Below are 110817 nucleotides of genomic sequence, written 5' to 3'. Positions count from 1 at the left end.
CTCGATCCGACGCTCTGGACCCGCGATGCGACCTGGCGTGCCGCCCTCTCGCACATCCTCGCAAGGATCGATCGTGCGCTGTTGCCGGAAGCCGCCGAAGCGGCGCGACGGGCGCTCGAAGACGCTTCGGAGGCCGATCTCGAAGCGCTAGCGGGGCGGTTCCTCGACGGCAGCGTACGGTCCCAGGAGGCCGCACAATCGGTGTTCGTTGCGGCAGCCCTGCAGGTCGCCTGGACGCGTATGGCCGCCCTCCTCGACGCGGCCGATCTCGGCGGTACAGAGGAGAGCGACAGCGGCGCCTGTCCAGCCTGTGGCTCGCCGCCCGTGGCGGGAATGATCGCGCCGGGCGGCACCAAGTTCGGGCATCGTCATCTGCACTGCTCGCTCTGCGCAACGGCCTGGCGCTATGTCCGCGTGCGTTGCGTCCATTGCGGCGCCACGGACAAGATTTCCTTTCGCAATCTTGCCGGAACCAGCTTCCTCCGAGCGGAATGCTGTGAAACCTGCCAAGGCTACTCGAAGGTCTTCTACCTGGAGAGCGCGAAGGTTCTGGAGCCCTTTGCCGACGATCTCGGTTCCCTCGGGCTCGACGTGCTGGTGGGCGAAGAGGGATTCGCCCGTGTGCCCAATCCCTTCGTGCTGGGTGTCATGGATACGACCGAGGCGGATTGATCGACGGCCCTTGCTGGGCCATGTTCAATGACGCCGGACGCCCGGTCCAGCCAAGCAATGTCGAGGAAAATCCGTGTCGCGTGCCGACCGCGCCCAAGGCGCCCCCGAGAATCGCCCCCTGTCAATCGACCGTATGGCTGGCTGGCCGGCCCTTGCGTCGCTGGTCGAGGAGGCAGGCCGTCCCCTGGTGATCGAAGCATTGCGTGCCTGGGTAGAGGCCAAGCGCGGCACACCTGATGTCGCCGACGAGCTAGCCTGCGCGCGCTGGTGCGCTGCCCGCCTGGCCGGCCTGGTGCGGCCGTCCCAACGCCGGGTCTTCAACCTCACGGGTACGGTGCTGCACACCAATCTCGGCCGTGCCGTGCTGGCCGAGGAAGCGATCGCGGCGGCCGTCGAGGCGATGCGCTCGCCGACCACTCTGGAATACGACCTCGGCGGTGGCGCGCGCGGCGAGCGCGACCAGCATGTCGCGCCCTGGCTCTGCCGCCTCACCGGCGCGGAGGCGGCGACCGCGGTGAACAACAATGCGGCCGCCGTGCTGCTGGCGCTGGGCGCATTGGCGGCCGGTCGCGAAGTCATCGTCTCGCGCGGCGAGCTGATCGAGATCGGCGGAGCCTTTCGCATTCCCGACATCATGGCGCATGCCGGCTGCCGGCTGGTCGAGGTCGGAACGACCAACCGCACGCACCTGAAGGACTATGCGGCGGCGATTGGTCCGGACACGGCTGCCATCATGAAAGTTCATCCGTCGAACTATGCGATCCAGGGCTTCACCAAGTCGGTCGCTGCAACGGAGCTGGTGCCGCTGGCGCGCGAAAAGGGCCTGTCCCTGATCGAGGATCTCGGCAGCGGCACTCTGGCCGATCTCGACACCTGGGGTTTGCCGCACGAACCCACGGCACGCGAGGCGATCGAAGCCGGCGTCGATGTCGTGACCTTCTCCGGCGACAAGCTGCTGGGCGGACCGCAGGCGGGGCTGCTGGTCGGCCGTCGCGCCTTGATCGAACGCATCGCGCGCCATCCGCTGAAGCGGGCGCTGCGCCTCGACAAGGTGCGGCTGGCGGCGCTGGAAGCTACGCTCCGGCTCTATGCCGATCCGGCACGGCTCGTCGAACGCCTGCCGACGATTCGTGCGCTGGCGCGGCCTGCCGAGCAGATCAGGGCGCAGGCCGAACGCCTGCTGCCCGCCTTCGCGCGGGCGCTTGCCAGCCTGCAGACCTCGATCGAAGAGGTGCGCGGGCAGATCGGTTCCGGTGCGCTGCCGGTCGATCTGTTGCCGTCGTTTGCGCTCGCCGTCCGCGGCAAGGGCCTCGACAGGATTGCCGATGCCTTTCGCGCCCTGCCTATCCCGGTGATCGGTCGCATCGCCGACGGCACGCTCTTCTTCGACCTGCGCACATTGGACGACGAAGTGGCTTTCGCTGCGCAACTGGACAAGTTCGATGGCGTGGCTGGCTAGACTCCTCGACCGCGCGCCGCCTCGGGACCGCCAGATGGCCGACGCGCTCGCCGCCTGGAAGAGCGGAGACTATGGCGTGGCGCTCGATCTCTGGGCGCCGCTGGCGCAGGCCGGGCTGGCGCGTGCCCAAAGCAACATGGGCGCGGCATTTCTCGAAGGCCGTGGCGTCGAGCGCGATCCGGCCAAGGCCGCGGCCTGGCTGCGCCTCGCCGCCGATCAGGGCGATGTCGGCGGTCAACGCAACCTGGCGCTTTGCTACTACGAAGGCTGGGGCGTGCCGCAGGATCAGGTCGAGGCAGCGGCCTGGTACGAGAAGGCCGCCTTGCAGGACGATGCGGAGGCCCAGGACATGCTGTCCTGGATGAAGCTGCTGGGCGGTGGCTGTCCGCAGGACTATCCGGGCGCCCGCCATTGGGCGGAAAGGGCGGCAGCCCACGGAAGCGCGGCGGCGATGGCGCGTCTGGGCGACATCCATCACAACGCGCTGGGGGTCGCGCGCGATGTCGATGCCGCGGCCCGCTGGTGGGGCGAGGCGGCTCGGCGGGGCCATGCCGAAGCGCAGGCGATGCTGGGGGCGGCCTATCTTGCCGGCAAGGGCGTGCCGCGCGATGTCGTCGAAGCCTTGCACTGGCTGCTGCGCGCCGAGGCCGGAGGGGAGGGCGAACTGGCGGCCGGCTTTCTGCGCGAGGCCCAGGCGCACGCCAAGCCGGCACAACGTACAGAAGCCGAACGCCGTGCCGCGGAGAAGCTGCGATGATTGTCGGGACTGCAGGCCATATCGATCATGGCAAGACGGCCTTGGTGAAGGCGCTGACCGGCGTCGACGCCGATCGCCTCAAGGAAGAGAAGGCGCGCGGCATCACCATCGATCTCGGCTACGCCTACAGCGATCTCGGCAGTGGCCATCAGCTCGGCTTCGTCGATGTGCCGGGCCACGAGCGCTTCGTGCACAACATGCTGGTCGGCGCCACCGGGATCGATGCGGCCCTGCTGGTCGTATCGGCGGTTGAAGGCATCAAGCCGCAGACCGTCGAGCATCTGCAGATCGTCGATCTGCTCGGCCTCGATCGCGGGATCGTCGCTCTCACCAAGGCCGATCTCGCCGACGACGATCAGATCCTCGACCGTATGGCCGAGGTCGAGACCCTGCTGTCGTCGACATCGCTGGCCGGGGCGGAGATCATTCCGGTCTCGGCGTTGACGGGACAGGGCGTCGACGAACTGAAGGCAAAGCTCCTGGCCCTGGGCGAAAGCGGCAAGGGCGCCTCGGGCTTTGCACGCCTGGCGGTCGACCGCTGCTTCGTGCTCTCGGGTGCGGGTGTCGTGGTGACGGGCACCGTCCATGCCGGCGAGATCAAGGTCGACGACCGTCTGCTGCTGACGCCGTCGGGGCTGGAGGCGCGCGTGCGTTCGCTGCATGCGCAGAACAGGCCCGCCGAGATCGGCCGGGCCGGCGAGCGCTGCGCGCTCAATCTTACGGGTGCGCGCCTGTCCAAGGACGCGATCCGGCGTGGCGACTGGGTCGTGAGCCCGGAGCTGCACGCGCCGACCGACAGGATCGACGTGCGGCTCAGCCTGCTGGCCTCGGAAGCCCAGCCGCTGAAGCACTGGTCGCCGGTTCACGTCCATCTGGGCGCCGCTCATGTCATGGGACGTGTTGCCCTTCTCGAGGGCGAAAAGCTTGCGCCGGCCGGCACGGCGCTGGCGCAGCTCGTCCTTGAGGAGAAGGTGGGAGCCCTTGCCGGCGATCGCGTGATCCTGCGCGATCCCTCGGCCACGCGCACGATTGCCGGGGCGATGGTGATCGATCCCTTCGGCCCGCCGCGCAATCGGCGCGCCGAGCGCCGTCTGGCTCAGCTTGGCGCCCTTGGCGAGGCCGATGGCGAAGCGCTGGCCCGACTGCTGCGCCTGGAGGCCAGCCATGTCGACCTCGCGCGCTTCGGCCAGTCGCGTAATCTGCGTCCGGCCGAGGTCGAGAAGCTGTTGCAGGCTGCCGAAGGTGTCGGCCTCGCGGGCTTCGGCTTCCTCGCCACGACGCTGGCTCGGGCGAGGCAAGACGTTGTCGACACGCTGAAAGCCTTCCACGAGAGCAAACCCGATGCGCCGGGCCTTCAGGCGGAGCGGTTGCGTGTCGGCTTGAAGCAGCGCTGGCCGGCGCCGGTCTTCCAGGCGCTGCTCGATCAGGAGATCCGCGCCAAGACGGTCGTGGTCGATGGCCCTTTCCTTCGATTGCCCGGCCATTCGCTCACTCTCGGCGCGCGCGACGAAGCCCTTTGGAAGAAGATCTCGGCGGAGATGGCGCGCGACCGCTTCAAGCCGCCGCGCGTGCGCGACTTTGCCCAGGCCTATGGGGCGCCGGAACCGGATGTCCGCAAGCTGTTGCAGCGTCTGGGCAAACTCGGCCGAGTCGTCGAACTGGCGCCGGATCATTATTTCCTGCGGCCGACCGTGGCCGAGATGATCGGCATCGCGCACGCCTTCGGCCATGATTTCACCGCCGCGGAGTTTCGCGACAAGCTCGACAACGGTCGCAAGGTCGCAATCCAGATTCTCGAATTCTTCGACCGCCAGGGCATCACCGTGCGTCGTGGCGATCTCAGGCGCACCGTGCCGCAGAAACTCGAGCGCTACGGTCCGGTGACGACGGCGCCCGTGGCGGCGGGTTAGGTCTGCGGCTTCGGCGCGGGGCCGCTCAAGCTGGCCTTGGCGCCGTCGGGCCCTGTGAACAGCGACAGCAGAAACCCATGCTCCTCGTGCGGTTCGGCGCCGATGTCGATGCCGTGGGCCGCAAGCTCGGCCCGCTTGGAAGCGAGATCGGGAACGCGCAGGCCCGGCAGCCAGGTGCCGGCGGGATTGGCCGGCGAGGCGGGCTGCAGCGCCAGCCGCGTCGCGCCGGTATCGAACTCCGCCCATTCCGGTGTCTGGAACTTGAGCTTGAGGCCGACCGTGTCGCGCCAGAAGGCCACGGCAGCGGCAAGATCGGATACGTTGGCGATGACGTATTTCAGTTCGATGGACATGGAGTCGCTTCCTTCGGTCGACGCGTGACAACCCCCATATTATGGGGAATTATCGGCCTTGGAGGAGAATCGCTCCCGGTGGGGCGGCTGGCCTTCAAAGCCAGAGAGGGCCGTTAGCCGGTCCTGGGTGGGTTCGACTCCCGCTCTCTTCCGCCAATTCCCGTTTCCCCAGTCCAGCGCCGGATCTCGTCTCCTGCGACGACGAGATCGACGGCACCGATCATGCGCTCCGAACGCGCCTGAGACTCCCCTGGTAGCCTTCGTTCGTGCGAAGAGGGGGCTACCAAGGAGATGCACTTGATCGAGCGAAGAGGTCCCTGGAGCGTCGCGTCGAGGCGCGAGGTCTATGACAATCGATGGATCGAGGTCACGCACCACGAGGTCGTCACCCCGTCGGGCACGCCCGGTATCTATGGCACGGTCCATTACAAGAACCTGGCGCTTGGCGTGTTGCCGATCGACCATGAAGGGAACACCTACCTGGTCGGCCAGTATCGGTTCGCTCTCCGGGAATACAGCTGGGAAATCCCCGAAGGCGGAGGCGCGCTCGACGGAGATCCGCTGCAATCGATTGCACGCGAGCTTCGGGAGGAAACCGGGCTTCGCGCCGAGCGCTGGCACAAGCTGCTGGAGTGCGATCTCTCCAATTCGGTGTCCGACGAACGGGCGATGGTGTTCCTGGCCTGGGACCTGTCTCAAGGCGAGGCCTCGCCGGAACCTTCGGAAGAACTGGTGGTTCGCAAGGTGCCGCTGAAGCAGGTGTTTCGGATGGCCGATGCGGGAGAGATCAGGGATGCAATAAGCCTGCTTGCCCTGCAGGCCGTGGAGCGGTTGCTGTTGAAGGGCAGGCTGCCGGGGCTTCTTGGCCCGGGAGCGTCTGGCTGGATTTGACGCACGATGACGCGTCGGCAGGAGATTGCCTGCGGCGCAGCGTGGCCTCTTTGCGGTCATGGCAGGAAAGCCGACGCTCGTTAGGTGCTTGAGCTGGCTCGGGTGGACCGCGTAAAATCAAGCTGCGCCGGCCTGTCCGGCGGCCTTATTTCTCTCCACATGCAGGAGTCGAGCCCGTCGATGCGTCCCTTGATTGCCGTCATGTTGCTGGCGCTCGCTGGCTGTGGGGCGTATCCGCACTATTCGGATCCGCGCCTCGCCACCAAGATCAACGACCAGTATGCCTTGCGGGACGCGTGTCTTGCCAAGAACGCGGAGGCCAATCTCAACAGCAGTTCGAGCGCCACGGAGATTGCGCGCACCATCAGCCTGAGCTGTCAGTCCGAGACGAACTCGCTGATCGCGGTCAGCAATCCCTACAACGACCCCAGGATCAGTGCGGCAATTGAGCGGGATACCCAGTTCAGGGCGACGGGATATGTTCTGAGGGCGCGTAACGTTGGCACACCGGACTAGCCGGCAAGGCGGTGTGGATAAGGCCTGGTTGCGGCGCAACCGTTTGAAGCTCCCAGCTTAGAGGTCATTGTGCCTGACGAGGAAGATGCCAAGATGGCACTTGCTAATCTCATGATCCGGAAGGCGGGCCTGATCCGCACGATTCGTCATGAAATGCAGAAGCAAGGGGTCGTCTATTGGGCGGGTCTCACCGAGATCCTGGAGGCTATCGAGCGCGCCAAGAAGCAGGAATAAGAAGTTCACCAGGTAAGGAGTTGCACATGGTCAGATCAGCATGGACGGCCGTCGGTGTCGCGGCGCTAGTGGCCGGCACGGCAATGGTCACTCAGGCGCAGTCTCCGGCTGCGCCCGGTACGCCGGGTGCCGCCGGCAAGAGCGGCGCCAATATCGGATCGCTGACCTGCAACGTGGCCGGCGGCATGGGCTTCGTCTTCGGCTCGTCGAAGGACCTCAACTGCCTGTTCGCCCGCACCGACGGCGTGGGCGAGCGCTACACCGGCTCGATCAACCGCTATGGCGTCGATATCGGTTTCACCAAGGATTCGCAGATCGTCTGGCTGGTCTTTGCGCCCGGCAACATCGCCAAGGGCGCCCTGGCGGGCACCTATGCCGGCGGCACCGCCCAGGCGACGGTCGGCGTCGGTGTCGGCGCGAACGTCCTGATCGGCGGCGGCAATGGCCAGATCACCCTGCAGCCGGTCAGCGTCGAAGGCAGTACGGGCGTGAACGTGGCGGCGGGCGTCGCCGAGGTCGTGTTGAAGGCCGCGAAGTAACGGCCCAGCGTAGCGCGCACTTGCCGGCTGCCCGAAGCTGGGGTCAACTTCGGGCATGCCGAGCGCTGCCGCCGATACTCTGATTGCCCGCCTGCAAGCGGACTGCACCGCGGCCGAAACTGCGGAGCGTGCCGTGCGGGCCGCGGTCGAGGCGCAGATCAGGGAAGCCGAGCAGGCCCGCGCCTTCGCTTGGCGCCGCTTGAGTGCTCTTTCCGACATGGCCCGAATCGCCGCCCTGGAGCCCGACCGCGAGGCCGCTGTCGAACGTCAGCTCGAGGCGCTGTTCCGCGACATTGGCTGGATCGAAGGCGGACTCGCCGAGCTGGGCGAGGGTGCGCGGCCGTTGATCGATTGGCTGCGGCCCATCGCCGAGGCGCTCCATGCCGCGGCCCACCCGTCGCCGGACGAAGCAGGCGAGTCGGCGGAGCCGCCGGTTATCGCCGATCCGATTGCAGCCTTCCGCGCCTTCGAAGCCTGGTACGAAGCCGAGCGCGGCCAGCCCTTTCTGCAGGTCTTCGAGCGTTACGTGCCGCCCACGCCAGTGGTCGAGTTCTAGGTCCGGGAGCGGCCGATGAAGACCGACTTCGAACATTGGCTGACCGCTCAATTCGGAGAGACCGGACCCTTCACTCTTTTCATTCTTCTGATGAGAATCGGTGCAAGCGATGCCGTTCCGTTGAAGTCGAGCTATGCCCATCTGATCGGCGACGAGATGACTTGGGGCGAGATGCGCGGCTTGCTCGACAGCGCCGGAACGCCGTGGGACGGGGTCGCTTTCTTCGTGGGCCTCGGCCATGCTGGCGGACCGCTGGCGGATGAAGCCGCTCGGCGCAAGCTCGGCGAAGTCGAGGCCGACGTGCAAGGCGATCCACTGACGCTCAATCGGGGACGATTCTTCGACCGCGAAGGCCGACAGCTCCGGATCGACGAGGCCGCGGCATGACGGCAGCGGCTTCACAACCGGGCTCGATTCATCGCACAGCGCGCCGCCTCACCGCGGAGGGCAGCGAGGCGCTGGACGAGATCGTGGCCGAGGAAGTCGCCGTGGCGCTGGTCTACAACGGCATCAGCCATGCCGTGATGATGGCCACGCCCTGCGATCTCGAGGATTTTGGCCGCGGCTTCTCCTTCACCGAGCGGATCGTAGAGAAGGCGTCGGAAATCTACGATATAGACGTCGAGGACATGCGCGATAGCGCAGGCGTGCGCGGCATCGAAGTGCGACTGGAGATTGCCGCCCAACGCATGGTCGGCCTTCAGAAGCGGCGACGTACGCTTGCCGGGCGCACCGGCTGCGGCCTGTGCGGTGTCGACAGCCTGGAGGCGGCATTGCGGCCGGTACCTGTCGTGACGGCCTTGGGAAGCGTACGGCGTCAGGCGATCGAGCAGGCCATGACGACTCTGCCGGGCGAGCAACGTCTCAACCGGGTCAACGGTGCGACCCATGCGGCCGGCTGGGCAAACCCTGACGGCGGACTGATCGCAGTGCGCGAGGATGTTGGCCGGCACAACGCCCTCGACAAGCTGGCCGGCGCGCTGATGGCCAGGACGTCCGCAGGAGCGGCTTTGGAGCCGGGCGGCTTCGTCGTCGTCACCAGCCGGTGCTCTTACGAGATGGTGCAGAAGGCGGCCGCGCTGGGTGCGGCCGCGATTGCCGCAGTTTCGGCGCCCACCTCTCTTGCCATCGAAACGGCCGAGCAGGCGGGCATCGCTCTGGTTGCCTTCGTACGCGAGGGGCGGCTTACTGCCTACGCCCATGCCGATCGAATCATCGCATCGTGAATAGGGACGTGAACAGTCGTCGCGTCTTCGGCGTCACCGGCTGGAAGAATGCCGGCAAGACCACGCTCGTCGAGCGGCTGGTCGCGGAGTTCGTGCGGCGGGGCTGGCGCATCGCCACCATCAAGCATGCTCATCACGACGTCGACATCGACCAGCGTGGGACCGACTCCTGGCGTCATCGCGCGGCCGGCGCTTCCGAGGTCGCACTGGTCGGCGGCCTGCGCTACGCCATCATGCGCGAGACGCCGGAACCGACGCTTGCGGAAGTCCTGGCGAGGCTCGCGCCTTGCGACCTGGTGATCATCGAAGGCTACAAGCGCGAACCGCATCCCAAAATCGAGGTGCGGGCCGATCACGCGCAGCCGATGGCACCGGGCGATGCGAAGATCGTGGCCATCGCCGCAGACAGCCCGCCTTCCGATAGGTCGCTGCCCTGGTTCCGGCGCGATGATATCGGCGCAATCGCCGATTTCATCGCAGGGTGCGTTTCAGACCAGCAGGCTTCGTAGGAACAGGATCCACGACATCGGCACGGTGGCGCGCGCCGCCTGCATGCGCAGCAGCATGCGGCGGTACTGGCGGTCGCCCAGCGCCGTGATAAAGCGCTCGCGGTCGCGTTCCATGGCCGCCAGCATGCGGTCGAGCATCACCGCATGGGTGTTGCCCCAGTTGCGGCTGGAGAGATGCAGCCGGCCACCCAGCACCGGATTGTCGGCGGCGCCATTTCGACCATGCAGACGGTAGGAATAGAGCGGCTCGTCGATCAGCAGCGAGCCTGCCACCATCTGCGCCATGACCACGATGTAGAAGTCCATGTGCAGGCGGAAGGTTTCGTCGTCGTCGGGGAAGACGAGGTCGATCAGCGAGCGCCTGAACATCATCGACGAGGTGCTGACCCACACCCAGTGCACGACGCGCTTTGTATAGAGGCGGTAAGGCGTCTGCTTGCGCCAGTCGGCCTTGCCGTTGGCCGTGTCGATCTTCGGCACGCGCGCCGGATCGATCGGCGTGAAGGCCTGGTCGCGGTCCACCCGCGAACGCTCGTGGCCGAACCAGTAGACGCAGCCCGCGATCAGCGCGCCCTGGCCGTCGATCAGCCGCGCGTTGCAGGCGGTGAAGCCGATCGCATAGGTCTCGTTGAGATGGGCAGCGAGGTGGCGCTCGAGGAAATCCTCGTTCCAGAGATCGTCGGAGTCGAGGAAGCAGACAAAGGTCGCGCGCGTCTCCGCGAGGCCGCGGCGCGTGGCGCCGGTCTGGCCGACATTCTTCTCCAGCCGGACATGGCGGAAGCGCGGATCGTCGAGCTCGGCCAGGGTGCGCTGCACCTCGGCAACCGAGTCATCGGTCGAGGCATCGTCGACGATGACGCATTCGAAGTCGCGCAAGGTCTGGCGCGCCACCGAGCGGATGGCATCGCCGATATAGTCACGGCAATTGTAGCACGTGACGACGACCGAGATGCGCGGGAGCCTGACGTCGCTCACTTCGCGGACGGACCCAGGAAGTCGAAATCGACGCCTTCGTCGGCCTGCAGCACGGTCTTGTGGAACAGGCCGGTATAGCCGCGGTCGCTGCCGGGATGAGGCGGCGGCGCCTTCCAGGTCTTGCGCCGGGCGGACAGTTCCTTGGCGCTGACGAGCAGTTCGATCTTGCGGTTCGGCACGTCGAGCGTGATGCGATCACCGGTCTTCACCAGCGCCAGCGGCCCACCCACGGCAGCTTCCGGCGCGATGTGCAGGACGATCGTGCCGAAGGCCGTGCCGCTCATGCGCGCGTCGGAAATGCGGATCATGTCTTTCACGCCGGCGCGGGCGAGCTTCATCGGAATGGGGAAGGAGCCTGCCTCGGGCATGCCAGGGGCACCCTTCGGACCAGCATTGCGCAGGACCAGGATATCGTCGGCCTTCACGTCCAGCTTGGGATCGTCGCCGCGGGCGGCAAGGTCCGCCAGCGAATCGAACACCACGGCGCGGCCGGTATGGGTCAGAAGGGCCGGCGAGGCGGCCGCGTGCTTGATGACGGCGCCGCGCGGCGCCAGGTTGCCACGCAACACCGCCATGCCGCCGGTCGGCTTGATCGGGTCCTTCGGCGTGCGGATCACGGTCTGACCGGGCACCATTTCGGCCGCGTCGATCACCTGCTTCAGGGTCTTGCTGGCGACAGTGCGGCACTTCTCGTCGAGATGGGTGCGGATCTCGCGCATCAGCCGCGAGTTGCCGCCGGCCCAGTGGAAATGCTCCATGTAGTGATCGCCCGATGGCTTCAGGTCGACCAGCACCGGGACCTTGCGGCCGATCGCGTCGAACTCCTCCAGCTCGATCTCGATGCCCAGTCGCCGCGCGACGGCGGTGAGATGGACCAGGGCGTTGGTCGAACCGCCGATGGCCTGCAGTACGGTCAAGGCATTGCGGAAGGCACCCTTGGTCATGATCTCGCTGGGCCGGGGACCCTGCTTGATCGCCATCTCGGCCGCAAGCCTGCCGCTGGCCTCGGCGACGCGCAGACGGTCGGAATGGGTGGCAGGGATCGAGCCGCTGCCCGGCAGGCCCATGCCCAGGGTCTCGACGATGCAGCCCATGGTGCTGGCCGTACCCATCACCATGCAGGTGCCCTTGGTCGGCGCCAGCCGCTCGCTCACCTGTTCGATGTCCTGCTCGGAGAAGGTGCCGGCGCGATACTGGCCCCACAGACGACGGCAGTCGGTACAGGCACCCAGCACTTCGCCCTTGAAGTGACCGACCAGCATCGGTCCGACCGGCAGCACGACGGCTGGCCGGTCGGCGCTGGCGGCGGCCATGAGCTGGGCCGGCAGGGTCTTGTCGCAGCCGCCGATCAGGACGACCGAATCCATGGGCTGCGCGCGGATCATCTCCTCGGTGTCCATCGCCATGAGATTGCGCAGGAACATGCTGGTTGGATGCGAGAAACTCTCGTGGATCGACACGGTCGGGAAGACCATGGGCAGGGCGCCGGCCAGCATGACGCCGCGCTTCACCGCCTCGATCAGGTCGGGCACGTTGCCGTGGCAGGGATTGTAGTCACTGAAGGTGTTGGTAATGCCGACGATCGGACGGTCCAGGGCATCGTCGGAATAGCCGCCGGCCTTGATGAAGGCCTTGCGCAGGAACAATGAAAATCCGGCATCGCCATAGGTCGCCAGCCCCTGGCGCAGCCCGGTTGCCTTCTTCGATGCAGCGCGCGCAGAACCGTCTCCGCGCTTGGGCGCGCGTCGCTTGGCGGTGGCCATGGTCGATCTCTCCCTGTCTCAGCCTATTTTGTCAGGTTGGTGCATCACCGACCAGACCGGCTGCCCACTTGGCGTGTGCCGCGGCGTCGCGACCACCGGAAATCGTGCGGGCGAGTTCGAGGCCCATCACGGCGCCGAACTTGAAGCCATGGCCCGAGCAGGGCGACATCACCCAGCCGCGTGCGCCGTGCTTCTCGACCACGAAGCGCTCGTCGTCGGTGACGCTGTAGAAGCAGACCTTGAGCTGCTCGATGCGCCAGTGCTCGAAGCCCTTGAGCAGGCTGCGGCAGCGGTCGAGCAGCGGGCGCATCTCCTCTTCGCTGGCCTCGCGGGCAGCATCGGGATCGCCTCTGCGGCTGAACTCGTGGTCGCCGATCTTCATGCCCCGCCCCTCGGCGGGCGGCACGAGGTAGAGGCCGACATCGCCCGTCTTGTCGATGATCATAGGCCCCGTGGCCCACGCGGCACGCTGCTCCGCCGGAAGATCGAAGTAGATCACGACCTGGCGGGATGGCACGACTCTCCCGGACAGGGCCGGCAGCAGGCGAGGCAGCCAGGCACCGGCAGCGACGACGACCGCATCCGCCGCATGCTTGCCCCCTGCAGCCGTGGTTACGCTTCCGTGCTCGAGATCGACGTCGCGTACCGGCGTATCAGTATGCAGCCGAACATTGGGCCGTGTGCGAAGATGGCGGACGAGGGCGCCGACGATGTCCTGCGCGAACAGGACGCCGCCGGTTTCCATCCAGTAAGCGTGTTCGACGCCCTTGGTATCGAGCAAGGGAAAGCGACGCGGCAGCTTGTCCACCGCAATCTCGGTCATGGGCTTGCCGATACGTGCCAGCACAGCAGCCGAACGTTCGGCCCAGTTCGCGCCATTGCCGGTCAACGCCAGTGTTCCGGTCGATGCGTACAAACGTTGCCCGAGGTCACCCCAGAGCAAGTCCCAGGCGACGAACGCCTCGTCGATCATGCGGGCATAGCCCGCGTGGTCGCCATAGGGGTGGCGAATGAGCCGGTGCTGATCGACCGACGACGCAAGCGGATTGGGCAAGGGGCCCTGCTCGAACAGCTCGACCTCGTGCCCGTTGCGGGCCAAACCCCATGCGGTGCTGAGGCCCATGATGCCGCCGCCGACAATGATCGTTTTCATGATAGTCTGAACAAAAAGAGGGGTGGAACGCTGGCCGAATTTGCCTGAAAGGTCGCGTAGCGCGAAAACGCGGCGGCGACCAGTTTCTCTTTCCACGATTCGGCGCAGCACAAGCGACGTCGATGCAAATTGTACGCAGCGGCGTCGCGTCTGCCATCTTGATTCTTGAAAATTGTATTGCCTTCGACGTTGATGTCGTCGAGGGTTACACAACCGTAGCGTAGTGAGGGGGACGAACATGGCGATGACCATGCTGCAAATGTCAGGCGTACAACCTGCGCCGGCCACGACGGCCGACGGCGTTCTTCTGATTATCGACGCGCAAAGGGAGTATACGGACGGCTTGTTGCCGCTTGTCGGCGTTCAGCCAGCCGTCGAGGCGTTGGCCGTTTTGCTGGAGAAGGCCCGGGCGGCAGGTACGCCGGTGGTCCATGTTCGTCATCAATCGAAGGGCAAGGCATTCAACCCGTCGTCGACCGGCTACGAGATCGTGAAGGAGCTTACCCCGCGGTCCGGCGAGACAATCATCGACAAGGGCCTGCCCAATTCTTTCGCCGGCACCGATCTCGCCAAGCACCTGACGTCGCTCGGCCGCAAGAACCTGCTGGTGGGCGGCTTCATGACCCACATGTGCGTCTCGGCGACGGTACGGTCCGCGACCGACCATGGCTATATGTGCACGATTGCGGCCGACACGGTCGCCACGCGCGATCTGCCTGATGCCATGGGCAGCGGCACGGTGTCGGCCGCCGACCTCAACAAGATTACGCTCGCCGCGCTTTCCGACCGTTTTGCCTGGATCGTGCCGACGGCTACGAAGATCGTCTAGTGGAGGAAAAGGCGGCGTCGGCAGCAGCCGGCGCCGCAGGTCGATCAGGTTGCGCTGGTCGACTGAGGGATGGCGGTGGTCCTGGGCTGATCGACCTTGTTGCCGACATGGCTCATGGCGACGATGGCGGCTACGGCGATCAGCGACGCGATGAGCGTGTATTCGACGGCGGTGACGCCTTCTTCGCCTTTCACCAGGCGGCTCAAAATGCGCAGCAAGTGAATCTCCACGAAAAAATTCTTGATCCGCGGCGTCAACGATTGCACCGAACGCCGGAAGGGGTGGTATGTGCCCCGCTTCGATGAATAAGTTCTCGAAGGCAGGATATTGACGCCAAACCCTGTTTCAACGCAGGAATTGTAACAACATCATCACCGCGCACGGCGGCGAAGCTCGTGCTATCGTTCGCCTACAGGGAGGCGTGTCATGAAATCAATTCTGACAATGGCCTGGACGGCAGAAGATCCGTCCGCTTTCGATTTGGCCGCCAAGATCGCCCGGACTTTCGGAGCGCGTCTGATCGGTCTTGAACCACCATCGTATGGCGTGATGAGCATGGCCTGGGCTGATGCCGGCATGGGGGCTCCCATCGGGGGCGGCCTCGCCGAGGATGCCGAGGAGCGTCAGCGCGTCGCTGCGGTGAAGCAGGCGTTCGATCAGCGTGCGGCCGGCCTTACGTCGGAGTGGCGTAGCGCCGACGATAGTGGCCCGACGGCAATCGGCACGATCGGCCGTGCCTACGACCTCATCGTCCTGCCGCAGCCGGGCGCATTGCCTAAAATGCCGGAAAGCGTGTTCGAGACGGCGCTGTTCGACTCGGGCAGGCCGATTCTCGTGGTGCCGCCGGGCGCGACCGGCATGGTCGGCAAGCGTATCCTCTTTGCCTGGAACGGCTCGACCGAGAGCGCCCGGGCGATCTCGCTCGCCATGCCGGTAATGGCGGGCGCCGAGGCGATCGAGGTGCTGAGCGTCGAGGGCGCGATGGTGCCGGGACCGACTTCGGCCGAAATTGCCGAATCGCTGAGGAGTCACGGCCTTAACGTGACGAGCCAGCATGTGAAGGCTGGTGCGAAGTCGGCAGGCCAGACGATCATCGACCGGGCGCAGGCACTGGGCGCGGACCTGATCGTGAAGGGTGCCTATACGCAGAGCCGTCTCCGCCAGATGATCTTCGGTGGAGTCACGCGCGATCTCATCCTGACGTCGCCACTACCCGTGCTCTTTTCCTACTGACAATCCGCCGCCGGTGCCTCGGCCGGCGGCCATGGTAGAAACCGCCGCATGACGGCAGGCCCGACCAGGACCGATTCGCAGCGCAAGTGGCGTGCGATTGCAGCTGCTGTGATTCTGGTGGCGGTGTTCGCCGTTGGCCTCCTGTGGCCGTTATACGAAAACGCGACCACTGCCGGTCCAACGGTGGACGAAAAGCTGATCGCCTTGCGTACAGAGCGCGCGGCCTTGCAGGCCCGTGCCGATGGCGTCGCGCGGGTCGAGCTTCTCCATGCCCTTCGTGTCGCCGGCCAGCTTTCCGACATGCTGATCGCCCGAGACGAGGCTCATCGCGAGCGTGCCTTCGATCGGTTGCCGGAGCGTCGGCGGCAGTCCTTCGCCGTGCTCGACGCCTTGAATGCTGTCTTGCGCGATGCGCTGGAGCGTCCGGGCGAGGGCGCACGACTGGCTGTTGCACAGGTGGCTGCGCAGGCGATGGGCGAGGTCGAGCGTTTCGCCACCGCGGGCGATGGCCCTGTTATTCTGTCCTATACGCCCAGCTTCGTGGCGCCGCGCCACGCCGCCGCCGAACTCAAACTGGCGCCAGACCAGACGGTGCCGCCGCTGGCCGATGGGGAGTTGCGTCTCGACCAGCGTCGGGGCGGCGGCGAGGGCCGTGCCCAGCCGGCAGTGCCGCGCTACGTGCCGCCGTTCGCAGCTGCCAATGGCGACGATCCGCCGGTCGAGGTCGAAGTCGTCGGCCTCCATCTGGCGGCAGGCCGCGGCGCCGTCCCGGTGCTGACGATCGGCGCCTGGCGCGGCGAGGCGAGCGTCACGCCGGGGCGCCTGCGTTTTTCCGTGCCGCGTAGCGTCATTCCGACCGAGGCCACGCGAACGCGTTTCACCACAGGTTCGCTGGCGCTCCGCCATGCATCGCGCACGGTAAGGTTCCAGCTCCTTTTCACGGTGCTGCCCGACCGTCCCGGATCTTTCGCGTTCGACCAGAGGATCCGCACGACCGAACCCGAGACCAACACGCAGGTCTCGCCCGAAATTCTGGCGCGTGCGCCGGCGGGCGAAACACGTACCGTCCGGCGTTGCTTCGATCCCCCGCAGGGATGGCGCTTCGACATGGAGAAGCGGCGCGTCGTCATTGTCGAACGGCTGGGTTGGGTAGACGATGTCCCCGACGAAACCATGAACGGGGGCTCCGTGGAGTTCGTCGCGTCGGATTCGCCGGAGCAGATTTGCCTGGCCGTGGTGGCCCGGCCAGTCAACAAGGACGCCCGAACCGCCACGATCGGTCGTTTCGAGGCCACCCTCGTGCAGGACAAGCCGGTCGAACGCGTCGTGCAGAGCGGTGTGCGCGCCCTCGACTGGGACGAGCCGGCGCGCGTACCCATCGAGCCCGGAATGGCCGAATGGAAACTCTACATACGCCTGTTCGACGAGATCGACCGGACGTTTGGCGGCAAAGCGGATGCGGGAGCACCGCCGTCCGGCGTCGCGTTTCTCCGTATCGCAATCGACGACGAAGGCCGGTTGCTGGTCTTGCGGGCCGACCCGGAAGCAGGTCCCTGACTAGCGGCTGCGCGCCTCGAAGCGCAGACGGCGCTTGCCCGTATCGTCGCTGAGATCGAGGACGGTGCTCGCGATCTGCGCAGAACGCACCGCATTCAGCGCGTCGATAAACCGTCGCTCCATGGCCTGCGCGGGAGGCGGGCAGGCCATCAGAGTCATCGGGCCGGCGACGAAGCGCAGTCCATCGGGGGTGAGTTCGTAGGTGCCGCCAAGGCTGTTGCAGCCGCTCGAACTCGAGAACCTGCCTTCATCATCAAGACGCAACGTCGGACGCCGTCGCCAGTCGTCGAAGGTTACTCTCTCCCCATCGATCTCGACCAGACGCCACTCCGTGTCGCGCAATGCCGCACCTCGCGTCGGCAAGGGCGGGCAGGCGCCGTTGGGTTTCAGGCTCAAGAATTCTTCGACCTCGACTCCGCTGCGATCGACGAACTTGCCGATCACCTCGACATAGAGGCTGGCCTCGCGTGACGGCGTCGCCTGCGTCCAAGCCCGCTCGAGGTCGGGCTCGGCGCCGCCGGGCGTAACTCCATAGGTGCGCCCGGTGAAGCATTCGGTGAACAAGCCGCCGTCCTGCGCGTCCCGGTAGAGTCCTCTCAGTTGGAACTTGCCATCGATCAGGTCGGGCGTGTTGGCCAGCGTGAGCTCGACGCCTTTGTCGTCGATCAACTTGCCGTTCCCGATCTCACGGTAGGCATGCCGCAAATTATCGCCGCCGCGAATCACGAGGCGAACGCCGCCATCCACTTCCTGAGCCCACTGTCCGAGGTCGAGGACCGGCTCGGCGACGCCGTCGCGCTTCTCTCGCAGACGGAACGTGCCGTCGGGAAACAGGGTGAGGGTGCTGTTCGGGCCGGTGAACGTCCGCGGCGGCTCGCCTGGCCGACCAGCCGCGTGACAGCGTATCGAACGTCCCGCCGCCGTCAGGGTCGCCTCGCGCGCACGACCGCGCAGTTCGTAATAGCCGTCGGTATAGAGAAAGCCGGTATTGGTGTTTTGCCGCGGCAGCTCGATGTCGGGCTCGCCGGGCATGCGCAAGGTGGCGAGATCGCCATCGCTGGTGAAATGCGCGGAAAAGTCCGGGCCACCCGGGCAGGCGTACGCCACGTCGAGACCGGGCGGAGGTGTCGGGCCCGTCGGAGGCGCCGGCGACGGTTGGGGCGTCCCGGTCTGTGCCAGGGCGGGTGCTGCGATCAGGAGCAGGAGCAGTGCCAGGGCTTTCATTGGCTCGACTCCGGAATGTGACCATCGGCCGACATTAGCACGGCAACCGGGCGCGTGGTCTCGAACTGGGCCAACACGATCAGCGCCACCACCATGATGGGTACACAGAGGAACATGCCGACTACACCCCAAATGGTACCCCACAAGACGAGTGAGACGATCACGACCAGCGGCGAGAGGTTGAGCGAACGGCCCATGATCGCAGGTTCGATGACATTGGCCGTCACGACCTGGATGGTACCGAAGACGAACAGCACGATCAGAAACGGCGTCAGATGGTCGAACTGCACCAAGGTCAGCAGAGCGGGCGCGACGATCGCCAGGATCGAGCCGACGGTGGGGATGTAGTAGAAGAAGAACACCATCACCGCCCAGAAGCCCGCGAAGTCGACGCCGACCGACGACATCACGACATAGGCCAGGGCGGAAGTGGCCGTCGCCAACGTCGTCTTGATGCGGATGTAGATGCGGATTTCCCGGTCGATGCGGTCGAGCACGGCCCGAACGCGCGCTTCCTGGCCGTCGCCGTGGAAGACGGCGGCAAGCTTGCGCTGGAAGTGGATCTGCTCGACGAAAAGAAACAGCGTGTAGATCAGGATCAGGCCGGCGACGCTTACGACGGAGGCGGCGGCGGCGGCCACGCTGCCCAGCGTCTCGGCCAGGCTTACGCGCGCGAACAACTCGGAAAGGGTAGGCGCCTGCTCCATCCCGATGAGCTGCGCACCCTGTTCGATCAGGTGGGTGAGCCGGTTTTCGTAGTTGGGCACCGCCTCGACAACGGCGCTGACATTGCGGCCGATGGTGCGGCCGACGATCCAGAACAGGCCGCCGATGATCAGGATGGCGGCAAGCAGGGCCACCGGCTGCGGCAGGCGAAAACGGCCGAAACGCGGCTGGCGGAAAGTGTCGGCCAGGGCGTCGATCATGTACCAGAGCACGATACCCAGCACGATCGGCAGCAAGAGGCCACGGCCTGAGATCAGCAGGAAGAGGGTCGCGGCGACTACGATCGCCCACAGAGCAGCGCGTTGCAGCGTCATGCGCGCACTATAAGGGCCCGAAATGAATCTTGGGAGGCAGGAGCCGTTCTAGCCCAGCCTGGCCGCAAGCGCCGCTCGGCCGAGCGGGGTCAGCTCGACCTTGTGTTCGCCCCGATCGCCGCCGCTCTGGCAGACAAAGCCTTCGGCGCGTGCGTCTTCCCATACGGGAAAGCGCGGGCAGGAGCTTTGCCAAGCGTCCAGGACCTCTTCTCGGCTGCGCGGCCGGGCAGCCACCCATTCGAGGAATTGCACCATGATAAGGCTTGGGGCGGACACAGTCGGCATGCTGTTATTCTACCGTCCCAGTCAGGCGGAAAACAGGGCCTGCGCCCGCTACTGGAAACCGCAGCTCTGCGCGGTGACGCCCACCGTCGCCCACCGGCTGCCTTCGCGGTGGCAGCCGTTCACCCAGACCCCCGAGAAGACCTGGCCATCGGCTCCCACCCACCTGCCATATCCGTTGGCGACGTCGTTCGACCAATCGCCTTCGTAGCGGGTGCCGTTGTTCCAGACGCGCAGGCCGCGCCCCTGCATCTTGCCGTTGACGAAATCGCCTTCGTAGCGGCCGCCATCGGCGAACAGCAGCGTCCCGCGTCCGGTACGCTGGTTGTCCTTGAATTCGCCGATGTAGCGGTTGCCATTGGGCCACACATAGGCGCCCTGGCCGTTGGGGCGGCCTTCGCGGAATGGGCCGGTGTAGCGGCCGCCGCTAGGAAAGACGTAGGTACCCCGGCCATCCCGTTCGCCGGCCTTGAATTCGCCTTCGTAGCGCGCGCGGTTGGCGTAGGTGATCTTGCCGGTACCCTCGTAGAGCCCGTCCTTCATCTCGCCCTCGTAGCGCTCCGCAGGCTTGCCATCCCGGGTCCATTGCAGCACGCCCTTGCCCTGCGCCAGACCATGCTCGCAATCGCCCGACCAGGTGATCCCGACATTGGGTTCGGCGTTCATGCTCACGACGGCACAGCCGGTCGTCGGATCCCTGATCTCGTCGCTGGCCCCGGCCGCTCCGGGCGCGGGAGGAGCGCCGGGGAAGGTGCGGGGCGGCAAGGTGCTGCCCGGCGTGCCGAGTTCGGGTATCGGGCGAGAATTTTGCGCCGCCGCCGCCGACGCGAAGGCGAGCAGCAGCAGGGTCGTCCAGAAAGGGATGCCGATCACATCCGACATTCTATCAGAGATCGGTGCAAGGAACTCCGGCGGCCGTGTTTCGTTCTTATCCTGCTGCGGCCCATATCGCCGCGAGGGAAGGTGATCAGGTGGATAGCCGGCAGCTCGATGATCAGGGAAAAGATCCTGCGGTCGCCGCCGTCCTCAGCCATGGCGCTCGCGTCCTGCCTGCGGTTACGGTCGATACCTACAACGAAGAGCTGCGTGACTCGGAAGGGTTCGTCGGGGATCGCGCCAGCGGACGCGCCTTCCGGGCGATCCTCGACGACTGGCGCGAGCGGCTCGTGAAGACATTGGGCGAAGACCCGTTCGGCGATACGCCGACCGACGAGATCTCCAAATCCAAACTCGACAAAGCCCTGGCCGGCGACGAAACCGTCGCGGCGGGCCTCGTGCATACAGCCGTCGAGGAATTCGCCCATGAGCTGGCCACGGTAGTGCGCCGCTTCCTGCGCCTCGAGGATTGGCGTGGGACAGAACGTATCGTCGTGGGGGGTGGCTTGAGCTCGAGCCACATCGGTCAGCTCTCCATGGGACGTGCCCAGATCATCCTCGCAGGCGAAGGCACGACGGTCGAGCTGCGGCCCATCTCCAACCACCCCGACGAAGCGGGGCTGATCGGTGCCGTCCAACTCGCACCAAGCTGGATGCTTGCGGGGCACGATGCCATCGCGGCGGTCGATATCGGCGGCACGAACATCAGGGCCGGCATCGTCGAACTGAAGATGCGCAAAGGCGATGTCTCCAAGGCCGCCGTCTGGAAGTCGCAGCATTGGCGGCACCGCGACGACGAGCCTGACCGCGAGGAAGCCATCCAGCGTTTGGCGGAGATGGTAACCAGTCTGATGGAACGCGCAGCCGACGCAAAGCTCAAGGTCGCGCCTTTTGTCGGCATCGGCTGTCCGGGTCTGATCGACGAGCACGGCTCGATCCTGAACGGCGGGCAGAATCTGCCGGGCAACTGGGAGGAGGAAGGCTTTCGTCTTGATGCGACGTTGGCAGGGAGGCTGCCGCGCATCGACGGTCACCAGCCGACGGTGTTGATTCACAACGACGCCGTGGTGCAGGGCCTCAGCGAAGTGCCTAACATGGAAGATGTCGGCCGATGGGGTGTGCTCACCATCGGCACGGGCCTCGGCAACGCGCGCTTCACCAACCGGCCGAGCGAATAGTGTCGGTTGGTCGTTAGCCTAAAAGCTGGCGTCGTTGACGATTTTCAGTGTTTTTTCCCGCAGCACGCCGACGCATTCGCAGGCGCTGCGTTCCAGGGCGGCGCGGTCTAGGACGGTGATGCGGCCGCGCTGGTAGCGGATCAGGCCAGCCTGCTGCAACTGATAGGCGATCAAGCTCACCGTCGGGCGGCGAACCGCCAGCATCTGGGCAAGAAAATCGTGCGTCAGGCGAATCACGTCGTCGCCGATACGGTCTTGCACCTGGACGATCCAGCGGCATAGCCGGCGCTCAGCCGAATGAAGGGCATTGCAAGCCGCGGTCTGTTGCATCTGCGCCATCATCAATTCACTGCTGAGCAGCGTCATCTTGCGCAGCGCCGGACTCCGTTCGGTGAGGTTGCGCAGGTCGGCGACAGGCAGGCGCCATGCGGTTGCGTCGATCTGCACGACGGCCCGCGCGGTGGCACGATGATTGCCGAACGCGGCGAGCGCACCGAGGATGGCCTCGCGACCCAGCGTCGCCGTCTCGATCGCGGCACCATCCTGCATGGAGGCGACGAGCGAGATCATCCCGCTTTCTACGAAATAGGCGTGTTCAACGCGCTGATCGGGCTCGTGCAGGACCAAGCCCTGGGGCAGGCGATGAAAGGACATCAGGCCGCTTATCATCGCGAGATCCGATGCCGGCAGTGCTGCCAGAAAGTGATTCTTAGGCTCGAAGACGGACGTCACTACGGCTGTTTCTTCGTTGTTCTTCGGGGCCCGGCAGTGATTGTCTCGCGTATCCGGTTGGGCGGTCATCGGAGCGAGATGACTGTAGGTCGGCGACTGAGGTTCAGTCGGTTCCGTAGCGAACGTAGGGCGAAAGGCACGTCTTGAGTTCATAAGATGATCCGTCGTCAGTTGGACGAAGGTTGGAGGGATACGGGATCAGAAGGGCAGGGATCGTCCATGCGGCAGCCGGCGCCCCAGGCGATCCCGTTTGACGGGAGCAGCCGGCGCGTCCACAACCTTTCCCTTGGTTTCGTCATCGGTCAGGGCAGCCTCCGCGTGGCGGCGACCCAGGGTGGTGAGTCTGGGGCCGGTCGGGCCATCGCGCAGCAAGCCGAGCAACTCCAGGCGCAACCGATGCGCAGAAGGCAGCTTTACTGCCTGTCCGACGGACAAGGCGCGTAGAAGACGTTGCTCCTCGACACTGATCCGCATCTGTGCGGTCGGCATTTGTCTCGGCTCCTTCGTGGTTCAGCCAAGCAACGTGCCGTTCGGAGGCGAGTTCCCTTTTAAGGGGCGTGATTCGGGGCGTCCGGGTGCCGACCCGGCACAAAGAACGCACATCGGCTCCCCGATGGAGCCATAATCCGCCCTGTTCGTTATGGAATGGCGTCGCTGCAGAGAGGTCCTGAGTTTGAGCAGCCTGGAAGGACGTACCGTGCTGGTCGTCGAAGACGATCCGGCAATTGGCCTCGATTTGCGGATGGCGCTGGCGCATGTCGGGGCCATCGTTGCCGGGCCAGCGGTATCCACAAGTGCTGCCTTCGCTGCAATGGCCGATCAGGCCATCGATGCGGCGATCCTCGACATCCGCCTGAAGAACAACGAGCTGGTCTTTGCGGTAGCCGATGCGCTGGCGGCTCTACGCATCCCCTTTGTCTTTGCGTCGGGACGGTCAGCCTCTCTGATGCCCCTCAGGCACAACGACCGGCCCTTCTTCGACAAGCCGTTCCAGTCGGCCGAGGTGGTCGACGCGCTAGGACGGCTCCTCGATCGGCCAGCACCATAGCTACGGGTGGAAAACGTGCGTCCATGACGTCCGTTCGCTGCCCATGTTTACCTGGGTGAACATGCGGCGCTCGTAGCCCGATCCGCACTTGTCGGAGCGGATGGTGAAGGCGTGGGGGCTGATACAGAGCGGTACGGCGCCGCCCCATTCCCGGCCCGACCGTTTGTCCTGCGCATAGACAAGGTAGGAGAGGTACCTGAGAGGCGCCTGCCACAACATCGTGCAAGCGCCGGGCGGAAGTTTGTACCACCCCTCGGAAATGATGATCGGCTGGCCGTTTTCGGTCGCGCCGGTGTTCACGGCTTTGGCGACTTCGATTTCGCTCGCCGTCTGATTGCAGACCTGAAAGCCCGGCGGGCCAGGCCGGCGCTGCTGAGCCGCGAGCTCGGTTGCACCGCACAAAGCGGCAGAAATCACCAGAATTGCAGCGATTCTCATACTCTCCCCCGCTGGCCGCAAACGAAACTGCGACGGCAGTGGCCTTTTAACACAATGACCGAATGTTGCCTCGCAGCACCAGCCGTGGTTTGTTCCGGCCGCATTGGGGAGTTGGGTGAACAGGAGGAAATAAATGAAGCGACGTCAATTCGTGGCCGCGGGATCGGCCGCGGGCGCGCTGGGTCTTACCGCAGGCTGGGCACTTCCCGCTGCGGCACAGGCCCAGTTCTCGATCGCCACAGGCACCACGGGCGCTGTCTACTATCCGCTGGGCGGAGCGATGGCGAACATCCTGAGCAAGAAAGTGCCGGGCTGGGCAGTCACCGCCGAAGCGACGGCAGGTTCGGTCGCGAACATGCACATGATTCGCGATGGCAAGGCGCAGATGGCGCTGACCCAGTGCGATACGGCCTACGACGCCATCAAGGGGCTCGACAAGTTCAAGGACAAGCCCGTCGACTCGCGGACGCTCTGCGTCGTCTATCCCAACCTGGTACATTTCGTGACCATGGAAGGGACGGGCATCAACAAGCTTTCCGACATCAAGGGCAAGCGCATTTCGACCAGCGCGCCGGTCAGCGGCTCGGAAGTCATGGCGCTGCGCATCATCGATGAACTCGGCCTCAAGCTCTCCGACATCAAGCGCGAGCGCCTGTCGCCGGCCGAGAGCACCAACGCCATGAAGGACGGCAAGCTCGACGGCTACTTCTTCAACGGCGGCCCGCCGGTCGCGGCGATCACCGACCTTGCGGCCACGCAGGGCATCAAGATCAAGCTGATCCCGACGGCCGACCTGGTGCCGGCCCTCAACAAGAAGTACGGCCCGGTCTTCGCGGCCAGCGAGATCAAGGCCAAGGCCTATCCGAACCAGGATGCCGCGGTGCCCGTCATCGCGATCTGGAACATCCTGGTCGTGCCGGCCTCGATGAAGGACGATCAGGCCTACACCATCATCAAGACCCTGTGGGAAAACCACGGTGACCTCATGGCCACCCACAAGGCCTCGACCGACATGACGCCCGAGAACCAGAAGACCGCCAATTCGTCGGTGCCGTTCCATCCGGGCGCGATCAAGTTCTTCAACGAGAAGGGCATCAAGCTCTCGTAACGAGGTTCGATACTGAGCGGGGCTCCCGAGATCGTGGGGGCCCCGTTTCCATTTGGGGTAGGGGCAACATGACGGTTCAGGCCGAGCTGCTGAGCGACGAGGAACGACGCAAAGTCGAGGAACTCATCGAGCAAGAAGATGGGGCAATCAACAGGTTCGTGGGTTGGTGGGGCAAGGTACTCACCTTCATCGCGTTCCTGATGACCCTGTTCCACCTCTATGCGGCTGCTTCGACCGTCGACACCCAGTCTCTGCGCGAAATCCACGTCGCCTTTGCGCTCTCCCTGGTCTTTCTGCTGTTTCCGGCGGTGAAGAGCTGGCGCAACAGGATCGCGCCTTGGGACATCGTTGCCGCCGGCCTGGTGATCGTCGTCATCTGGTACATGATGACCGGCGGCACCTGGACCGATCTCAGCGCTTCCGACGACTTCCTCGACCGTTATGTGTCGCCGACGCACACCGATCTGCTGATCGGCGGCCTGTTGATCCTGCTGGTGCTGGAATCGACGCGCCGCGCCACCGGCTGGATCATGCCGATCCTCTCGCTGCTGTTCCTGGCCTATGCGATGTGGGGCAACTATCTGCCGGCGCCCTGGACGCACAAGGGCTATCCGCTCTCCGACATGATCGCCGAGCTCTACATGACGCTGAACGGCATCTTCGGTTCGGCGATCGATGTGTCGGCGACGCTGATCGTGCTGTTCACCATCTTCGGCGCGATCCTGCAGGCATCCGGCGCCGGGCGCTTCTTCATCGACTTTTCGCTGCGCGCCATGAAGGGGCAGCCGAACGCGGCGGGCCGCGCGGTCGTGCTTTCCTCGTTCCTGCTGGGCGGACCCTCGGGTTCGGGCGTGGCGACCACAGTCACGATCGGAACCGTGGCGTGGCCGATCATGAAGGAAGCGGGCTACGGAAAATCGGCGGCAGGCGGCCTACTGGCCGCGGGCGGTCTCGGCGCGATCCTGTCGCCGCCGGTGCTGGGCGCCGCGGCGTTCCTGATCGCCGAGTATTTGAAGATGTCGTACCTCGACATCGTGCGGATGGCGCTCATCCCCACCTGCCTCTACTACTTCGGCCTGCTGGTGATGACCGAGATCGATTCGCGCAAGTACGGGCTGCGCGCCGTCGATCCAGCCGTCGACATGACCATGGGCCAGCTTCTGACCCGCTACGGCTTCCATTTCACGTCGCTGATCTCCGTCGTCGTTCTGATGGTGTGGGGCTTTTCGGCCACCTATGCGGTGTTCTGGTCCATTCTGCTCGCCATCCTGGTGAGCTACCTGCGCAGCGATACCGCGCTGTGGCCGGGCAAGCTGTTCCGCGCGCTGGCCGACGGCTCGATCCAGGCGCTGGGTGTCGCGGCAACCTGTGCCTGCGCCGGTATCATCGTCGGCGTCATCACCAAGACGGGCCTGGCGCTCAAGTTCTCGTCGATCGTGATCGACCTCGCCGGCGGTTCGGTCTTCTGGACCGCAATGTACACGGCGCTGATCGTGTGGGTGGTCGGCCTCGCCGTGCCCGTGACGGCGTCCTACATCATGTGCGCCGTGATCGCGGCCCCGGCGCTGATCAAGCTCGGCATCCCGGACTATGCCGCCCACATGTTCATTTTCTACTACGCGGTGCTTTCGGAAGTGTCGCCGCCAACGGCGCTGGCGCCGTTCGCTGCGGCGACGCTCACCCGCGCCGACCCCTACGTCACCACCTTGCAGAGCTGGAAGTACGCGCTGCCAGCCTTCCTGGTGCCGTTCATCTTCGTGCTCGACCCGATCGGCATCGGCCTCCTGCTGGAGGTGCCGAAGAACATGAGCTGGGTCTGGATCCCCTGGGTCACGCTGGGCGCGGCCGGCGGCATCCTGGCGCTCGCCATCGCAGCCCAAGGCCATCTGTGGCGGCCGCTCGGCCTGGGCACGCGCACTGTCGTGGCGCTGGCAGGCATCGCGTTGACCTTCCCGGAGGTCATCGACGACTGGGTCGGCGGCTTGGTCGTGGCGCGCCTGATCGGCCTCATCGTCCTCGTAGGCGTCATCGCCTATGAATATGCCGGCTCGCGCAGGGACGAGGCGGCTATTCGAAGGTGACGCGGGCCTCCCGGCCCAGCATCAACGGCATGCTCGACGGATTGTCGGGCTTGATCTCGACCTCGACCAGGCGGGTGTTCTGTTCACCGAGATCCGCCTCGGAGCGCTTGCTCCGCTTGATCGTGAGCGGCGTGCGGACGATCGTGCCGATATGGGCGGTCCGGCTGCCTTGGAAGGTGAACTCGACCTTGCCGCCGAGCTTCAGGCTGCGCAGATGGATCTCGTCGACGTCGGCGAAGATGCGAATCTGGTTGAGATCGACGATCTTGGCGATGCCCTTGTAAGGAAAGATGCGCTCGCCGGCGCGCGTGTAGATATCGACCACGACACCGTCGAGCGGCGACCGCACCAGCGAGGATTCGCGTTCGAGCTTCGCCGCGTCGAGCCGGGCCTTGATGATGGTGATTTCGGATTCGATCTGCGCCAGGTCGGCGGCCAGCACGTCCTTCAAATACTTGAGCTTGGCCTGCTCGCGTTCGAGGCTCTGCTGGGCAATCGTGGACTGGAGCTGCTTCTGGTCGGGCGGCGCGCTCGACCGCGAGAGTTCGAGGTCCTTCAGGCGGCTCTCTTCCGAGGCGGCCTTCACCGACACTTCCTGCTGGGCGATCTCCGAGGTGCGGTAGCCCGAGACCATCGTCTCGCGCTGCTGCTGGGCCTTGGTGAGTTCGGCTTCACGGCGGCGCACGTCGATGTCGGCCGTAGGATAGTTGTTGAGCACGGCCACGATCTGGTTGCGCTTGACCTCCTGGCCTTCGGCAATCCTCAATTCGAGCACTATGTCGCCGCCCAGCGGATCTCCGGCAATCACCGCCGTTCCGGCGGGCGCCTCGGTATAGCCGCGCGAAATCAGCGGGCCGCTCACTTCGCCCCTGTTCTGGGCGTTGCCGATCTGGCCGTCGGAGACTCCCGTCATCAAGACGGCACCAGCGGCGGCGGCGAGAATCGCTACCACCCCGACCCATGCGAATTTATTGGCCTGTGCCATTCCGGATTTGCTTTCCACACCCTTAGAAAGCCCGCTTCCCTCGATTAGGGCAAGGGTGCGCTGGTGCTGCCGGACAGGGTTGAACTGTCGACCTCTCCCTTACCAAGGGAAAAGGCGGCGTTGCTATATCAAAGGCTTAGCGTCTTGCCCACCAATATGCTTACCTAAATGGGCCAAAAATTCGGCATGTCGAGGGGCGCCGTCCTCGACACGAAGCAAAAGGACGGATCGCGCAGAATTCTGGCCGCTTCCCCCATGAGAAAATAGCGCCGAGATCGGACGAGGTGTCCGAAGGTTCCTTCGGCCAGGGCTTCTTCGCACGCCATCGGCGAACCGCTCGTTCGCTCAGGTGCCGGCCAAGCCGGGCGTGATCGTGCTGCTGCGCGCTCGAGGAAAAGTCCGAGACCATGATCCAGGCGGCCGACACCGCGCAAGAAGTCATTGCGTGTGATCCGAAGGAGAAGATCGGCCGTATCCCCTCAAAAGGGGTTCTCATGCTTAGACTTGCTGCTTTGCTAGCCGCGTTTGTGCTGCTGAATGTCGGTGCTCTCGCGCAGCCATCGTCAATCGGGAGCGAACCGGCCGGACCGCCGCCGCGCGACTGGACGTTCGACATCGGGCCGGGAGTGGTGATGGCTCCATGGTTCGAGGGTGGGGCGTGGTATCGCGTTCTCCCCGTGCCGAACCTCGATCTCCGCTACAAGCGCGACACCGTTTTCATCTCTGCACGGGATGGCGTCGGCGCGACACTTGTCGATGTGGCAGGCTTCAAGGCAGGCCCGATCCTGCGTTACCGCTTTCCTCGCAACGACTGGGACGGGCCGGGCCTATACGGCACGGGAACTGTGCCGTTCACGGTGGAGGGTGGTGGTTTCCTGCGTTACGACCAACCTTGGTTCGCCGCGAAGATCGAACTCCGTCGCGGACTTGGGGGCAGTAACGGCCTTGTCTTCGACGCGCTGCTCGACGGAAAGTTTCGGTTGAGCGACTCGGTGTTCCTGTCGGGCGGGCCTCGGCTGTCCGTAACGGACTCGACGTTTAATCAGGCATACTTTGGCATCAATGCGACCCAATCCTTCAATTCGGGCTACGCACAGTACTATCCCGCGGCAGGACTGCGCAGTGTGGGAGCAGGCGCGAGCGCATTGTGGCGGATCAACGAGAAACTCAGCTTCGTGGTCTTCGGAAGCTACAACTACTTGGCGGATGTGGCTGCGAACTCCCCTCTGGTGCAGGGGCCGGCCGGCTCGCGCAACCAGTTCATCGTCGGCTCGGCGCTCTCGTGGCGGTTCGAATGGTAGCCGGAGGGCTGAGACTGGTGCCCCTGCAACAGCATGCGCGCGCTGTCACACCATTCATTGTGCGCCTGTAGATTGCCAGCGAGTTCGGTGGCACCTCTTGCCAAACCGGCGGTCACTTCGATTGCCGATCCTCAACCTTCTCGGGTTGGACGTGCACTCGTCGGGCGCCGTCCCAAACCTCGAATCCATCGAAAGGCCGGTCGGTCCTTTCGCGAAAGATTCGCCGACTTTGTTCAATCAGCTCTTCGTCCGAGCACGTAGCGGGAGCGGGAGCGCGGGACACTTGAGCTATGCCGCTGTCTCTCAGCCGCCGACGCTCACAATCCGAGCCGACGATAGATTTATCGTTGCAAGAAGCGGACGATTGGCAAGGACTAAACGGTCTGGAAGGTCAGCCACGGACGCTTCGAGGTGGCGTTCTGCACGGGCGAGGGGGGCGGATGCCGGCTTCGGCCAATGGCTACGCCGCACTGCATTACCTTCGATGACCGCCGCCTAAATGCTCTTGGTGGCAGTGCCCCTAGATCGCTACGCCGCAGACTGCGCCGCAGAACAAGCGTCGAACGACTGCTCCAACTTGCCCACCAAGTTCCGCGGAGGCTCGTAGTTTTTCGTGGAGGACGGTGGGCAAGACGCCGTCGTCATCCACAGCCTGCACGCTGCGCGCGCCATCGATAAATCGTCGGCTGGGGGCACTTGGCGGCTTGGGAAATGGTGCTGCCGGACAGGATTGAACTGTCGACCTCTCCCTTACCAAGGGAGTGCTCTACCACTGAGCTACGGCAGCGTGCGGGGCGGGGTATGCCACAGCGCCGGAGGCCATTCAACCGCTGCCGCCGGCCGAAACGGACGTCGCGCGGCGGCTTGCCGCGCCGGCCGGGCTCTGCCTACCATTTTGCCAACGAACACAGGAGGAAATCCCCTATGGAATGGCGCCCGATCTCCGCTGATTCGCACATTACGGAACCGCCCAATTGCTATATCGACCATATCGATCCCGCCTGGCGGGATCGGGCGCCGCATATCGCCCACAAGGAAGGCATGGGCGATATCTACATCGTCGACGGCATGAAGACGCCGGTACCCATGGGCCTGGTTGCAGCCGCCGGCGTGGCCCCCAAGGACATCCGGATCGGCGGTGCGAAATTCGACGACCTCCATCGCAGCGGCTGGGATCCGAGCACGCGCCTTGCCGACCAGGACCGCGACGGCGTCGCCGCCGAGATCATCTATCCCACGGTCGGCATGCTGATCTGCAACCATCCCGACTTCGACTACAAGAAGGCCTGCTTCGACGCCTACAATCGCTGGCTCCAGACCTATTGCGCGCATGCGCCCGACCGACTGGTAGGGCTCGGCCAGACGGCGATGCGGACGATCAAGGAAGGCATTGCCGATCTGGAACAGATCAAGGCGATGGGCTTTCGCGGCGTCATGATGCCGGGCAATCCCGGTGAGCATGATTATGACCACGAGGCCTACGACGCGTTCTGGGAAGCCGCGGTCGCGCTCGAGATGCCGCTTTCCTTTCACATCCTGACGTCGAGCGGCGACAACTCGCTGACGAAGCCGCGTGGACCCAAGATCAACGGCTTCCTCTCGATCATCCGCGGCTGCCAGGACATCATGGGCATGCTGGTCTACAGCGGCGTCTTCGAGCGGCATCCCAAGCTGCGCGTGGTCTGTGTCGAGGCCGACGCGGGCTGGGCGCCGCACTTCATGTATCGCATGGACCACGCCTACAAGCGGCACCGTTACTGGATGAAGGGCAAGGAGCTGGCGCGACTGCCGTCGGAGTATTTCCGCGACCATATCGCGCTTACCTTCCAGGACGACTGGACGGCGTTCCAGTTTGCCGACCGCATGGCGCCCAACCAGCTCATGTGGGCGAACGACTTCCCCCACAGCGATTCGACCTGGCCGTGGAGTCAGGACGTCATCGCCGAGCAGACCGCTCATCTGACCCCGGAACTGAAGAAGCGGATTCTGCGGGACAATGTCGCCGAGCTCTACAAGCTCGCAGCCTGACGGCTCTGGCTGATGTGGCGTCGAGTTCGGACGGTGTGAAATTTCACTCGATGCGAACAATCGATCACTATCACGCGCGGTAGTTGCGGGTGCCTTGAGCGGCGCCCATGATCCCTTTGGCTATCGTAGCCAAGGGGAGAAGGACGATGCTGAAGAAACTGATGGCGGTCGCTGCGGCCGCCATTCTGCTGAGTGCCTGTGACGAACCCCAGACTGCCACGACGGCGCCGCCGGCGGCTCCCGTCGTTGCTCCGCCATCGTTCATGGTGTTCTTCGATTGGGATCGTTCGAACCTGTCGGCACAAGCGTTGAACACGATTCAGCAAGCGGCAACCACCTTCAAGACGAGGTCGAGCGCCCGCATCACGGCGACAGGTCATACCGATACGTCGGGCTCCGACCAGTACAACATGGCGCTGTCCCTGCGCCGCGCCAATGCGGTGAAAGCTGCGCTGGTGAAGGAAGGTGTTCCGGATGCGGCAATCTCCGTGATCGGCCGTGGCGAGCAGGGCTTGCTGGTACAGACCGGCGATAACGTTCGTGAGCCGCAGAACCGTCGTGTCGAAATCGTTATCGATGGCGCGACGATGGCGGCGAGACCCATGGACGATGCTGCCTACTGCCGGGCACTCGCGGCCAAATGGCGTGACTACGACCGGACGGATGCATCCGGCCCGGGGCCGCAGGCGATCGCCAAGTGCGATGCCGGCGACTATGCGGGCGGTATTCCGACGCTGGTCAAGCTGCTGACGGATGCCAGGGTTCCGTTGCCGCCACGCACCTGAACTCGACATGCATCCAAAGGAAAGGCGGCCCTGATGGCCGCCTTTTCTTCGAGCGCTACTTTGATTTGGAGGGACGCCCGGGAAGCCGGGTCCACTGCTCCGGCTGCAGTTCGCGATATTCGATCCAGGGGCCCGTCTCGGCAAAGCCGGGATCGAGCTGGCCAACGTCGCTCACCCAGTAGCCGAGCGAGCGCCGGTTCTCGTCGAAGCGCCAGGTGCCGACCACGATCTCATCGGCGACATGTCCGGCAAGTCCGGGGCAGAAAAGCAGCAGGGGGCCTTCGTCCTTCGGCGCGCTGGCCATCGGCTGCCAGGTGGCAGCAAGGGCCTGCCGCAGGCGTTCGATTTCGGCCGCGGCCTGCCATCTCGCGTCGCTTTCATGTTCGTGGCATTGCGCCCGCAGCTCTTCGACGATGTCCTTCATCTTCGCCCGATATCCCCATCCATCATGAAGCCGGTCGACTGTAGAGCCGGCCAAGCAGATCGGCCAGCGTCGCCGCTTCGGCCGAAGAGAGATGCCGGCCGACCGCCTCTTCGATGGCGGCGGCATATACGGGCCACATCCGCTTCCGTATTGCTCGGCCCTCGCGGGTGATCGTCAGGACCTGGCCGCGGCCATCTTCCGCGCTCGCCGCGCGGGCGACATAGCCTGCTGCGGCCAGGCGATCGATCAGGCGTGAGAGATTGTATTGGGCGAAGAGCATCTCGCGCTGCAGCTCGAAGGGGCGCAACCCGGTCGGCCCGGCGCGCTCCAGTTCGAGCAGAGCATCGTACCAGGCGAGCGGCGGAAGGCCGGCCTCCTTGAGGCGTGCTTCGACAGTGGTTTGCGCGGCGCGATGGGCGCGCTCCAGACGAGCCCAGGCGCGAACGATCGGCTCGGACGGCGAGAAGGTGGGGGCAGGCATGGGCACAGATTACAGATATATGCATGTGCATCAATATTGACAAACGAAGATGTGGAACCCATTTAGATGCAAATGCATCTTTATGGAGGCTGCCCATGCTGACCCTGGTTTCCTTCGATCTCTGCCCTTATGTGCAGCGCGCGGCGATCGCGCTTGCCGAGAAGGGCGTGCCGTTCGAGCGGCGCGATGTCGATCTTGCGAACAAGCCCGACTGGTTCGACGCGATCTCGCCGCTGGGCAAGGTGCCGCTCCTGCAGGTGGACGACGAGGTGCTGTTCGAAAGCGCTGTCATCGTCGAGTACCTGGAGGAAACCCAGGCGCCACGGTTGCACCCGGCCGAGCCGCTGGTCCGCGCCCGTCATCGCGCCTGGATGGAGGTAGGCTCGTCGATCCTGGCCGACATCTGGACGCTCGAGACGACGCCGGATCGTGCGGCCTTCGATGCGAAAGCCTTATCTCTTCGTGACAAGTTCCGGCGACTCGAAGCCGTGCTCGACCGAGGACCATATTTCGGCGGTGAGCACTTCAGTCTCGTCGATGCCGTGTTTGCGCCGGCTTTTCGCTACTTCGACGTGTTCGACCGTTTCGTCGATCTCGGCACTTTCACCGATCTTCCCAAGGTCCAGGCCTGGCGTCGGGCGTTGGCGGCGCGGCGCTCTGTGAAGAGTGCCGTCGTCGTGGACTACGAAGTGCGACTGGAGGCGTTTTTGCGTCGGCAGGAATCGTGGCTCGCCGGGCTGATGGAATGAAGTTTGTGCATTTTCCTGCTCGCAGCGCCTTGTGTCCAAGGCTGCACGGTGCCAGCATCTTCCTGATCACATCATCTCGTTGATGACCAGGGAGACGCCTATGGAGGTGGATGGCCTTGTCACGGCGTTGGAACGGATCGAACACGCCGCCCGCGACTTCATGCATCCGGCTGGCAAGCCCGATGCGCCGACCGCACTTCTGCACGTCCTGACGGAATGCAGTCGTACCCTCGGCCATCCGTATGGGATCGATCCAGGGCTGGACGACGTCCGCAGCGAAGCGTCGCGTCACTGTGCAGCCGTGCAGGAGAACCTCGCGGCTGTCCTGGAGGAGGTTCGCCAGCTTCATCTCACGGTGAGCGAGTTGCTGCCCTCGCTGGTCCGGATCGCCGATCGCGAGTGAGCGGTCAGGCTTCGACGACGACTCCGACCACGGCGGCGTAGTGGACTGCCGCTGCGGCGAGGACGAAGCCGTGCCAGATCGCATTCTGGTAGGGCAGATGATGCCAGAGGTGAAAGACGACCCCTGACGAATAGAGGATGCCTCCGGCCGCCAGCAGGCTGAGGGTGACGGGATCGAAAGCCTCTATGAACGGTCCCGCCGCCACGACGCCGATCCAGCCCAGGGCAAGGTAGAGGCCGATCGAGACGGTCTCGATGCGGTCCGGCTTCAGGAGTTTGATGGCAATGCCGATCGCCGCTACGGCCCAGATCACGGCCGTGAGGGCAATTGACCAAGTGCCCTTGAGACCAAGCAGGGTGAAGGGCGTGTAGGTGCCGGCGATCATGGCGAAGATCGCGGCATGGTCAAAGCGGCGTAGCCAGTCGCGCCAGCGGCTGGTGCGAAACATGTTGTAGGCCGCCGAGCAGCCCAACATCGCCAACAGGCCTGCGGCGTAGATCAGAACGGGCGGCAGATCGTTCAGCCGACGCATCGCGGCGGCGATGACGATGATGGCTATGGCGCCGGTGACGCCGAGCGCGATGCCGAGCAGATGGACGGCCCGGTCCGCGGCGAGTTCGCGCGCCGCGAACTCGCGAAGGCCTGTGGCCACGCCCGTCCTCAGCCCTGGTCGAGGAACGAACGCAGCATCCGCGAGCGGCTGGGATGCTTCAGCTTGCGCAGCGCTTTGGCTTCGATCTGGCGGATACGTTCACGGGTAACCGAGAATTGCTGGCCGACTTCTTCCAGCGTGTGGTCGGTGTTCATGCCGATGCCGAAGCGCATGCGCAGCACGCGCTCCTCGCGCGGCGTCAGCGTCGCCAGCACCCGCGTCGTGCTTTCACGCAGGTTGCCCTGGATCGCCGCTTCGAGCGGGATCACGGCGTTCTTGTCCTCGATGAAGTCGCCGAGGTGGCTGTCCTCCTCGTCGCCGATCGGGGTCTCGAGGCTGATCGGCTCCTTGGCGATCTTCAGGACCTTGCGCACCTTCTCGAGCGGCATGCCGAGCTTCTCGGCCAGCTCTTCGGGCTGCGGCTCGCGGCCGATCTCGTGCAGCATCTGGCGGCTGGTGCGCACCAGCTTGTTGATGGTCTCGATCATGTGCACCGGGATACGGATGGTGCGCGCCTGATCGGCGATCGAGCGGGTGATGGCCTGACGAATCCACCAGGTCGCGTAAGTCGAGAACTTGTAGCCGCGGCGATACTCGAACTTGTCGACCGCCTTCATCAGGCCGATGTTGCCTTCCTGGATGAGATCCAGGAACTGCAGGCCGCGGTTGGTGTACTTCTTGGCGATCGAGATCACGAGACGCAGATTGGCCTCGATCATCTCCTTCTTCGCTCGCATCATTTCGCGCTCGCCGTCCTGGACGGTCTTGCACATGCGGCGGAACTCGAAGATCGGTGCACCGGCGTGATCCGAGATCTCCCTGATCTCGGCGCGGATCTTCTCGATCTCAGGCGCACGCTTCTTGGCGAAATCCTTCCAGCCCCGGCCCGACAGCTTGCCGACTTTTTCGAGCCAGTTGGGGTCGATCTCGTGCGTGAGATAATTGTCGAGGAAGTCCTGGCGCGGGATGCGGAAGGTCTCGGCCTGACGCATCAGCTTGCCTTCGAGCAGCATCAGCTTGCGGTTGAGGTCGTAAAGCGAGAGCTTGAGCTGTTCGATGCGGTTGGCGTTGATGTGCACCGTGCGCACCAGCTCGACGATCTTCTTGCGGTGCTTCTCGTAGCTCTTCTCGAATTCCGTGCTCGGCTTCTGGCCGCGAGCGAGAGTCGACAGGCGCCGGTTCTGCACCTTCGACATTTCCATGTAGACTTTATAGATCTTGGTGAGGGTGCGCAGGACCTCGGGCTTGAGCTTCTCCTCGAGCGCCGAGAGCGACAGCGCGTTCTCATCGTCTTCCTCGCCGCCTTCACCCGGCGCGGCTTCGGCGCCGCCTTCGCCATTGGGTCCGGCGGCCGGCGGAGCGGGCGGGCGCACGAGCTTCGGCATTGCCGGACGCGGCATTGCGGGAGCGGCGGCAACAGGCGCAGTCGCCGCCGGCATGGCGCCCTTGCCTTCGCCGGGCGCGCCGCCGCCCTGGGTCGCTTCGAGATCGATGACGTCGCGCAGCAGGATACGGCCCTCGTTGATCGCGTCGCGCCAGTGCAGCAGCGCCGTGATCGTCATGGGGCTTTCGCAGATGCCGCCGATCATCTTGTCCTGGCCGGCCTCGATGCGCTTGGCGATCTCGATTTCGCCTTCGCGGCTCAGCAACTCGACGCTGCCCATCTCGCGCAGGTACATGCGGACGGGATCGTCGGTCCGGCCGAGCTCCTCATCCTCGCCGGTCGCTTCAGCAGCGACCACGGCGGTCTTGGCCGGCTCGGCTGGGTTGGCGGTGGTGTCTTCCTGCTCCTCGGCCTCGACGACGTTGACGCCAGCCTCGGACAGCATGGCCATCGTGTCCTCGATCTGCTCGGAGGACACTTCGTCGGGCGGCAGGGCGGCGTTCAGCTCGTCGTAGGTGACGTAGCCCCGCTCCTTGCCCTTCTGAACCAGCTTCTTGAGTTCGGCTCCGAGCGTGTCGAGCAGGGGGGCATCGGGCCCCTCTTCGCGGGCATCGGTGACTTCGGGCTGGGCTACGGTTGCGGTTTTGGTCGCCATTACTAATCCTTGGATGCGACAAACAGATAGAACGGCCGATCTGGCCGTGAATTTGGCTGCAAGAAGGGGAGGCGGGAAGGGCGGGCCCCGCAAACTACCCTTCTACTATATGGGGCTTAAGCGCAAGCAGCGATAGGGGGAAGCCCTTATTCCGCCGCAAGCCAGCTATCCTTAGCCTGCCCCATGGTCTGCGCTTTCCCGTCGCATGCGGTCCAGGATGGCCTGCAACCGCCGCAGATTTTCCTCACTCAGGTCCTCCGCCAGGGCTTCCTCGGCCCGCTTCAGCTCCTCCGGATCGGCCGTGAGCTGGGTCAAATGGCGAGCTGCCCGCCGCCACTGGCCGACCCATCCGTCGGCGTCGGCCGGATCGTCCCGGAAGACCTCGCGGGCCTTGGCGCGCGCCGCCTCGGCGACGGCGCCCAGTCCGGAGCGCTTCAAATGATCCTCGATCAGCCGCTCTTCAAGGGGAATATCACCGGCCGCTGCATCATCTGCAGCCGGGTCGATACCGAAAGGTACCAGCGACAGGGCGTCGAGCAGGCCGCTGCGTAACCGGCCCAGCTCGGGATTAACGAGGGGAAGATGCGCCAGTTCCTCGGCCAGGACATGCAGAAGCGCCGGCCGTTCGATCAGGGCGCCCAGGAGGGCTCGCTCCTGACGCGAACCATCGAGGTCGACGCCGGAGCGCCGGGCGGCGGAACCGGCGGCGAATGGCGGCGGCGGCGGGTCGCCCGGCCGACGGAAGGGCTTGCGAGCGCCGGCTTGCCAAGTAGCCGAATCAGGCCGCCGCAGGCGGTTCAGCCGGCTGCGCATCTCGTTGCGATAGAAGTCCCGCACGACCGGATCGGCAATTCCGGCGACCTGCTGTTCGACGGCGCGTTGCAGGCTGGCGCGCCGCTCTGGTGTATCGACAGGCCTGTTCTCCGTCGCCATGTCCCAGACGACGTCCGAGAGCGGCCGCGCCAGATCGAGCATGCGCCGCACCGCGTCGGGCCCGCGCGAACGGATCAGGCTGTCGGGATCTTCGCCGGCCGGCAGGGCAAGAAAGCGCAGGCTCTTTCCGGCACGCAGCAAAGGCAGAGCCCGTTCGGCGGCGCGGGCGGCGGCGCGGCGGCCGGCATTGTCGCCGTCGAAGCAGAGATAGGGTTCATCGGCCAGCTTCCACAGTTCGCCGAGCTGGCCCTCGGTCAGGGCGGTGCCGAGCGGCGCCACCGAGCCGGTGAATCCGGCCCCATGAAGGGCGATCACGTCCATGTAGCCTTCGGCTACGATGATCGGCCGATCCTTGGTGGCCGCTTCGCGCGCCCGGTCGAGGCAATAGAGGTTGGCACCCTTGTGGAAGAGCGGAGTCTCCGGCGAGTTGAGGTACTTGGGCTCGCCGGCCCCCATGACGCGTCCGCCGAAGGCGATGGCGCGGCCGCGGCGGTCGTTGATGACGAACATCACGCGGCCTCGGAAGCGGTCGTAGGGGTCGCGGTTGTCGTCCGGCTGGATGGCGAGGCCCGCCTCGACGATCTTCTCGATCGGCACGTTCTCGCGCTTCAGCGCCGAGATCAGCCCGTCGCGCGAATCCGGCGCGAAACCCAGCCGGAAATCGTCGATCGTCTGGTCGCTGAGACCGCGGCCGCGCAGATAGTCGAGGCCCTGGCGCCCCACCGGCAGGCGCAGCTGCTTCTGGAACCATCGTGCCGCCAGCTCCACGACCTGCTGCAGGGTCGCCGCCCGCTCGACCCGTTCGCGCTCGGCCGGCGTGGCGCGCGGCACCGGCATGCCGACTTCGCGGGCCAGCTTCTCGACCGATTCGGGAAAGGAAAGACCCTCGGTCTTCATGACGAAGCCCACGGCATCGCCATGGGCACCGCAGCCGAAGCAATGGAAGAAGCCCTTCTTGTCGTTGACCGTAAAGGACGGTGTCTTTTCGTTGTGGAATGGGCAGAGGCCGGCATACTCCGACCCCGAGCGGCGCTTCAGCACGACCTTGCGTCCAACGATGTCGGACATGCTGAGCCGCGCGCGCAGTTCGTCGAGGAAGCCCGGAGGGAAGGCCATCGCCTAAAATGGCCCCGACTGCTCTTGGGCGCTAGTGAGCGTCCGAGAGGATAGCGGGGAAGATCAGCCGCCCAGCGCCCTTTTCACCGCGGCCGAGGCCTTGGAGAAGTCGATCTGGCCGGCATACTTGGCTTTGAGCTGGCCTACGACCTTGCCCATGTCCTTGATCGAGGCGGCGCCCGTTGCGGCGATGGCCTCGCGGATGGCGGCTTCGACGGCGGCTTCGTCCATCTGCTGCGGCAGGAAACGCTCGATGACGGCGATCTCGGCCTTTTCCTTCTCGGCCAGGTCGGTGCGATTGCCCTTCTCGTAGAGCGCCACCGATTCGTTGCGCTGCTTGATCATGCCTTGCAGCATCGACAGGATTCGGTCGTCTGCCACGCCCTCGCGGTTCGCCTCAGTGCGGGCGGCGATGTCTACTTCCTTGAGTTTGGCCAGGATCAGGCGAATCGTGCCCAGCGCCGCGGTATCGCGGGCGCGCATGGCATCCTTCATGGCCTCGTTCAGCTTGTCGCGCAGCATTGTTTCGGTTCCGTTGGGTCGAAGGGCGGAAACTAATCGCCTGCGACGCTATTGGCAAAGCAAATAAGTTATTGAAAATGCTTGTGAATTAGCAGCGAGCACACCTTGACCCTCTGCGACCGCTTGGTTACAACCCGCGCGGTTCGCAGACGCCAAGGCCACGGAGGGCCAAGGCGAAGCGCGAGCCCTCACGAACGGGCAAAAAATTCATCATGACACCTCCAAAGACCGCAGGCGCGACCGACGCCGCGCCGCGCTGGGCTACGGCCGCGCTAGTGCTGGCTGACGGCACGGTTTTCTGGGGCAAGGGCGTCGGGGCGGCCGGCCATGCGGTCGGCGAAGTCTGCTTCAATACCTCGATGACCGGCTACCAGGAGATCATTACCGATCCGTCTTATGCCGGGCAGATCATCACCTTCACTTTTCCGCATATCGGAAATGTCGGCACCAATCTCGAGGACATCGAGACAATCACGCCGGCTGCTCGTGGCGTGGTCATCCGGGGCGACATTACGGAGCCGGCCAACTGGCGCTCGGTCAAGCCGCTCGACGACTGGCTGAAGAGCCATAATCTGCCCGGTGTGTGCGACGTCGATACCCGCGCCATCACCCGGCATGTCCGGGACGGCGGTCCGCCTAACGGCGTCGTGGTCCACGCGCCCGACGGCAAGTTCGACATTCCGGCGATGCGCAAGATCGCCCAGGATTGGCCTGGCCTCGACGGCATGGATCTTGCCATCGAGGTCACGTCGAAGCAGACTTATAATTGGAACGAGACCACGTGGACGCTGGGCAAGGGCTACGGCAAGCTCGACAAGCCCAGGTACCACGTTGTCGCCGTCGACTACGGCGCCAAGCGCAACATCCTGCGCTGCCTCGCCAACACCGGCTGCAAGGTCACGGTGGTGCCGGCGACGGCGACGGCGGAGGACATCCTGCGCCACAAGCCGGACGGTGTGTTCCTGTCCAACGGTCCGGGCGATCCGGCGGCAACGGCGGTCTACGCCTCGCCGGCCATCCAGGCGGTGCTCGACAAGAGGGTGCCGCTGTTCGGCATCTGCCTCGGCCACCAGATCCTGGCCCTGACGCTCGGCGGCAAGACCCGCAAGATGGAGCGCGGCCATCGCGGCGCCAACCAGCCGGTCAAGGACCTGACGACCGGCAAGGTCGAGATCACGTCGCAGAACCACGGCTTCTGCGTCATCCCCGAATCCTTGCCTAAGAACGTCGAGGTGACGCACGTCTCGCTGTTCGACGGCACCAACGAAGGCATTCGCTGCACCGACAAGCCGGCCTTTTCCGTGCAGTACCATCCCGAGGCGTCGCCCGGCCCGACCGACAGTCACTATCTCTTCGACCGCTTCGTCGAGATGATCGACAAGAGCAAGGGCAAGTAGAGACATCATGCCCAAGCGCACAGACATCAAGAGCATCCTGGTCATCGGCGCCGGTCCCATCGTGATCGGCCAAGCCTGCGAGTTCGACTATTCGGGCGTGCAGGCCTGCAAGGCGCTGAAGGACGAGGGCTACCGGGTCATTCTGGTGAACTCCAACCCGGCCACGATCATGACCGATCCGGGCCTGGCGGACGCGACCTATATCGAGCCGATCACGCCCGACATGGTGGCGAAGATCATCGAGAAGGAGAAGCCGGACGCCATCCTGCCGACCATGGGCGGCCAGACGGCTCTCAATACCGCGATGGCGCTGCATCGCGATGGCCGGCTAAAGAAGTACAAGGTCGAACTGATCGGCGCCAATGCCGAGGCCATCGACAAGGCCGAGGACCGGCTGCTGTTCCGCGAGGCTATGACCAAGATCGGCCTCACCTGCCCCAAGAGCGAGGTCGTGCACAATCGCGAGGAAGCGATCAACGCGCTCGACCATGTCGGCCTGCCGGCGATCATCCGGCCGTCCTTCACGCTGGGCGGCACCGGCGGCGGCATTGCCTACAACCGCGACGAATATTTCGAGATCGTGCAGGGTGGCATCGACGCCTCGCCGGTCGGCGAGGTGCTGGTCGAAGAATCCGTGCTCGGCTGGAAAGAGTACGAGATGGAGGTCGTGCGCGACCGCCGCGACAACTGCATCATCATCTGCTCGATCGAGAACGTCGATCCGATGGGCATCCACACCGGCGACTCGGTCACGGTGGCGCCGGCGCTCACGCTGACCGACAAGGAATACCAGATCATGCGCGACGCTTCGATCGCGTGCCTGCGCGAGATCGGCGTCGATACCGGCGGCTCGAACGTGCAGTTCGCCGTCGATCCGCAGACCGGCCGCATGGTCGTGATCGAGATGAACCCGCGCGTGTCGCGGTCCTCGGCGCTGGCGTCGAAGGCGACCGGCTTCCCGATCGCCAAGGTCGCGGCGCGGCTGGCCGTCGGCTACACGCTCGACGAACTCCTGAACGACATCACCGGCACGACGCCGGCTTCGTTCGAGCCGACTATTGACTATGTCGTGACCAAGATTCCGCGTTTCGCCTTTGAGAAGTTCCCCGGGGCGGAGGCGCTGCTCACCACCTCGATGAAGAGCGTGGGCGAAGCGATGTCGATCGGGCGCACCTTCCAGGAGTCGCTGCAGAAGGCGCTGCGCTCGATGGAGACCGGCCTGACCGGCCTCAACGAAATCCAGATCAAGGGGGCGCCGGACAGGTCCGCCATCGTCGGCGCGCTGGCCACGCCGACGCCGGATCGCGTGCTGGTGATCGCCCAAGCGTTCCGCCACGGCCTCACGGTCGAGGAGATCGCCCACGCCTCGAAGTTCGAGCCGTGGTTCCTGCGCCAGATCGAGCAGCTCGTTAAGATCGAGGCCGGCGTCGCCAAGAACGGCTTGCCGACGGACGCCAAGGCATTCTTCGACCTCAAGAAGAAGGGTTTTTCCGACGAGCGGCTGGGCGAGCTGACGGGCCAGGGCGCTGCGGACGTGGCGAAGAAGCGCCGGGCGCTCGGCGTCCGGCCGGTGTTCAAGCGCATCGACACCTGCGCTGCCGAGTTCGAGTCGCGAACCCCCTATCTCTATTCCTGCTACGAGGGCGACGGGCTGCGCCCTGGGGAGTGCGAAGCCCAGCCGACCGACCGCAAGAAGGTCATCATCCTGGGCGGCGGACCGAACCGCATCGGCCAGGGCATCGAGTTCGACTATTGCTGCGTGCATGCCGTCTATGCGCTGCGTGACGCCGGGTACGAGACCATCATGGTCAACTGCAACCCGGAAACCGTGTCGACCGACTACGACACCGCCGACCGCCTCTACTTTGAGCCGCTGACGGCCGAGGATGTGATCGAGCTGGTCGAAGTCGAGCGCAGGAGCGGCGAGCTGCTGGGCCTGATCGTGCAGTTCGGCGGCCAGACTCCGCTCAAGCTGGCGAAGCCTCTGGAGGCCGCCGGCATCCCGATCCTCGGCACGTCGCCCGACGCAATCGATCTCGCCGAGGACCGCGAGCGTTTCCAGAAGCTGATCCACGAGCTGAAGCTGCGGCAGCCCGCCAACGGCACCGCGACGTCGCAGGAACAGGCGATCGCAGTGGCCGAGCGCATCGGCTATCCGGTGGTCATCCGTCCGTCCTACGTGCTGGGCGGCCGTGCGATGCAGATCGTCTACGATCTCGCCGCGTTGCAGCGCTACATGCGCGATGCCGTGCAGGTGTCGGGCGCGAACCCGGTGCTGATCGACTCCTACCTGCGCGATGCCATCGAGGTCGATGTCGACGCGTTGGCCGACAAGGACCAGAACGTCTTCGTCGCCGGCATCATGGAACATATCGAGGAGGCGGGGATCCACTCCGGCGATTCGGCCTGCTCGCTGCCGCCTTACTCGCTGCCGTCCAAGATCATGGCGGAAATCGAACGCCAGACCGAGGCGATGGCCAAGGCGCTTCGCGTCGTCGGCCTGATGAACGTGCAGTACGCCGTCAAGGACGGCGACGTCTACGTGCTCGAAGTCAATCCGCGCGCCAGCCGCACCGTGCCCTTCGTCGCCAAGGCGACCGGCCAGCCGATCGCCAAATACGCCGCCCGCCTGATGGCCGGCGAGCCGCTGAAGTCGCTCGGCATCAAGAAGGCCAAGGGCAAGCATATCGCCGTGAAGGAAGCGGTGTTCCCCTTCGCGCGCTTCCCCGGTGTCGATGTCGTCCTCGGCCCTGAGATGCGCTCGACCGGCGAGGTCATGGGCCTCGACATGGATTTCGGCCGCGCCTTCGCCAAGTCGCAGCTCGGCGCCGGCAGCAAGGTGCCGGTCGAGGGTGTCGTGTTCGTCTCGGTCAAGGATCAGGACAAGCAGGCGATGATCAAGCCGATGAAGCGGCTGGCCGAGCTCGGCTTCAAGGTCGTGGCGACCGGCGGGACGGCGGAATTCCTGCACAAGCACGGCGTGGAAGCGCAGCGCGTCAACAAGGTGCTGGAAGGCCGGCCGCACATCGTCGATCTGATGAAGGACGGCAAGGTCCAGCTCGTATTCAACACCGTCGACGGGGCCAGCGCCTTGACCGACAGTTTCACGCTGCGGCGCACGGCGCTGATGCACAAAATCGCCTATTACACGACCGTCGCCGGAGCCAAGGCGTCGGTCGAAGGCATTGCTGCATTGAAAGAGGGCGCTCTCGACGTGGCGCCCCTGCAATCTTACTTCAAGACCACCTTCTAGACCTCTCCACCTCCGGACAACTTGCAGGATGCAACCCAGTTCGGGTTGCGTTCGGCGTTGACGCCGTACGATTGATCAAGGACGATTTGGCAATGGAAAGGGTTCCGATGACGGCCGAGGGGCTGAAGAGCCTCGAGGACGAACTGAAAGTGCTGAAGAGCGTGGAGCGCCCGGCGATCATCAAGGCGATCGCGGCGGCGCGTGAACATGGCGATCTCTCCGAGAACGCCGAATACACGTCTGCGCGCGAGAAGCAGGGTTTTATCGAAGGTCGAATCGCCGAGCTCGAGGACATTATCTCGCGCACCGAGGTGATCGACTTCTCCAAGCTGACAGGGAAGGTCGTGAAGTTCGGCGCTACCGTCCGGCTGGCCGACGAGGATACCGACGAGAAGGTGAAGTACCAGATCGTCGGGCCCTACGAGGCCGACCTGGCGAAGGGCCGCATCTCCGTCACCTCGCCGATCGGCAAGGCGCTGATCGGCAAGTCCGTGGGCGATACGGTCGAGGTCCAGACGCCGCGCGGCGCCAAGTCCTACGAAGTCGTCGCGGTCCAGTTCAAGTAGAGTTCGGCTAGCCGGCCGCCGCCGCCATCGCCGCCTTGGCGCGGCGGATCCCGGTCGACTTCATCACGGCGTACTGGATCAGGAACAGGGCGATCTTGCTGCCGATCGCCCAGGCCGATTTGACGGCGGCCCAGCTCGCGGGGTCGAGGGTGAGCGCCAGGGCGATATTCAGTACGGCCGAGAAGAACATCAGTCCGGCCCAGATATAGCCGAACCGGATGCCGAGATCGGGCACCGTCGCCTGTGCGATCGGCGGCAAATAGCGGTTCATCCAGCCGCGCTTCAGCATCACCAAGCCAACCACGACATAGACGATCGTGGGCTTCAGCATCACGAACAGCGGATCGCTGGTGAAGAAGGTTGCCGTACCGGAGGCGAGGATGATCACCACGCTCAGCCATTGCAGCGCCTCGACCGGCTCGCGGTGGAACAAGTGCCAGGCGATCTGGCCGAGTCCCAGCGCCATGCCGAGCCCAACCGCGAGGAAGAGGTTGCCGGTCGCGACATAGACGCCGAGGAAGAGCAGCGTCGATGCCATGTCGAGCAGCAGGACGCGCGATGCTTGGAACAGGTTCTTCATGGCCTGCGGTCTCCGTGTCGTCTTAGTGACAACACTGTGTATTTAATGCAGGCTATTCGTACGCGCAGGCCCCGACAAGTGCCTTCTGGCGCGTTAGACGACTACCTTGATGTAGGTGTCCTTCATGACGATCAGGCCACGGCGGAACGTATAGAGATCGCAGCCCAGCCACTCCTGACGCTCGCCGGTCCTCAGCGTCGCCGTCCGGTGCCATTCGGTGACGGCGCGGTTGCCGCAGACGAACTCGCTGGTATGGAGCCATTTCACGTCGCCGGTATTGGCAAACAGCGGCTCGAAGTAGCTGCGGATCGCCGCCTTGCCCTTGAAGCTCTGGCCCCAATAGTCGGGCCCCTTGGCGTTGCGGAACTCCCCGTCCTCGGCGAAGGAATTGACGATGCCATCGACGTCGCGGCGGGCGAAGGCGTCGGCGATCTCGTGCAGGCGGTCCAGCGTGACGTCGGCTGCGGCGCTGCCATCCATGGCCCTTCTCCTTTTCTCCTGCTTGCTACTCGGTCGCGATCGGCACTCCCGGCACCTGCTTGGCCGTGCGGAAAACCATCATCGTCTTTACATGGCTGACATTGGGCGCCGACGTCAGGCGCGTCGTCAGGAACTTCTGATATTCGTCCCACGTCTCGGCCACGATCTTCAGCAGGAAGTCGGCCTCGCCGGCCAGCATGTGGCACTCGCGGACTTCGTCCCATTTGGCGATCAGCTCTTCGAAGGCCTTTAGGTCCGTCTCGGCCTGGCTGCTCAAGCCCACCAAGGCGAACACCGACACGCTGTAGCCCAGCGCCTCCGGGCTGAGATCGGCGTGGTAGCCCTTGATGATGCCCGCTCGCTCCAGGGCCCGGACACGACGCAGGCAGGGCGGGGCCGAAATACCGGCTCGTTCCGCCAGCTCCACGTTGGTCATGCGGCCATTGGACTGCAGGTCACTTAGAATGCGCCGGTCGATTCGATCGAGCTTTGCGCGAGCCATCCATTTTCCTCCGTTGGCCGCGGTCTATGCCAGAACCGTGCCATGCGCGCAATAAAGTTGCGAGATTTCGCTCGGCTTCTGTGAACAATTGCGCCGAAAAGTGACATCTACCCGTGCATCGCCGGCGAGGTTTGCATATATGTCGAAGATATGCGGTTGGCGGGATGCGGGGCGCACATGGCAGCAACTCATCATAGTAAGGTAATGATCCTGGGCTCCGGCCCGGCAGGCTATACGGCGGCAATCTATGCCGCGCGTGCCAGCCTGAAGCCGATGCTCGTGCAGGGCATTCAGCCGGGCGGTCAGCTCACCATCACGACCGATGTCGAGAACTATCCGGGCTTCGCCGACGTCATCCAGGGGCCCTGGCTGATGGAGCAGATGCAGAAGCAGGCGGAGCATGTCGGCACGCAGCTCTTCTTCGACACCATCGTCGAGGTCGATCTTTCGCGGCGGCCGTTCGTCTGTATCGGCGATTCGGGTGACCGCTACGAAGCCGAAGCGCTGGTCATCGCGACGGGCGCCACCGCCAAGTGGCTCGGCTTGCCCAGCGAACAGACCTTCCGTGGCGGCGGCGTGTCGGCCTGCGCGACCTGCGATGGCTTCTTCTTCCGCGGCAAGGAGGTCGTGGTGGTCGGCGGCGGCAACACGGCGGTCGAGGAGGCGCTCTATCTTACGCACCATGCCTCGAAGGTGACGTTGATCCATCGCCGCGACAGCTTCCGCGCCGAAAAGATCCTGCAGGAGCGACTGTTCAAGAATCCCAAGGTGACGGTTCTGTGGGATCATACGGTCGAGGAAATCGTTGGCGAGGCGTCGCCGGCGCCGCTGGTCAAGGGCGTGCGCGTGCGCAACGTGAAGACCGGCGCCGAACAGCAAATTGCCACCGACGGCGTGTTCATCGCCATCGGCCACTCGCCCAATACCGAGCTGTTCAAAGGCAAGCTCGCGATGGACAGCGAGGGCTACCTGATCACCAAGCCCGATTCGACGGCGACCGATGTGCCGGGCGTCTACGCGGCCGGCGATGTGCAGGACAAGATTTTCCGCCAGGCCGTGACAGCCGCCGGCACGGGCTGCATGGCAGCGCTCGAAGCCGAGAAATGGCTGGCAACGCAGGAGGCACGGCTCGCGCAGGCCGCCGAATAGGCCGCGCGGAGAGGCAGGGGAGGCATGGAAATGGACTGGGACAAGCTGCGGATCTTCCAGGCCGTGGCGGATGCCGGCAGCTTCACGCATGCCGGCGAAGCGCTGAAGCTCAGCCAGTCGGCGATCTCGCGTCAGATCGGCGCGCTGGAGGAGCAGCTTGGCGTCATGCTGTTCCATCGCCATGCCCGCGGTCTCATTCTCACGGAGCAGGGCGAGCTGCTCTACCGTACGGCGCGCGACATGGCGGCCAAGGTCAACACGGCCGAGGCATTGCTGCGCGCCAACCAGGACAAGCCGGCCGGCCGACTGAAGATCACGACGACGATCGGGTTTGGCTCGACCTGGCTCACCGCGCAGATGCACGAGTTCATTGCGCTGTACCCTGAGATCGACGTCAGTCTCGTGCTTTCCGACAACGAACTCGACCTCGGCATGCGCGAGGCCGACGTGGCGATCCGGATGGTCATGCCGCGTCAGCCGGGCCTAGTGCAGCGCCATCTGCTCACGGTGCGCAGCCACGTCTATGCCTCGCATGGATATGTGCAGAAGTACGGCAAGCCCGCGACCATCGAAGAACTCGACCAGCATCGGCTGATCATCTTCGGTGAGGATGCGCGCTCCCCGGTCCAGGACGTGAACTGGCTGCTGCGCGAGGGCAATCTCGACCAGACCGGCCGCACCGTGGTGCTGCGCGTGAACAACGTCTACGGCATCTTCCGCGCCGTCGAATCCGGGTTGGGGATCGCTTCGCTGCCGGATTATCTCGCGCGCGAGTCGACCAAGCTCGAGATACTGCTGCCGGACCTCAATGTCCGTACGACAGATGTATATTTCACTTATCCCGAGGAACTGCGGCACTCCAAGCGCATTGCCGTGTTCCGTGATTTCCTTCTGCGAAAGGTGGCAGAGACACGATTTTGAAGCGCGAGATCTGCAGGAATGCACAGCTGTTGAAAGGCATGCGTTCGTCGCATGCCAGTGTCCTTTACTTCACCTCTACCAATCCGGCGCACGAGGCCTAATTTAGAGGCAGGTCTTCGACACGAAAGGTTTCGGCTGATCGCGTTCGAAACTCGGGATCCTCATGATCCCACGTCTCCCAGACGTGAAGCCTCCCTGTTTGACTCGCCGGGCCTCAGTGCCCGGCGTCTTTTTTTCGTCGTGGTGGCTGCGACCTGGTGATTTCCTTGTGGGGCGAAGTGCCGCTGATTGGGGGTGTTTGACGCACAAACCACCAATTGATGTGGCTGTAACCGCTAACCATATGTAGCTTCAGGCTCGATCACTGATGTTTTCCGAGATTCGCCAAGGCATCCTTCCGCTGGCCCTGCGCAACATAAAGCGTCGGGGCGATTTGGAGCGTGCCGGCCTTCTCATTGAATCGCTGGCCAAGCACTGGATCGACAGCAAGCCGTTCGAGTTGCTGATCATCGCCCCGAACCGGGACGCCAGCCTTCTGCGCCAGAGCCTGCCGCGGTTTCCTAACATCGAGGTGTCGGTTCGGCCCGAAAGCGACTTCGTTCCGGCGTTCAGTCCGTTCTACCTGCTGACCGGCTGGTATCGTCAGCAGATCCTGAAGCTGCACGTACCGACCCTTTTGGGTTTCGGCGGCTACCTGACGCTCGATTCCGACGTCTGCTGTGTCGGTGACTTCGATTCGCAGAGCTTCCTGGAACATAATCGTGCGCTTTCGCGCTGGGAGCCCAAGCGCCATCACGGCTGGTGGCAGCAGGCTTCCAAGGTCATCGGCGTTCCCTACGATCCCAAGTCGCATGGGCTGTCGGTGACGCCGAACATCCTGCACGGCGACCTGGCGGCGCAGACCCTGGAGCGCCTGCGGGGCCGCTACCTAGATCCGATATCGGCGCTGGTCTGGTGGAAGCTGCGGTCGCCGCTCAATACCGCCTGGACGGAATACTCGCTCTATACCAGCGCCGCCGAGATCAACGGCACCCTGTTCGACTATCACGCCGAATGGGACAGCTGTTACTCGGCCGACATCCATCTTTTCTCCGAACGGTCCTGCGTCTGGGGCGCCGACGATTTCGAGCGCCTCGTGCGATTGCCCAACGGCACCGACCCCGGCGGCAAGTTCATCATCGTCCAGAGCCATGCCCGCATCCCGCTCGACCAGGTGCGGGACTACTGCCTGAGCTTCGCCGGCTAAACCTTCCCGTTGTGTTCGCCGATCTTCGGCGCCTTCTCGGCGCCGCCGGCCCGCTCGCCGTCGATGCTGAGCGGCAGGCCGTGGAAGAGGGCATTCGAACCGGCATAGGGCTGCGCAAACATGCCGAGCGCGGCGACCTGGGCCAGTTCCATGACCTGTGGCACCGAATTCAACGGCCCGTTGGGCACGCCCAGAGCGTCGAGCTTGGCCGACCAATGAGCGCGGCTTTCTTTCTTCATGATGTCGGCGATCATGCCGAGCAGCAACTCGCGCCGTTCCGAGCGCTGCACGTTGGTCTTGAAACGCTCCTCGTCCGGCCATTCGGGGTGGCCCAGCGCTTCGGCGAACTTGCGCCACAGCCGGTCGTTGCCCGGGCAGATCATCAGCGGCCCGTCGCTGCATTCGAACGCCTGGTAGGGCGTGAGCGAGGGATGGCCGGTCCCCTGGCGCGGCGGCATCCGGCCGGTCACCGACCAGCCCGCGACATGGTTCGAGGCCCACATCAGGCCGCTCTCGAACAGCGAGGTGTTGACCAGGCTGCCCTGGCCGGTCGCGGTGCGCTTGGCCAGCGCCGCCAGCACGCCGATCGCCGTCCACATGCCGGTCGAGAGGTCGATGATCGAGACGCCAATCCGGGCCTCGGGCCCGGTCGGGTCGCCGTTAAGGGAAATGAGGCCCGCGACCGCCTGAATGATTGGCTCGTAGCCCGGCCGGTCCTTCCATGGACCGGCATGGCCGAAGGCGCCGAGATCGGCATAGATCAGACGGGGAAAGCGCTTGGTCAGCGTGGCGCCATCGAAGCCGAACTTGGCCGGCACGTCGGCCCGCAGGTTATGCACGAAGACATCGGCCGCGCCGATGCGTTCGATCAACGTCTCGCGCTGCTTCGGGTCGGCGAGGTCGCAGGTGATCGATTTCTTGCCGCGATTGAGCGCGATGAAGCCCGTCGCATCGCCCTCCACGAAAGGAGGCCCCCATTTGCGGGCATCGTCGCCTTCGGGCCGTTCGATCTTCACCACCTCGGCGCCGAGGAAGGCCAGGATCTGGCCACAGTAGGGGCCGGCGAGGTTCTGGCCGAATTCGACGACCTTGATGCCGGCCAGCGGCCCTGAGGGTGTGTTCATCGCAGATTGCTTCCCAAAATCTCGCGCGCGATCACCATGCGCTGCACTTCGCTCGGTCCCTCGCCGACGCGCCGGATGCGCATCTCGCGATACCAGCGTTCGAGCGGCAGGTCCTTGGTCATGCCCATGCCGCCATGGATCTGCATCGCCCGGTCGACGACGCGGCCGCCGCCTTCCGAGGCGGTCAGCTTGGCGATGGCGGCTTCGGTACGGAATGGCACGCCCTGCCGCGCTTTTTCCGCAGCTTCGAGCGTGAAGTGGCGCGCGGTGCGGATGTCGATCTCGTTGTCGACCAGCATCCACTGCACGGCCTGGCGGTTGGCAAGTTTCTCGCCGAAGGTCGAGCGCATCTTGGCCCATTCGATCGCCATTTCGTGGGCGGCGATGGCGACGCCGATACAGCCCGCGGCATAGGGGATGCGCTGGCGGGTCAGCCGGTCGTTGGCGACGGCGAAACCCTTGTTGACCTCGCCCAGGACCTGATGGTCGGAGACCCAGCAATCCTTGAATTCGAGTTCAGTGGCGTAGTGCGAGGACCGCAGCGTGTGCACGACCCTTCGCACATGGAAGCCCGGCGTGTCGGAATCGACGATGAAACAGGTGATGCCGGCGCGGCCCTTCGAGGCGTCTGTACGGGCAAAGACGATGCCGTACTGCGCGCGGTCGGCATTGGAGATGAAGATCTTGGCGCCGTTCAATACCCAGCCATTGTCCTTGCGCTCGGCCTTGGTCTGGATGGCGCGCGCCGGATCGCTGCCGCCGGACGGCTCGGTCAGGCCGAAGAAGGCTTTCTTTTCGCCGCGCAGGGTCGGGTAGAGATAGCGCTCCTTCTGATCGTCGTTGGCCTCGAAGATCTGGGCGAGGCCGGCCCCGCCGAAGGTGCCGTAGCAGGGCACGTAAAGGCCGGCGCGATGCTGCGCCATTTCGATGGCGAGCAGGGTGCGTGTCACGATGTCGATGTCGGGACCGCCGAATTCCTTGGGAATGTCGATGCCGAACAGACCCATCGCCTTGGTCTTCTCGACCAGCCGCGCGTGATCTTCCGGCGCCAGCTCCGACGCGTCCGGGTCGAGCCTGGCTTCGAGGGGAATGATCTCTTCCCGCACGTAGCGCCTGACCTGGTCGATCAGCATCTGCTGTTCGGAGTTCGGTTCGAAGTCCATCTACTGGCCTCTTTGGGTGGCCTCTTCAGGCAGGGCTGAGCCGTCCGAGATTGGGCGGCGGGTTCTTGGCGTTGTCGGGCGGCAGAGCGCCGTGGTCGGCCTTGTGGACCATCAGCAGTTCGAACCAGCGCGAGCGATACTGCATGTTCACTTCGACGCGGAACTGGCAACCGGCGCCGCGCTCGGCCAGCTCGCGCTGCAACTCGCTGCGCAAGCCGAACGGCGCGCGCGCGCCGGCCTGGCCGATGTAGAGGATCGCGCCCTTGGCGTCGGCGATCTGGTAGATGCCGAGCTGGCCGGGCAGGCGGGCGATCTCTTCCGCGGCGAGCGGCCGCCAGGGCTTGTCGAGGCGAAGCCGGATGGACACGGGCTAGTGGCCCTGGAACTTCGCGGTGCGCTTCTCGAGCCTGGCCTTCATGCCTTCCTGCGCGTCCTGGCTCTTCATCGCCGCCTGGACCAGCGCATCGACATCGTCATGCTTGATGCCGTCGCGGAACTCGAGCTGCTTTACCGTCAGCGCCTTCATGGCTTTCAGCGACAGCGGCGCATTGGCGGCCAGCCGGTCGATCACTTTCGACGCCTCGGCTTCGAGTTCGGCGGCTGGGACGCAGCGGGCGATCAATCCCAGCGCGTGCAGCTTGGTCGAGGGCAGGGGATCGCCCAGCAGCAGCATCTCGCGGGTCGTGACCGGGCCCAGCACTTCCATCAGCTTCTTGGCCAGGAACCAGTTGGGCGCGAGCCCGACCTGCGCCAGCGACATGCCGAAGCGCGCCTTCTGGCTCGCCACGACCAGGTCGCAATGCAGCGCCAGTTCGTTGCCGCCGGCGATAGCGTCGCCCTGCACGACGGCCACGACAGGCAACGGGCAGAGTTCGATGGCGCGCAGCATGACCTCAATGCCACTGGCGCTGCCCGAGCCAATCGTCTCGCGACGCTCGGCCATGTCGAGGCCGGCGCAGAACACATCGCCCTTGCCGCGGATCACGACGACGCGGTCCTCAGGTGCCACCGGCGCACGCAACGCTTCGATCATGGCCTGCAGCAACTCGCTGTCGAGAGCGTTGCGCTTTTCCGGCCGGTTCATCCAGATGGTTTTGACCGGGCCGTTCTTGTCGATGATGACCTTGCTCATGACGTTCACTCCGGCCCGTTACTCTGGCTCGATCCCTGCCGCCTTGATCTCCTTGGTCCACCAGGCCGTCTCGCTCTTCACGTAGTCGGCGAACTGGTCGAGCGGCAGCGGCGCTATCTCCATGCGGCCCTGAGTCATGGCCTTGGCCGTGGCAGGATCCTTCAGCGCCTCGGCGATGGCATCGGCCAGAGCCTTCTGCACGTCCTTGGGCGTAGCAGCCGGCGCGAAGACGGCCAGCCAATAGACCAACGAATAGCCCGGCACGGTCTCGGCGATCGCCGGGAGATTGGGCGTGACCGAGGTGCGCTTGGGGCCGGTGGTGGCCAGGCCGCGTACGCGGCCGGCCTCGATCTGCGTCAGCGCCTGCGGCAGGTCGGGGAACATGACCTGCACCTGACCGGCGGCGACATCGCCCAGCGCCTGCGGGCTCGCCTTGTAGGGCACGCGCTCAATCTTCACGCCGGCCAGCTTGTTGAACATCTCGCCGGAGAGGCGTTGCGAGGCGCTGGCCTCGGCGTAGTTGAGCTTGCCGGGATTCTTCTTGGCATAGTCGATCAGCTCGGCAACAGTCTTCACCGGCAGGTCGTTGTTCACGACCAGCGCGTTGACGCCCATTACGCAGCGCATGATCGGCGCGAAGTCCTTCTCGATGTCGTAGCTGAGCTTCTTGAACAGCGCGCCGTTGGCGGCGTTCGTGGTGTTGGTGCCCATCAGCAGCGTGTAGCCGTCGGCCGGGGCGGTCGCGACGGCAGAGGCGCCGAGCTGGCCGCTGGCGCCGGGCTTGTTGTCGATCACGACCGGCTGCTTGAGGATGTCCTGCAGCTTGGCGCCGAGCCCACGCGCCGTGAGATCGGTGGCACTACCGGCCGCGAACGGCACGACGATCTTGATCGGCTTGCTGGGAAACGCCTGGGCGAAAGCCGCTTTTGCAAATGGCGCGGTCGCCAGTGCGGCTGCACCGGCGAGGGTCGAACGACGATTGATTTTCACGTTTCCTCCACCAGCCCTGACGGCTCGATCTCCGTTTTACCGGGCCGGCACGCCGAGGCAAAGGCGAGGGTAACGCTCACGCCCGGGGAGGTGGCTACATGAAGAGCTTTTCCGCCTTGCGGTCGGCGTAGAGGCCGGCCACGAACTCCGCGTAGCCGTTGTAGAGCAGGGTCGGGATGCGCTCGCTGCTGCCGAGCGGCTTCTCGGTGGCCTGGCTCCAGCGCGGATGCGGGACCTGCGGGTTCACGTTCGCCCAGAAGCCGTACTCGCTGGACTGCAGCTTCTCCCAGAACGAGACGGGCTTCTTGTCGGTGAACTCGACGCTGACGATCGACTTCACGTTCTTGAAGCCGTACTTCCACGGCGCCACGAGGCGCAGCGGGGCGCCATTCTGCTTGTGGATCGGCTTGCCGTAGAGGCCTGTCGCGATGAAGGCGAGGTCGTTCATGGCCTCGTCCATCGCCAGGCCTTCGGTGTAGGGCCAGGGATAGAGCAGGTCGCGCTGCTCGTGCATGACCGACGGATTGCTGAGCGTCTTCATGACGATGAACTTGGCGCTGCTGAGCGGCTTGCAGACCTCGACCAGCGAGCGCACGGGGAAGCCGCTCCATGGCACGATCATCGACCAGGTTTCGACGCAGCGATGGCGATAGACACGCTCCTCGAGCTGCACCTTGGCCAGGAGATCGTCGATGCCGATCTCGAACGGCTTCTCGACCATGCCACCGACCTTGATCGTCCAGGGCCGTACTTCGAGCTTCTGCGCGTCCCGCAAGATGCTCTTGTCGGTGCCGAACTCGTAGAAGTTGTTGTAGGTCGTGGCCTGCTTCTCGGCCGTCATCGGCGTCGGCACGCCGTACTTGTCGTTGCGCTTCGCCGGATAGAGGCTGGCCGACGGATCGGCCGCCTTGCCCTGCGCGAAAGCCGTGCCCGGCAATGCCAGTGCCGCAGCGCCGAGGCCCATGGAACGCACCAGTTCGCGGCGCTGCAGATAGCGGCTCTCGGACGTCGCCGCGGCTTCCGGCAGTTCCCAGCCTCGTCTGCGCTTGATCAACATTCGTCCTACTCCTGAGTCGCTCCGTCACGCGTACTGCCCAGTCATGGCCGCGAGACAGGCGCGCCGCAAATCAACCCTGCTCACCGCGCCGTGACGTTACCTTCTCCCATGGCCTCTGCGAGATCATTGCGCTGTCCCAGTACCACCAGCGTTTCGGCCACCAGGAACATCGGCCCGATGAAACCCTGGAAGATGTTGTCGATCAACGCCGGTCGCTTGCCTTCATAGTGGTGGCCGAGGAACTGCAACACCCAACCGCCAACGAACAGAACGGCGAAAGCCGTCCACACGGCCGACGGCGAACCCAGTGCGCCGGCGAACGCTTCCGCGGCATACCAGGCGGGCGCCATGATGATGCCCATAAGAATGCCGACGCCGAGGTCCAGCGCCATCCAGCCCAGCACGGCGAGGATCGCGATGGCGAGCGAGAGTGTCCATTCACGGCCGCCCAGCTCGAAGCGCCACAGGGACAGGATCAGCAGCAGCGAGAAGACGATGACGGGGATGCCGACGAAATGCGTTGCCTTGTTGCGCCAGTCGCGATGGACCGACGCATAGGCGCCGAGCTGGCGGCGGAAGAGGTCGTTGGCCATCGAGAGCCTCCAGGCTTGCTTCCTGAAGTCTACGGCTTTGAGTTGGTCACATCCAGCAGGGTCGGCCACACGATGTCGCGCCAGGAATTGTTGCCGACCGCGGTCATCGTGATCTGCCCGCTCTGGATAAGGAAGAAACGCGGCGTCTCGGCACCCTGTTCCACGCCGACCTGGCTCATCAGGAAGGCATCGAGCACCCAGCGCAGGTCCGATGGCCAGCTTGCCGGCTTTAGCAGCAGGGCGGGCGTCGGGGTAAAGACCACCCGGTAGTCGAGCTTCTGGAAGACCGGCGCTTGCTTGAAGAGGGGTTCCCACTGCGTGCGCCAGACCTTGCAGGCTTCGGACGTTTCGTCGCCGGCGAAGATCAGGATCGGCTTGCCGGTGGCCTGTTGTGCGGAGGCGGCACGCGCGAGCGGCGCCACACCCGCGAGTATTGCTCCACCCGCGACCAGCTTGCGTCTCGTCAACATCAACTACTTCTCCCCGAGAAAGGCTTCCCGGGGAGGTTATACAGCCGAATCAGGCTTTCGTGCCCGTCACTTCCTGAAGGGCGGGCCACATCTTGTCCTTCCAGCCGGCGTTGCCGGTCACGGTCAGGAGGATCTTGCCGTCCTTGTAGAGAATGAAGCGCGGGGTGGCGTTTGGCCGGCTCTTGCCTTCGTCGCTTGCCAGGAATGCCTCTCGGACAGGGCGCGCCGCGGCAGGCCAGCTTTGCTCGACCATGATGAGGTCGGCATTGGCCGGGTGAACGACTTGATAGTCGAGTTTCTTGAAGGCGTCGGACTTGAGGAAATCAGGCTCGGACTGGGCACGCCAGATCTTGCAGCCGCCTCAAAGCTCGTGGCCGACGAACACCAGCGTCGGACGCCCAGACTGGGCATTCGCGACGCGGATCAGTGACGACACTGCGGCCATCGCCAGGCCGCCCGCCATCAGAGACCGTCTGTTGAACATTGGAAAGTTCTCCTCTCGGACGCTTACACACGGGAGAACTATGGGTGGCCTGGGACCTTTGGTGAAGCCGCCGGAGGACGGCTTCACCCGCTTGTGATGGCGTCAGCGTCTCATGCCGCGCGCTTCTTGCTCTCCTCGACGATGCGCTCGGCTGTCCGGCCGACCAGCTCCTGCAGGTGGTCGAACTCGGTACGGAAGCTCCCGACGCCCTGGGTGACCGACCGGATCTCGACGATCATGTCGGCGATCTCCGCTTCGGGCATCAACGCCGAAACTTCGTCCCAACCGCTCCACCCTGGCCGGGTGTCGTAGCCGAGGAGCTGGCCGCGCCGTCCGGAAATCAGCCGCTGCAGCCGCGGCGTCGACTCGCTCGGCCCGGCGACCGTGACTTTGAGGATCGGTTCCAACAGCACGGGCTTGCACTTGGGCATGGCCTCGCTCATGGCGATACGCGCGGCCATCTTGAACGACATTTCGGAGCTGTCGACCGAATGATACTGGCCGTCGAACAGCGTCACTTCGAGATCGACCACCGGCTGGCCGAGCGGTCCCTCCTTCAGATACTCGGTCAGCCCGGCCTCGACCGCAGGGATGAAGTTACGCGGCACGACACCGCCCACGATCTTGTCGACGAAGCGAAAGCCCGAGCCGCGCGGCAGCGGCTTGATCTCGATCTTGATGTCGGCGAACTGGCCGTGGCCGCCGGTCTGGCGCTTGTAGCGGGCATGCTGCTGCGCGCCGGCCTGGATGGTTTCGCGATAGGCAACGCGCGGCGCCGTCGTTTCGACGGCGACGTTGTAGCGGCCGGCGAGCTTGTCGACGGCGACCTTGAGGTGCATTTCGCCCTGACCCTTGATCAGCAGCTCGTGAGTCTCGCCGCGCGCCTCGAAGGAGAGCGAGGGATCCTCCTCGACGATCTTGTGCAGCGCCCCCGAGAGCTTGACCTCGTCGTTGCGGTTCTTGGCGGCGAGCGACAGGGCGAAGACCGGAGGATCGGCCGTCGGGAAGTCGGCCGACGCAGCGACGCCGCCCGCCGACAGTGTCTGCCCGGCCGAGATCGCCTCGACCTTGGCCAGCGCCACGATCTCGCCGGCCTTCGCTTCCGTCGTCTTGTCGAGGCGCTGTCCGAAAGGCCGCAGCAAAGTGCCGATCCGCTGGCCGCCCAGCGACTGCCCCTCGGTGAGCGCGCCCGACCAGACGCGACAGAGCGAGAGCTTGCCGGCATGGCTCTGGTGCAGGACCTTGAAGCATTCCGCCATGGCGACCCCGTTCGACGGCAAAGCCCGACGCTTAGCCGTCACATCGACGAAAGGGGTGTCGTGACGCAGTGCTTTCAAGAGCCGGCGCACACCGTTCTCGCGATCGCCGGCGCCCAGCAGGACGGGCGAGATCTGATCGGAGCCGAATTCCTCGTGCAGGTCGCGGTAGATCAGCGACTTCTCGGGCGCCACGTCCTCGATGAGCTGTTCGAGCAGCGTGTCGTCGAATTCCGACAGCGTTTCCAGCATCTCGCGGCGCGCCTCGCTTTCGCGCGGCAGAATCTCAGCCGGCATCTCGATCAGATCGGAGGCACCGCTCGACTTGTAGCGATAGGCGCGTTCGCTCACGAGATCGACATAGCCTACCGTCTCTTCGCCACCATCGGCAGTCGACCGGCGAATCGGTACCTGGCGCAGCACGAGCTTGCGCGTCGAGATGGCTTGCAGCGCTGCGAGCATGTCGCGCACGCGGACGTCGGCAGAATCGATCTTGTTGATGAAGATGATGTGGGGAAGGTGACGGTCCTCGATGTATTTCAGCAGCGGCGTCAGGGCCACGACCCGTTCGGGCGAGGGCTCGCAGACGAGGACGACGGCGTCGCACACGGCAAGGGCCGTGAAGGCATCGTGCTGGAATTCGATAGAACCCGGCACGTCGAGGAAGGTCCACTGGTCGCCCAGATAGTCGACCGAGGCCATGTTGATCTCGGTACCCATGCCGCGCTTGCGAGCCTCGGGGGAGCCGTCGCCGATGGAAGTGCCCGCACGAGTCGAACCGCGCCGGCCGATGGCTCCCGTAGCGAAGAGGATGCTCTCGAGCAGGCTGGTCTTGCCCGAGAGATACGGCCCGCACAGCGCCACCACGCGGTGCGCGCCGCTACCTGGTCTGCCCCCAGGGATGGTCTCGGTCTTGAGTTCGGCCATGACGACGTCCTCCTTCTTCGCGAATGCAATACGCGTAGAAGCCCCGGAGGCGTCTCCAGGAAGGACGGGCTAACCCGCGGCGCCTCGTTCGGAGCGAAGCCCTGTGTCGACGAAATCGTTTCACCGGGGGCAGGCCGAGTCAATCGGCCGACCGGGACATGTGGATGAGATTCCGCTGGGAGGCCGTCAATACGCCTTATATCGACGGGGGATGACCGAAAGGAGTGAAGGGAAACCAAGCCGCCGTGGCCGGCCGCGTTCGACGGCGGCGGAGGCCGCCATTCTCGACGCGGCCTACGGGCTCATCGTGTCGAAAGGCCTGACGGCTGCGACGATGGATGCGATCGCCCGCGCCTCCAAAGTTTCCAAGATGACGGTCTACAAATGGTGGCCGTCCCGCGAGGCGCTGCTGATCGACGCCTTTCTCCGGCATGCGTCGTTGATGCTTCCGCTCACGGAAGAAGGCGATCCGATCTCAACGCTGCAGCGGCACGCAGCCGCCTATGCCGAAGCTCTGAAGAGCGAATTCGGCAAAGTACAGCTCGCCGTCATCTCCGAGTGCATCGCCAAGACGGGCTCCGCACAGCTCTTCACGGAACGCTATCTCGACATCCGGCGAAGGACGGCCACAGCGATCATCGAGCGCGGCCAGAGGGAAGGTTCGATCATGGCGGGCGTTGCAGCGGGCGATCTCTACGACCGCATCTACGGCACGCTCTTCTACCGCTTCCTCTTCCAGTTCAGGCCGCTGTCTGGCGACTATGCGAGGAAGCTGGTGGCCTCGCTTCTGATGCCTCAGTGAGATAGCGCCAGGCCGCAGGAATGACCCGGCGGTAGCCTTGTCCCTGATGGACGATCCGCGCCGCGACCAGCCGGTTCAGCTCGGGCAGAGCGTGGAAGGGAACCGACGGAAACGCATGGTGCTCGGCGTGGTAGGGCATGTTCCAGGCGAACCAGCGCACAATGCCGTTCGTATAGGTCGTCCGCGTATTCTCGAGAGCGCTCGACGAATGGCCGCAGCCGGTATGCTCGGAATAGAGATAGGGCCTGAGGAAGAGCTGCCCGATCAGCACGGGAGCGATCCACACCGAGAGCAGCAGCGGCGAGGCCAGCGCGACCGATCCTGCCGCGAGCGCCAGGTAGAGCGCGGTGTAGGCGCGCGCCTCCCACACGATCAGGCTACGCTTGTCGTCCGGCACCCAGGGCGCCACCACCTTGCCGGTCACGGCATGGTGTAGCATCAGCAGCAGGCGGTTACCGAGCTGCGGCAGGCCGGTGAAGGACAGGACCCGTCGCGGCAGCGAATCGGTCCGCGAGCCGACAATCAGTTCGGGATCCTTCTCGAGGTCCTGCGTGTGGCGGTGATGATCCCAATGGAAGAGGCGGTAGTATTCGTAGGGCAGGCCGATCAGCACGCCGCAGAGCTGGCCGACGACCGAGTTGAGGATGCGCGTCCTGAACGCCGTCTTGTGCGCGGTTTCATGCAGCGGTGTGAACAGGAAGGCGATGCAGAAGCCCTGCATGGCCATCAACGGCAAAGCCGCCAGCACGCCGTAGGTACTGATCAGCATCGAGATGAGCACCGCCATTGCCACGATCAGGCCAAGCTGGCTCACGATGCGCAGTACTGCCGGCGCGTTGTTCTGTACCGAAAGCGCCCGGATGGCGGCGGGACCTGCCGATGGACCAGCCATGCTGGCATCCTCCATTTAACTGTACTAATCGTACAGTAAATAGGGGGTGGAGGCAAGAAAAAGGGCCGGTCCCCCAAGGGCCGGCCCTGTTCCCTTTATGTATTGGATCGGCTCAGCTCAACGCGGCGCAGGCACGCTGGATGCGGCGGCCCGCCTCTTCCAGCAGGTTCGTCGCCGTGGCGTAGGAGATGCGGAAGGCGGGACCCTGTCCGAAGGCCGAGCCCTGCACGACGGAGAGGCCCTCGGCTTCGAGCAGGTAGTTCACGAAGTCCGTGTCGTTCTCGATCGTCTTGCCGTCCGGCGTCTTCTTGCCGATCGTGCCGGCGCAGGACGGGTAGACGTAGAAGGCGCCTTCCGGCCGCGGGCACTTGAGGCCCTTGGTCTGGTTCAGCATCGAGACGATGAGGTCGCGGCGCTGCTTGAAGACGGCGACGTTCTTCGGAATGAAGTCGGTCGGGCCGTTCAGGGCCGCTACCGCCGCCGCCTGGCTGATCGAACTGGCGTTCGACGTGCTCTGCGACTGCACCGTGATCATCGCGTTGATCAGCGCCTGCGGGCCGGCGGCATAGCCGATACGCCAGCCCGTCATGTTGTAGGCCTTCGACACGCCGTTCATCGTCAAGGTACGGTCGTAGAGCCTGGGCTCGACTTCGGCCGGCGTCGCGAACACGAAGTCGTCGTAGACGAGCTTCTCGTACATGTCGTCGGTCAGCAGGTGGACCTGCGGATGACGCAGCAGCACGTCGCACAGGGCCCGCAGGTCGGCCTTGGTGTAGGCGGCGCCCGTCGGGTTACTGGGCGAGTTCAGGATCAGCCACTTGGTCTTCGGCGTGATCGCGCGTTCCAGAGCCTCCGGCTGCAGCTTGAAGCCGTGCTTTTCCTCGCACTGCACGATCACCGGTGTGCCGTCACCGAACAGCACCATCTCCGGGTAGGAGACCCAGTACGGCGCCGGCACGATGACCTCGTCGCCCGGGTTCAGCGTGGCAAGCATGGCGTTGAAAATGATCTGCTTGCCGCCAGAGGTGACGACCGTCTGCGACGGCTTGTACTCCAGGCCATGGTCGCGCTTCATCTTGGCGACGATGGCTTCGCGCAGCGCCGGCGTGCCGGGCACGGCGGTGTATTTGGTGTCGTTCTCGCGAATGGCCTTGTAAGCCGCTTCCTTGATGTGGTCGGGAGTCGGGAAGTCGGGCTCGCCGGCGGCAAGGCCGATCACGTCTTTGCCCGCCGCTTTCATCTCCAGGAACTTCGCCTGCGCGGCGTTGGTTGGAGAGGGCTTAATACGGCTAAGACGATCGGCAATAAGAGCCATAACGCGATGCCTCCTTTCAGGCATTGAAAAAGCGCGCGAAGGTACTGGTGGACGTTCGCCACTGCAAGAAAACGCGCAGTTCTCCGGAGGCTATCGAGGGCTATTTCTCATAGGTGCTCGCGATATCGCTGCTCGGCCTTCTGTAGAACCTTCAAACGACCTCTCTGAAAAGACATTAACCTATTGTAACATATGGGATTTTATCCCATGCAGGGTCGTCTGCTTCGATATGATCGGCGTATCGCTGCTCGGCATGTGGCGCGCCGTACCGATGGGCACCTGGACGACCCTTAGTCGACGAGGCGGATCGAGGCCTCGACGGTCATCTTGGCATCGCCGAAGCCGATGCGCCGCCCGCTGACCGGAGCGGCATCGCGGTAATCGAGGCCGACCGCGACCCGCAGACTGTCGCCGCGCGGGCTGATGCCATTGGCAGGATCGAAGCCGACCCATTCGAGACCCGGCACCCAGGCCTCGGCCCAGGAGTGGCTGGTGCGGCCGACATGCAGGTCTGGATCGTCGTTGCGCAAGTAGCCGCTGACATAGCGCGCGGGGACGCCGAGCCGCCGGCAGCAGGCGATGAAGACATGCGCGTCGTCCTGGGCGACGCCGGCGCCGCGGGCCAGCGCTTCGACCGCCGTGGTGTCCACCGTGGAGACTCCGGTCTTGTAGGCGATGCGCCTGGCAATCCGATCCATCAGCTCATGCAGGACGGCGACGCGCTGCCCCGGATCGGCGGCGCGTTCGGCAAGGCCCTCAATCAGCGGATCGAAGCTCGCATCGTGGCGCGCCAGCCCGGTGTTACGCAGCCAAAACGGCGCCGGCAGCGTCGGCGCGTCGGCATAGCGCAGCCATTGATCGACACCGCCGTACTCGTAGAGTCCGTGCACGACGATTTCGACGGCTTGGTGCTGATGTGCCAGCGAAAAAGTCGTGACCTGATTGCCGTGACCGTCGACCCATTCCGAGCGCTTGCCGGGGCCTTCGATGCGCCACGACACGATGCGCTGCCCCGTGGCCGGCTTGGGCGTCAGCCTCACATCGTGGATCGAGTGGCGGGAGGGCTGGTTGAAGTCGAAGCGCGTGGCGTGGTGGATGGAGAAGCGCATGGTCCGTCCCTCAATCCAACAGGAACTGTCGGCCGATCTCGTCGTTCAGCGTCGCGATGTCGCCGCGCAGCGTGCCGAGGAACTTCGCCAGGCCGACATCGAACACCTGGTCGATCCGGGCGTAACGCAACCGGGCATGCAGCTCGCCGGCCAGCCGGTCGGCCTCGCCGTGCGTGCCGTAGGCGTCGGCCAGCTCGCGCATGTTGAGGTCGACCATCCAGAGGCAGTGGTGCACCGAGCGCGGCACGTCGCGGCGCAGCATCATCAGCTCCGCCACTTTCATGGGATGCAATGAGCTTCGATAGATACGCCGGTAGGTACGTACCGCACCGATGCAGGCCAGCAGCTCCGACCAGGCGAAGTAGTCGAGGCCTTCGGCATTGGCATCGCCATCGGGCCGCAGCAGATGGAACTTCACGTCGAGGATGCGGCCGGTATTGTCGGCACGTTCGAGGTAGGCGCCGAGCTGCAAGAAATTGTTCGCCTCGTCGCGCAGCAGGGTTACTTGCGCGGCGCCGAAGATCATGACGGCCTGCTTCTTCACCGATTCGATCAGCGCGCCGCGGTCGAGCGTTGCGCGGTTGCCGCGAAGGCGGCTACTCAGCTCCAGCCACAGCCCGTTCAGGCTCTCCCAGACATCGACCGTGATGTTGTTGCGTTCCTCGCGGGCATTGCGGCGCGCCGCGTCGATCGAGTTTACAATCGAGGAGGGGTTGTTCTCGTCGAGCACCAGGAAGTCGATCAGGCTGGCCAGCCGGCCACCCTGGAGCTGGCTCTGGCGGAACTCGTCCTCCATGCCGAAGATCGCCGCGACGCCCGCCGCTTCCTCGCCGCGCGACTGCAGGGCCATGCGCTGCATCGCCTCGATCAGCCGTGCCGTCGACTTGGCTCGCTGCAGGTAGCGGCCCATCCAGTAGAGGTTCTTGGCGGTGCTGCTCAGCATGGCGCTACCTGCCGCCGGCCGGCGCGTCGGGCGCCAGCACCCAGGTATCCTTGGTGCCGCCGCCCTGGCTCGAATTGACGACCAGCGAGCCTTCCTTCAGTGCCACGCGCGTCAGCCCGCCGGGTACTATGGTGATCTTGCGCCCGGACAGGACGAAGGGGCGAAGGTCGACGTGGCGCGGCGCCACACCCTGGCTCACGAAGGTCGGGCAAGTCGACAGGGCCAGGGTCGGCTGTGCGATGTAGTTGTCCGGCCGTGTCTTGAGGAGACCCGCGAATTCCTCGATCTCAGCCTTGCTCGACGTCGGGCCGACCAGCATGCCCTTGCCGCCCGACCCGTGGACTTCCTTCACCACCAGTTCCGACAGGTGTTCGAGTACGTACTTGTAGTCGTCGGAGCGATCGCAGCGCCAGGTCGGCACGTTCTGCAAAATCGGCTCCTCGCCGAGATAGAAGCGGACCATCTCGGGCACATAGGTGTAGGTCGACTTGTCGTCGGCCACGCCGTTGCCCAGCGCATTCACGATGTTGACCCTGCCGGCCCGCAACGCGCCGAGCAGACCCGCCACGCCGAGATAGGAATCGGGGCGCATCGCCAACGGATCGAGGAAGGCGTCGTCGACCCGGCGATAGATCACGTCGACCCGTTGCGGCCCGCGCGGCGTGCGCATGTAGACGCGGCTTTCGTCGACGAACAGGTCCGAGCCCTTGACCAGCTCGATGCCCATCTCGTCGGCCAGGAAGGCATGTTCGAAGTAGGCGCTGTTGTAGTGGCCCGGCGTCAGCAGCACGACGTTGGGCTCGACGTCGTCGCTGAAGGAGACCGAGCGCAGCGTGGCCAGCAGTTCCTCGGAATAGTCGGCGACGGGCAGCACGCGCATGGCCGAGAACAGCTCGGGCGCCAGCCGCATCATCACTTCGCGGTTCTCCAGCACGTACGACACGCCCGATGGCGTGCGCACATTGTCCTCAAGGACGTAGAAATCCTTCTCGCCGACGCGCACGAGGTCGATGCCGGCGATATGGGCATGCACGCCGCCCGGCAGCGCCAGGCCCTGCGCCATCGCCACGAACTCGGCATTCATCAGGATCTGTTCTTCGGGGATGATCCCGGCGCGGCAGATCTCGCGCTGCCCGTAGGCATCGGCGAGGAAGGCGTTGAGCGTGCGCACGCGCTGCGACAGGCCCTTGTGCAGATACTCCCATTCGTCCCACGCGATGACGCGCGGAATGATGTCGAAGGGGATCGTGGTCTCGTGGCCATCGGTCGCGCCATAGGCGCCGAAGGTAATGCCGTGTCGCCTATAGAAGAGGTCGACTTCGCGGCGGGTCGCGGCGACGCGCTCGGGGGATGTACGATCCAGCCAGGCGGCCACTCCACGGTAGGGCGGGCGGACCGAGCCGTCCGTGCCCGAGTTCATTTCGTCAAATGCCTTTGCTGCCATCCGGCATTTCACCCCCTGTTGATTCACAGTACAAGCAATCGACGGGCCAACAAAGTGGCCCCCTGGAACGGAATTCGAGGGAGTGAGGGGAGGGCAGCGTGAAGCAGGTGCTGATCGATCGCTATGGAACGCCATGGGAGGTCGCGCGCTGCGCCGATGTTCCCGATGTCGGCGAACCGGCGGCCGACGAGGTCGTGTTCGACGTCCTGGCCTTTCCCATCAACCCCGCCGACATGTGGTTCTGCAAGGGCAGCTATCGGTTGAAGCCGCCGCTGCCGGCCACGCCCGGCGCGGAGTGCGTTGGCCGCGTCACCGCCGTCGGATCGGCCGTGACGCACGTCAAGAAGGGCGATCTCGTCATCAACCTGCAGCGCGAGAACTGGGCGCAGAAGCGGCGCGTGAAGGGCAACGACGCCATCCCGCTGCCGGCCGGCATCGATCTGCGCCAGGCGGCCATGGTGCGCATCAATCCGCCGACGGCGCAGCTCATGCTCCAGGACTTTGTCGACCTGAAGCCCGGCGAGTGGGTGATCCAGAACGTCGCTAATTCGGCGGTCGGCCGCCTGCTGATCGTGCTGGCGAAGCAACGCGGGCTGCGCACCGTCAACGTCGTGCGTCGGCCCGACCTGGAAGCCGAGCTCAAGTCGCTGGGCGCCGATCTCGTGGTCGTCGACGACGACGATCTCGCTGCGCGTGTCGCCAAGGGCACGGGTGACGCTGCGATCCGGCTTGGTGTCGAGGCGATTGGCGGCAGGGCGACGGGGCGGATCGTCGAGTGCGTCGCGACCGAGGGCACCGTGGTGCATTACGGTTCGATGAGCGGCGAGGACCCCGTGGTCACGCGCAGCAACTTCATCTATCGCGGCATCAAGCTCACGGGCTTCATGCTGGGGCGCGGGCTCGCAAAGCGCAGCCCGGAGAAGATCCGCGAGATCTATGCCGATCTCGGCGGGCAAGTGCTGGCCGGCAAGCTGCACGCGCCAGTGGACACGGTCTATCCAATCGAGAAAATCAAGGAAGCGTTGGCCCATGCCGACAAAGGCGGGCGCAACGGTAAGATCCTGGTGGCGCCAAATGGGCCTGTCTGAATGATCTTGTTTGAATAGAGCGCAATCCGAGTGAGGGAGTGAACTGATGAATTCCGATGTCGCAGCGGTCGAAAAGGTCCTGCAGGTCTATTTCGACGGCCTCTACGAAGGCGATACCAAGAAGCTCGGCGAAGCGTTCCATCCCGCTTCGCATCTCTACAGTGCAGGCAGCGACGGCAAGGCGGCCGATCTGCCGCGCGCCGAGTGGTTCAAGGCGGTTGAGAGCCGTCCGTCGGCGAAGTCCAAGGGCAGCGCCCGGGCCGACCGCATCGTGTCGATCGACTTCTCCGGTCCGGCGACCGCCATTGCCAAGGTGGAATGCCAAATTCCGCCGCGCTACTTCACCGACTATCTGACGCTGCTGAAGGTCGACGGCCGCTGGCAGGTCATCTCGAAGTCCTTCCACACCGTTACGAAGGACGCGTAGGAGACGGCAAGCCGTTCTCTCAAAGAAAAACCTCCCCCGTTGCGGCGGGGGAGGTTCTTATAGAGACCGGAAGAGCGGGTTAGCTCTTCACGTCGGCCGCGACCTGGACCTTGATCATCTTGTCCTGCGGCGCGGCGACGGCACCCGAACCGGGTGCGCCCTTCTTGATCTTGTCGACGAACTCCATGCCGGACGTCACCTTGCCCCACACGGTGTACTGGCCGTCGAGGAAGTTCGAGTCCTTGAAGACGATGAAGAACTGGCTGCGGGCGCTGTTGGGATCGTTGGTCCGCGCCATCGAGACGGTGCCGCGGGTGTGCGGTTCCTTGTTGAATTCTGACTTGAGCGTCTCGCCCATGCCACCGGAGCCTGTACCCGTCGGGTCGCCGGTCTGCGCCATGAAGCCGTCGATGACGCGATGGAAGACGACGCCGTCGTACTTGCCTTCGCGCGCCAGCTTCTTGATCTGGGCGACATGCTTGGGGGCGAGGTCGGGGCGCATCTCGATCACGACGCGGCCGTCCTTCAGGTCGATATAGAGTGTGTTTTCCTTGTCCATGGCGGAGGCGGCTCCTGCAAACATGAGAATGACGGCAAGAACGGGCGTCAGAAGGGAGAGACGCATGACGTGTTCCTTCGGCGAAGCCACGGTCAGATGTGGCGGCCGGACCTTATAGGCCGATCATCGAAAGACAAGCGGCAACTTCGGGGCGGGGCGCCCGGGGGTGGATGGGCAGCCGGGGCCACATTTTCAGCAGGATGTGCATCGTTTGTCGTGGTTTTGACGGGGCTGGCGGCTAGAGTGGCAGTGCGACCGGGCAGGGGTTGGCGCTTTTTGCCAGTTCCGATCGCACATATTGGGAAGTCATATTCTACGGATTGATCGATGACCGCGTTGAGCGGCGGGGGCGGCGCAGCAGTGCCGTATCTTCCATGAGCTTCGTTCCCGACTGGCCGGCCGACGTCTCGCGCGAGACGCAGGTCGAAAGGACATGGCGCGCCTTCGGCCGCGAGATGGAGGCGGCCGTTCAGGCCATCCTCGACGTCGGCCGCCCGCCGTCGGAAGTCGCCTTCGCAATCGGCGAGACGGTTCGCCATTACTTCCGCACGCATGGCCTGACGCTCACCGACGCCGAACTCCGCCGCCTCGTGTCCGAACGGCTCGCCCTTCGCCGGGAGCCGCCGTCGATCGTCGCTTTCGCACGCGTGCCGGCCCACCCCTGGACAGGAGGCGAGGCCGCCCCAGGCGGCTGGATCGTTCCGGAATCGATCTTCGGCGGGCCTCCCTCGGGGCTCGTGCGCTTTGCTTCGGGCCCGCGGCAGAACTCGGGGGCCATCGATCTGTCGTGGGCGGACCGGCCGATAGCCTTCGCTGGATCCGCGGGCGGACTACATCCAGCTGGACGCTCCGGCTCTTTCACAACGGAGCCCGCCGGCGGCGGATCTTAGTAAGCCGCGACGTATGGCCAAGGCCATCGGGTGGCGCGGCTTTTCCAGGCAATAGCGCCGCCGGGCCAATGCTCGTCTTACGCCGCTTTGCACCGGCGGATGCGTCCTTTCGACCGGCCGGCCTTTGCCTGGGGCGTGCAGGCGGCGAAGCTCTTGCAAATGTCCTGAACTGACGCGGCTGCGACTGGCCGCCACATACCGACTGGGGGCGAAAACCCGTTACGACCCACGGCTATATCTGGTACTAACCCGTTTGAAATGCGGGGGATTTTGCGGGTCGGAAATCCCGTTGGGATCTAAACCGCGAGGGGACGGATGCATGGTCGGTAAGCGCGTATTGAGCATTCTGGGCATTTTGTCGGCGATAGCCGCCTTCGGCTTCGCGGGCGCCGCTCAGGCGCAGAAAGTCATCGGCGTGCCGCACGACTGGCAGCTGAATTTCCCAGCGGCCTTTACGCCGATCATGGAGCGGGTCGAGTCGCTGCACGACCTGCTGCTTGTGATCATCATCATGATCTCGATATTCGTCCTCATCCTGCTGATTTACGCCGTGTGGCGCTTCCACGCCTCGCGTAACCCGGTGGCGACGAATGTCACCCATCATACCGGCCTCGAGATCGCCTGGACGATCATCCCGATCCTCATCCTGGTCGTCGTCGCGGTGCCGTCGTTTCGTCTGCTCTACTACAGCGACAAGGCGATCGACGCCGGCCTGACGGTCAAGGTCACCGGCCACCAGTGGTACTGGTCCTACGACTATCCCGACCAGGGCAACTTCAAGGTCGAGAGCCGCATCCTGGCCGAGGCCGATCGTGTCAAGCAGAAGCCGCAGGTGCCGCGCCTGCTGGCGGTCGACGAGGAGATGGTGATCCCGGCGAACACCGTCGTGCGCATCATCGGCACGGCCGAGGGCGCCAGCATGCACGGGTGGACCGTTCCCGGCTTCGGCATCAAGAAGACCGTGATCCCCGGCCGTCTCAACGAAGGCTGGATCAGCGTGAAGGAAGAGGGCCTCTATTTCGGCCAGTGCTCGCAGATCTGCGGCATGAATCACACCTACATGCCGATCGCGATCAAGGTCGTATCCAAAGCTGACTTCGACAAATGGGTTGAGGAGAAGAAGAAGGCTGCCGGCTTGCTGCCCGAAACCAACTTCGCTTCCGTAACCGCTCCCGCCAACCGCTAAGCGCTTCGCCGCAGGAGATTACAATGGCCACCGCGCACGGCGCCGCCCACGACCACAGCCACCACGACGACCACCACACGCCGACCGGCATCAAGCGGTGGTTGTACAGCACCAACCACAAGGACATCGGCACGATGTACCTTGTGTTCTCGATCTGCGCCGCCCTGATCGGTGCGGCCTTCTCGGTGATCATGCGCCTCGAGCTGCTGCAGCCGGGGGTGCAGTACTTCAACGTAGACGGTACGCCTGACGGACACCTCTGGAACACCTTCGTGACGGCCCACGGCCTGATCATGGTGTTCTTCGTCGTCATGCCGGGTCTGATCGGCGGCTTCGGCAACTGGTTCGTGCCGCTGATGATCGGAGCGCCCGACATGGCGTTCCCGCGCATGAACAACATCAGTTTCTGGCTGCTGCCGCCGGCGTTCATCCTGCTGCTGATGTCGGCCCTGATCGGCGGTGGTGTCGGCACCGGCTGGACGATTTATCCGCCACTGACGCTCAGTCAGGGTGCGGGCATGGATCTCGTGATCTTCTCGCTGCACATCGCGGGTGCCTCGTCGATCCTGGGCGCGATCAACTTCATCACGACCATCTTGAACATGCGTGCGCCGGGCATGACGCTCCATCGCATGCCGCTGTTCGCGTGGTCGATCCTGGTCACTGCGTTCCTGCTGCTGCTGGCCCTTCCGGTCCTGGCCGGCGCCATCACCATGCTGCTGACCGATCGTAACTTCGGCACCTCGTTCTTCAAGGCCGAGGGCGGTGGCGACCCGACCCTGTTCCTGCACCTCTTCTGGTTCTTCGGCCATCCCGAGGTGTACATCATGATCCTGCCGGCCTTCGGCATCATCAGCCACATCATCTCGACCTTCTCGAAGAAGCCGATCTTCGGCTATCTCGGGATGGCCTATGCGATGGTGGCAATCGGCGTCGTGGGCTTCGTCGTGTGGGCGCACCACATGTACACAGTCGGTATGGACGTCGACACGCGAGCTTACTTCGTCGCGGCCACGATGGTGATCGCAGTGCCGACGGGCGTGAAGATCTTCAGCTGGATCGCGACGATGTGGGGCGGCTCGATCCGTATCGAGATGCCCATGCTCTGGGCGATCGGGTTCATCTTCCTGTTCACCGTCGGCGGCGTTACCGGCGTCGTGCTGGCGAACGCCGGCGTCGACTACTCGCTGCACAACACCTACTACGTGATCGCGCACTTCCATTACGTGCTGTCACTCGGTGCGGTGTTCGGCATGTTCGCCGGCTTCTACTACTGGCTCGGCAAGATGTCGGGCCGGCAGTATTCGGAATGGGCGGCTCAGGTCCACTTCTGGACGACCTTCATCGGCGTCAACCTGACGTTCTTCCCGATGCACTTCTCCGGTCTGGCCGGCATGCCGCGCCACTACGTCGACTATCCCGACGCGATGGCGCACTGGAACTACATCTCCTCGATCGGCGCGTTCATCTCGTTCGGCTCGACGATCTTCTGGCTGATCTTCGTGGTCTTCGGCACGCTGATGTACGGCCGCAAGGTCGGCGCGAACTACTGGGGCGAGGGCGCCACGACGCTGGAATGGACGGTCGCTTCGCCGCCACCGTTCCACACCTTCGAGGAACTGCCGCGCATCTCCCCGTCGGCTCACCACTGATCTCGAGGAGCGGAGGCGCCCAAAAGGCGCCTTCGCCTTGAAAGGCTATGAGCAACACGGCAAACGGCATCCTGACGATCACCGACGAGGCGGCTCCCGCTTCACGCGTGCGCGACTATGTCGACCTCCTGAAGCCCAGGGTCATGTCGCTGGTCGTGTTCACCGGGCTGATCGGTGTCGTGATCGCGCCGGGCCACATCCATCCGCTCACGGCGACGCTCGCCGTGCTGGCGATCGCGCTGGGTTCGGGGGCCGCCGGTGCCATCAACATGTGGTACGAGCGCGACCTCGATGCGGTGATGGAGCGGACCCGTAACCGACCGCTGCCGGCCGGCCGCGTCGCACCCGACGACGCGCTGGGCCTCGGCGTGCTGTTGTCCATCTTTTCGGTCGCGCTGATGGCGGTCGCGACCAATTTCGTCGCCGCCGCGCTGCTGACCGCCGCGATCCTGTTCTATGTCTTCGTCTACACGATCTGGCTGAAGCGCCGGACGCCGCAGAACATCGTAATCGGCGGTGCTGCGGGCGCTTTCCCGCCGATGATCGGCTGGGCGGCCGTGACCGGCGACGTGTCGGCCGTGGGCGTTGCGCTCTTCCTGCTGGTCTTCCTGTGGACCCCGCCGCATTTCTGGGCGCTCGCTCTCTACCGCAGCGACGATTACCGGCGCGCCGGCGTGCCGATGCTGCCGGTGGTGGCCGGGCCGCGCGAAACCAAGCGCCAGATGCTCATCTACACGCTGGTGCTTGCGCCGGTGGCATTGGCGCCGACCCTGCTGGGCTCGGTCGGCTGGCTGTACGGCTCTGTCGCGCTGGTTTTCAGCCTCGCTTTCGTCGGCTACGCGATCTCCGTGTGGCGGACGGCGGACGACGAGACCGCCCATGGAGCGGCGCGGCGCATGTTCCGCTTCTCGCTGCTCTATCTCGCGGCACTGTTCGCGGCGCTGCCCCTCGACCTGGTCGCGGGGCGGATTTTGGCCGGATGAGCATGATGGCCGACGACCGCCGCCCGGGCGATACCGATATGCACCGCCGTCAGCGCGGCAAGAATCTGTTCGTCGCGGTTTTCCTGCTGGTTCTCGTGGTGGCGTTCTTTGCGCTCACCATAGTGCGCATGGGAGCGCAGGGATGAGCAACAAGACACCCCTCACGCCGACTCAAAAGAACGCGCGCATCGCACGGCGTCTCGTGCTGCTGACCGGCGGCATGGTCGGTGCCGCCTTTGCCGCGGCGCCGCTCTACGACATGTTCTGCCGTACCACGGGTTTTGGTGGCAAGCCTTTGGTCGCCCAGTCGGGAGACAGGCCGCTGCTCGACCGTACGGTCAACGTGCGCTTCGATGCCAATACGGATTCGGCGCTGCCCTGGCGCTTCGAGCCGCTGCAGCGCGAGGTGAAGGTGCAACTGGGCGAAGAGCGCCTCGTGCACTATCGCGTGACCAATGTCTCGCAGCGCCCGCTGGTCGGGACCTCGACCTATAACGTCACGCCCGAAAGCGCCGGGCCGTGGTTCAACAAGCTTCAATGCTTCTGCTTCACCGAGCAGTTGCTGCTGCCCGGGCAGTCGGTCGACATGCCCGTGATTTTCTTCGTCGATCCCGAGATGGACAAGGATCGGCGTTACGACAACATCCGTACCGTCACGCTCTCCTACACTTTCTTCGAGGCGAAGACGGAACGGGCAAGGACCTTGCTCGGCGGCGTGCCCGCCGCTGATACTGGAAAGGGTGGATGAACATGGCCGACGGCGCTCCCAAGCATCCCTATCATCTCGTAGATCCGAGCCCGTGGCCGGCGCTTGGCGCGTTCGCTGCGCTGGTGCTGGCGCTGGGCTTCGCGCTCGGCATGCATCCCGACATGCTGGGGCCGGGCGTCGAGAAGGTCATCAAGGTCGTGCACTGGTGGGCGCTCGCGCCCGGCCTCCTGATGGTCGTCGCGGTCATGTATTGGTGGTGGAGCGACGTCATCGTCGAGTCGCGCACCTTCCATACGCCGGTTGTCCAGATCGGCCTGCGCTACGGGATGATCTTGTTCATCACCTCGGAAGTGCTGTTCTTCGCGGCCTTCTTCTGGGCATTCTTCGATGCGTCGCTCTATCCCGGCGAACTGAAGCAGCCCGTGCGCGCCGAAGTCACCGGCGGCATCTGGCCGCCGAAGGGCATCAGCATCATCGCGCCGTTCGACCTGCCGCTGATGAACACGCTGATCCTGCTGCTCTCCGGCACGACGGTGACCTGGGCGCATCACGCGATCATCGAGGGCAATCAGCGCGACGCGGTGCGTGGCCTGCTGTGCACGGTCGTCCTGGGGATGATCTTCACCGGCGTCCAGGCTTACGAGTACCTGCACGCGCCGTTTACCTTCGACCAGGGCATCTACGCGTCGACCTTCTACATGGCGACGGGTTTCCACGGCTTCCACGTGCTGGTCGGGACGATATTCCTGCTGGTCTGCCTGTTCCGGGCGATGAAGGGTCAGTTCAAGCCCAAGCAGCATTTCGGCTTCGAGGCCGCTGCCTGGTACTGGCATTTCGTCGACGTGGTGTGGCTGTTCCTGTTCTTCTGCATCTACTGGTGGGGGGCCGGTAAGGCGCCGATCGCCCTGCACTGAGCAGAAAAGCCGACTATCTTGGAACCGCCGGGCGATCCCCGGCGGTTCGCCTTTGAGGAGACAGCCTTGTCCGACTGGCCACGACAATCGCCACTCGACGTCGCGCTCCGCGCCACCTGCCCGCGCTGCGGCCGCGGTAAGCTGTTTCGCGGTCTGCTGACGGTGGTCGATCGCTGTTCCGAATGCGACCTCGACCTGCGGGGAAACGATGCCGGCGACGGGCCGGCCGTGCTCGTGATCCTGGCACTGGGTGCCATCATCATGATGCTCGTTTTCTGGGTGGAATTCCGTTACGAGCCGCCCTGGTGGCTGCATGTCCTGATTTGGCTGCCCGTCACCTTCGGGCTCGCGACCTGGATGCTGCGCTTCCTGAAGGCACTCCTGGTCGCCCAGCAGTACACCCATCGCTCGACTGCACTCGACGAGTAGAGGAGACATCATGATCAGGCTGCGGCCCGCTTTGTGGCCCACGCTCGTCTCACTGCCGATCCTGGTCCTCTCGCTGGGGCTCGGCATCTGGCAGATGGAGCGTCGCGAATGGAAAAGGGACATTCTCGATCGTATCGCCGCCAACCAGGCAGCCGCGCCGGTTTCCCTCGACGAGCTGCTGAGCGGCAATCCGCTTCGCTACGAGTACGGGCGCGTGAAGCTCGGTGGCACCTTCCTCTACGACAAGGAATACTTCCTGGCTGCGCGCAGCCTCAAGAACAAGGTCGGCCACCAGCTCGTCGTGCCGCTCAAGACCGACGACGGCCGCATCGTCCTGTTCGATCGCGGCTGGATTCCCCAGGAGCGGAAGGATCCCGCCCGTCGCGCCGAAGGCCAGCCTGCGGGTCACGTCGAGCTGGTCGGCATCGTGCGCCGCAATCAGGAGCGTCGTCAGTTCGCGCCCGAGAACGTGCCGGACAAGAACGTGTGGTTCCACGTCGACGTGCCGCTGATGCGCAAGATGGCCGGGGCGCCACCCGATCCCAAGCTGGACACGTTCTTCCTCGACGCCGATGCCACACCCAATCCCGGCGGCCTGCCGGTCGGCGGTCAGACGCGTTTCGACATTCCCAACGATCACCTGCAATACGCCATCACCTGGTTTCTGATCGCCGTGGCGATGGCCGGCGTGTATCTCGCCTATCACTGGGAGACGGGGCGGCTCGAGATCGGCGGTCGCCGCAAGGCGGATAAGTGATCACCAACGATCCCTATGCCGAGCTCGAGCGCCGGTTCGCGCGTCTGAGCGCTGTCGGTCGCGCCTCGGCTATCCTGAACTGGGACCGCTCGACGATGATGCCGGACGGCGCCAGCGACGATCGCGCCGACCAGCTCGCCACGCTCGGCGTGATCGCGCACGAGATCATCGCCGCTCCCGACATGTCCGACCTGCTGGCGCGGGCGGAGGAGGGGCGGGCCTCGCTCGACCCCTGGCGGCAGGCCAACCTGCGCGAGATGCGCCGGTCCTGGGTGCATGAAAGCGCGCTGCCCGCCGACCTGGTCGACGCACGCACGCGTGCCTGCAGTGCCTGCGAGCTCGCCTGGCGTTCGGCCAAGAAGGATGCCGACTTCAAGTCGCTGCTGCCGGCCCTGTCGGAAGTGCTCAACATCATGCGCCGCGTCGGCGAGGCCAAGGCCGCGGCGCTCGGCACCTCGCTCTACGATGCGCTGCTCGACGAGTTCGAGCCGGGTGGCCGCTCGGTCCATATCGATGCGCTGTTCGCCGAGCTGCGCTCCTTCCTGCCCGACCTGCTGGGCCGCGTGCTCGAGCACCAAAAGCGGCTCCCGCCGATCCAGCCTCTCGACGGACCGTTCCCGGTCGAGGCGCAGCGCCGCCTGGGCGAAGAGCTGATCCGTCTCATCGGCTTCGATTTTCATCACGGCCGCCTCGACGTCTCTGCTCACCCCTTCACGGGTGGAACGGCCGACGATGTGCGCATCACCACACGCTACGACGAAAAAGACTTCGCCCGGGCGCTGATGGGCGTGCTGCACGAGACCGGCCACGGCCTCTACGAGGCGGGCCTGCCGCGCGCGTGGCGGCGTCAGCCGGTGGGCAGTGCCCGCGGCATGACTCTGCACGAAAGCCAGTCGCTCCTGATGGAGATGCAGGCCTGCCGCAGCGACGCCTTCGTGGCCTTCGCGGCACCCCGCATGCGCGCCGCTTTCGGCAAGGACGGGCCAGCCTGGAGCGTGGAGAACATCCACCGCCTCTACACACAGGTGGCGCCGGGCTTCATCCGCGTCGATGCCGACGAAGTCACCTATCCGCTGCACATCATGCTGCGCTACCGGCTGGAGCGGGCGATGCTGGCAGGCGACCTGCCGCTCGCCGATCTGCCGGGCGCCTGGAACGACGGCATGCGCGAGTTATTGGGCGTCGTGCCGCCGGACGATTCGCTCGGGTGTCTGCAGGATATCCATTGGCCTGACGGAGGATGGGGTTATTTCCCGACCTACACATTAGGGGCCCTGGCGGCCGCCCAGCTCTTTGGTGCGGCCCGTCGCGCGGAGCCCGGTCTTCTGGAGGCCATCGGGAAGGGCGATTTCTCGCCGCTTCTGGGCTGGCTTCGTGCCAATGTGCACGGCAAGGGCTCGATCGCCACGACCGACGAGATCCTGACCGCGGCCACCGGCTCGGCGCTGGGAACCTCGGCCTTCAAGGTGCATCTGGAAAGCCGCTACCTGTCGGCGTAAGAGGAAGCCATGCTCGATCTCCGCCCCAACTGCGAGTGCTGCGACAAGGACCTGCCCAACGGCGCGTCCGACGCCCTGATCTGCACCTTCGAGTGCACCTTCTGTGCGGACTGTGCGCGAACTCGCCTGGGCGGCCACTGCCCCAATTGTGGCGGCGATCTGGTCAAACGTCCGACCCGGCCGGAGCGCATGTTGCAGAAGTTTCCCGCCTCGACCAAGCGCGTTCGCAAGGATCACGAGGCCTGTCGCCAGGTCGCCTGAGGCCTTCAGGTCACCTGCCGGCGCGATACCGGAGTTTTTCGTTGCGTTACATCAGCACTCGCCACGGCTCGCAGGGTAATCCTGCGCCGCTCGGCTTCGAAGACGTCATGCTCGCAGGCCTCGCCCGCGACGGCGGTCTCTACCTTCCCGCGGAGTGGCCGCAGTTCAACAAGGCCGAGATCGCTGGGCTGAAGGGCCTGACCTACACCGAACTCGCCTTCCGCGTGATGCGGCCCTTCGTGGGCGACACGTTCGACGAAGCGACGTTCCGTCGCCTGATCGGCGAAGCCTATGCTTCGTTCGAGACGCCGGAGGTCGCGCCACTGAAGCCGTTGGGCGACAGTGGGCTGCACCTCCTCGAGCTGTTCCATGGTCCTACTCTCGCCTTCAAGGACGTGGCCCTGCAGCTTCTCGGCCGCATGCTCGACCAGACGCTGACGGCGCGCGGCCAGCACGCCACCATTGTCGGCGCCACGTCGGGCGACACCGGGTCGGCCGCCATCGAGGCGGTGCGCGATCGCAAGACCATCGACATCTTCATGCTGTTCCCCAAGGGACGCGTGAGCGAGGTACAGCGCCGCCAGATGACGACGGTGCTGGCGCCCAACGTGCACAACATCGCGGTGCAGGGCACGTTCGACGACTGCCAGGACCTCGCCAAGGCCTGCTTCAACGATCTTGCCTTTCGCGACCGTCATGCGCTGACGGCGGTGAATTCGATCAACTTCGCCCGCGTCATGGCGCAGATCGTCTATTACTTCTGGGCGGCGCTGAAGCTCGGCGCGCCGGACCGGCCGGTGGCCTTCACCGTGCCCAGCGGCAATTTCGGCAATGTCTATGCCGGCTATGCGGCAAAGCAGATGGGCCTGCCGATCTCGCACTTCGTAGTTGGCGCCAACAGCAACGACATCCTGGCGCGCTTCTTCGAAAGCGGCACGATGACGATGTCTGAAGTCGTGCCGACGCTCAGCCCCAGCATGGACATCCAGATTTCGAGCAATTTCGAGCGCTTGCTGTTCGACCTCTACGACCGCAACGGCGCGACCCTCGCCGACGCCATGACAGCCTTCCGCAGCACCGGCACGCTGAAGGTGGGCGCCAATGCGTTCACTGGTGTTCGGCAGCTCTTCGACGCGGGGCGTATCGACGATGCCGGCACCATCGCCGCCATTGCCGATTGCCGTCGCCGCTTCGGCGAAACCATCGATCCGCACACCGCGGTGGGCTATGCCGTGGCCCAACAGCGCCGCCGCGACACCTCCATCCCCATGGTCGTGCTGGCGACGGCGCATCCCGCCAAGTTCCCGGATGCCGTCGAGAAGGCGACCGGCGAGCGGCCGGCTTTGCCGGCGCGGCTGGGCGACCTGCTGGAGCGGGCGGAGCGGGTGGATGGGCTGCGCAACGACGTGGAAGCGCTCAAGGCCATGATCGACGAACGCCGGGCAATGGCCACGGCTCCGGCAACGCGCGCCAAGGTGAAGACATGAGCAACGTCAAGGTCACGACTCTCGGCAACGGGCTGCGCGTCGCCGTCGACGAGATGCCCGAGGTCGAATCGGCCTCGCTCGGCATCTGGGTCGCCTGCGGCACGCGCCATGAGGCTGCCGAGCTGAACGGCATGGCGCACATGCTGGAGCACATGGCGTTCAAGGGCACGCGCACGCGTTCTGCGCGCGCCATCGCCGAGGAAATCGAGAATGTCGGCGGCAGCCTCAATGCCTATACCGGCCGTGAGATCACCGCCTATCATGCTTCGGTACTCAAGGAGGATGTGGGCCTGGGCGTCGAGATGATCGCCGACATCCTGCGCAACTCGGTGTTCGATCCCGACGAGCTGCAGCGCGAGCGTGGCGTCATCCTGCAGGAGATCGGGCAGGCGCTCGACACGCCCGACGACATCATCTTCGACCAGTTCCAGGAAACGGCGCTGCCCGGCCAGCCGCTGGGCCGGCCGGTACTCGGCACCGCCGCGACCGTCGAGGCGATCGGCCGCGACGATCTGTTTGCCTATCTCGCGCGCCACTACACCGCGTCGAACATGGTTCTCTCGGCGGCTGGCCGGGTCGAGCACGATCGCATCGTCGACCTTGCCGAGAAGCATTTCGGCTCGGTGCCGCGCACGCCGGCCAATGCCGAGCAGCCGGTCCCGCTGGCCTATGTCGGCGGCGACGGCCGTGAAACGAGGGTGCTCGAACAGGCGCATCTCGTGCTGGGCTGTGAGGGTATCGGCTATCGCGACCCTGACTACTTTGCGCTCGCCGTCTATTCGACGCTGTTCGGCGGCGGCATGTCCTCGCGGCTTTTCCAGCGAATCCGCGAGGAGCGCGGTCTGGTCTATGGCATCCATTGCTTCAACACGGCCTATGCCGATGGCGGCCTGTTCGGCATCTATGCCGGCACGGGAGAGGACGATCTCGCCGAGCTGGTGCCCGCGGTGTGCGACGAATTCGTAGGTGTTGCCGAGACGCTGAACGAAGCGGAGCTGGTGCGAGCCCGCAACCAGATCAAGGCCGGAACACTGATGGCTCTGGAATCGAGTGGCGCACGTTGCGAGCAGGCCGCGCGTCATCTCATCGTCCATGGCCGGCCAATCCCTTACGCCGAGGTCGTTGCCCGCATCGAAGCCGTGGACCAGGACGCGGTGCGCCGTGTCGCTCAACGCCTGCTGCAGGGCAAGCTCACGCTCGCTGCCCTGGGGCCGATCGACGGCCTCGAGCCCCTGGACAGGATCGCCGCCCGTCTGGCGGCGTAACAGGGGAAAATCCCGACTCTTGTCGATTAGCCGGCCGCCACGACCAGGGCCTGGATGCGCCCGCTTATCGCACCACGACCAAATCGTCTTGCAAGGGCTTCTGCTGCGGTTCTTGTCGCTTCTTCCAGCGAGCCACCGCGCGCCTCGATCTCGGAGCGTAGCGGTGTGCCCTGACAGTAGGCCATAGCCGCTTCACCGGGCGATGGAGCGGTACTGACGGCCTCCAGCGGCATGATCGAGATATCCTCGAAAGCCGCAGCCCGCAGATCGGCGCGGATCTTATCCGGATCGTGATAGCCGTGGGGTGTCCTTGCCAGGAAGCGCGGTGGATCTGACGGAAAGAGCAGGGCGAGTGTTCGCGTCACCTCATCGGCGAATTCGTTGTCTTCGATTCGGCCCCAGACATTGAACAAGTAGTGCCCGCCGGGCTTCAGGACGCGCTTCGCCTCCCGATAGGCCTTGGCTCTGTCGGGGAAGAACATCGCACCGAACTGGCAGAGTACGGCGTCGAACTGGGCATCGTCGAAAGGAAGCGCCTGGGCATCGGCTTGCCTGAAGATGATATGCGGCGCATCTGCCATCTGCTTGCGCGCTTGGTCGAGCATGGGCTGGTTGAGATCGGTCGCCACCAGTTTCGTGTCGGCCGGCAATCTTGCAGCGAGTGCCCGCGTCACTGCGCCGGTGCCCGCCGCAACCTCGAGGACAGATCGAGGCGCAAGCGCCAGGGCTCTCGCTGCCAGATCGCGCGCATAGGGCTCGAAGATCAAGGGCACCATCAGCCGGTCGTAGAGTTCGGGAATCGACCCGATGAACGACTTGTCGGTAATCGACATGGTGTGTCTCCGACCGATCTGGCCACCACGAAACATGGCGGCTCTGATCGTCGAGACTACGTCTGCCTTGTATCGGGCGCCACTAGCCTGCTGATGCGAGAGCGGCGGCGAGCCGCCCGCGGCATCCCAAATGCAACGAGGGATCCTTCCTAACCGGAAAGAATCCCTCGCTTCACTCGCAATGAGGTTGCGATCGTTTAGGCAGCCTTGGCCAATTCCGTCTGGGTGGCGCGCGGCGGGACGCCGATCGAGGCGCGTTCGATGACCGTCTTCACCTCGGCGCTGCGGCGGACGAGGTTGTAGCGCAGGCCAGTGTAGAGGTTCACCGGGAACGGCATGTCGGCGTTGAAGTCGATGATCAGCACCACACGCGTCTGGTCGGTCTGGTTCTTCACCCAATGCTCGCGCGTGTCGTCGAACACCAGCGGCTCGCCTTCCTTCCAGAAGAAGTGATGGCCACCGATCTCGATCCAGCACTTCTCGGGCTCGGTCGGCACGATCAGCGGATAGTGGAAGCGGATGACGCCGGCGGCCGAGCCGCGATGGGGCTCGATCTCGGCATAACCGTGAAGGATGCTGAAAAGGGCCGTGTGCACACCGGGGATCTTGTTGATCGCCGCGATCGTGTCCGGCACTGCCGCAACATTTTCCGGTATATCGTGGCCCCAGATCTTCAGCAGGAAGGTGCGCCAAGCGCGGCCGGGCACGTAGAGATCGCGGGGATGGACCTCGTGCAGTGCCGGGATTTCTTCGTGATGGCTCAGCAGGTAGTTGAGGTCGGCCTTGATCTTGTCGTGGCTCTTCTTGAGCTCGGCCAGGACCGGGAACGCCTTCAGCGCATCGTCACCACCCAGCGGCAACTTGGGCATGTTGCGCAGGATCATGTCGGAGAGCTTGAGGTTGAGTTTCTCGAGCGGCTCCTGCGGCAGCCAGATGTGCTTCGTTAGATAGAATCGGCCCTTCTGGCCGACATTCGATTTGTCATCCGTTTCCATAACAGACCATGCCTTAGCGGATACTCTAGATAGGTACATACGCCTGTTGGGCCAGCTGGCGGCGGCTCTTTTTTGACCACCAGGCGTGGCGGACCGTCTCAATTTCCTACGTCAAACCTCGGAAAACATGCAAGAATTCCGAAGGATAACTATTATAGACCAAGATGTTTCGCTTTGCCGACGTCCCGTTGTCACTGTCGGGGATGACCCGGATTGCCGGCCGGCGCGTGTTTTTGCGCGCGCCGACCCTGGACGACTGGCCCGAATGGGCCGAATTACGCGCTCGGAGTAGGGCTTTTCTGACTCCCTGGGAGCCGACCTGGCCCGAGGATTCCCTCGGCCGGGACCATTTCCGGCGCCGTCTGCGCCAGCAGGTGAAGGAATGGCGGGCGGGAGAGGCCTATGGGCTGTTCGTGTTCACCAACGAGGGGCGCCGGCTGGTCGGAGGGATCAACCTCAGCAATGTCCGGCGCGGCGTCGCCCAGACGGCATCGGTAGGCTACTGGATGGGCCAACCCTATGCCGGGCAGGGGCTGATGACGGATGCGCTGCGATCGACCCTGCCATTCGTCTTTGACGACCTGCGTCTTCACCGCCTCGAAGCAGCGTGCCTGCCGCACAACGAGCCCTCGAAGACGGTCCTGACCAAGGTCGGATTCCACGAAGAAGGGCTGGCGCGGCAGTATCTGCGTATCAACGGACAGTGGGCCGACCATCTGCTGTTCGCCCTGTTGCGGGCCGACTACGACACCCTTTTGCGGGCGTCGCGCTAGGCGCTGAGGAACATCGATGCGCAACCTGACCCCGACGTCGATCACCCAGGCTTTCGCCGACTATGCCCGCAATGCGCCATCGGACAGGGCCCGGACCCTGCTGGTCTCTCTGGCCGGCCATCTGCACAGCTTCGTGCGCGAGAACAAGGTGACGCAGGCGGAGTGGGGTGCCGCCATCGACGCGCTGACCCGTGCGACCAAGTTCACCGACGACAAGCGCAACGAATACATCCTCTTCTCCGACCTGCTGGGCGTGTCCTCGCTGATCGACATGGTGAATGCCGCCGGCAGCGGCACGCCTTCGTCGGTGCTGGGACCGTTCCATATCGAGGGCGCCCCCGAGCTGCCAAACGGGGGCGATCTGTGGCGCGGTCAGGTCGGCGAGCCGCTGGTCGTGAGCGGAAGGGTCGTCGACGCAAACGGGACACCGGCCAAAGGCGCGGTGCTGGCGCTGTGGCAGAACGCCGGCAACGGCCTCTATGCCCAGCAGGATTCGGCGCAGTCGCCGACCAACTATCATGCACGCCTTCCGGTGGCGGCCGACGGCAGCTTCGCCTTCTCCACGGTGCGGCCTGTCTCCTACAAGGTGCCCGACGACGGCCCGGCAGGCGACATGCTGCGGATCCTGGGCCGCGATGCCTGGCGGCCGGCGCATCTGCACATGATCATCCAGGCGCCGGGCCATCCGCCGCTGATCACCGAGTTCTTTCCCGAGGACGACGAGCATCTCGACGGCGATGCCGTGTTCGGGGTGCGCAGCGGGCTCGTGCTGCCGTTCGCCAAGGTGACGGACCGCACGGCGCTGCCGGCCAACCTAGCGGCGCGCGAGACGCTGCCGATGCCGGTCTGGTCGGCCCGGCTCGACTTGACCCTCCCGCCCGTCTGACCTCGCTTTCATCGAAGACTTGATGCGACTCATCGGCGTTCGTGACGTCTCCAAGGATTTCGCCAACGGCGTGCGGGCCCTCGAAGGGACATCGCTCGACATCGAGGCCGGCGAATTCCTGAGCGTGCTGGGGCCGTCGGGTTGCGGCAAGTCGACCTTGCTGCGCCTGATCGCGGGGCTCGCGCAGCCGACCGCTGGCACGATCGACTGGCCGTCAGGCAAACCCGATCTGGGATTCGTCTTCCAGGAACCGACCCTGATGCCCTGGACCACGGCGCTCGCCAATGTCGCGCTGCCGCTCAAGCTCGCGGGCGTCGCGCGATCCCAACGCGAGGCGCGGGCGGCCGAAGCGCTGGGCCATGTCGGCTTGGCCGGCTTCGAGCGGAGCTATCCGCGCGAACTGTCGGGTGGCATGAAGATGCGCGTGTCGATCGCGCGGGCGCTGGTCACCGAACCCAAGCTGCTGTTGATGGACGAACCTTTCGCCGCGCTCGACGAGATCACCCGCCGCCGGCTCAACACCGACCTCCTCGACCTGTGGCAGCGTACGCGGTTCACCGCGGTGTTCGTGACCCATTCGGTGTTCGAGTCGGTCTTCCTCTCGCAGCGCATTGCCGTGATGAGTGCGCGGCCCGGTCGCGTGCTGTCCGAACTCGCCATTCCCGCCGCCTATCCGCGCACCGAAGCCTTCGGCACGTCGGCGGAGTATGCGGCTCTCTGTCGGCTGGCTTCGGCACAGCTCTCAGAAGCGCTGGCGGCATGACTGCTCGGTTTGTCGCTCCGATCATCGTCGGGATCGTCATGCTCGCGCTGTGGGAGGCCGTGGTGCGGGTGGCGGAAATCCCGCCCTACGTTCTGCCGGGGCCCGTCCTCGTGGCAAAGACATTGTGGACCGACTGGCCGACGCTGTGGCCAGCGCTCGTGATCACGCTCGAAATCACGCTTCAGGCCTTGATAGCGGCCGTCGTCGTGGGCGTCATGCTGGCGGTTCTATTCTCGCTGTCGCGCTGGATCGAGCTGTCGTTCTTCCCATATGCCATTATCCTGCAGGTGACGCCGATCGTAGCCATTGCGCCGCTGATCATTGCCTGGGTCGACGACGTCAATCTCTCGCTGTTGATCTGCGCCTGGCTGGTCGCCTTCTTTCCTATCCTGTCCAACACGGTGCTGGGCCTGCGTTCGGTCGATCGCAACCTGCTCGACCTGTTCGAGCTTTATGGTGCGGGGCGCTGGCGCACGCTGGTCGACCTGCGCCTGCCGGCGGCTCTGCCGTACTTCCTGGGCGGCCTGCGCATCTCGGGCGGCCTGGCGCTGATCGGCGCCGTTGTCGCGGAGTTCGTGGCAGGTTCGGGCGGACGGGAGTCGGGACTTGCCTATCGCATCCTCGAATCGGGTTACCAGCTCAAGATCCCGCGCATGTTCGCGGCCCTCGTGCTGATCTCGCTGGCCGGCATCGCCATCTACCTCTTGCTGTCGCTGCTCTCGCATCTCCTGCTGCGCCGCTGGCACGAAAGCGCGCTCAGCGCCGAGGGATGACCTTCATCGCATCGCCGCGCGTGCCAGGAAGAACGAGCAGACGGCGACCCCGGCCGCCAGGAGGAGATAGCCTGCCTCGTAGGAGTTCGTGAGGGCCAGGACGGTGCGGAACAGCAGCGGCGAGATGAGCGCACCGGAGAAGACAAAAAGCTGCGTGGCGCCGGTGAATTCGGCGGCGCGCCCAGGCGGTGCGCGATAGGCGCTCTCGGCGATGAAGACGCCGTTCCAGCCCACCGCGGTACCGCCGAGCACGATACAGACGGCGTAGACCGCCGTTGTCGGCCAACTCGGTGTCGTGAAGGACATGATCGTGGCTGCGACCGCCACGATGCCGCCGATGCCCGCCAGAACGGCAGTCGGCTTGCGCAGCAAATCGGCCAGGGCACCCCAGAAGACGCGACCGAACGCACCGGCGACCGTCGCAGCCGAGAGCAGCGTGCCGGCCAGTACGTAGGACATCTTGAGGCCGTCGACGGCGTAGACGACCGTAAAGTTCACGACGATTGCCTGCGTCGCCGAAAAGAGCATGCCGATGAAGCACATTGGCCGCAGGATCGGATCGCGCCAGGCGAGCCGCAGCGGGTCGAGTATCTCGGCGACCGTGGGCAGGAATCTCTGTCTGGATGAGCCGCTCGTCTGCTCCTCGTCGTAGAGGCGGCGCAGCGGCTGGACCGCGACGACGGTCGCAATCGACAGGAAGCCGATGCTGGCCGCGGCCCAGCGCCAGCCGAAATCGAGCGCCAGGGTCGGCAGCACCGCGCCGCAGATCGCGAAGCCGACCGGCACGCCGCTTTGCTTCAGCGAGAACGTGACGTTGGCAAGGCGCGGCGGCGAGACGCGCGCCAGGATGTGGGAACTGGCGATGGTGAGCGGTCCGGAGCCCAAGCCGACGATCAATGCCGAGAGCGCCGCCATCGCCACGCCACCTACGGCAAAGACGAACGAACCGATGGCCGCCACGGTAAGGCCGGTCTGGATGAAGCGGATAGGCCCCAGGCGCCGGTTGATCGCGCCACCGCCCAGGGTCGAGATCATCGCCGCGAGATAGACCAGCGAGACATAATAGGCGACGTCGGCGGCGGCGACGCCCAGCGCCGGTGCAGCGGCGGGTGCCAGCACCGAGGCCTGGTTGAAGCCCATGGTCGCGACGACCTGCACGAGGGTGAGGGAGATAAGGGCGATCAGATAACGGCGGAGGTCGGTCGGCGCGGCAGGAGACATGGCGCGGCGACTATAACGTGCAGGCTGCTTTCTACCTCAAACCACTGAGGAAAGTTTCGACCAGCGGTGACCAGACGGATGCGCCGTTGGTCGCGCCGGCAAGGCCATGGCCATCGCGGCCGAACGGGCCGAGTGGCAAGTAGGTCGCTTTGCCGCCGGCCTTGTCGTAGGCCTCGGCCATGCGCCTGGCGAGCGCAGGCTCGAAGAAGCTATCGTTCTCGGCATAGATCCAGAGCATCGGCACCCGCGCCGTCGCACCGTATTTCGCTGCCGCGTCGACCAGCGCGTCCGGCGTGCAGTTGCCGATGTCGCCTCCGGCCATTTTCTGCTGGCCGCCGCGGCCGCCGGCAAAGTTGATCATGCCGGAAACGCCGGGCGGGTTGCGGCTCGACAAGGCGATGGCCGCCCAGCCCCCGGCCGACTGACCGACGACGATCGTGCGGTCGGCCGCGACATAGGGCTGACTGCGCATGTAGTCGATGGTCGCCTGGATGTCGGCGGCGCTTTGCAGGCCGGCGTTGAAATAGTCCGGCGACTCGCAGCGGCCATAGCCCTCGGCCCAGGTGCCGCCGCTGTCGCCATAGCCACGCCGTATCGGCAGGACAACGACATAGCCGCGCGCCACGAACCAGGAGGAGAGGGTGGCGTAGCGCGGCCGTTCCATGGTGGCGCGTCGCGACCCATCGGCTGGCGAGCCGTGATTGATGATGACCAGCGGCTGGCGTGCCTCGCCCGGCGGCCGCAGCACCGTGGCGATCAGGTTCGCTCCGCCCGGGCCGGGCACGCGCACGATCTGCTCGCGCTCCTGCGCTGCCGCCGGCCATGCCAGCACGAAAAGGAGCAGGCCGACCAAGACGCGCAGGCGCATCGCCTATCTTCCGACTATCGGCCGCTGCGCCGGGCCGGCTTGCCGCGCGACCCGGATCCGGTGCGCACGCCGCGGAAGACGCGGGAGTGCTGCATCTTGCCGAGATGCACGCCGACATTGGCGCTCGCGGCCTGGCCCGGCAGTTCGAGCTCGTGGGCTTCGAGGCGGCGGATTTCGTCGCGCAGGCGACCGGCTTCCTCGAATTCGAGGTCGGCGGCGGCGGCGCGCATGCGCTTCTCAAGCTCGGCGATATGGGCACGCAGATTGTGGCCGACGAGGTGGACGTCGCCCGACACGCCGGTGTCGACCGTGTAGTGGTCGCGCTCGGCGGTCGACTGCAGGATCTCGGTGATGTTCTTCTTCACCGATGCCGGCGTGATTCCGTGCTCCTTGTTGTAGGCCATCTGCTTGGCGCGGCGCCGGTCGGTCTCGGCCATGGCGTATTTGATCGAGTCCGTCATCTTGTCGGCATAGAGGATGACGCGGCCCTCGACGTTGCGCGCGGCGCGGCCGATCGTCTGCACCAGCGAGGTCGGCGAGCGCAGAAAGCCTTCCTTGTCGGCATCGAGGATGGCGACCAAGGCGCATTCGGGAATGTCGAGTCCTTCGCGCAGCAGGTTGATGCCGACCAGCACGTCGAAGGCGCCCAGCCGCAGGTCGCGGATGATCTCGATACGCTCCAGGGTGTCGATGTCGGAATGCAGGTAGCGGCAGCGGATACCGGCCTCGTGCATGTACTCCACGAGATCCTCGGCCATACGCTTGGTCAGCACCGTGACCAGCACGCGCTGGCCCTTCTTGGCGCAGTCGCGGCATTCGGCGATCAGGTCGTCGACCTGCTTTTCGACCGGGCGGATCAACACCGTCGGGTCGATCAAGCCGGTGGGCCGGATCACCTGCTCGATGAAGGCGCCTTGCGTGCGTTCCATCTCCCAGTCGCCGGGCGTGGCGCTGACATAGGTTGTCTGCGGGCGCAGCGCGTCCCATTCCTCGAACTTCAGAGGGCGATTGTCGATTGCCGAGGGCAGGCGGAAGCCGAACTCGGCCAGCACGCTCTTGCGATTGAAGTCGCCGCGGAACATGCCGCCGATCTGCGGCACCGTGACGTGGCTCTCGTCGCAGATCAGCAGGGAGTTCTCGGGGAAGTATTCGAACAGGGTGGGGGGCGGCTCACCTGGCTTGCGGCCGGTGAGGTAGCGCGAATAGTTTTCGATGCCGGCGCAGGCGCCGGTGGTTTCCAGCATCTCGATGTCGAACAGCGTGCGCTGCTCCAGGCGTTGCGCTTCCAGGAGCCGGCCGGCGCGATTGAACTCCTCGAGTCGCTGCTTGAGGTCGCTCTTTATCTGGTCGATCGCCTTCTGCATCGTGGGCTTGGGCGTCACATAGTGGCTGTTGGCGTAGACGATGATGTCCGACAGCGACACGGTCTTGTCGCCCGTCAGCGGATCGAACTCGGTGATCGATTCGATCTCGTCGCCGAACATCTCGAAGCGCCAGGCCTTGTCCTCGTAATGGGCCGGGAAGAGGTCGACGGTATCGCCGCGCACCCGGAAGGTGCCGCGCTGGAAGGCGTTGTCGTTGCGCTTGTATTGCTGCTCGACGAAGCGGCGGAGCAGGGTGGTGCGATCGATCTTCTGGCCCTTGTGCAGGCGGAAGGTCATCGCCTGGTAGTTTTCCAGCGGGCCGATGCCGTAGATGCACGAGACCGAGGCCACGATGATCACGTCGTCGCGTTCCATCAGGGCGCGCGTCGCGGAGTGGCGCATGCGGTCGATCTGTTCGTTGATCGACGAATCCTTCTCGATGTAGGTGTCCGTCCGCGGCACATAGGCTTCGGGCTGGTAGTAGTCGTAGTACGATACGAAATACTCGACTGCGTTCTCCGGAAAGAAGCCCTTCATCTCGCTGTAGAGTTGCGCCGCCAGCGTCTTGTTGGGGGCCATCACCAGGGCGGGCCTCGTCTGCGAGGCGATGACGTTGGCCATGGTGAAGGTCTTGCCCGAGCCGGTGACACCCAGCAGGACCTGATCGCGCTCGCCGCTCGACACGCCTTCGATAAGTTGCCGGATTGCCTCGGGCTGGTCGCCGGCCGGCGTGTAGTCGGACACCAGCTTGAAAGGCTTCGATGTTACGCCTTCGAGCTCGGGCCGCCGCTGGATGTACGGCATCAGGAGCGGTGTCGCCGACACTGCGAGATTCTTTGAGGGCATGGCCTGCATTATATGATGCTCGGATGACGGTCCGGCAATGCTAGCTTCCGCGCCCCTATGCCTGACCTGTTGAGCATTCCCTTCCTGATTTCGGCCGTTGTTGCCTGCATTGCAGGCATGGTGCGCGGCTTCGCGGGCTTCGGCGCCGCCATGCTGATGACGCCGGTGTTTTCGGCGCTCTACGGACCCGCCGTCGGCATCGCGCTCTGCCTGCTCCTGGAAATCGCCGTGGCGCTGCCGCTGCTGCCCCGGGTCGTGCGCCTCGTCGACTGGCGCCGCATCGGCATGCTGCTGGTGGCGGCGGCAATCGGCGTACCGTTCGGTAACCTCACGCTGACATGGGCCGATCCCGAACCGATGCGCTGGGCGATTTCCGCCATCGTTCTCGGTGCCGTCATAATGCTGGCGAGCGGCTGGCGCTTTTCCGGTCGGCCGGGGACGGCGACTACTCTCACGGCGGGTGCGACCAGCGGCTTCTTGAATGGTCTCTCGGGCATGGCCGGTCCGCCGATCGCATTCTATTATCTGGCAGGTGAGGATCCGGCGGCGCGCGTGCGGGCCAACCTCACGACCTATTTCGTTTTCGTCGACTTGTTTGCCATCGCGGCGTTCGCGTCACGTGATCTGATCGGGTGGAGCGTTGGCGCCCACGGGCTGCTCCTGGCGCCGGCGGTCATAGCAGGTGGCCTGCTCGGCGAGCGCCTGTTTCCGTTGGCCAGCGAGCGCTTCTACAGGCGGCTGGCGCTGCTGCTTTTGGTCTGCGTCGCTGTGGGTTCCTTGCTGCTATAGGACTCGACATGAGGATCTGGGACAAAATCGTGGAAGGCATGAACAGCCTCGGCATTGCCGAGCTGCTGGGCCTGTCTTCGCCGCCAGCCGACGATGGCGGGCATCCCGGCCTGCGCGAGATCGGCTTCACGATCGGCGTCATTGCGCTCGGCGCCAAGATGGCGCGGGTCGATGGCGAAGTGTCGGAGGCCGAGATCGACGCATTCCGCGCCTTCTTTCAGGTGCCGCCCGGCGAGGAAGCCAACGTCCAGCGTTTCTTCGATCTGGCCAAACGCGACGCCGGCGGCTTCGAGACCTATGCGCGGCAGGTGGCGGCGCTCTTTCCCGACGCGCCTGAGATTCTCGAGAACGTGATCGAAGGTCTCTTCAGCATCGCGCAGGCCGATGGCCAGATCGATGCGGCGGAAGCCGACTATCTTGCCAAGGTGGCGCGCCTCTTCGGTCTGGAAAGCTCGCGCTTCGAGCGCGCCAAGGCCGCCGCACTCGGTGTCGTCGAATGCGAGCCGTGCGTTGTGCTCGGTATCGATCCGCTGGCGACCGACGAACAGATCCGCGAAGCGTGGCTGCGTCAGGTTCGCGCCAATCATCCCGATCGGCTGATGGCGCAGGGTTTGCCCGAGGAGGCCATCGCCGTGGCCAACCGCAAGCTGGCGCTGATCAACGATGCCTACGATCGCCTGCGCCGCCAGCGCGGACTGGTTGCTGCCTGACGTGAAGCTCGTCGAGCAGCCATCGCCCAATCACGCGCCGCGGCCCGAGGGGGCGATCGTCGATATCCTGGTGCTGCATTACACGGAGCTGCCGCTGCAGGAGTCGCTCGACATCCTGTGCGACAGCACGCGAGAGCATTGCGTGAGTTCGCACTACGTCCTTGCCGAAGATGGCACGGTCTATCGTCTCGTTGCCGAGGATCGTACCGCCTGGCATGCCGGCCGCTCGTGGTGGCGCGGCCGGGAGGCGTTGAATGCAACGTCGATCGGCATCGAGATCGTCAACTTGCATGGCGATCGACATGACTATCCGCCGGTTCAGATCGCGGCATTGATCGAACTTTGCCACGGCATTCTGGCGCGCCATCCTGCCATCGTGCCGCGCAATGTCGTCGGACACTCCGACATTGCTCCGCAGCGCAAGGTCGACCCGGGCCGCCGTTTCCCCTGGAAGGTCCTGGCCGATGCGGGTGTCGGCGTCTGGCCGCGGGCCGGAGCACGACCGCTGGACGGCGATTTCCAGAAAGCCTTGCAGCGTTTCGGCTATGCACCTCCGATCGCTGTTCCGCCGAAGGAAGTCGTTAAGGCCTTCCAGCGCCACTACCGGCCGGCGCGGGTGGACGGCATGGCCGATCCCGAGACACGGAGTCTTCTGGCCGGGCTGCTTGACCCGTTGGGAGGAGCAGCCTAGTCAGGCGCCGGGTCAGGCGACTGGATGGCTGCGCTCGAACGGGCAACCGATCGGGTGAGGAAAGTCCGGGCTCCACGGAGACACGGTGCCGGTTAACGACCGGCGGGGGCGACCCCAGGGAAAGTGCCACAGAGAACAGACCGCCGGGCCAGCTTGCTGGTCAGGTAAGGGTGAAACGGTGGGGTAAGAGCCCACCGCGCGACCGGCAACGGGAGCGGCACGGCAAACCCCACCGGGAGCAAGACCAAATAGGGGCGGCACGCCGGGCAACCGGCAGCGGTGTTTCCGCGTCGTCGCCCGGGTCGGTCGCGCGAGGTGCTCGGTAACGGGCATCCCAGAGGAATGGCCATCCATCGCCTTCGGGCGAGGACAGAACCCGGCTTACAGGCCGCCTGACCCTCTTTCATCGCGCCTGGAGCGGTTCCAACTAAATGGAACCGCATTGCACACAAGGCATCTCCACTTTCGGCGTCGAGCCTTCGACTGATTGCAGTCGAAGGCTCGACGCTCCAGGTCAGTGCCAGTCCTTGGTGTAGACGAACTTCGGCATGCTCCAATTGTAGCGCAGGGCAAGCAGCCGGAGGATCAAGCCGACGGCCATGGCCAGAACAGCAGAGGGCCCGTGCGGGAGGTTCAGATAAGGGCCGGCGACATAGACAAGGCCGGTAATGACGGAGACGGTCGCGTAGAGCTCCGATCGAAAGAGGAGTGGCACTTCCGTACACAGGATGTCGCGCAGAACGCCGCCCACGCACCCTGTAATCATCCCCGATGCGATCACGATGATCAGCGGCATCTTCATTTCGATGGCCACGCCGCAGCCTATGACGGTGAAGACGACGAGACCGATGGCATCGAGGAGGAGGAACATCCGCCGCAGCGAGTGCATGAAGCGGGCGATGGCGATGGTCGCGATCGCCGCGCCGCCGGTGACCAGCAGGTAGGTCGGGTTCTCTATCCAGGAAAGGGGATGGTGATCGAGGAGGACGTCGCGTGCCGATCCGCCGCCAAGAGCGGTAATGCAACCGAGCAGAAACACGCCGACCCAATCCATCTGCCGGCGGCCCGCCGCAAGCGCGGCTGTCATGGCTTCTGCGATGATCGCTATGAGATAGAGAATATGAATGAAGCTATCGGTTTCCGACCAACTGATCATCGCCCCATCCTGCCCCATCAAATCGGGCGCTGCCATCAGGTCGGTCCCCCAACTCTCGCTCTCGCGGCGCCAACAAGTCTGCTGTTGATGACGGCCGGTCGCCGCATGCCCGGCGTAATCCGCCGGAGAGGAGCAAGACGGAAGGACATGCGCACACGCGACGCGGCTTTCGTGTCAAGGCGCAGGCCGAGAGGACAGACGGACGAAATGCCAGCCTGGTGGCTGGCTTGATTGGGGGAGCGGGGCGCTTCCCACTTGTCAGGTGCCGCACCGCGAATCGCAATTACAACACCTTGCGTTCCCTTGCCGTGAGCGCACAATAGATATTGTGTCTAAGGCCTTCAGATTCCTTGTGGATTCCTGTGTTTGTGAATTGCGCCCCAGGCTTTCCCATGGTATCCCATTGTATCCCGTGTAACAGGAAACGCAGGGGCGTGGGGCACCTGCGGCGGGATGTAGGGGGAGAAGGGCCGTGGCATTCCGGTCCGAAATCCTGATCAAATTGGACAAGAAGGGCCGGGTCCTGTTGCCCGCGGCCTTTCGCGACGAGCTGCCTGCGGACGATCGCGGCGCCTTCGTGCTTTATCACTCCCCCAATGTTCCCGGTGTCGTGAACGGCAACTCGCGCATGGGCTTCGACGCCATGCTGGAGCGGCTGCGTGCCGAGGCGCTGGGGCCTAAAGGTTCGCTGAAGGTGGCGCTGGACGACGAGGCGTTCGATCCGGCGGGCTATCTCTCGGCCGGCGCCCGCACCATCGCCATGGAGCCGGACGGCCGCTTCTCCATGCCTGCCGAATTCGTCGAAGCGCTCGATGCTGCCGACGGCGTGATGCTGGTCGGCAAGGTCGAGAAGTTTCAGCTCTGGAATCCGGCGCGCTGGCAGGCCCGCCGCGCTGCCGAGCGCGAGAAGATGGCGGCCTTCGTGCGCAACCTGAGTGGAGGCGAGGCATGAGCGCCGTCCGCCCCAGCTCCGTCCGGCATGTTCCGGTGATGGCCCGCGAAGTCGTCGATGCGCTGCAGCCGCGCGACGGCGGCCGCTATCTCGACGGCACCTTTGGCGCCGGCGGCTACACCGCGGCCATGCTCGATCGCGCCGACTGCCAGGTGATCGCCATCGATCGCGATCCCGATGCGATCGCCGCGGGCCAGGCGCTGGCCCAGCGCTATGCGCCTCGGCTGCGCCTGATCGAGGGCCGCTTCGGCGACATGGCCGATCTCCTGTCGGCCGAAGGTGTCGAGGATGTCGACGGCGTGGCGCTCGATCTCGGCGTCTCTTCGATGCAGTTCGACCAGGCCGATCGCGGCTTCTCCTTCCGCGCCTCCGGCCCGCTCGACATGCGCATGGAGAAGAGCGGTGCGTCGGCGGCCGATCTGGTGAACGAAGGCGACGAGGCGGAGCTCGCCGACATCATCTGGCGCTACGGCGAGGAGCGGCGCAGCCGCCGCGTCGCACGCGCCATCGTCGAAGCGCGCCGCGCCAAGCGCATCGAGACCACCGGCGAACTGGCCGAGATCGTGCGCCGGGCCGTCGGCCCGCAGGGCAGGGACGAGAGCGATCCCGCCACGCGCACCTTCCAGGCGCTGCGCATTGCCGTGAACGACGAGCTGGGCGAGCTCGAGCGTGGCCTTGCGGCTGCCGAGCAGGTACTGGCGCCCGGCGGCCGGCTGGCGGTCGTGTCCTTCCATTCGCTGGAAGATCGTGCGGTGAAGGAATTCGTGCGTGCCCGCGCCGGCCGGACGCCGGGTCCGTCGCGCCATGCGCCGCCGCGCGCCGGCGAACAGGATGCCACGCTGCGCGATCTCACGCGCAAGCCGGTGGTGCCGTCGGACGCCGAGATTGCCGCCAATCCGCGCGCGCGCTCGGCACGCCTGCGCATCGCCGAGAAGCTCGCCGCTTCCGAGAGCTCCTCCGGAGGCCGCGCATGATCCACCGTGGACTCATGTTCTGGTCGGTCGCCGCCATCGCTACGGCGGTGGGTCTGTTCACGGTCAAGTACAAGGTGCAGGACCTCGAGGAGCAGATCGACCGCACCAACCAGAAGATCGTCGAGAGCCAGCAGGCCACGCATATCCTGCGGGTCGAATGGGCTCATCTCAACGAGGCCGAGCGCATCGAAATGCTCGCCTTGAAGCATCTCAAACTCGAGTCGGCATCGGTCAAGCAGATTGCCCGGCTCGATCAGCTCAAACCCGAATCTGTCCCCCCGCGGCGCGAAGCACCACTCCCTTCCCCCCCACGTACGGGCAACGACGTCCCCTCGTCGACTTTGCCCGGTGGTGCCCGCGTCGCAGCGGAGGCCGGCAGCCCCTCGCCGGCCTCCGCACCCCCTCCAGGGCGTTCATCCGGACCCACGACGCCCCCTCGACCGGCCCAGCTTCAAGAGCCGGCAACCTCGGGTCCGGTTGGCGACGGCCAGAACGCCGCAGCCTCAATCGATGAGATCCTCTCGCGAAACGAAGGGGGTCGCCGGTGAGACTGTGGCGCAGGTCTGCCTCGCCCGAACCGGCCGCCGCGCAGAGCGCGGCGGCCGGCGCGCGTTACGCGTCGCCGCAGGATCGCCTCAAGGGCGACCTGCAGGAGACCGCCCGCCAGCGACTGGTGATCGCCTCGGCGCTCTTCGCCGTGGCGTTCGCCGCCGTCGGCCTGCGCATGGGCTACGTGTCGCTGCTGCGCGACGGCGCCGAGCCGACGCAGCGCGTGGCGGCCCGCGGCGGTTCGATCCAGTCGGAACGCGCCGATATCGTCGACCGCAACGGCGCCGTGCTGGCGACGTCGGTGCCGGTGATGTCGGCCTTCGTCAATCCGCACCTGGTGATCGATCCCCCCGATGCCGCGCGCAAGATCGTGACGGCGCTTCCGGATCTCAAGTACGAGGATATTCGCGAGAAGCTCGAAGCCGACAAGACCTTCTTCTGGATCAAGCGCGGCCTGAGCCCGCGCGAGCATGATCGCGTCAATCGGCTGGGTATTCCCGGCCTCGACTTCCAGGCCGAGGAACGGCGCATCTATCCGCAGGGCACGGCGGCGGCGCACATCCTGGGATATGCCAGCGTCGACAATTCGGGCCTTGCCGGTGTCGAGCGCTACTTCGACCAGCAGCTCCAGAGCGGCGAGACGGTTCAGCTTTCGATCGACCTGCGCCTGCAGCGCATGGTCGAGCGTGAACTCGCCCGCGGAATCCATAAATTCTCGGCGATCGGCGGCACCGCGATCGTGATGGATGCGACCAACGGCGAGATCCTCGCCATGGCGTCGCTGCCGACTTTCAATCCCAACAGCACCAAGACGCTGACCAACGAGGCGCTGTTCAATCGCGCTACCCTGGGCGTCTACGAGCAGGGGTCGACCTTCAAGATCTTCAATACCGCGATGGCGCTCGACAGCGGCAAGGTGACGGTCGCCAGCGTCTTCGACGCCACCTCGCCGATCAGGATCGACCGCTTCACGATCAACGACGACCATGCGCAGCGCCGGCCGCTGAACGTGGCGGAAATCTTCAGGTACTCGTCCAACATCGGCTCGGCCAAGATGGCGGTCGAGGTCATGGGGCCGGAGGGCCAGCGCGCCTTCCTCGACAAGATCGGCTTCCTGAGACCGCTCAACACGCAGCTTCCCGAACTGGCCGCACCGCTCTGGCCGCGCCACTGGATGAGAATCAACACCATGACCATCGCGTTCGGTCACGGTATCTCGGTAACGCCGCTGCACCTCGTGACCGGCTCGGCAGCCATGGTGAATGGCGGCATTCTCTATCCGCCATCCCTGGTCAAACGCACCGAGGCGAGCGACAAGGGCCGCCGGGTCATCCAGACCAAGACCTCGGTGAGCATGCGCCAGCTCCTGCGCCTGAACGCGGTCGAAGGCACCGGCAGGAATGCCAACCTCCCGGGCTACGAGGTCGGCGGCAAGACAGGTACGGCCGAAAAGCCCGGCCGTGGCGGTTACCGTCAAAAAGCCCTGATCAGCTCGTTCGTAGGCATGTTTCCCATGAACGACCCCAAGTTCGTGATCCTCTACTCGCTCGACGAGCCCAAGGGCCTGCCCGAGACCGGCGGCTATGCAACGGCCGGCTGGGTCGCGGCGCCGTCGGTGAAGGTGATCGTGGAGAACATCGCGTCGCTCTATGGCATCCTGCCGGGCGATTTGAAGGAGGGTCTGCCGCCGATCGAGATCGCCTCGACTCCGGTGCCCGCGACCGTCGCGCCGCAGCCGCAACTCATGCCGGTCAGCGCTCGCCGGTCTCCAGGCGACCATCGCAAGGCTCTGCCGGTCCGCCCGGCCCCCGGGCAGACGGCGGCAGCGCCCGATCCGGGGGTCAGAGGGCCGGGAGCGCGCGGCGTTGCGTCTGAGTGAGCTCATGCGCCGAAGCGCCGAGGGCACCGCGTCGCCTTCGGCACTCCCGCGCGATCCCATCCTCTCCGGCCTGACACTGGACTCGCGCAGGGTCCGCCCCGGCTATCTGTTCGCAGCCCTTTCCGGCGCCAGCCAAGATGGCGCGGCCTTCGTGGCCGATGCGGTGAAGAACGGTGCGGTTGCGATCCTCGCCGCGCCCGACGCCGCACTGCCGCCGCTCGATCCCGGCATCGTCGTCCTGCGCGACGGCAATCCGCGCCGGCGCGTGGCGCTGATGGCGGCGGCCTTCGCCGGCCTTCAACCCGACATCATCGCCGCCGTAACCGGCACCAACGGCAAGTCCTCGACCGTCCATTTCGTGCGCCATCTCTGGTCGACGATGGGCTTCAGCGCCGCGAGCGTCGGCACGCTCGGCATCGTCTCGCCTGGCCTGGTGCGCGACGGCGGCCTGACGACACCCGATCCCGTGCAGCTCCACGAAGACATCGCCGCGCTGGCGCGCGAAGGCGTAACGCATCTGGCGATCGAGGCGTCGAGCCACGGTCTCGACCAGCACCGGCTCGACGGCCTCCGCGTCTCGGCCGCGGCCTTCACCAATCTGACGCACGAGCATCTCGACTACCACGCCTCGATGGACGACTACTTCGCCGCCAAGGCGCGGCTGTTCGAGGGGCTGCTCCCGGCCGATGGCACGGCGGTGGTCAATGCCGACAGCGATCGTGCCGACGCTCTGGCGACGCTGTGCCGGCGTCGCGGCATCCGCTTCTGGACCTATGGCCTCAAGGGGCGCGAATTCCGCCTGATCGCCGACGACCCGACGCCGACCGGACAGGCGCTTTCTGTCGAGGTGCTGGGCAAGCGCCACGCGATCGCATTGCCGCTGGTCGGCGGCTTCCAGGCTTCCAATGCACTGGCGGCGCTCGGCCTTGTGGTGGCGACGGGCGGCGATCCAGACCGTGCCGTTGCGGGCCTCGCCAGCCTGACCGGCGCGCCGGGCCGGCTGCAGCTCGTCGCGCAGCACCGCTCGGGTGCGGCGGTCTATGTCGACTACGCGCACAAGCCGGAAGCGCTGGAGACGGTGCTTCGCACCTTGCGTCCCTTTGCGCGCGGCAAGCTGGTCGTGGTCTTCGGTTGCGGCGGTGATCGCGATCGTGCCAAGCGGCCGGTGATGGGCGAGATCGCCACGCGCCTGGCCGATCTTGCGATCGTCACCGACGACAATCCCCGCAGCGAGGAGCCCGAGGCAATCCGCGCCGAGATTCTCCGCGGCATCACGGCCGATCGGAAGAACTGGATCGAGGCCAAGGACGGTCGGCACGCCGCCATCGAGGCCGGCATGGCCGCGCTCGCGGGGCCCGACGATCTGCTGCTGATCGCCGGCAAGGGCCACGAGACCGGCCAGACCATCAAGGGTGTCACGCATCACTTCGACGATGCCGAAGTTGCGCGCGAGCTGGCGGGAGCCGCCGCATGACCGCACTGTGGACTTCCGACGAGGTGAAGGCGGCCCTGTCTCCGATCTCGGTGACCGCGCCCTTTGAGGCCGAGGGCGTCACCTTCGACAGCCGTGCCGTCGGCAAGGGCGACATCTTCTTTGCACTGAGCGGCGAGACGACAGACGGCCATGGCTACGTTGCCGATGCGTTGGCGCGCGGCGCCGCGGCTGCCGTCGTGTCGCGCGACGTCGAAGGCGCACAGGGCGTGTTGATCCGCGTTCCCGATACGATGAAGGCACTGGTCGATCTTGGTCATGCCGCGCGCGCGCGCAGCAAGGCGCGCATTGCGAGCGTTACCGGATCGGTCGGCAAGACCAGTACCAAGGACGCCCTGCGCGCCATGCTGTCGGCACAGGCGCCGACCTCGGCCAGCATCGCGAGCTACAACAACCATGTCGGCGTGCCGATCAGCCTGGCGCGCCTGCCGCGCGAGGCGCGTTACGGTGTCTTCGAGATCGGCATGAACCATCCCGGCGAGATCGAGCCGCTGGCCCGTCAGGTCCGTTCGCATGTCGGCATCGTGACCAATGTGGGGCCGGTCCATATCGGTCACATGGGCAGCGAGGAGGCGATCGCCGACGAAAAGGGGTGTCTGTTTGCCGGCATGGCCGAAGGTGCAGTGGCCGTGCTCAATCGCGACAATCGCCACTTCATGCGGCTGGCGGAGAAAGCTCGTCGTTTCGGTGTTTCCCGCGTCGTGACCTTTGGCCGTGACGGGGCCGCCGACGCTCGGCTTGTCTCGTCCGACCTGCAGGATTCGGGGAGCGACCTTGTCGCCTTGATCCATGGCCGGCGGATCGAGTATCGGCTGGGTGCGGCGGGCGAGCACTGGGCGCTGAACAGCGTGGCGGCGCTCGCCGTCGTCGAGGCATTGGGTGCAGATGTCGTGAAGGCTGCCGGTGTCCTGACCGAGGTGAAGGCCTCGCCAGGCCGTGGCGCACGCCGTGTGCTGAAGTTCGGAGCGGGCACGATCGAGCTGCTCGACGAGAGCTACAACGGCAATCCGGTGTCGATGCGCGCCATGCTGGCGGTGCTGTCGCGGACGGAACCGAAGGCGGGCGGTCGTCGCATGCTGGCGCTGGGCGACATGCGCGAGCTGGGTGACGGTGCGGACGCGCTGCACGCCGATCTCGCCGATGCGGTGGCGGCCAGCGGGGCGGCGCAGGTGTTCTTGTGCGGACCTCACATGCAGGCGCTGTGGTCGAAGTTGGCTCCGGCGCAGCGCGGTGTGCACCGGCCGGATTCGGCGGCTCTCGCCGGTGAGTTTGCGGCGGCGCTGCGGCCAGGCGACGTCGTGGCGGTCAAAGGATCCTTGGGATCGAAAATGAAAATCGTCGTGGATGCCGTTGTGGCGGCAAGCGGCGGCGAGGCGGGACGCTAAAGAATGTTTTACAATTTCCTCTATCCGCTGGCGGACGTATTCAGCCCCCTCAATCTCTTCAAGTATCTGACCTTTCGGTCGATCGCTGCCTTCCTGACGGCGCTGGTGCTGAGCTTCCTGATCGGTGGCCCGCTGATTCGCTGGCTGCGCAGCAAGCAGAAACAGGGGCAGCCGATCCGCAACGACGGTCCGGCCAGCCACCTCGTGACCAAGAAGGGGACGCCGACCATGGGTGGGCTCCTGATCCTGATCACGCTCTCGGCCGCGACTCTGATGTGGGCGGACCTGACCAACCACTATGTCTGGATCGTGCTCGGCGTCACGCTCGCCTTCGGTGCCGTCGGCTTCTGGGACGACTTCCTCAAGGTCACCAAGCGCAATCCCAAGGGCGTGCCGGGCAAGCTCAAGCTTGCATTCTCGATTGTCGCTTCGGGTATCGGCGTCTATCTGGTGGCGCAGGCGTCGCCGGCGCCGCTGCGTTACATGCTCGCGGTACCGTTCCTGAAGGACCTGTTGATCCCATTGGGTGTCGTTGGCTTCGTAGCCTTCGGCGTCCTGGTGATCACCGGCGCCTCCAATGCCGTCAACCTGACCGACGGTCTCGACGGATTGGCGATCGGTCCGGTCATCATGGCCTCGGCGGTGTTCGGCCTGATTGCCTACGTCGTCGGCAACACGATCCTCACGAACTACCTCTACCTGCATCACGTCCCGCGCTCCGGCGAGCTTGCCGTCCTGCTGGCGGCGCTGGTCGGCGCAGGGCTCGGCTTCCTGTGGTTCAACGCGCCACCGGCCATGGTCTTCATGGGCGATACGGGCTCGCTCGCCATCGGCGGTGCGCTGGGCGCGGTGGCGGTCGTCACCAAGCATGAGATCGTGCTCGCCATCGTCGGTGGCCTGTTCGTCTTGGAGACGGTTTCGGTGATCGTGCAGGTTCTGTCCTACAAGTGGACCGGCCGCCGCGTCTTCCGCATGGCGCCACTGCACCATCATTTCGAGCAAAAGGGATGGGCCGAGCCCACCATTGTCTTTCGCTTCTGGATCATCGCCGCCATTCTGGCGATGGCCGGCCTCGCCACCCTCAAGCTGAGGTGAGCGGATGATCGATCTCGCCATCCTCAAGGGTTCGTCGTTCGTCGTGCTGGGGCTCGCGCGCTCCGGCCTGGCGACCGTTCGTGCCCTGACGGCGGCCGGGATCGACTGCACCGCCTGGGATGACAACGCGTCGTCGCGCGACGAGGCGGCGAGGGCGGGCGCCCGTATCGCCGAACCGTCGACCGTCGACTGGTCGCACGTCACCGCGCTGGTGATGAGCCCCGGCATTCCCAACCGCCTGCCCCAGCCGCATCCGGCGGCCGTGGCCGCGCGCGCCGCAGGCAAACCCATCATCTGCGACGTGGAGCTGCTGGCGCGGGCCCAGCCGGAAGCGCAGTTCGTGGCGATCACCGGCACCAACGGCAAGTCGACGACGACGTCGCTGATCGGTCACATTCTTCAGGACGCCGGCCTGCGCTGCGAAGTCGGCGGCAATATCGGTCGCGGCGCTCTCGATCTCGCGCCGCTGGGCGAAGGCGGCATCTACGTTCTCGAACTGTCGTCCTACCAGCTCGAATTGCTGCAGACCTTTCGCGCCAATGTCGCGATCTGGCTGAACATCACGCCGGACCATATTGATCGTCACGGCGATCTCGCAGGCTATGTCGCCGCCAAGAAGAACATCTTTGCGCGCCAGCGTATCGGCGACTGCGCCGTGATCGGCACCGACGACGAGCCGTCACGTGCGGTCGAGCGCGAGATGGCGGCGCGCCCCGGGATCGCCTGCGTGCCGGTGGCGCTCGACCGGCCGGTTGCCGGCGGCGTGTCCTACCGCGCCGGCATGCTGATCGATGCCGACGGCTATACCGTCGACTTCTCCGACGTGCCGACCCTGCCGGGCGACCACAATGCCCAGAATGCAGCCTGTGCTTGGGCGACCTGCCGGTGGCTCGACGTGCCGCGCGAGTGGATCGTGAACGGCCTCAAGAGCTACGGAGGCCTGCCGCATCGTCAGGAGCGCGTCGCAGCCGTCGGCCACGTCGTCTATGTCAACGACAGCAAGGCGACCAACGCCGACGCGACGGCTCGGGCGCTGTCATCCTATCGCGACATCTACTGGATCCTGGGAGGCCAGGCGAAAGAGGGCGGCGTCGAGCCGCTCGCACCGTGGTTCGACCGCATCCGCCACGCCTTTCTGATCGGTGAGGCGACTGAGCTTTTCGCCGGCCAGCTCGATGGTAAGGTTCCCTACACCCGTTGCGGCGATCTCCAGTCGGCGCTCGATGCGGCCCATGCGCTAGCGCAACGCGAGGCCACGGCACCTGCCGTGGTGCTGCTGTCGCCGGCCTGCGCCTCGTGGGACCAGTGGAAGAGTTACGAGCATCGCGGCGATGCTTTCCGCGCCATGGCGCGGGCGCTGCCCGGGGCCGAGAGTTTGGGGAGGGCGGCTTGATCCAGGTTCCGCGCGACGACCGCAGTGTGATCGGGCAGTGGTGGTGGACGGTCGATCGCTGGTCGCTGGGGGCTATCCTGGCGATCATGGCATTCGGCGTGCTGTTGACGCTCGCGGCCTCGCCGCCGGCTGCCGAACGGATCGGCGCCGACTCCTTCGTCTTCGCCAGACGCCAGTTCCTCTTCCTGCCGTTGGCGCTCCTGCTGATGCTTGCAATCTCGCTCGCCTCGCCACGGCATGTACGCCGGCTGGCGCTGTTGGTGTTCTGCGGCAGCGTCGTGCTGTTGGCGGCGACCTTCGTCATCGGCATCGAGATCAAGGGCGCGCGGCGCTGGATCTCCGTGCCGGGCCTGTCGAGCCTGCAGCCGTCGGAGTTCGTGAAGCCGAGCCTTGCGGTAATCTCCGCCTGGCTGCTGGCGCAGAGCCGGACCGAGCGGCGCGCACCGGGCTATCTTCTGTCCACGCTGCTGGTCGGCGGCGTGCTGGCGCTGCTGGTGCTGCAGCCCGATCTCGGCATGAGCGTCGTCGTGGCCGCCGTGTGGGCCGTGCAGCTCTTCGTCGTCGGTCTGCCGATGTGGGTCGCAGGCTTCGGCGCAGTTGCGGGCGTCGGCGGTCTGGTCGGCGCCTACTTCATGTTCAGCCACGTCCGCAGCCGCTTCGATCGCTTCCTCGATCCGTCGTCGGGTGACAACTATCAGGTCAACACGTCGCTGGAAGCCTTCATGAACGGCTCGCTGTTCGGTCGCGGGCCGGGCGAGGGTACGGTGAAGGCGCAGCTTCCCGACGCCCATACGGACTTCGTGATGGCCGTGGCGGGAGAAGAGTTTGGTCTCGTCGTCTGCCTGCTGATCCTCTGCCTGTTCGGCTTCGTCACCCTGCGCTCAATGTCGCGCGCCTCGAAGGAGACGAGCCTGTTCATCACCTTGGCCGCCACCGGCCTTGCGGTGCAGTTCGGCCTGCAGGCGGCCATCAACATGGCTTCGACCATCCAGCTCATTCCCGCCAAGGGCATGACCTTGCCGTTCATTTCCTACGGCGGTTCGTCCGCGCTGGCGATGGCGATCTGCGTCGGCATGATGCTGTCGCTGACGCGCGAACATGCCGGCCTGCGGGAGGCAGTTTGATGGCGGCAGTCGGCCCCGTTGTCCTCGCGACCGGCGGCACCGGCGGGCATGTGTTTCCCGCCGAGGCGCTGGCGGGCGAGCTCGAGGCCCGGGGCGTCCCGTTCGCCCTGGTGACGGATTCGCGTGGCCGGCAGTGGCAGGGCGCGCTGTCGCGCCGGCCGATCCACTACATTCGGTCGGCCAGCCCGACGGGTTCCCTGCAGAGCAAGGCGAAGGCGCTGCTGACGTTGGCGGTCGGCCTGTTCGATGCGTGGCGTGTGCTGGGCCGCATCGCACCGTCGGCCGTCGTCGGGTTCGGCGGCTATGCCTCCGTGCCGACCATGGTCGCCGCCCGTCTGCGCCGCCTGCCCGCGATGCTGCACGAGCAGAACGCCGTGCTGGGCAAGGCGAACCGCCTGGTCCAGGGCAGCGCCGGGCTGATCGCGACGTCGTTTGAGCGCACCCGCTTTGTCCCCGCCGACGATGCGCGGGCGCGGCTTGTCGGCAATCCGGTGCGCGAGCCGGTGCGGGCGTTGCGCGCCTCGCCTTACCGCTCCCCGAGCGACGGCCGCATCATCGACGTGCTGGTGTTCGGCGGTAGCCAGGGGGCCGCCTCGTTCAGCCAGGTCGTTCCTCAGGCGCTTCTCTCGCTGTCGCCGGCCCTGCGGCCGCGGCTCAGGGTCGTGCAGCAATGCCGCGCCGAGGATCTCGGCAGCGTCCGCAAGATCTACGCCAAGCACGGCGTCGTGGCCGAGCTGGCGCCGTTCTTCTCCGACCTGCCGCAACGCATCGCCGCGGCCCATCTCGTGATCGGCCGCTCCGGCGCTTCGACCGTGGCCGAACTGGCCACGATCGGCCGGCCGTCGATTCTGATCCCGTATCCTTACGCGGCCGACGATCACCAGACGGCCAATGCCCGCGCCTTCGAGGCGACGGGTGCCTGTATTGTCGTACCGCATGCGTCGTTCGATGCCGCAACGCTGGCCGAACATCTCACGATGCTGTTCGAGGCACCGGAGCGGCTTGCCGCGATGGCCGCCGCGGCGCATGGCGCCGGTCGCCCCGACGCCGCCGCACGGCTCGCCGACGTCGTGGCCGAGCTCACCGGCCTTTCTCTCCAGCCTTCAGGAGTTCCCGCATGAGGGCACTGCCGCTCGACCTCGGATTGATCCACTTCGTCGGCATCGGCGGCATCGGCATGTCCGGTATCGCCGAGGTCCTGCACAATCTCGGCTACAAGGTTCAGGGCAGCGACGTTGCCGAGGGCGCCAACACGCGGCGCCTCGGCGACCTCGGCATCAAGGTGTCCATTGGCCATCGCGCCGACAACATTTCCAACGCCCAGGTCGTGGTCGTTTCGAGCGCCGTCAAGAAGGACAATCCCGAAGTCCTGGCTGCCCGGGCGCGTCTTGTGCCCGTGGTGCGCCGCGCCGAAATGCTGGGCGAGCTGATGCGGCTCAAATGGTCGATCGCCGTTGGCGGCACGCACGGCAAGACGACCACGACCTCGTTGGTCGCCTCGATGCTCGACGCCGGTGGCCTCGACCCCACGGTCATCAACGGCGGCATCATCAACGCCTACGGCACCAACGCCCGTCTGGGCGAGGGCGACTGGATGGTCGTGGAATCGGACGAGTCCGACGGCTCGTTCCTCCGGCTGCCGGCGACCATTGCCGTCGTGACCAACGTCGATCCCGAGCATCTCGACCATTACGGCACCTTCGACGCGCTGCGCGACGCCTTCGTCCGCTTCGTCGAGAACATTCCCTTCTACGGCTTCGCCGTCCTCTGCTTCGACCATCCCGAGGTCCAGGCGCTGCTGCCGCGCGTCGCCGACCGCCGCATCATTACCTACGGCCTCGGCGCCAATGCCGACGTCCGCGCCATCAACCTCAAGCTCGACCGCAGCGGCGCCGACTTCGACGTGATGATCGAGCACCGCGCCACCAACGAGTCGCGCACCATAACCGGCCTGCGCCTGCCCATGTTCGGCCAGCACAATGTCCAGAATGCCCTGGCCGCGATCGCCGTAGCGCAGGAGATGGGTCTGCCCGACGAGACGATCCGCCGGGCGCTGGCGTCCTTCGCCGGCGTGAAGCGGCGCTTCACCAAGACCGGCGAGGCCCATGGCATCACGGTGATCGACGATTACGGCCACCATCCCGTCGAGATCGCCGCCGTGCTGCGCGCCGCGCGCCAGGCCTATGGCGGGTCGGGCCGCGTGATTGCCGTCATGCAGCCGCATCGCTATTCGCGGCTGGGCGCGCTGCGTCACGAGTTCGCGACCTGCTTCAGCGATGCCGATGCGGTGATTATCGCCGACGTCTATGCCGCGGGCGAGGCGCCGATCGAGGGCGTCAACCGCGACATGCTGGTCGGCCTGGTCCAGCGCGCCGGCCATCGCGATGTCACGCCGCTCGGCGGGCCGGGCGACCTGCCGGCGATGATCTGGCAGATGGCGCGCCCCGGTGACGTCGTGGTCTGTCTCGGTGCCGGCAACATCACGGCCTGGGCTCATGCGCTGCCCGGCCAGATTCAGCAGCTCGCCGCCGAAAAGGCCGGTCCGCGCGCCGTGGCGAATGATTCCGGATCGGTCGCATGATGGCGCTCGCGACGTCCACCCCCCACCTTATCGACCGGCTGCCTCAGCCGCGGGGGCGGCTGGTGGCCGACGCGCCGCTCGGACCGCAGACCTGGTTCCGCGCCGGCGGTCCGGCCGAGGTGCTGTTCCGACCGGCCGACGTCGAGGATCTCTCGACCTTTCTTGCGGCCTTGCCACAGGACGTGCCGGTCACGGTGCTGGGCGTCGGCTCCAACCTCCTGGTGCGCGACGGCGGCGTGAAAGGTGTCGTCATCCGCCTGATGCGCGGCTTCACCGGCATCGAGGTCGAAGGTCACGAGGTCATCGCGGGAGCGGGCGCGCCGGACCTCAACGTGGCGCTGACGGCGCGGGACCATGCGCTGGCCGGCCTGGAGTTTCTGAGCGGCATTCCGGGGACGATCGGCGGCGCGGTCGCCATGAATGCCGGGGCCTATCAGGGCGACCTCTCGCAGGTGCTGGTCTCGGCCGAAGCCGTCGATCGTGCCGGTCGCGTCCACAAGGTCACCGGCGCCGACTTGGGCTTTACCTATCGCCACAGCGAGGCGCCGGCGGATTGGATTTTCACCTCGGCCCGCCTGGCGGCGACGCCGGGCGACCAGCTCGCGATCGCCCGCCGCATCGCCGAGATCGATGCGGCCCGCACCGAGTCCCAGCCGCGCAGCCGTACTGGCGGCTCGACCTTCGTCAATCCGCCCGGCCACAAGGCCTGGGAGCTGATCGATCGCGCCGGCTGCCGTGGTCTGCGTATCGGCGAGGCGCAGGTTTCCGAGAAGCACTGCAACTTCCTGATCAACCTCGGCGCGGCGACGGCCACCGATATCGAGGCGCTGGGCGAGGAAGTTCGCCGTCGTGTGTTCGAGCAGAGCGGTGTTCGGCTTGAGTGGGAAATTCGTCGTATTGGAGTTCCGGCATGACGCGTCGCGTCGCGGTCCTGATGGGCGGGTGGTCGCCCGAGCGTGAGGTTTCGCTGGTGAGCGGCAAGGCCTGCGCCGAAGGCTTGCGTGAAGGTGGGCACGAGGTCATCGAGTACGACGTGAAACGCGACTTGCGCGCGCTGGTCGATTTCCTGCGCCCGGCCGCGGGCGGCGGACCCGATGTCGTGTTCAATGCACTGCACGGCCGCTATGGCGAAGACGGCTGCATTCAGGGTGTGCTGGAGATCATGCGCGTACCCTATACGCACTCCGGTGTCCTGGCCTCGGCCATTGCCATGGACAAGCCGATGGCACGTCACGTCTTCACCTCGCTCGGCCTGCGGGTGGCGGAAGGCAAGGTGATCGAACGGCGGTTGCTTGCATCTGGCGATCCCATGCCGCGCCCCTATGTGGTAAAACCTATCGACCAGGGTTCCAGCGTCGGTGTGCATATCGTGCGCGAAGGCGACAATCTCGCAGCTGTCGAAGCCGCCGAAGCGGCGTTTGGCGAGCGCGTGCTGATCGAGAAGTTCGTCCCCGGCCGCGAACTCACCGTCGCGGTGATGCACGACAAGGCCGTCGCCGTCACCGAACTGCGGCCGAAGACACGGTTCTACGACTACGAGGCCAAGTACACCGACGGCATTACCGAGCACCTGATCCCGGCGCCGATCCCCGCGGAAGTCTACGAGCTTGCCAGGCAATGGGCGCTCACGGCGTTCCAGGCCCTTGGCTGCGACGGCCTTGCCCGTGCCGACTTTCGCTGGAACGACGCCGAAGCCGGTACGTCCGGCCTGGTCATCCTCGAACTCAATACCCAGCCCGGCATGACGCCGCTGTCGCTGGCGCCGGAGCAGGCGAAGTGGGCCGGCATTTCCTGGCCGGAACTCATGACCTGGATGATCGATCACGCGAGGTCCCCGGTGTGACCACGGCCCCCAAGAAAGCCGTTCCCAAGGCCGGTACCGCCCGGCGCGACTACGACCGCCGCAAGAAGCGCGCGCCGATCCGCAAGTCCGGCCGGCCGTTCTGGCGCCAGCCGCTGCTGCTCGGCGTCATCGTCCTGCTGTTGGGCTGCGGCGGCGGTGGCGGTTGGTGGGCATGGCACGAGGGCTGGCTGGTCGAGGCCCAGAACCGGATCGATGCAGCGTCGCGCGCCGTCGTTGGCGCCATCACGCCGTTCAAGCTGGCCGATGTCACGGTCGAGGGCCGCGACTATGTCGAGCGCAGCGCCATCCTGGCCGCATTGAATGTGAGCCGCGGTGATTCGCTCCTCGGCATCGACCTGCAGGCCTCGCGCCGGCGGCTCGAAGCGATCGACTGGGTCGAATGGGCCACGGTCGAACGCCGCTTGCCCGACACGCTCTACGTCACGCTGAAGGAGCGTCGCGCCGTCGCGATCTGGCAGAACGGCAACGAGTATACGCTGATCGACAAGAACGGCCGCACCGTCCGGGCGAGCCGCATGCCGCCGGGCGCCGAAAGCCTGCTGCTGCTTGGTGGTCCGGGTGCGCCCGAGCATGTCGGCGATCTGCTGCTGCTGCTGACCTACGAGCCGGCCGTGTCCCGGCAGTTGCGCGCGGCCGTCTGGGTCGGCCAGCGCCGCTGGAATCTGGTTCTGAACAATGGCGTCGAGATCTGGCTGCCGGAGGAAGACGCTGTCGCGGCCCTGCAGCAGCTCGCCAAGCTCGACGGACAGCACAAGTTGCTGTCGCGCGAGTTCGGCGTCGTCGATCTCAGACTGCCGGACAAGCTTTATCTCAGAAAACGCAACACGGGCGAGCCTACGCCCGGGCCGGCGTGATATTGATGTGATACTGGACGTGTACGCGTAGAGACGGGGGACATCGTGGCGAAGACGAGAAACGGCGTCATTGCAGCGCTCGACATCGGAACCAACAAGGTCGTTTGCTTCGTGGCGCGCGTGGACGGGCAGGGGCTGCGGGTCGTCGGCATCGGGCATCAGCCGGCGCAGGGCATGCGCTGCGGCAACATCGTCGACATGGAAGCCGCCACGCGGGCGATCTCGTCAGCCGTATCGACCGCCGAGGAGATGTGTGGCGAGCACGTCCGGGACGTCATCGTAGGCGTCAGCGGCGGGTCGGCCGCCTCGCACAACCAGAGCCTCGAGGTCGCGATCGGCCATCACGAGATCGGCGAGCGCGACGTCCGGCGTGTCCAGCAGCACATCCAGTTGCCTGCGGAGACCGCCGACCGCGACATCATCCACTCCGCTGCCATCGGCTACTCGGTCGACGGCACGCCGGTGCGGGATGCGCGCGGCATGTTCGGCGAGCGGTTGGGGGTCGATGTCCATCTCGTGACCGCGGCGAGCGGCGCCATGCGAAACCTCCAGGTCTGCGTGCGCCGCGCCCATCTCGAGATCGCCGACCGGGTCGTGGCCGCCCATGCCGCCGGCCTCAGCTCGCTGGTCTCCGACGAGCGCGACCTCGGTGTCACGCTCATCGACATGGGTGCCGGCACCACCTCGATAGCCGTCTTCTATGAAGGCCACCTCGTGCACGTCGACTCGATCCCCGTCGGTGGCGAACATGTGACGCGGGACATCGCCCGTGGCCTCTCGACGCCGCTGGCGCATGCAGAAAGGATGAAGACCCAGATCGGCCGCGCCGTCGCCAAGCCCAACGACGAATACGACATCATCGACGTGCCGCTGATCGGCGAAGAAGATCGCACGCGTCCCAATCACATCCCCCGGTCGATTCTCGTCGGCATCATTCGACCGCGCGTCGAAGAGACGTTCGAGTTGGTGCGCAGCCGACTCGAGGCGAGCGGTGTGGATAAGTTGGCCGGCGGTCGTGCGGTTCTGGTCGGCGGTGGCTGCCAACTCGATGGCGTGCCGGAAGTTGCGGCCGCGATCCTGAACAAGAAAGTTCGTACAGGCGCGCCGCTCAGGCTAGCTGGACTCGCAGATTCGACAGGCGGGCCGGCATTTTCTGCGGCGGCGGGGCTTCTGTCGTTCGCCCTTCACAACCACGCTGTCACGCAAAGTCAGCCCGCCGCTTCGGAAGCGCCGGCAACGCGCATCGGTCGGATTGGCAGTTGGATACGGGAAAATTTTTAGGCAATATGTTGTATGGGGAATGGCAATCCCCAACAGGCTGTAGATAGAAAGAATAAAAAGCCGGTGGCGGTGAAGGGGCTCCACCCAAAAAGGGGTCTCACGCCGACGCTCCGAGCAGATAACCCCCTCGTTTGCGTGGAGAAAGCCGAATGACAATCAACCTCAGTCTCCCTCAGAAGGAGTCGGAGATTAAGCCACGTATCACCGTCATCGGTGTCGGTGGCGCGGGCGGAAACGCCGTCAACAACATGATCAGCGCCGCGCTGGAAGGCGTGGAATTCATCGTCGCCAATACCGACGCTCAGGCGCTTGGCCAGTCGCTCGCCGATCGGCGCGTGCAGCTCGGTATCACCATCACCCAGGGCCTGGGTGCGGGTGCGCGGCCCGAGGTCGGCCGCCAGGCCGCCGAGGAAGCGCTTCCCGAAATCCTCCAGCTTCTCGACGGTGCGAACATGGTGTTCGTTACCGCCGGCATGGGCGGCGGGACTGGCACCGGCGCGGCACCCGTCATCGCCGCTGCGGCGCGCGAGCAGGGCATCCTCACCATCGGCGTCGTGACCAAGCCCTTCCACTTCGAGGGCCGTCGGCGCATGCAGTCGGCCGAGCAGGGCATCACCGAGCTCGAGAAGGTCGTCGACACGCTGATCGTCATTCCGAACCAGAATCTGTTCAAGATCGCCAACGAGAAGACGACGTTCGCCGACGCCTTCAAGATGGCCGACGACGTGCTGCATATGGGCGTGCGCGGCGTCACCGATCTCATGGTCATGCCGGGCCTGATCAACCTCGACTTCGCCGACATCCGTACGGTGATGGGCGAGATGGGCAAGGCGATGATGGGCACCGGCGAAGCCGAAGGTCCGGATCGCAGCCGCGTTGCCGCCGAATCGGCAATCTCCAATCCGCTGCTGGAAGACCACTCGATGAAGGGCGCCAAGGGCGTTCTCATCAACATCACCGGCGGCCTCGACATGACGCTGCATGAAGTCGACGAAGCGGCCAACCGTATCCGCGAAGAAGTCGACGGCGACGCCAACATCATCTTCGGCTCGACCTTCGACGCCACGATGCAGGGGCGGATGCGCGTTTCGGTGGTCGCCACCGGCATCGCCGCACTGGCCTCGCAGCAGCCGGCCCCGAACTATCTGTCGCTCGACATGAACCGTCCGGCGCAGACCGGCCAGCCGGCGCTCAGCCGTCCGGCCGCACCGCCCGTCGGACGCATCGCCATGCCGACCGCAGCCATGGCGCCCGCGCCGGCAATGCCC

Annotated in this window: 114 protein-coding genes, 2 tRNA genes and 1 other RNA gene (1 of these 117 running past the window's edge); 71 read left to right on the top strand and 46 right to left on the bottom strand. The window is 65.3% G+C overall.

Annotation, left to right across the window (positions count from 1 at the left end; genetic code table 11):
* From fdhE to selB, 4 genes are all read left to right on the top strand, one after another.
* Positions 1-672, top strand: the 3' portion of a protein-coding gene (gene fdhE, locus BN60_RS16730; RefSeq protein WP_177324835.1) for a formate dehydrogenase accessory protein FdhE. Its footprint begins 306 nt before the window's first position; 672 of the gene's 978 nt are visible here — the last part of the coding sequence; its start codon lies off the left edge, out of view; the stop codon is at positions 670-672.
* 133 nt (positions 673-805) lie between these two features.
* Positions 806-2131, top strand: coding sequence for an L-seryl-tRNA(Sec) selenium transferase (gene selA / locus BN60_RS16725; protein ID WP_043285926.1), 1326 nt, complete (start codon positions 806-808; stop codon positions 2129-2131).
* Between the two features lie 34 nt (positions 2132-2165).
* Positions 2166-2888 (top strand): tetratricopeptide repeat protein, encoded by a 723-nt coding sequence (locus tag BN60_RS16720; RefSeq protein ID WP_202949820.1) that lies wholly within the window; start codon positions 2166-2168, stop codon positions 2886-2888.
* A complete protein-coding gene (selB, locus tag BN60_RS16715; RefSeq protein ID WP_020697249.1) occupies positions 2885-4798 on the top strand; it encodes a selenocysteine-specific translation elongation factor in 1914 nt (637 codons plus the stop codon). Before BN60_RS16720 ends, selB begins: the two co-directional genes overlap by 4 nt.
* On the opposite strand, the gene BN60_RS16710 is transcribed toward selB, so the two are convergent.
* Complete coding sequence (locus BN60_RS16710; RefSeq protein WP_020697248.1) at positions 4795-5151, bottom strand: VOC family protein; 357 nt, start codon at positions 5149-5151, stop codon at positions 4795-4797. The genes selB and BN60_RS16710 overlap by 4 nt on opposite strands.
* A gap of 60 nt (positions 5152-5211) precedes the next feature.
* Here BN60_RS16710 and BN60_RS16705 point away from each other — a divergent pair.
* From BN60_RS16705 to mobB, 9 genes are all read left to right on the top strand, one after another.
* Positions 5212-5307, top strand: a tRNA-Sec gene (locus BN60_RS16705).
* Between the two features lie 135 nt (positions 5308-5442).
* On the top strand, positions 5443-6042 hold the full coding sequence (locus BN60_RS16700) for an NUDIX domain-containing protein (protein WP_051150143.1): 600 nt from the start codon (positions 5443-5445) through the stop codon (positions 6040-6042).
* Positions 6043-6144: 102 nt separating this feature from the next.
* The gene (locus BN60_RS16695; RefSeq protein WP_148283442.1) at positions 6145-6558 is read left to right on the top strand and encodes a hypothetical protein; all 414 of its coding nucleotides are present in this window, start codon (positions 6145-6147) and stop codon (positions 6556-6558) included.
* Between the two features lie 93 nt (positions 6559-6651).
* The gene (locus tag BN60_RS30960) at positions 6652-6792 is read left to right on the top strand and encodes a hypothetical protein (protein WP_020697245.1); all 141 of its coding nucleotides are present in this window, start codon (positions 6652-6654) and stop codon (positions 6790-6792) included.
* A gap of 26 nt (positions 6793-6818) precedes the next feature.
* The gene (locus BN60_RS16690) at positions 6819-7331 is read left to right on the top strand and encodes a DUF992 domain-containing protein (RefSeq protein WP_020697244.1); all 513 of its coding nucleotides are present in this window, start codon (positions 6819-6821) and stop codon (positions 7329-7331) included.
* Between the two features lie 55 nt (positions 7332-7386).
* Positions 7387-7887 (top strand): hypothetical protein, encoded by a 501-nt coding sequence (locus BN60_RS16685; protein WP_020697243.1) that lies wholly within the window; start codon positions 7387-7389, stop codon positions 7885-7887.
* 15 nt (positions 7888-7902) lie between these two features.
* Positions 7903-8274 (top strand): hypothetical protein, encoded by a 372-nt coding sequence (locus tag BN60_RS16680; RefSeq protein ID WP_020697242.1) that lies wholly within the window; start codon positions 7903-7905, stop codon positions 8272-8274.
* Positions 8271-9113: a formate dehydrogenase accessory sulfurtransferase FdhD gene (fdhD, locus tag BN60_RS16675; RefSeq protein ID WP_020697241.1), complete on the top strand. Its 843-nt coding sequence runs from the start codon at positions 8271-8273 to the stop codon at positions 9111-9113. Before BN60_RS16680 ends, fdhD begins: the two co-directional genes overlap by 4 nt.
* 8 nt (positions 9114-9121) lie before the next feature.
* Positions 9122-9622: a molybdopterin-guanine dinucleotide biosynthesis protein B gene (gene mobB, locus BN60_RS16670; protein WP_020697240.1), complete on the top strand. Its 501-nt coding sequence runs from the start codon at positions 9122-9124 to the stop codon at positions 9620-9622.
* On the opposite strand, the gene BN60_RS16665 is transcribed toward mobB, so the two are convergent.
* The 3 genes from BN60_RS16665 to BN60_RS16655 are packed head-to-tail and all read right to left on the bottom strand — an operon-like array spanning position 9602 to position 13513.
* A complete protein-coding gene (locus BN60_RS16665) occupies positions 9602-10597 on the bottom strand; it encodes a glycosyltransferase family 2 protein (RefSeq protein ID WP_020697239.1) in 996 nt (331 codons plus the stop codon). The two genes, mobB and BN60_RS16665, sit on opposite strands and share 21 nt — an antisense overlap.
* Positions 10594-12360, bottom strand: coding sequence for an IlvD/Edd family dehydratase (locus tag BN60_RS16660; protein ID WP_020697238.1), 1767 nt, complete (start codon positions 12358-12360; stop codon positions 10594-10596). Before BN60_RS16660 ends, BN60_RS16665 begins: the two co-directional genes overlap by 4 nt.
* Positions 12361-12391: 31 nt before the next feature.
* Positions 12392-13513: an NAD(P)/FAD-dependent oxidoreductase gene (locus BN60_RS16655; protein ID WP_020697237.1), complete on the bottom strand. Its 1122-nt coding sequence runs from the start codon at positions 13511-13513 to the stop codon at positions 12392-12394.
* A gap of 238 nt (positions 13514-13751) precedes the next feature.
* Between BN60_RS16655 and BN60_RS16650 the strand changes: the two genes are divergently transcribed.
* Complete coding sequence (locus BN60_RS16650) at positions 13752-14342, top strand: cysteine hydrolase family protein (protein ID WP_020697236.1); 591 nt, start codon at positions 13752-13754, stop codon at positions 14340-14342.
* 44 nt (positions 14343-14386) lie between these two features.
* Here BN60_RS16650 and BN60_RS30455 read toward each other — a convergent pair whose 3' ends face one another.
* Positions 14387-14560 (bottom strand): Flp family type IVb pilin, encoded by a 174-nt coding sequence (locus tag BN60_RS30455; protein WP_202949819.1) that lies wholly within the window; start codon positions 14558-14560, stop codon positions 14387-14389.
* Between the two features lie 208 nt (positions 14561-14768).
* Here BN60_RS30455 and BN60_RS29035 point away from each other — a divergent pair, with 208 nt between their 5' ends.
* Both BN60_RS29035 and BN60_RS16635 read left to right on the top strand, forming a co-directional pair.
* Entirely contained in the window at positions 14769-15575 is an 807-nt protein-coding gene (locus tag BN60_RS29035) for a universal stress protein (protein WP_083856145.1), read from the top strand.
* Positions 15576-15623: 48 nt separating this feature from the next.
* The gene (locus BN60_RS16635; protein ID WP_020697233.1) at positions 15624-17132 is read left to right on the top strand and encodes a serine/threonine-protein kinase; all 1509 of its coding nucleotides are present in this window, start codon (positions 15624-15626) and stop codon (positions 17130-17132) included.
* Here BN60_RS16635 and BN60_RS29030 read toward each other — a convergent pair whose 3' ends face one another.
* The 4 genes from BN60_RS29030 to BN60_RS29025 are packed head-to-tail and all read right to left on the bottom strand — an operon-like array spanning position 17133 to position 20560.
* Positions 17133-18356: an META domain-containing protein gene (locus tag BN60_RS29030; protein ID WP_051150142.1), complete on the bottom strand. Its 1224-nt coding sequence runs from the start codon at positions 18354-18356 to the stop codon at positions 17133-17135.
* Positions 18353-19396, bottom strand: coding sequence for an AI-2E family transporter (locus tag BN60_RS16625; protein WP_020697232.1), 1044 nt, complete (start codon positions 19394-19396; stop codon positions 18353-18355). The genes BN60_RS29030 and BN60_RS16625 overlap by 4 nt, the downstream gene beginning before the upstream one ends.
* A gap of 48 nt (positions 19397-19444) precedes the next feature.
* Positions 19445-19681 (bottom strand): hypothetical protein, encoded by a 237-nt coding sequence (locus BN60_RS16620; RefSeq protein WP_043284018.1) that lies wholly within the window; start codon positions 19679-19681, stop codon positions 19445-19447.
* 48 nt (positions 19682-19729) lie between these two features.
* A complete protein-coding gene (locus BN60_RS29025) occupies positions 19730-20560 on the bottom strand; it encodes an MORN repeat-containing protein (protein ID WP_020697230.1) in 831 nt (276 codons plus the stop codon).
* A gap of 89 nt (positions 20561-20649) precedes the next feature.
* Between BN60_RS29025 and BN60_RS16610 the strand changes: the two genes are divergently transcribed.
* Positions 20650-21732 carry an ROK family protein gene (locus BN60_RS16610; protein WP_020697229.1) on the top strand — a complete coding sequence of 361 codons (1083 nt, stop codon included), beginning with the start codon at positions 20650-20652 and terminating at the stop codon, positions 21730-21732.
* Between the two features lie 18 nt (positions 21733-21750).
* Here the strand turns inward: BN60_RS16610 and BN60_RS16605 are convergent, their stop codons facing one another.
* On the bottom strand, positions 21751-22464 hold the full coding sequence (locus BN60_RS16605; RefSeq protein WP_020697228.1) for a Crp/Fnr family transcriptional regulator: 714 nt from the start codon (positions 22462-22464) through the stop codon (positions 21751-21753).
* 198 nt (positions 22465-22662) lie between these two features.
* Positions 22663-22953 carry a hypothetical protein gene (locus tag BN60_RS30450; RefSeq protein WP_148283441.1) on the bottom strand — a complete coding sequence of 97 codons (291 nt, stop codon included), beginning with the start codon at positions 22951-22953 and terminating at the stop codon, positions 22663-22665.
* Between the two features lie 184 nt (positions 22954-23137).
* Between BN60_RS30450 and BN60_RS16595 the strand changes: the two genes are divergently transcribed.
* Complete coding sequence (locus BN60_RS16595; protein ID WP_148283440.1) at positions 23138-23512, top strand: response regulator; 375 nt, start codon at positions 23138-23140, stop codon at positions 23510-23512.
* Here the strand turns inward: BN60_RS16595 and BN60_RS29020 are convergent, their stop codons facing one another.
* Positions 23513-23950 (bottom strand): DUF1036 domain-containing protein, encoded by a 438-nt coding sequence (locus BN60_RS29020; protein WP_020697225.1) that lies wholly within the window; start codon positions 23948-23950, stop codon positions 23513-23515. It lies immediately after the preceding gene.
* Positions 23951-24083: 133 nt separating this feature from the next.
* Here BN60_RS29020 and BN60_RS16585 point away from each other — a divergent pair, with 133 nt between their 5' ends.
* Positions 24084-25058 carry a TAXI family TRAP transporter solute-binding subunit gene (locus tag BN60_RS16585; RefSeq protein ID WP_020697224.1) on the top strand — a complete coding sequence of 325 codons (975 nt, stop codon included), beginning with the start codon at positions 24084-24086 and terminating at the stop codon, positions 25056-25058.
* Between the two features lie 68 nt (positions 25059-25126).
* Complete coding sequence (locus BN60_RS16580) at positions 25127-27139, top strand: TRAP transporter permease (protein ID WP_020697223.1); 2013 nt, start codon at positions 25127-25129, stop codon at positions 27137-27139.
* On the opposite strand, the gene BN60_RS16575 is transcribed toward BN60_RS16580, so the two are convergent.
* On the bottom strand, positions 27126-28124 hold the full coding sequence (locus BN60_RS16575) for an HlyD family secretion protein (RefSeq protein WP_020697222.1): 999 nt from the start codon (positions 28122-28124) through the stop codon (positions 27126-27128). The two genes, BN60_RS16580 and BN60_RS16575, sit on opposite strands and share 14 nt — an antisense overlap.
* 407 nt (positions 28125-28531) lie before the next feature.
* On the opposite strand from BN60_RS16575, the gene BN60_RS16570 reads away from it, so the two are divergent.
* Positions 28532-29425, top strand: coding sequence for a MipA/OmpV family protein (locus BN60_RS16570; protein WP_020697221.1), 894 nt, complete (start codon positions 28532-28534; stop codon positions 29423-29425).
* Between the two features lie 712 nt (positions 29426-30137).
* Here the strand turns inward: BN60_RS16570 and BN60_RS16565 are convergent.
* Positions 30138-30212: transfer RNA gene (locus BN60_RS16565), tRNA-Thr, on the bottom strand.
* 137 nt (positions 30213-30349) lie between these two features.
* Here BN60_RS16565 and BN60_RS16560 point away from each other — a divergent pair.
* On the top strand, positions 30350-31453 hold the full coding sequence (locus BN60_RS16560) for an amidohydrolase family protein (protein ID WP_020697220.1): 1104 nt from the start codon (positions 30350-30352) through the stop codon (positions 31451-31453).
* 146 nt (positions 31454-31599) lie between these two features.
* A complete protein-coding gene (locus tag BN60_RS29015) occupies positions 31600-32238 on the top strand; it encodes an OmpA family protein (protein ID WP_020697219.1) in 639 nt (212 codons plus the stop codon).
* 55 nt (positions 32239-32293) lie between these two features.
* Here the strand turns inward: BN60_RS29015 and BN60_RS16550 are convergent, their stop codons facing one another.
* Together BN60_RS16550 and BN60_RS16545 are read right to left on the bottom strand one after the other, a co-directional pair.
* Entirely contained in the window at positions 32294-32662 is a 369-nt protein-coding gene (locus BN60_RS16550) for a hypothetical protein (RefSeq protein WP_020697218.1), read from the bottom strand.
* A gap of 22 nt (positions 32663-32684) precedes the next feature.
* Entirely contained in the window at positions 32685-33143 is a 459-nt protein-coding gene (locus tag BN60_RS16545) for a MarR family winged helix-turn-helix transcriptional regulator (RefSeq protein WP_020697217.1), read from the bottom strand.
* 95 nt (positions 33144-33238) lie between these two features.
* Between BN60_RS16545 and BN60_RS16540 the strand changes: the two genes are divergently transcribed.
* Positions 33239-33892 carry a glutathione S-transferase family protein gene (locus BN60_RS16540; protein ID WP_020697216.1) on the top strand — a complete coding sequence of 218 codons (654 nt, stop codon included), beginning with the start codon at positions 33239-33241 and terminating at the stop codon, positions 33890-33892.
* 100 nt (positions 33893-33992) lie between these two features.
* Positions 33993-34295 (top strand): hypothetical protein, encoded by a 303-nt coding sequence (locus BN60_RS16535; protein ID WP_020697215.1) that lies wholly within the window; start codon positions 33993-33995, stop codon positions 34293-34295.
* Positions 34296-34299: 4 nt separating this feature from the next.
* On the opposite strand, the gene trhA is transcribed toward BN60_RS16535, so the two are convergent.
* From trhA to BN60_RS16515, 4 genes are all read right to left on the bottom strand, one after another.
* On the bottom strand, positions 34300-34947 hold the full coding sequence (trhA, locus tag BN60_RS16530) for a PAQR family membrane homeostasis protein TrhA (RefSeq protein ID WP_020697214.1): 648 nt from the start codon (positions 34945-34947) through the stop codon (positions 34300-34302).
* An 8-nt stretch (positions 34948-34955) separates the two neighbouring features.
* Positions 34956-36986: an RNA polymerase sigma factor RpoD gene (gene rpoD / locus BN60_RS16525; protein WP_020697213.1), complete on the bottom strand. Its 2031-nt coding sequence runs from the start codon at positions 36984-36986 to the stop codon at positions 34956-34958.
* 171 nt (positions 36987-37157) lie between these two features.
* The gene (gene dnaG / locus BN60_RS16520; RefSeq protein ID WP_020697212.1) at positions 37158-39035 is read right to left on the bottom strand and encodes a DNA primase; all 1878 of its coding nucleotides are present in this window, start codon (positions 39033-39035) and stop codon (positions 37158-37160) included.
* A gap of 63 nt (positions 39036-39098) precedes the next feature.
* Positions 39099-39557, bottom strand: a complete 459-nt coding sequence (locus BN60_RS16515) for a GatB/YqeY domain-containing protein (protein WP_020697211.1) — start codon at positions 39555-39557, stop codon at positions 39099-39101.
* A 212-nt stretch (positions 39558-39769) separates the two neighbouring features.
* On the opposite strand from BN60_RS16515, the gene carA reads away from it, so the two are divergent.
* The 3 genes from carA to greA all read left to right on the top strand — a co-directional run bounded on the left by carA (position 39770) and on the right by greA (position 44773).
* On the top strand, positions 39770-40954 hold the full coding sequence (carA, locus tag BN60_RS16510; protein WP_020697210.1) for a glutamine-hydrolyzing carbamoyl-phosphate synthase small subunit: 1185 nt from the start codon (positions 39770-39772) through the stop codon (positions 40952-40954).
* A 7-nt stretch (positions 40955-40961) separates the two neighbouring features.
* Entirely contained in the window at positions 40962-44207 is a 3246-nt protein-coding gene (carB, locus tag BN60_RS16505; protein ID WP_020697209.1) for a carbamoyl-phosphate synthase large subunit, read from the top strand.
* Between the two features lie 92 nt (positions 44208-44299).
* Positions 44300-44773 carry a transcription elongation factor GreA gene (gene greA, locus BN60_RS16500; RefSeq protein ID WP_043285900.1) on the top strand — a complete coding sequence of 158 codons (474 nt, stop codon included), beginning with the start codon at positions 44300-44302 and terminating at the stop codon, positions 44771-44773.
* Positions 44774-44780: 7 nt separating this feature from the next.
* On the opposite strand, the gene BN60_RS16495 is transcribed toward greA, so the two are convergent.
* The 3 genes from BN60_RS16495 to BN60_RS16485 all read right to left on the bottom strand — a co-directional run bounded on the left by BN60_RS16495 (position 44781) and on the right by BN60_RS16485 (position 46335).
* Entirely contained in the window at positions 44781-45353 is a 573-nt protein-coding gene (locus tag BN60_RS16495) for an inner membrane-spanning protein YciB (protein ID WP_020697207.1), read from the bottom strand.
* Positions 45354-45446: 93 nt separating this feature from the next.
* On the bottom strand, positions 45447-45833 hold the full coding sequence (locus BN60_RS16490; protein WP_020697206.1) for a nuclear transport factor 2 family protein: 387 nt from the start codon (positions 45831-45833) through the stop codon (positions 45447-45449).
* A gap of 25 nt (positions 45834-45858) precedes the next feature.
* Positions 45859-46335: an Lrp/AsnC family transcriptional regulator gene (locus BN60_RS16485; protein ID WP_020697205.1), complete on the bottom strand. Its 477-nt coding sequence runs from the start codon at positions 46333-46335 to the stop codon at positions 45859-45861.
* A gap of 177 nt (positions 46336-46512) precedes the next feature.
* Between BN60_RS16485 and trxB the strand changes: the two genes are divergently transcribed.
* The 3 genes from trxB to BN60_RS16470 all read left to right on the top strand — a co-directional run bounded on the left by trxB (position 46513) and on the right by BN60_RS16470 (position 49651).
* Positions 46513-47484, top strand: a complete 972-nt coding sequence (gene trxB / locus BN60_RS16480; RefSeq protein WP_043284015.1) for a thioredoxin-disulfide reductase — start codon at positions 46513-46515, stop codon at positions 47482-47484.
* Positions 47485-47514: 30 nt separating this feature from the next.
* A complete protein-coding gene (locus BN60_RS16475) occupies positions 47515-48405 on the top strand; it encodes a LysR family transcriptional regulator (RefSeq protein ID WP_043285898.1) in 891 nt (296 codons plus the stop codon).
* A 367-nt stretch (positions 48406-48772) separates the two neighbouring features.
* On the top strand, positions 48773-49651 hold the full coding sequence (locus BN60_RS16470; protein WP_020697202.1) for a DUF6492 family protein: 879 nt from the start codon (positions 48773-48775) through the stop codon (positions 49649-49651).
* Here BN60_RS16470 and BN60_RS16465 read toward each other — a convergent pair.
* The 11 genes from BN60_RS16465 to BN60_RS16420 all read right to left on the bottom strand — a co-directional run bounded on the left by BN60_RS16465 (position 49648) and on the right by BN60_RS16420 (position 58847).
* Positions 49648-50775, bottom strand: coding sequence for a CaiB/BaiF CoA transferase family protein (locus tag BN60_RS16465; protein WP_020697201.1), 1128 nt, complete (start codon positions 50773-50775; stop codon positions 49648-49650). The two genes, BN60_RS16470 and BN60_RS16465, sit on opposite strands and share 4 nt — an antisense overlap.
* The gene (locus BN60_RS16460) at positions 50772-51938 is read right to left on the bottom strand and encodes an acyl-CoA dehydrogenase family protein (RefSeq protein WP_020697200.1); all 1167 of its coding nucleotides are present in this window, start codon (positions 51936-51938) and stop codon (positions 50772-50774) included. Before BN60_RS16460 ends, BN60_RS16465 begins: the two co-directional genes overlap by 4 nt.
* A gap of 25 nt (positions 51939-51963) precedes the next feature.
* Positions 51964-52305: a DUF7508 domain-containing protein gene (locus tag BN60_RS16455; RefSeq protein ID WP_020697199.1), complete on the bottom strand. Its 342-nt coding sequence runs from the start codon at positions 52303-52305 to the stop codon at positions 51964-51966.
* Between the two features lie 3 nt (positions 52306-52308).
* Complete coding sequence (locus BN60_RS16450) at positions 52309-53070, bottom strand: enoyl-CoA hydratase/isomerase family protein (RefSeq protein ID WP_020697198.1); 762 nt, start codon at positions 53068-53070, stop codon at positions 52309-52311.
* An 18-nt stretch (positions 53071-53088) separates the two neighbouring features.
* A complete protein-coding gene (locus BN60_RS16445) occupies positions 53089-54060 on the bottom strand; it encodes a Bug family tripartite tricarboxylate transporter substrate binding protein (protein ID WP_020697197.1) in 972 nt (323 codons plus the stop codon).
* Positions 54061-54154: 94 nt separating this feature from the next.
* Positions 54155-55117 carry a protein-methionine-sulfoxide reductase catalytic subunit MsrP gene (gene msrP / locus BN60_RS16440; protein ID WP_020697196.1) on the bottom strand — a complete coding sequence of 321 codons (963 nt, stop codon included), beginning with the start codon at positions 55115-55117 and terminating at the stop codon, positions 54155-54157.
* Between the two features lie 80 nt (positions 55118-55197).
* Positions 55198-55710 carry an Mpo1 family 2-hydroxy fatty acid dioxygenase gene (locus BN60_RS16435; RefSeq protein WP_020697195.1) on the bottom strand — a complete coding sequence of 171 codons (513 nt, stop codon included), beginning with the start codon at positions 55708-55710 and terminating at the stop codon, positions 55198-55200.
* Between the two features lie 29 nt (positions 55711-55739).
* Positions 55740-56180 (bottom strand): hypothetical protein, encoded by a 441-nt coding sequence (locus tag BN60_RS16430; protein WP_020697194.1) that lies wholly within the window; start codon positions 56178-56180, stop codon positions 55740-55742.
* Positions 56181-56229: 49 nt separating this feature from the next.
* Positions 56230-56433, bottom strand: a complete 204-nt coding sequence (locus BN60_RS16425) for a hypothetical protein (RefSeq protein WP_020697193.1) — start codon at positions 56431-56433, stop codon at positions 56230-56232.
* 108 nt (positions 56434-56541) lie between these two features.
* Entirely contained in the window at positions 56542-56664 is a 123-nt protein-coding gene (locus BN60_RS31655; RefSeq protein WP_020697192.1) for a hypothetical protein, read from the bottom strand.
* A gap of 110 nt (positions 56665-56774) precedes the next feature.
* Positions 56775-58847 carry an elongation factor G gene (locus BN60_RS16420; protein ID WP_020697191.1) on the bottom strand — a complete coding sequence of 691 codons (2073 nt, stop codon included), beginning with the start codon at positions 58845-58847 and terminating at the stop codon, positions 56775-56777.
* A gap of 211 nt (positions 58848-59058) precedes the next feature.
* On the opposite strand from BN60_RS16420, the gene BN60_RS16415 reads away from it, so the two are divergent.
* Positions 59059-59649, top strand: coding sequence for a TetR/AcrR family transcriptional regulator (locus BN60_RS16415; protein WP_020697190.1), 591 nt, complete (start codon positions 59059-59061; stop codon positions 59647-59649).
* Here BN60_RS16415 and BN60_RS16410 read toward each other — a convergent pair.
* The 5 genes from BN60_RS16410 to BN60_RS16390 all read right to left on the bottom strand — a co-directional run bounded on the left by BN60_RS16410 (position 59588) and on the right by BN60_RS16390 (position 65352).
* Positions 59588-60541: a fatty acid desaturase gene (locus BN60_RS16410; protein WP_020697189.1), complete on the bottom strand. Its 954-nt coding sequence runs from the start codon at positions 60539-60541 to the stop codon at positions 59588-59590. The genes BN60_RS16415 and BN60_RS16410 overlap by 62 nt on opposite strands.
* Before the next feature lie 112 nt (positions 60542-60653).
* Positions 60654-61856 (bottom strand): pyridoxal phosphate-dependent aminotransferase, encoded by a 1203-nt coding sequence (locus tag BN60_RS16405; RefSeq protein WP_043284013.1) that lies wholly within the window; start codon positions 61854-61856, stop codon positions 60654-60656.
* Between the two features lie 290 nt (positions 61857-62146).
* On the bottom strand, positions 62147-62965 hold the full coding sequence (locus BN60_RS16400; protein WP_020697187.1) for a transglutaminase family protein: 819 nt from the start codon (positions 62963-62965) through the stop codon (positions 62147-62149).
* Positions 62966-62975: 10 nt separating this feature from the next.
* Entirely contained in the window at positions 62976-63908 is a 933-nt protein-coding gene (locus BN60_RS16395; protein ID WP_020697186.1) for an alpha-E domain-containing protein, read from the bottom strand.
* Positions 63909-63912: 4 nt separating this feature from the next.
* Positions 63913-65352 (bottom strand): circularly permuted type 2 ATP-grasp protein, encoded by a 1440-nt coding sequence (locus BN60_RS16390; protein ID WP_020697185.1) that lies wholly within the window; start codon positions 65350-65352, stop codon positions 63913-63915.
* A 98-nt stretch (positions 65353-65450) separates the two neighbouring features.
* Here BN60_RS16390 and BN60_RS16385 point away from each other — a divergent pair, with 98 nt between their 5' ends.
* On the top strand, positions 65451-66440 hold the full coding sequence (locus BN60_RS16385) for a zinc-dependent alcohol dehydrogenase family protein (protein WP_020697184.1): 990 nt from the start codon (positions 65451-65453) through the stop codon (positions 66438-66440).
* A gap of 46 nt (positions 66441-66486) precedes the next feature.
* On the top strand, positions 66487-66867 hold the full coding sequence (locus tag BN60_RS16380; protein WP_020697183.1) for a nuclear transport factor 2 family protein: 381 nt from the start codon (positions 66487-66489) through the stop codon (positions 66865-66867).
* Between the two features lie 79 nt (positions 66868-66946).
* Here BN60_RS16380 and BN60_RS16375 read toward each other — a convergent pair whose 3' ends face one another.
* Positions 66947-67450 carry a peptidylprolyl isomerase gene (locus BN60_RS16375; protein WP_245539869.1) on the bottom strand — a complete coding sequence of 168 codons (504 nt, stop codon included), beginning with the start codon at positions 67448-67450 and terminating at the stop codon, positions 66947-66949.
* A 350-nt stretch (positions 67451-67800) separates the two neighbouring features.
* On the opposite strand from BN60_RS16375, the gene BN60_RS16370 reads away from it, so the two are divergent.
* The 13 genes from BN60_RS16370 to BN60_RS16315 all read left to right on the top strand — a co-directional run bounded on the left by BN60_RS16370 (position 67801) and on the right by BN60_RS16315 (position 79458).
* Positions 67801-68316 carry a hypothetical protein gene (locus BN60_RS16370; RefSeq protein WP_020697181.1) on the top strand — a complete coding sequence of 172 codons (516 nt, stop codon included), beginning with the start codon at positions 67801-67803 and terminating at the stop codon, positions 68314-68316.
* A 319-nt stretch (positions 68317-68635) separates the two neighbouring features.
* A complete protein-coding gene (gene coxB / locus BN60_RS16365) occupies positions 68636-69502 on the top strand; it encodes a cytochrome c oxidase subunit II (protein ID WP_020697180.1) in 867 nt (288 codons plus the stop codon).
* Between the two features lie 23 nt (positions 69503-69525).
* A complete protein-coding gene (ctaD, locus tag BN60_RS16360) occupies positions 69526-71154 on the top strand; it encodes a cytochrome c oxidase subunit I (protein WP_020697179.1) in 1629 nt (542 codons plus the stop codon).
* A gap of 47 nt (positions 71155-71201) precedes the next feature.
* Entirely contained in the window at positions 71202-72137 is a 936-nt protein-coding gene (locus BN60_RS16355; protein ID WP_020697178.1) for a heme o synthase, read from the top strand.
* Positions 72134-72283: a hypothetical protein gene (locus tag BN60_RS30955; RefSeq protein WP_020697177.1), complete on the top strand. Its 150-nt coding sequence runs from the start codon at positions 72134-72136 to the stop codon at positions 72281-72283. The genes BN60_RS16355 and BN60_RS30955 overlap by 4 nt, the downstream gene beginning before the upstream one ends.
* Positions 72280-72885, top strand: coding sequence for a cytochrome c oxidase assembly protein (locus BN60_RS16350; RefSeq protein ID WP_020697176.1), 606 nt, complete (start codon positions 72280-72282; stop codon positions 72883-72885). The genes BN60_RS30955 and BN60_RS16350 overlap by 4 nt, the downstream gene beginning before the upstream one ends.
* Positions 72886-72887: 2 nt before the next feature.
* A complete protein-coding gene (locus BN60_RS16345; protein WP_043285886.1) occupies positions 72888-73760 on the top strand; it encodes a cytochrome c oxidase subunit 3 in 873 nt (290 codons plus the stop codon).
* A gap of 66 nt (positions 73761-73826) precedes the next feature.
* Positions 73827-74189 (top strand): DUF983 domain-containing protein, encoded by a 363-nt coding sequence (locus BN60_RS16340; RefSeq protein ID WP_020697174.1) that lies wholly within the window; start codon positions 73827-73829, stop codon positions 74187-74189.
* 10 nt (positions 74190-74199) lie between these two features.
* Positions 74200-74946 carry an SURF1 family protein gene (locus BN60_RS16335; RefSeq protein ID WP_020697173.1) on the top strand — a complete coding sequence of 249 codons (747 nt, stop codon included), beginning with the start codon at positions 74200-74202 and terminating at the stop codon, positions 74944-74946.
* Positions 74943-76445 (top strand): carboxypeptidase M32, encoded by a 1503-nt coding sequence (locus tag BN60_RS16330; RefSeq protein ID WP_020697172.1) that lies wholly within the window; start codon positions 74943-74945, stop codon positions 76443-76445. Before BN60_RS16335 ends, BN60_RS16330 begins: the two co-directional genes overlap by 4 nt.
* A 9-nt stretch (positions 76446-76454) precedes the next feature.
* Entirely contained in the window at positions 76455-76706 is a 252-nt protein-coding gene (locus tag BN60_RS16325) for a DUF1272 domain-containing protein (protein ID WP_020697171.1), read from the top strand.
* A gap of 41 nt (positions 76707-76747) precedes the next feature.
* Positions 76748-78193, top strand: coding sequence for a threonine synthase (thrC, locus tag BN60_RS16320; protein ID WP_020697170.1), 1446 nt, complete (start codon positions 76748-76750; stop codon positions 78191-78193).
* Positions 78190-79458 (top strand): M16 family metallopeptidase, encoded by a 1269-nt coding sequence (locus tag BN60_RS16315; protein WP_020697169.1) that lies wholly within the window; start codon positions 78190-78192, stop codon positions 79456-79458. Before thrC ends, BN60_RS16315 begins: the two co-directional genes overlap by 4 nt.
* Positions 79459-79484: 26 nt before the next feature.
* Here the strand turns inward: BN60_RS16315 and BN60_RS16310 are convergent, their stop codons facing one another.
* Both BN60_RS16310 and BN60_RS29010 read right to left on the bottom strand, forming a co-directional pair.
* Positions 79485-80291: a class I SAM-dependent methyltransferase gene (locus tag BN60_RS16310; protein ID WP_020697168.1), complete on the bottom strand. Its 807-nt coding sequence runs from the start codon at positions 80289-80291 to the stop codon at positions 79485-79487.
* A 197-nt stretch (positions 80292-80488) separates the two neighbouring features.
* Entirely contained in the window at positions 80489-81286 is a 798-nt protein-coding gene (locus BN60_RS29010) for an aspartyl/asparaginyl beta-hydroxylase domain-containing protein (protein WP_020697167.1), read from the bottom strand.
* 164 nt (positions 81287-81450) lie between these two features.
* Here BN60_RS29010 and BN60_RS16300 point away from each other — a divergent pair, with 164 nt between their 5' ends.
* From BN60_RS16300 to BN60_RS16285, 4 genes are read left to right on the top strand one after another with little or no spacing between them, the layout of a single operon-like run.
* Positions 81451-82059: a GNAT family N-acetyltransferase gene (locus tag BN60_RS16300; protein WP_020697166.1), complete on the top strand. Its 609-nt coding sequence runs from the start codon at positions 81451-81453 to the stop codon at positions 82057-82059.
* Between the two features lie 16 nt (positions 82060-82075).
* Entirely contained in the window at positions 82076-82945 is an 870-nt protein-coding gene (locus BN60_RS16295; protein WP_020697165.1) for a dioxygenase family protein, read from the top strand.
* A 22-nt stretch (positions 82946-82967) separates the two neighbouring features.
* The gene (locus BN60_RS16290) at positions 82968-83708 is read left to right on the top strand and encodes an ABC transporter ATP-binding protein (RefSeq protein ID WP_020697164.1); all 741 of its coding nucleotides are present in this window, start codon (positions 82968-82970) and stop codon (positions 83706-83708) included.
* Positions 83705-84481 (top strand): ABC transporter permease, encoded by a 777-nt coding sequence (locus tag BN60_RS16285; protein ID WP_020697163.1) that lies wholly within the window; start codon positions 83705-83707, stop codon positions 84479-84481. Before BN60_RS16290 ends, BN60_RS16285 begins: the two co-directional genes overlap by 4 nt.
* 3 nt (positions 84482-84484) lie before the next feature.
* Here BN60_RS16285 and BN60_RS16280 read toward each other — a convergent pair whose 3' ends face one another.
* From BN60_RS16280 to uvrB, 3 genes are read right to left on the bottom strand one after another with little or no spacing between them, the layout of a single operon-like run.
* Positions 84485-85702, bottom strand: coding sequence for an MFS transporter (locus BN60_RS16280; RefSeq protein WP_020697162.1), 1218 nt, complete (start codon positions 85700-85702; stop codon positions 84485-84487).
* 31 nt (positions 85703-85733) lie between these two features.
* The gene (locus tag BN60_RS16275) at positions 85734-86570 is read right to left on the bottom strand and encodes an alpha/beta hydrolase family protein (protein ID WP_020697161.1); all 837 of its coding nucleotides are present in this window, start codon (positions 86568-86570) and stop codon (positions 85734-85736) included.
* 14 nt (positions 86571-86584) lie between these two features.
* Positions 86585-88819: an excinuclease ABC subunit UvrB gene (uvrB, locus tag BN60_RS16270; RefSeq protein WP_425357826.1), complete on the bottom strand. Its 2235-nt coding sequence runs from the start codon at positions 88817-88819 to the stop codon at positions 86585-86587.
* Between the two features lie 18 nt (positions 88820-88837).
* On the opposite strand from uvrB, the gene BN60_RS16265 reads away from it, so the two are divergent.
* From BN60_RS16265 to rnpB, 4 genes are all read left to right on the top strand, one after another.
* A complete protein-coding gene (locus BN60_RS16265) occupies positions 88838-89569 on the top strand; it encodes a sulfite exporter TauE/SafE family protein (protein WP_020697159.1) in 732 nt (243 codons plus the stop codon).
* Positions 89570-89577: 8 nt separating this feature from the next.
* On the top strand, positions 89578-90279 hold the full coding sequence (locus BN60_RS16260) for a molecular chaperone DjiA (protein WP_043284009.1): 702 nt from the start codon (positions 89578-89580) through the stop codon (positions 90277-90279).
* Complete coding sequence (locus BN60_RS16255) at positions 90233-90970, top strand: N-acetylmuramoyl-L-alanine amidase (protein WP_020697157.1); 738 nt, start codon at positions 90233-90235, stop codon at positions 90968-90970. The genes BN60_RS16260 and BN60_RS16255 overlap by 47 nt, the downstream gene beginning before the upstream one ends.
* A gap of 12 nt (positions 90971-90982) precedes the next feature.
* Positions 90983-91370, top strand: an RNA gene (gene rnpB, locus BN60_RS29345) — RNase P RNA component class A.
* Positions 91371-91484: 114 nt separating this feature from the next.
* Here the strand turns inward: rnpB and BN60_RS16250 are convergent.
* The gene (locus BN60_RS16250) at positions 91485-92162 is read right to left on the bottom strand and encodes a trimeric intracellular cation channel family protein (RefSeq protein WP_425357812.1); all 678 of its coding nucleotides are present in this window, start codon (positions 92160-92162) and stop codon (positions 91485-91487) included.
* Between the two features lie 436 nt (positions 92163-92598).
* On the opposite strand from BN60_RS16250, the gene BN60_RS16245 reads away from it, so the two are divergent.
* The 16 genes from BN60_RS16245 to ftsZ all read left to right on the top strand — a co-directional run.
* A complete protein-coding gene (locus BN60_RS16245) occupies positions 92599-93078 on the top strand; it encodes a division/cell wall cluster transcriptional repressor MraZ (protein WP_020697155.1) in 480 nt (159 codons plus the stop codon).
* Positions 93075-94052: a 16S rRNA (cytosine(1402)-N(4))-methyltransferase RsmH gene (gene rsmH / locus BN60_RS16240; protein ID WP_020697154.1), complete on the top strand. Its 978-nt coding sequence runs from the start codon at positions 93075-93077 to the stop codon at positions 94050-94052. Before BN60_RS16245 ends, rsmH begins: the two co-directional genes overlap by 4 nt.
* Positions 94049-94600: a cell division protein FtsL gene (gene ftsL / locus BN60_RS16235; protein ID WP_020697153.1), complete on the top strand. Its 552-nt coding sequence runs from the start codon at positions 94049-94051 to the stop codon at positions 94598-94600. Before rsmH ends, ftsL begins: the two co-directional genes overlap by 4 nt.
* On the top strand, positions 94597-96480 hold the full coding sequence (locus BN60_RS16230) for a peptidoglycan D,D-transpeptidase FtsI family protein (RefSeq protein ID WP_020697152.1): 1884 nt from the start codon (positions 94597-94599) through the stop codon (positions 96478-96480). Before ftsL ends, BN60_RS16230 begins: the two co-directional genes overlap by 4 nt.
* A gap of 4 nt (positions 96481-96484) precedes the next feature.
* A complete protein-coding gene (locus tag BN60_RS16225) occupies positions 96485-97954 on the top strand; it encodes a UDP-N-acetylmuramoyl-L-alanyl-D-glutamate--2,6-diaminopimelate ligase (RefSeq protein WP_020697151.1) in 1470 nt (489 codons plus the stop codon).
* Positions 97951-99357: a UDP-N-acetylmuramoyl-tripeptide--D-alanyl-D-alanine ligase gene (locus BN60_RS16220; protein ID WP_020697150.1), complete on the top strand. Its 1407-nt coding sequence runs from the start codon at positions 97951-97953 to the stop codon at positions 99355-99357. The genes BN60_RS16225 and BN60_RS16220 overlap by 4 nt, the downstream gene beginning before the upstream one ends.
* A gap of 3 nt (positions 99358-99360) precedes the next feature.
* Positions 99361-100452, top strand: coding sequence for a phospho-N-acetylmuramoyl-pentapeptide-transferase (gene mraY, locus BN60_RS16215; protein ID WP_020697149.1), 1092 nt, complete (start codon positions 99361-99363; stop codon positions 100450-100452).
* 4 nt (positions 100453-100456) lie between these two features.
* Positions 100457-101845 (top strand): UDP-N-acetylmuramoyl-L-alanine--D-glutamate ligase, encoded by a 1389-nt coding sequence (gene murD, locus BN60_RS16210; RefSeq protein WP_020697148.1) that lies wholly within the window; start codon positions 100457-100459, stop codon positions 101843-101845.
* Positions 101842-102969 carry an FtsW/RodA/SpoVE family cell cycle protein gene (locus BN60_RS16205; protein WP_020697147.1) on the top strand — a complete coding sequence of 376 codons (1128 nt, stop codon included), beginning with the start codon at positions 101842-101844 and terminating at the stop codon, positions 102967-102969. Before murD ends, BN60_RS16205 begins: the two co-directional genes overlap by 4 nt.
* Complete coding sequence (gene murG / locus BN60_RS16200) at positions 102969-104090, top strand: undecaprenyldiphospho-muramoylpentapeptide beta-N-acetylglucosaminyltransferase (RefSeq protein ID WP_020697146.1); 1122 nt, start codon at positions 102969-102971, stop codon at positions 104088-104090. The genes BN60_RS16205 and murG overlap by 1 nt, the downstream gene beginning before the upstream one ends.
* A complete protein-coding gene (gene murC / locus BN60_RS16195; protein WP_020697145.1) occupies positions 104087-105550 on the top strand; it encodes a UDP-N-acetylmuramate--L-alanine ligase in 1464 nt (487 codons plus the stop codon). The genes murG and murC overlap by 4 nt, the downstream gene beginning before the upstream one ends.
* Entirely contained in the window at positions 105550-106464 is a 915-nt protein-coding gene (gene murB, locus BN60_RS16190) for a UDP-N-acetylmuramate dehydrogenase (RefSeq protein WP_086002731.1), read from the top strand. Before murC ends, murB begins: the two co-directional genes overlap by 1 nt.
* A complete protein-coding gene (locus BN60_RS16185) occupies positions 106461-107393 on the top strand; it encodes a D-alanine--D-alanine ligase (RefSeq protein WP_020697143.1) in 933 nt (310 codons plus the stop codon). Before murB ends, BN60_RS16185 begins: the two co-directional genes overlap by 4 nt.
* Positions 107390-108268: a cell division protein FtsQ/DivIB gene (locus BN60_RS29005; RefSeq protein ID WP_020697142.1), complete on the top strand. Its 879-nt coding sequence runs from the start codon at positions 107390-107392 to the stop codon at positions 108266-108268. Before BN60_RS16185 ends, BN60_RS29005 begins: the two co-directional genes overlap by 4 nt.
* A gap of 45 nt (positions 108269-108313) precedes the next feature.
* Positions 108314-109549, top strand: coding sequence for a cell division protein FtsA (gene ftsA, locus BN60_RS16175; RefSeq protein WP_020697141.1), 1236 nt, complete (start codon positions 108314-108316; stop codon positions 109547-109549).
* Between the two features lie 149 nt (positions 109550-109698).
* Positions 109699-110817 (top strand): cell division protein FtsZ (gene ftsZ / locus BN60_RS16170; protein ID WP_020697140.1); only part of this gene is annotated, 1119 nt, incomplete at its 3' end.

It is taken from the genome of Reyranella massiliensis 521, from assembly GCF_000312425.1.
Lineage (GTDB): Bacteria > Pseudomonadota > Alphaproteobacteria > Reyranellales > Reyranellaceae > Reyranella > Reyranella massiliensis.
Note: the sequence above shows the minus strand (reverse complement) of the source record. Positions and strands in the feature narration are given on the sequence as shown.

Bases quoted from the DNA above. Each gene is read 5' to 3' on its own strand.
- BN60_RS16625 (WP_020697232.1), bottom strand. From the start codon at position 19,396: ATGACGCTGCAACGCGCTGCTCTGTGGGCGATCGTAGTCGCCGCGACC.
- coxB (WP_020697180.1), top strand. From the start codon at position 68,636: ATGGTCGGTAAGCGCGTATTGAGCATTCTGGGCATTTTGTCGGCGATA.
- BN60_RS16660 (WP_020697238.1), bottom strand. From the start codon at position 12,360: ATGGCCACCGCCAAGCGACGCGCGCCCAAGCGCGGAGACGGTTCTGCG.
- BN60_RS16425 (WP_020697193.1), bottom strand. From the start codon at position 56,433: ATGGTCGAGCAAAGCTGGCCTGCCGCGGCGCGCCCTGTCCGAGAGGCA.
- BN60_RS16560 (WP_020697220.1), top strand. From the start codon at position 30,350: ATGGAATGGCGCCCGATCTCCGCTGATTCGCACATTACGGAACCGCCC.
- BN60_RS16470 (WP_020697202.1), top strand. From the start codon at position 48,773: ATGTTTTCCGAGATTCGCCAAGGCATCCTTCCGCTGGCCCTGCGCAAC.
- selB (WP_020697249.1), top strand. From the start codon at position 2,885: ATGATTGTCGGGACTGCAGGCCATATCGATCATGGCAAGACGGCCTTG.
- BN60_RS16680 (WP_020697242.1), top strand. From the start codon at position 7,903: ATGAAGACCGACTTCGAACATTGGCTGACCGCTCAATTCGGAGAGACC.
- BN60_RS16325 (WP_020697171.1), top strand. From the start codon at position 76,455: ATGCTCGATCTCCGCCCCAACTGCGAGTGCTGCGACAAGGACCTGCCC.
- BN60_RS16700 (WP_051150143.1), top strand. From the start codon at position 5,443: ATGCACTTGATCGAGCGAAGAGGTCCCTGGAGCGTCGCGTCGAGGCGC.
- ctaD (WP_020697179.1), top strand. From the start codon at position 69,526: ATGGCCACCGCGCACGGCGCCGCCCACGACCACAGCCACCACGACGAC.
- BN60_RS16220 (WP_020697150.1), top strand. From the start codon at position 97,951: ATGACCGCACTGTGGACTTCCGACGAGGTGAAGGCGGCCCTGTCTCCG.
- rsmH (WP_020697154.1), top strand. From the start codon at position 93,075: ATGAGCGCCGTCCGCCCCAGCTCCGTCCGGCATGTTCCGGTGATGGCC.
- ftsL (WP_020697153.1), top strand. From the start codon at position 94,049: ATGATCCACCGTGGACTCATGTTCTGGTCGGTCGCCGCCATCGCTACG.
- BN60_RS16185 (WP_020697143.1), top strand. From the start codon at position 106,461: ATGACGCGTCGCGTCGCGGTCCTGATGGGCGGGTGGTCGCCCGAGCGT.
- BN60_RS16475 (WP_043285898.1), top strand. From the start codon at position 47,515: ATGGACTGGGACAAGCTGCGGATCTTCCAGGCCGTGGCGGATGCCGGC.
- BN60_RS16395 (WP_020697186.1), bottom strand. From the start codon at position 63,908: ATGCTGAGCAGCACCGCCAAGAACCTCTACTGGATGGGCCGCTACCTG.
- dnaG (WP_020697212.1), bottom strand. From the start codon at position 39,035: ATGGCCTTCCCTCCGGGCTTCCTCGACGAACTGCGCGCGCGGCTCAGC.
- BN60_RS16720 (WP_202949820.1), top strand. From the start codon at position 2,166: ATGGCCGACGCGCTCGCCGCCTGGAAGAGCGGAGACTATGGCGTGGCG.
- BN60_RS29015 (WP_020697219.1), top strand. From the start codon at position 31,600: ATGCTGAAGAAACTGATGGCGGTCGCTGCGGCCGCCATTCTGCTGAGT.
- BN60_RS16685 (WP_020697243.1), top strand. From the start codon at position 7,387: ATGCCGAGCGCTGCCGCCGATACTCTGATTGCCCGCCTGCAAGCGGAC.
- BN60_RS16550 (WP_020697218.1), bottom strand. From the start codon at position 32,662: ATGAAGGACATCGTCGAAGAGCTGCGGGCGCAATGCCACGAACATGAA.
- BN60_RS31655 (WP_020697192.1), bottom strand. From the start codon at position 56,664: ATGTTCAACAGACGGTCTCTGATGGCGGGCGGCCTGGCGATGGCCGCA.
- BN60_RS16280 (WP_020697162.1), bottom strand. From the start codon at position 85,702: ATGTCTCCTGCCGCGCCGACCGACCTCCGCCGTTATCTGATCGCCCTT.
- BN60_RS29020 (WP_020697225.1), bottom strand. From the start codon at position 23,950: ATGAGAATCGCTGCAATTCTGGTGATTTCTGCCGCTTTGTGCGGTGCA.
- BN60_RS16390 (WP_020697185.1), bottom strand. From the start codon at position 65,352: ATGGCAGCAAAGGCATTTGACGAAATGAACTCGGGCACGGACGGCTCG.
- BN60_RS16250 (WP_425357812.1), bottom strand. From the start codon at position 92,162: ATGGCAGCGCCCGATTTGATGGGGCAGGATGGGGCGATGATCAGTTGG.
- BN60_RS16620 (WP_043284018.1), bottom strand. From the start codon at position 19,681: ATGCCGACTGTGTCCGCCCCAAGCCTTATCATGGTGCAATTCCTCGAA.
- trxB (WP_043284015.1), top strand. From the start codon at position 46,513: ATGGCAGCAACTCATCATAGTAAGGTAATGATCCTGGGCTCCGGCCCG.
- greA (WP_043285900.1), top strand. From the start codon at position 44,300: ATGGAAAGGGTTCCGATGACGGCCGAGGGGCTGAAGAGCCTCGAGGAC.
- BN60_RS16495 (WP_020697207.1), bottom strand. From the start codon at position 45,353: ATGAAGAACCTGTTCCAAGCATCGCGCGTCCTGCTGCTCGACATGGCA.
- carB (WP_020697209.1), top strand. From the start codon at position 40,962: ATGCCCAAGCGCACAGACATCAAGAGCATCCTGGTCATCGGCGCCGGT.
- BN60_RS16300 (WP_020697166.1), top strand. From the start codon at position 81,451: ATGTTTCGCTTTGCCGACGTCCCGTTGTCACTGTCGGGGATGACCCGG.
- BN60_RS16375 (WP_245539869.1), bottom strand. From the start codon at position 67,450: ATGTTTGCAGGAGCCGCCTCCGCCATGGACAAGGAAAACACACTCTAT.
- BN60_RS16575 (WP_020697222.1), bottom strand. From the start codon at position 28,124: ATGGCACAGGCCAATAAATTCGCATGGGTCGGGGTGGTAGCGATTCTC.
- BN60_RS16315 (WP_020697169.1), top strand. From the start codon at position 78,190: ATGAGCAACGTCAAGGTCACGACTCTCGGCAACGGGCTGCGCGTCGCC.
- BN60_RS16545 (WP_020697217.1), bottom strand. From the start codon at position 33,143: ATGCCTGCCCCCACCTTCTCGCCGTCCGAGCCGATCGTTCGCGCCTGG.
- BN60_RS16295 (WP_020697165.1), top strand. From the start codon at position 82,076: ATGCGCAACCTGACCCCGACGTCGATCACCCAGGCTTTCGCCGACTAT.
- BN60_RS16430 (WP_020697194.1), bottom strand. From the start codon at position 56,180: ATGTTGACGAGACGCAAGCTGGTCGCGGGTGGAGCAATACTCGCGGGT.
- BN60_RS16405 (WP_043284013.1), bottom strand. From the start codon at position 61,856: ATGGCTCTTATTGCCGATCGTCTTAGCCGTATTAAGCCCTCTCCAACC.
- BN60_RS16415 (WP_020697190.1), top strand. From the start codon at position 59,059: ATGACCGAAAGGAGTGAAGGGAAACCAAGCCGCCGTGGCCGGCCGCGT.
- BN60_RS16515 (WP_020697211.1), bottom strand. From the start codon at position 39,557: ATGCTGCGCGACAAGCTGAACGAGGCCATGAAGGATGCCATGCGCGCC.
- BN60_RS16580 (WP_020697223.1), top strand. From the start codon at position 25,127: ATGACGGTTCAGGCCGAGCTGCTGAGCGACGAGGAACGACGCAAAGTC.
- selA (WP_043285926.1), top strand. From the start codon at position 806: ATGGCTGGCTGGCCGGCCCTTGCGTCGCTGGTCGAGGAGGCAGGCCGT.
- BN60_RS16380 (WP_020697183.1), top strand. From the start codon at position 66,487: ATGAATTCCGATGTCGCAGCGGTCGAAAAGGTCCTGCAGGTCTATTTC.
- murB (WP_086002731.1), top strand. From the start codon at position 105,550: ATGGCGCTCGCGACGTCCACCCCCCACCTTATCGACCGGCTGCCTCAG.
- BN60_RS16285 (WP_020697163.1), top strand. From the start codon at position 83,705: ATGACTGCTCGGTTTGTCGCTCCGATCATCGTCGGGATCGTCATGCTC.
- BN60_RS16255 (WP_020697157.1), top strand. From the start codon at position 90,233: ATGCCTACGATCGCCTGCGCCGCCAGCGCGGACTGGTTGCTGCCTGAC.
- BN60_RS16585 (WP_020697224.1), top strand. From the start codon at position 24,084: ATGAAGCGACGTCAATTCGTGGCCGCGGGATCGGCCGCGGGCGCGCTG.
- BN60_RS16225 (WP_020697151.1), top strand. From the start codon at position 96,485: ATGCGCCGAAGCGCCGAGGGCACCGCGTCGCCTTCGGCACTCCCGCGC.
- BN60_RS16460 (WP_020697200.1), bottom strand. From the start codon at position 51,938: ATGGACTTCGAACCGAACTCCGAACAGCAGATGCTGATCGACCAGGTC.
- BN60_RS16490 (WP_020697206.1), bottom strand. From the start codon at position 45,833: ATGGATGGCAGCGCCGCAGCCGACGTCACGCTGGACCGCCTGCACGAG.
- BN60_RS16635 (WP_020697233.1), top strand. From the start codon at position 15,624: ATGACGGCAGGCCCGACCAGGACCGATTCGCAGCGCAAGTGGCGTGCG.
- BN60_RS16690 (WP_020697244.1), top strand. From the start codon at position 6,819: ATGGTCAGATCAGCATGGACGGCCGTCGGTGTCGCGGCGCTAGTGGCC.
- BN60_RS16435 (WP_020697195.1), bottom strand. From the start codon at position 55,710: ATGGCCAACGACCTCTTCCGCCGCCAGCTCGGCGCCTATGCGTCGGTC.
- BN60_RS16290 (WP_020697164.1), top strand. From the start codon at position 82,968: ATGCGACTCATCGGCGTTCGTGACGTCTCCAAGGATTTCGCCAACGGC.
- BN60_RS16410 (WP_020697189.1), bottom strand. From the start codon at position 60,541: ATGGCTGGTCCATCGGCAGGTCCCGCCGCCATCCGGGCGCTTTCGGTA.
- BN60_RS29025 (WP_020697230.1), bottom strand. From the start codon at position 20,560: ATGTCGGATGTGATCGGCATCCCTTTCTGGACGACCCTGCTGCTGCTC.
- BN60_RS16370 (WP_020697181.1), top strand. From the start codon at position 67,801: ATGAGCTTCGTTCCCGACTGGCCGGCCGACGTCTCGCGCGAGACGCAG.
- BN60_RS16570 (WP_020697221.1), top strand. From the start codon at position 28,532: ATGATCCAGGCGGCCGACACCGCGCAAGAAGTCATTGCGTGTGATCCG.
- BN60_RS16355 (WP_020697178.1), top strand. From the start codon at position 71,202: ATGAGCAACACGGCAAACGGCATCCTGACGATCACCGACGAGGCGGCT.
- murG (WP_020697146.1), top strand. From the start codon at position 102,969: ATGGCGGCAGTCGGCCCCGTTGTCCTCGCGACCGGCGGCACCGGCGGG.
- BN60_RS29035 (WP_083856145.1), top strand. From the start codon at position 14,769: ATGAAATCAATTCTGACAATGGCCTGGACGGCAGAAGATCCGTCCGCT.
- BN60_RS16275 (WP_020697161.1), bottom strand. From the start codon at position 86,570: ATGCGCCTGCGCGTCTTGGTCGGCCTGCTCCTTTTCGTGCTGGCATGG.
- murC (WP_020697145.1), top strand. From the start codon at position 104,087: ATGAGGGCACTGCCGCTCGACCTCGGATTGATCCACTTCGTCGGCATC.
- carA (WP_020697210.1), top strand. From the start codon at position 39,770: ATGACACCTCCAAAGACCGCAGGCGCGACCGACGCCGCGCCGCGCTGG.
- BN60_RS30955 (WP_020697177.1), top strand. From the start codon at position 72,134: ATGAGCATGATGGCCGACGACCGCCGCCCGGGCGATACCGATATGCAC.
- BN60_RS16650 (WP_020697236.1), top strand. From the start codon at position 13,752: ATGGCGATGACCATGCTGCAAATGTCAGGCGTACAACCTGCGCCGGCC.
- BN60_RS16485 (WP_020697205.1), bottom strand. From the start codon at position 46,335: ATGGCTCGCGCAAAGCTCGATCGAATCGACCGGCGCATTCTAAGTGAC.
- mraY (WP_020697149.1), top strand. From the start codon at position 99,361: ATGTTTTACAATTTCCTCTATCCGCTGGCGGACGTATTCAGCCCCCTC.
- murD (WP_020697148.1), top strand. From the start codon at position 100,457: ATGATCGATCTCGCCATCCTCAAGGGTTCGTCGTTCGTCGTGCTGGGG.
- BN60_RS16535 (WP_020697215.1), top strand. From the start codon at position 33,993: ATGGAGGTGGATGGCCTTGTCACGGCGTTGGAACGGATCGAACACGCC.
- rpoD (WP_020697213.1), bottom strand. From the start codon at position 36,986: ATGGCGACCAAAACCGCAACCGTAGCCCAGCCCGAAGTCACCGATGCC.
- BN60_RS16655 (WP_020697237.1), bottom strand. From the start codon at position 13,513: ATGAAAACGATCATTGTCGGCGGCGGCATCATGGGCCTCAGCACCGCA.
- fdhD (WP_020697241.1), top strand. From the start codon at position 8,271: ATGACGGCAGCGGCTTCACAACCGGGCTCGATTCATCGCACAGCGCGC.
- msrP (WP_020697196.1), bottom strand. From the start codon at position 55,117: ATGTTGATCAAGCGCAGACGAGGCTGGGAACTGCCGGAAGCCGCGGCG.
- BN60_RS16540 (WP_020697216.1), top strand. From the start codon at position 33,239: ATGCTGACCCTGGTTTCCTTCGATCTCTGCCCTTATGTGCAGCGCGCG.
- BN60_RS29030 (WP_051150142.1), bottom strand. From the start codon at position 18,356: ATGAAAGCCCTGGCACTGCTCCTGCTCCTGATCGCAGCACCCGCCCTG.
- BN60_RS30960 (WP_020697245.1), top strand. From the start codon at position 6,652: ATGGCACTTGCTAATCTCATGATCCGGAAGGCGGGCCTGATCCGCACG.
- BN60_RS16710 (WP_020697248.1), bottom strand. From the start codon at position 5,151: ATGTCCATCGAACTGAAATACGTCATCGCCAACGTATCCGATCTTGCC.
- BN60_RS16345 (WP_043285886.1), top strand. From the start codon at position 72,888: ATGGCCGACGGCGCTCCCAAGCATCCCTATCATCTCGTAGATCCGAGC.
- BN60_RS16335 (WP_020697173.1), top strand. From the start codon at position 74,200: ATGATCAGGCTGCGGCCCGCTTTGTGGCCCACGCTCGTCTCACTGCCG.
- BN60_RS16350 (WP_020697176.1), top strand. From the start codon at position 72,280: ATGAGCAACAAGACACCCCTCACGCCGACTCAAAAGAACGCGCGCATC.
- BN60_RS30450 (WP_148283441.1), bottom strand. From the start codon at position 22,953: ATGCCGACCGCACAGATGCGGATCAGTGTCGAGGAGCAACGTCTTCTA.
- BN60_RS16400 (WP_020697187.1), bottom strand. From the start codon at position 62,965: ATGCGCTTCTCCATCCACCACGCCACGCGCTTCGACTTCAACCAGCCC.
- BN60_RS16310 (WP_020697168.1), bottom strand. From the start codon at position 80,291: ATGTCGATTACCGACAAGTCGTTCATCGGGTCGATTCCCGAACTCTAC.
- BN60_RS29010 (WP_020697167.1), bottom strand. From the start codon at position 81,286: ATGGAAACGGATGACAAATCGAATGTCGGCCAGAAGGGCCGATTCTAT.
- BN60_RS16260 (WP_043284009.1), top strand. From the start codon at position 89,578: ATGAGGATCTGGGACAAAATCGTGGAAGGCATGAACAGCCTCGGCATT.
- BN60_RS16450 (WP_020697198.1), bottom strand. From the start codon at position 53,070: ATGAGCAAGGTCATCATCGACAAGAACGGCCCGGTCAAAACCATCTGG.
- BN60_RS16420 (WP_020697191.1), bottom strand. From the start codon at position 58,847: ATGGCCGAACTCAAGACCGAGACCATCCCTGGGGGCAGACCAGGTAGC.
- BN60_RS16265 (WP_020697159.1), top strand. From the start codon at position 88,838: ATGCCTGACCTGTTGAGCATTCCCTTCCTGATTTCGGCCGTTGTTGCC.
- BN60_RS16465 (WP_020697201.1), bottom strand. From the start codon at position 50,775: ATGAACACACCCTCAGGGCCGCTGGCCGGCATCAAGGTCGTCGAATTC.